Annotated in this window: 95 protein-coding genes, 3 tRNA genes and 2 pseudogenes (1 of these 100 running past the window's edge); 51 read left to right on the top strand and 49 right to left on the bottom strand. The window is 66.7% G+C overall.

All coding sequences use genetic code 11. From position 1 onward, the window contains the following. Positions 1-194: 194 nt before the first annotated feature. From ACEN98_RS30330 to ACEN98_RS30340, 3 genes and pseudogenes are all read left to right on the top strand, one after another. Positions 195-1,610 carry a tetratricopeptide repeat protein gene (locus ACEN98_RS30330; protein WP_413388522.1) on the top strand — a complete coding sequence of 472 codons (1,416 nt, stop codon included), beginning with the start codon at positions 195-197 and terminating at the stop codon, positions 1,608-1,610. Between the two features lie 232 nt (positions 1,611-1,842). Beyond that, a pseudogene (locus ACEN98_RS30335) lies at positions 1,843-3,057 on the top strand (prolyl oligopeptidase family serine peptidase); the annotation flags it as partial. A gap of 152 nt (positions 3,058-3,209) precedes the next feature. Further along, the gene (locus tag ACEN98_RS30340) at positions 3,210-3,359 is read left to right on the top strand and encodes a hypothetical protein (protein WP_413388523.1); all 150 of its coding nucleotides are present in this window, start codon (positions 3,210-3,212) and stop codon (positions 3,357-3,359) included. Positions 3,360-3,469: 110 nt separating this feature from the next. Here ACEN98_RS30340 and ACEN98_RS30345 read toward each other — a convergent pair whose 3' ends face one another. Both ACEN98_RS30345 and ACEN98_RS30350 read right to left on the bottom strand, forming a co-directional pair. Next, the gene (locus ACEN98_RS30345; RefSeq protein ID WP_413388524.1) at positions 3,470-9,610 is read right to left on the bottom strand and encodes a CHAT domain-containing protein; all 6,141 of its coding nucleotides are present in this window, start codon (positions 9,608-9,610) and stop codon (positions 3,470-3,472) included. Positions 9,611-9,880: 270 nt separating this feature from the next. Then, positions 9,881-10,450, bottom strand: a complete 570-nt coding sequence (locus ACEN98_RS30350) for a helix-turn-helix domain-containing protein (RefSeq protein WP_056129496.1) — start codon at positions 10,448-10,450, stop codon at positions 9,881-9,883. A 134-nt stretch (positions 10,451-10,584) separates the two neighbouring features. On the opposite strand from ACEN98_RS30350, the gene ACEN98_RS30355 reads away from it, so the two are divergent. The 6 genes from ACEN98_RS30355 to moaD all read left to right on the top strand — a co-directional run bounded on the left by ACEN98_RS30355 (position 10,585) and on the right by moaD (position 17,574). After that, a complete protein-coding gene (locus ACEN98_RS30355) occupies positions 10,585-11,790 on the top strand; it encodes a glycine C-acetyltransferase (protein ID WP_413388525.1) in 1,206 nt (401 codons plus the stop codon). A gap of 99 nt (positions 11,791-11,889) precedes the next feature. Beyond that, on the top strand, positions 11,890-12,852 hold the full coding sequence (locus ACEN98_RS30360; RefSeq protein WP_413388526.1) for an NAD-dependent epimerase/dehydratase family protein: 963 nt from the start codon (positions 11,890-11,892) through the stop codon (positions 12,850-12,852). A gap of 192 nt (positions 12,853-13,044) precedes the next feature. Further along, positions 13,045-14,421: an L-serine ammonia-lyase gene (locus tag ACEN98_RS30365; RefSeq protein WP_413388527.1), complete on the top strand. Its 1,377-nt coding sequence runs from the start codon at positions 13,045-13,047 to the stop codon at positions 14,419-14,421. A gap of 173 nt (positions 14,422-14,594) precedes the next feature. Then, on the top strand, positions 14,595-16,076 hold the full coding sequence (gene thrC, locus ACEN98_RS30370) for a threonine synthase (protein WP_413388528.1): 1,482 nt from the start codon (positions 14,595-14,597) through the stop codon (positions 16,074-16,076). A gap of 23 nt (positions 16,077-16,099) precedes the next feature. Further along, on the top strand, positions 16,100-17,308 hold the full coding sequence (gene glp, locus ACEN98_RS30375) for a gephyrin-like molybdotransferase Glp (protein ID WP_413389114.1): 1,209 nt from the start codon (positions 16,100-16,102) through the stop codon (positions 17,306-17,308). 8 nt (positions 17,309-17,316) lie between these two features. After that, positions 17,317-17,574, top strand: a complete 258-nt coding sequence (gene moaD / locus ACEN98_RS30380) for a molybdopterin converting factor subunit 1 (RefSeq protein ID WP_413388529.1) — start codon at positions 17,317-17,319, stop codon at positions 17,572-17,574. Positions 17,575-17,728: 154 nt separating this feature from the next. Here the strand turns inward: moaD and dctP are convergent, their stop codons facing one another. From dctP to ACEN98_RS30410, 6 genes are all read right to left on the bottom strand, one after another. Next, the gene (gene dctP / locus ACEN98_RS30385) at positions 17,729-18,748 is read right to left on the bottom strand and encodes a TRAP transporter substrate-binding protein DctP (protein ID WP_413388530.1); all 1,020 of its coding nucleotides are present in this window, start codon (positions 18,746-18,748) and stop codon (positions 17,729-17,731) included. 361 nt (positions 18,749-19,109) lie between these two features. Then, positions 19,110-20,474 carry a M28 family peptidase gene (locus tag ACEN98_RS30390; RefSeq protein WP_413388531.1) on the bottom strand — a complete coding sequence of 455 codons (1,365 nt, stop codon included), beginning with the start codon at positions 20,472-20,474 and terminating at the stop codon, positions 19,110-19,112. Between the two features lie 110 nt (positions 20,475-20,584). Further along, a complete protein-coding gene (locus tag ACEN98_RS30395; RefSeq protein WP_056129476.1) occupies positions 20,585-21,052 on the bottom strand; it encodes an MgtC/SapB family protein in 468 nt (155 codons plus the stop codon). A 77-nt stretch (positions 21,053-21,129) separates the two neighbouring features. Next, positions 21,130-22,089 carry an alpha/beta fold hydrolase gene (locus ACEN98_RS30400; RefSeq protein WP_413388532.1) on the bottom strand — a complete coding sequence of 320 codons (960 nt, stop codon included), beginning with the start codon at positions 22,087-22,089 and terminating at the stop codon, positions 21,130-21,132. Further along, complete coding sequence (locus tag ACEN98_RS30405) at positions 22,086-22,289, bottom strand: helix-turn-helix transcriptional regulator (protein ID WP_413388533.1); 204 nt, start codon at positions 22,287-22,289, stop codon at positions 22,086-22,088. The genes ACEN98_RS30400 and ACEN98_RS30405 overlap by 4 nt, the downstream gene beginning before the upstream one ends. Next, positions 22,286-22,687, bottom strand: coding sequence for a hypothetical protein (locus ACEN98_RS30410; protein WP_413346030.1), 402 nt, complete (start codon positions 22,685-22,687; stop codon positions 22,286-22,288). The genes ACEN98_RS30405 and ACEN98_RS30410 overlap by 4 nt, the downstream gene beginning before the upstream one ends. Positions 22,688-22,817: 130 nt before the next feature. On the opposite strand from ACEN98_RS30410, the gene ACEN98_RS30415 reads away from it, so the two are divergent. Together ACEN98_RS30415 and ACEN98_RS30420 are read left to right on the top strand one after the other, a co-directional pair. Beyond that, the gene (locus ACEN98_RS30415; protein ID WP_413388534.1) at positions 22,818-24,074 is read left to right on the top strand and encodes a TIGR03862 family flavoprotein; all 1,257 of its coding nucleotides are present in this window, start codon (positions 22,818-22,820) and stop codon (positions 24,072-24,074) included. After that, complete coding sequence (locus ACEN98_RS30420; protein ID WP_413388535.1) at positions 24,071-24,415, top strand: YnfA family protein; 345 nt, start codon at positions 24,071-24,073, stop codon at positions 24,413-24,415. The genes ACEN98_RS30415 and ACEN98_RS30420 overlap by 4 nt, the downstream gene beginning before the upstream one ends. A gap of 29 nt (positions 24,416-24,444) precedes the next feature. Here ACEN98_RS30420 and ACEN98_RS30425 read toward each other — a convergent pair whose 3' ends face one another. The 6 genes from ACEN98_RS30425 to hpnC all read right to left on the bottom strand — a co-directional run bounded on the left by ACEN98_RS30425 (position 24,445) and on the right by hpnC (position 29,510). After that, entirely contained in the window at positions 24,445-25,260 is an 816-nt protein-coding gene (locus tag ACEN98_RS30425; protein WP_413388536.1) for a head GIN domain-containing protein, read from the bottom strand. Positions 25,261-25,266: 6 nt separating this feature from the next. Then, positions 25,267-26,094: a DUF1700 domain-containing protein gene (locus tag ACEN98_RS30430; protein ID WP_413388537.1), complete on the bottom strand. Its 828-nt coding sequence runs from the start codon at positions 26,092-26,094 to the stop codon at positions 25,267-25,269. 22 nt (positions 26,095-26,116) lie between these two features. Then, positions 26,117-26,248, bottom strand: coding sequence for a hypothetical protein (locus ACEN98_RS30435; RefSeq protein WP_413388538.1), 132 nt, complete (start codon positions 26,246-26,248; stop codon positions 26,117-26,119). A gap of 240 nt (positions 26,249-26,488) precedes the next feature. Next, positions 26,489-27,829 (bottom strand): hydroxysqualene dehydroxylase HpnE, encoded by a 1,341-nt coding sequence (gene hpnE, locus ACEN98_RS30440; RefSeq protein ID WP_413388539.1) that lies wholly within the window; start codon positions 27,827-27,829, stop codon positions 26,489-26,491. Beyond that, the gene (hpnD, locus tag ACEN98_RS30445; protein ID WP_413339138.1) at positions 27,816-28,649 is read right to left on the bottom strand and encodes a presqualene diphosphate synthase HpnD; all 834 of its coding nucleotides are present in this window, start codon (positions 28,647-28,649) and stop codon (positions 27,816-27,818) included. The genes hpnE and hpnD overlap by 14 nt, the downstream gene beginning before the upstream one ends. 51 nt (positions 28,650-28,700) lie before the next feature. Further along, a complete protein-coding gene (hpnC, locus tag ACEN98_RS30450; protein WP_413339140.1) occupies positions 28,701-29,510 on the bottom strand; it encodes a squalene synthase HpnC in 810 nt (269 codons plus the stop codon). Positions 29,511-29,630: 120 nt separating this feature from the next. Here hpnC and ACEN98_RS30455 point away from each other — a divergent pair, with 120 nt between their 5' ends. From ACEN98_RS30455 to ACEN98_RS30510, 12 genes are all read left to right on the top strand, one after another. Beyond that, on the top strand, positions 29,631-30,806 hold the full coding sequence (locus tag ACEN98_RS30455) for an efflux RND transporter periplasmic adaptor subunit (RefSeq protein ID WP_413388540.1): 1,176 nt from the start codon (positions 29,631-29,633) through the stop codon (positions 30,804-30,806). Position 30,807: 1 nt separating this feature from the next. Continuing rightward, the gene (locus ACEN98_RS30460) at positions 30,808-33,912 is read left to right on the top strand and encodes an efflux RND transporter permease subunit (protein ID WP_413388541.1); all 3,105 of its coding nucleotides are present in this window, start codon (positions 30,808-30,810) and stop codon (positions 33,910-33,912) included. 158 nt (positions 33,913-34,070) lie between these two features. Then, a tRNA-Leu gene (locus ACEN98_RS30465) sits at positions 34,071-34,157 on the top strand. 31 nt (positions 34,158-34,188) lie between these two features. Next, the gene (gene tig / locus ACEN98_RS30470) at positions 34,189-35,529 is read left to right on the top strand and encodes a trigger factor (RefSeq protein ID WP_413388542.1); all 1,341 of its coding nucleotides are present in this window, start codon (positions 34,189-34,191) and stop codon (positions 35,527-35,529) included. A gap of 83 nt (positions 35,530-35,612) precedes the next feature. After that, on the top strand, positions 35,613-36,230 hold the full coding sequence (gene clpP, locus ACEN98_RS30475; RefSeq protein ID WP_166861694.1) for an ATP-dependent Clp endopeptidase proteolytic subunit ClpP: 618 nt from the start codon (positions 35,613-35,615) through the stop codon (positions 36,228-36,230). A gap of 179 nt (positions 36,231-36,409) precedes the next feature. Continuing rightward, on the top strand, positions 36,410-37,678 hold the full coding sequence (gene clpX / locus ACEN98_RS30480; RefSeq protein WP_056129433.1) for an ATP-dependent Clp protease ATP-binding subunit ClpX: 1,269 nt from the start codon (positions 36,410-36,412) through the stop codon (positions 37,676-37,678). A 278-nt stretch (positions 37,679-37,956) separates the two neighbouring features. Beyond that, positions 37,957-40,374, top strand: coding sequence for an endopeptidase La (gene lon / locus ACEN98_RS30485; RefSeq protein ID WP_413339148.1), 2,418 nt, complete (start codon positions 37,957-37,959; stop codon positions 40,372-40,374). A gap of 131 nt (positions 40,375-40,505) precedes the next feature. After that, entirely contained in the window at positions 40,506-40,829 is a 324-nt protein-coding gene (locus tag ACEN98_RS30490; RefSeq protein WP_413389115.1) for an HU family DNA-binding protein, read from the top strand. Between the two features lie 72 nt (positions 40,830-40,901). Then, positions 40,902-40,978: transfer RNA gene (locus ACEN98_RS30495), tRNA-Asp, on the top strand. 135 nt (positions 40,979-41,113) lie between these two features. Continuing rightward, a tRNA-Asp gene (locus tag ACEN98_RS30500) sits at positions 41,114-41,190 on the top strand. A gap of 82 nt (positions 41,191-41,272) precedes the next feature. After that, entirely contained in the window at positions 41,273-43,186 is a 1,914-nt protein-coding gene (locus tag ACEN98_RS30505) for a SurA N-terminal domain-containing protein (RefSeq protein ID WP_413388543.1), read from the top strand. Positions 43,187-43,286: 100 nt separating this feature from the next. Then, positions 43,287-43,718 carry a GNAT family N-acetyltransferase gene (locus ACEN98_RS30510; RefSeq protein WP_413343670.1) on the top strand — a complete coding sequence of 144 codons (432 nt, stop codon included), beginning with the start codon at positions 43,287-43,289 and terminating at the stop codon, positions 43,716-43,718. A gap of 65 nt (positions 43,719-43,783) precedes the next feature. Here ACEN98_RS30510 and mnmH read toward each other — a convergent pair whose 3' ends face one another. After that, a complete protein-coding gene (gene mnmH / locus ACEN98_RS30515) occupies positions 43,784-44,911 on the bottom strand; it encodes a tRNA 2-selenouridine(34) synthase MnmH (protein WP_413388544.1) in 1,128 nt (375 codons plus the stop codon). Further along, positions 44,911-45,543: an arylesterase gene (locus ACEN98_RS30520; protein WP_413388545.1), complete on the bottom strand. Its 633-nt coding sequence runs from the start codon at positions 45,541-45,543 to the stop codon at positions 44,911-44,913. The genes mnmH and ACEN98_RS30520 overlap by 1 nt, the downstream gene beginning before the upstream one ends. Between ACEN98_RS30520 and ACEN98_RS30525 the strand changes: the two genes are divergently transcribed. After that, positions 45,542-46,261, top strand: coding sequence for an ABC transporter ATP-binding protein (locus tag ACEN98_RS30525; protein ID WP_413343676.1), 720 nt, complete (start codon positions 45,542-45,544; stop codon positions 46,259-46,261). The two genes, ACEN98_RS30520 and ACEN98_RS30525, sit on opposite strands and share 2 nt — an antisense overlap. Positions 46,262-46,265: 4 nt before the next feature. Here ACEN98_RS30525 and ACEN98_RS30530 read toward each other — a convergent pair whose 3' ends face one another. Continuing rightward, positions 46,266-47,762 (bottom strand): NAD(P)H-hydrate dehydratase, encoded by a 1,497-nt coding sequence (locus ACEN98_RS30530; protein ID WP_413388546.1) that lies wholly within the window; start codon positions 47,760-47,762, stop codon positions 46,266-46,268. Positions 47,763-47,861: 99 nt separating this feature from the next. Between ACEN98_RS30530 and ACEN98_RS30535 the strand changes: the two genes are divergently transcribed. Together ACEN98_RS30535 and ACEN98_RS30540 are read left to right on the top strand one after the other, a co-directional pair. Further along, a complete protein-coding gene (locus ACEN98_RS30535) occupies positions 47,862-51,479 on the top strand; it encodes a hydantoinase B/oxoprolinase family protein (RefSeq protein WP_413388547.1) in 3,618 nt (1,205 codons plus the stop codon). A 56-nt stretch (positions 51,480-51,535) separates the two neighbouring features. Next, complete coding sequence (locus tag ACEN98_RS30540) at positions 51,536-53,653, top strand: hypothetical protein (RefSeq protein WP_413388549.1); 2,118 nt, start codon at positions 51,536-51,538, stop codon at positions 53,651-53,653. An 18-nt stretch (positions 53,654-53,671) separates the two neighbouring features. On the opposite strand, the gene ACEN98_RS30545 is transcribed toward ACEN98_RS30540, so the two are convergent. Next, positions 53,672-55,363: a response regulator gene (locus ACEN98_RS30545; protein WP_413388550.1), complete on the bottom strand. Its 1,692-nt coding sequence runs from the start codon at positions 55,361-55,363 to the stop codon at positions 53,672-53,674. A 170-nt stretch (positions 55,364-55,533) separates the two neighbouring features. On the opposite strand from ACEN98_RS30545, the gene purL reads away from it, so the two are divergent. Then, positions 55,534-59,586 carry a phosphoribosylformylglycinamidine synthase gene (gene purL, locus ACEN98_RS30550; protein ID WP_413388551.1) on the top strand — a complete coding sequence of 1,351 codons (4,053 nt, stop codon included), beginning with the start codon at positions 55,534-55,536 and terminating at the stop codon, positions 59,584-59,586. Between the two features lie 44 nt (positions 59,587-59,630). On the opposite strand, the gene ACEN98_RS30555 is transcribed toward purL, so the two are convergent. The 10 genes from ACEN98_RS30555 to ACEN98_RS30600 form a co-directional block, all read right to left on the bottom strand. Then, complete coding sequence (locus tag ACEN98_RS30555) at positions 59,631-60,077, bottom strand: GNAT family N-acetyltransferase (RefSeq protein ID WP_413388552.1); 447 nt, start codon at positions 60,075-60,077, stop codon at positions 59,631-59,633. 16 nt (positions 60,078-60,093) lie between these two features. Continuing rightward, positions 60,094-60,453 (bottom strand): DUF1304 domain-containing protein, encoded by a 360-nt coding sequence (locus ACEN98_RS30560; RefSeq protein ID WP_413388554.1) that lies wholly within the window; start codon positions 60,451-60,453, stop codon positions 60,094-60,096. Positions 60,454-60,517: 64 nt separating this feature from the next. Continuing rightward, entirely contained in the window at positions 60,518-61,573 is a 1,056-nt protein-coding gene (locus tag ACEN98_RS30565; RefSeq protein WP_413388555.1) for a hypothetical protein, read from the bottom strand. A 14-nt stretch (positions 61,574-61,587) separates the two neighbouring features. After that, positions 61,588-62,880, bottom strand: coding sequence for a GDSL-type esterase/lipase family protein (locus ACEN98_RS30570; protein ID WP_413388556.1), 1,293 nt, complete (start codon positions 62,878-62,880; stop codon positions 61,588-61,590). Positions 62,881-62,964: 84 nt separating this feature from the next. After that, positions 62,965-63,744 (bottom strand): peptidylprolyl isomerase, encoded by a 780-nt coding sequence (locus tag ACEN98_RS30575; protein WP_056129624.1) that lies wholly within the window; start codon positions 63,742-63,744, stop codon positions 62,965-62,967. A 100-nt stretch (positions 63,745-63,844) separates the two neighbouring features. Next, on the bottom strand, positions 63,845-64,636 hold the full coding sequence (locus ACEN98_RS30580) for a peptidyl-prolyl cis-trans isomerase (protein ID WP_413337827.1): 792 nt from the start codon (positions 64,634-64,636) through the stop codon (positions 63,845-63,847). A 114-nt stretch (positions 64,637-64,750) separates the two neighbouring features. Beyond that, the gene (locus tag ACEN98_RS30585) at positions 64,751-65,026 is read right to left on the bottom strand and encodes a BolA family protein (RefSeq protein WP_036229424.1); all 276 of its coding nucleotides are present in this window, start codon (positions 65,024-65,026) and stop codon (positions 64,751-64,753) included. Beyond that, complete coding sequence (locus tag ACEN98_RS30590) at positions 65,023-65,676, bottom strand: septation protein A (RefSeq protein ID WP_413388557.1); 654 nt, start codon at positions 65,674-65,676, stop codon at positions 65,023-65,025. Before ACEN98_RS30590 ends, ACEN98_RS30585 begins: the two co-directional genes overlap by 4 nt. An 18-nt stretch (positions 65,677-65,694) precedes the next feature. Further along, the gene (gene msrB, locus ACEN98_RS30595; protein WP_413337825.1) at positions 65,695-66,090 is read right to left on the bottom strand and encodes a peptide-methionine (R)-S-oxide reductase MsrB; all 396 of its coding nucleotides are present in this window, start codon (positions 66,088-66,090) and stop codon (positions 65,695-65,697) included. Between the two features lie 22 nt (positions 66,091-66,112). Next, positions 66,113-67,507, bottom strand: coding sequence for a protein adenylyltransferase SelO (locus tag ACEN98_RS30600; protein WP_413388559.1), 1,395 nt, complete (start codon positions 67,505-67,507; stop codon positions 66,113-66,115). Positions 67,508-67,794: 287 nt separating this feature from the next. Between ACEN98_RS30600 and ACEN98_RS30605 the strand changes: the two genes are divergently transcribed. The 5 genes from ACEN98_RS30605 to ACEN98_RS30625 all read left to right on the top strand — a co-directional run bounded on the left by ACEN98_RS30605 (position 67,795) and on the right by ACEN98_RS30625 (position 73,761). After that, positions 67,795-69,447, top strand: coding sequence for a 3-(methylthio)propionyl-CoA ligase (locus tag ACEN98_RS30605; protein ID WP_413388560.1), 1,653 nt, complete (start codon positions 67,795-67,797; stop codon positions 69,445-69,447). A 63-nt stretch (positions 69,448-69,510) separates the two neighbouring features. Then, positions 69,511-71,598 carry a 3-hydroxyacyl-CoA dehydrogenase NAD-binding domain-containing protein gene (locus tag ACEN98_RS30610; protein WP_413388561.1) on the top strand — a complete coding sequence of 696 codons (2,088 nt, stop codon included), beginning with the start codon at positions 69,511-69,513 and terminating at the stop codon, positions 71,596-71,598. A 77-nt stretch (positions 71,599-71,675) separates the two neighbouring features. Next, positions 71,676-71,882 carry a hypothetical protein gene (locus tag ACEN98_RS30615; protein ID WP_413388562.1) on the top strand — a complete coding sequence of 69 codons (207 nt, stop codon included), beginning with the start codon at positions 71,676-71,678 and terminating at the stop codon, positions 71,880-71,882. A 45-nt stretch (positions 71,883-71,927) separates the two neighbouring features. After that, the gene (locus ACEN98_RS30620) at positions 71,928-73,139 is read left to right on the top strand and encodes an MFS transporter (protein WP_413388564.1); all 1,212 of its coding nucleotides are present in this window, start codon (positions 71,928-71,930) and stop codon (positions 73,137-73,139) included. Positions 73,140-73,161: 22 nt separating this feature from the next. Further along, positions 73,162-73,761 (top strand): XAC2610-related protein, encoded by a 600-nt coding sequence (locus ACEN98_RS30625; RefSeq protein ID WP_413388565.1) that lies wholly within the window; start codon positions 73,162-73,164, stop codon positions 73,759-73,761. A gap of 17 nt (positions 73,762-73,778) precedes the next feature. On the opposite strand, the gene ACEN98_RS30630 is transcribed toward ACEN98_RS30625, so the two are convergent. The 3 genes from ACEN98_RS30630 to ACEN98_RS30640 form a co-directional block, all read right to left on the bottom strand. Next, positions 73,779-74,828 carry a glycoside hydrolase family 5 protein gene (locus ACEN98_RS30630; protein ID WP_413388566.1) on the bottom strand — a complete coding sequence of 350 codons (1,050 nt, stop codon included), beginning with the start codon at positions 74,826-74,828 and terminating at the stop codon, positions 73,779-73,781. A 113-nt stretch (positions 74,829-74,941) separates the two neighbouring features. Then, positions 74,942-76,642 (bottom strand): MFS transporter, encoded by a 1,701-nt coding sequence (locus ACEN98_RS30635; protein ID WP_413388567.1) that lies wholly within the window; start codon positions 76,640-76,642, stop codon positions 74,942-74,944. A 96-nt stretch (positions 76,643-76,738) separates the two neighbouring features. Beyond that, positions 76,739-77,791 (bottom strand): tyrosine-type recombinase/integrase, encoded by a 1,053-nt coding sequence (locus ACEN98_RS30640; RefSeq protein WP_413388568.1) that lies wholly within the window; start codon positions 77,789-77,791, stop codon positions 76,739-76,741. A gap of 123 nt (positions 77,792-77,914) precedes the next feature. Here ACEN98_RS30640 and ACEN98_RS30645 point away from each other — a divergent pair, with 123 nt between their 5' ends. The 3 genes from ACEN98_RS30645 to ACEN98_RS30655 all read left to right on the top strand — a co-directional run bounded on the left by ACEN98_RS30645 (position 77,915) and on the right by ACEN98_RS30655 (position 79,557). Continuing rightward, the gene (locus ACEN98_RS30645; protein WP_413388569.1) at positions 77,915-78,115 is read left to right on the top strand and encodes a DUF1737 domain-containing protein; all 201 of its coding nucleotides are present in this window, start codon (positions 77,915-77,917) and stop codon (positions 78,113-78,115) included. A 196-nt stretch (positions 78,116-78,311) separates the two neighbouring features. Beyond that, positions 78,312-78,614, top strand: a complete 303-nt coding sequence (locus ACEN98_RS30650; protein ID WP_413388570.1) for a Dabb family protein — start codon at positions 78,312-78,314, stop codon at positions 78,612-78,614. Positions 78,615-78,645: 31 nt separating this feature from the next. Beyond that, on the top strand, positions 78,646-79,557 hold the full coding sequence (locus tag ACEN98_RS30655; protein ID WP_413388571.1) for an SDR family oxidoreductase: 912 nt from the start codon (positions 78,646-78,648) through the stop codon (positions 79,555-79,557). A gap of 137 nt (positions 79,558-79,694) precedes the next feature. Here the strand turns inward: ACEN98_RS30655 and ACEN98_RS30660 are convergent, their stop codons facing one another. The 3 genes from ACEN98_RS30660 to ACEN98_RS30670 are packed head-to-tail and all read right to left on the bottom strand — an operon-like array spanning position 79,695 to position 81,786. Continuing rightward, entirely contained in the window at positions 79,695-80,453 is a 759-nt protein-coding gene (locus tag ACEN98_RS30660) for an NRDE family protein (protein ID WP_413388572.1), read from the bottom strand. Next, positions 80,444-80,722 (bottom strand): DUF4936 family protein, encoded by a 279-nt coding sequence (locus tag ACEN98_RS30665; protein WP_413388573.1) that lies wholly within the window; start codon positions 80,720-80,722, stop codon positions 80,444-80,446. Before ACEN98_RS30665 ends, ACEN98_RS30660 begins: the two co-directional genes overlap by 10 nt. Before the next feature lie 5 nt (positions 80,723-80,727). After that, a complete protein-coding gene (locus tag ACEN98_RS30670) occupies positions 80,728-81,786 on the bottom strand; it encodes a YgfZ/GcvT domain-containing protein (RefSeq protein WP_413388574.1) in 1,059 nt (352 codons plus the stop codon). A gap of 104 nt (positions 81,787-81,890) precedes the next feature. Here ACEN98_RS30670 and mltG point away from each other — a divergent pair, with 104 nt between their 5' ends. From mltG to ACEN98_RS30705, 7 genes are all read left to right on the top strand, one after another. Further along, positions 81,891-82,892, top strand: a complete 1,002-nt coding sequence (gene mltG / locus ACEN98_RS30675; protein ID WP_413388575.1) for an endolytic transglycosylase MltG — start codon at positions 81,891-81,893, stop codon at positions 82,890-82,892. Between the two features lie 6 nt (positions 82,893-82,898). Beyond that, positions 82,899-83,534 (top strand): dTMP kinase, encoded by a 636-nt coding sequence (gene tmk, locus ACEN98_RS30680; protein WP_413343313.1) that lies wholly within the window; start codon positions 82,899-82,901, stop codon positions 83,532-83,534. Positions 83,535-83,536: 2 nt separating this feature from the next. Then, positions 83,537-84,559: a DNA polymerase III subunit delta' gene (locus tag ACEN98_RS30685; protein WP_413343315.1), complete on the top strand. Its 1,023-nt coding sequence runs from the start codon at positions 83,537-83,539 to the stop codon at positions 84,557-84,559. A 13-nt stretch (positions 84,560-84,572) separates the two neighbouring features. Further along, complete coding sequence (locus ACEN98_RS30690) at positions 84,573-84,974, top strand: PilZ domain-containing protein (protein ID WP_413343317.1); 402 nt, start codon at positions 84,573-84,575, stop codon at positions 84,972-84,974. A 15-nt stretch (positions 84,975-84,989) separates the two neighbouring features. Next, the gene (locus ACEN98_RS30695; protein WP_413388576.1) at positions 84,990-85,508 is read left to right on the top strand and encodes an N-acetyltransferase family protein; all 519 of its coding nucleotides are present in this window, start codon (positions 84,990-84,992) and stop codon (positions 85,506-85,508) included. 152 nt (positions 85,509-85,660) lie between these two features. Next, entirely contained in the window at positions 85,661-86,443 is a 783-nt protein-coding gene (locus tag ACEN98_RS30700) for a TatD family hydrolase (protein ID WP_413388577.1), read from the top strand. A gap of 2 nt (positions 86,444-86,445) precedes the next feature. After that, entirely contained in the window at positions 86,446-87,096 is a 651-nt protein-coding gene (locus ACEN98_RS30705) for an ankyrin repeat domain-containing protein (protein WP_413388578.1), read from the top strand. Position 87,097: 1 nt separating this feature from the next. On the opposite strand, the gene ACEN98_RS30710 is transcribed toward ACEN98_RS30705, so the two are convergent. Then, entirely contained in the window at positions 87,098-88,411 is a 1,314-nt protein-coding gene (locus ACEN98_RS30710; protein WP_413388579.1) for a diguanylate cyclase domain-containing protein, read from the bottom strand. 154 nt (positions 88,412-88,565) lie between these two features. Here ACEN98_RS30710 and ACEN98_RS30715 point away from each other — a divergent pair, with 154 nt between their 5' ends. The 4 genes from ACEN98_RS30715 to lpxO all read left to right on the top strand — a co-directional run bounded on the left by ACEN98_RS30715 (position 88,566) and on the right by lpxO (position 91,264). Next, positions 88,566-89,528, top strand: coding sequence for a methyltransferase domain-containing protein (locus ACEN98_RS30715; RefSeq protein WP_413388580.1), 963 nt, complete (start codon positions 88,566-88,568; stop codon positions 89,526-89,528). A gap of 162 nt (positions 89,529-89,690) precedes the next feature. Further along, a complete protein-coding gene (locus tag ACEN98_RS30720; RefSeq protein WP_091662476.1) occupies positions 89,691-89,891 on the top strand; it encodes a hypothetical protein in 201 nt (66 codons plus the stop codon). Positions 89,892-90,002: 111 nt separating this feature from the next. Beyond that, on the top strand, positions 90,003-90,233 hold the full coding sequence (locus ACEN98_RS30725) for a DUF6139 family protein (protein ID WP_036229374.1): 231 nt from the start codon (positions 90,003-90,005) through the stop codon (positions 90,231-90,233). Between the two features lie 131 nt (positions 90,234-90,364). Next, positions 90,365-91,264, top strand: a complete 900-nt coding sequence (lpxO, locus tag ACEN98_RS30730; RefSeq protein WP_413343987.1) for a lipid A hydroxylase LpxO — start codon at positions 90,365-90,367, stop codon at positions 91,262-91,264. Positions 91,265-91,325: 61 nt separating this feature from the next. On the opposite strand, the gene ACEN98_RS30735 is transcribed toward lpxO, so the two are convergent. The 12 genes and pseudogenes from ACEN98_RS30735 to ACEN98_RS30790 all read right to left on the bottom strand — a co-directional run bounded on the left by ACEN98_RS30735 (position 91,326) and on the right by ACEN98_RS30790 (position 104,494). Then, positions 91,326-92,717, bottom strand: coding sequence for an acetate kinase (locus tag ACEN98_RS30735; protein WP_413388581.1), 1,392 nt, complete (start codon positions 92,715-92,717; stop codon positions 91,326-91,328). Positions 92,718-92,741: 24 nt separating this feature from the next. Further along, a complete protein-coding gene (locus ACEN98_RS30740) occupies positions 92,742-93,245 on the bottom strand; it encodes a hypothetical protein (RefSeq protein ID WP_413388582.1) in 504 nt (167 codons plus the stop codon). An 11-nt stretch (positions 93,246-93,256) separates the two neighbouring features. Beyond that, the gene (locus ACEN98_RS30745) at positions 93,257-93,937 is read right to left on the bottom strand and encodes a C39 family peptidase (RefSeq protein WP_413388583.1); all 681 of its coding nucleotides are present in this window, start codon (positions 93,935-93,937) and stop codon (positions 93,257-93,259) included. Next, on the bottom strand, positions 93,934-94,374 hold the full coding sequence (locus ACEN98_RS30750; protein WP_413388584.1) for a hypothetical protein: 441 nt from the start codon (positions 94,372-94,374) through the stop codon (positions 93,934-93,936). Before ACEN98_RS30750 ends, ACEN98_RS30745 begins: the two co-directional genes overlap by 4 nt. Before the next feature lie 59 nt (positions 94,375-94,433). Next, positions 94,434-95,408: a hypothetical protein gene (locus ACEN98_RS30755; protein WP_413388585.1), complete on the bottom strand. Its 975-nt coding sequence runs from the start codon at positions 95,406-95,408 to the stop codon at positions 94,434-94,436. Further along, positions 95,321-96,799, bottom strand: coding sequence for a hypothetical protein (locus ACEN98_RS30760; RefSeq protein ID WP_413388586.1), 1,479 nt, complete (start codon positions 96,797-96,799; stop codon positions 95,321-95,323). Before ACEN98_RS30760 ends, ACEN98_RS30755 begins: the two co-directional genes overlap by 88 nt. Positions 96,800-97,082: 283 nt before the next feature. Then, a complete protein-coding gene (locus ACEN98_RS30765) occupies positions 97,083-98,417 on the bottom strand; it encodes a sigma 54-interacting transcriptional regulator (RefSeq protein WP_413388587.1) in 1,335 nt (444 codons plus the stop codon). Positions 98,418-98,751: 334 nt separating this feature from the next. Next, positions 98,752-98,883: pseudogene (locus ACEN98_RS30770) on the bottom strand (acetate kinase); the annotation flags it as partial. A gap of 95 nt (positions 98,884-98,978) precedes the next feature. Next, entirely contained in the window at positions 98,979-99,407 is a 429-nt protein-coding gene (locus ACEN98_RS30775; protein WP_413388589.1) for a hypothetical protein, read from the bottom strand. 8 nt (positions 99,408-99,415) lie between these two features. Then, positions 99,416-101,386, bottom strand: a complete 1,971-nt coding sequence (locus ACEN98_RS30780; protein ID WP_413388590.1) for a peptidase U32 family protein — start codon at positions 101,384-101,386, stop codon at positions 99,416-99,418. Between the two features lie 55 nt (positions 101,387-101,441). After that, complete coding sequence (locus tag ACEN98_RS30785; RefSeq protein ID WP_413388591.1) at positions 101,442-102,068, bottom strand: response regulator; 627 nt, start codon at positions 102,066-102,068, stop codon at positions 101,442-101,444. Positions 102,069-102,178: 110 nt separating this feature from the next. Continuing rightward, positions 102,179-104,494: an FdhF/YdeP family oxidoreductase gene (locus tag ACEN98_RS30790; RefSeq protein ID WP_413388592.1), complete on the bottom strand. Its 2,316-nt coding sequence runs from the start codon at positions 104,492-104,494 to the stop codon at positions 102,179-102,181. A 176-nt stretch (positions 104,495-104,670) separates the two neighbouring features. On the opposite strand from ACEN98_RS30790, the gene ACEN98_RS30795 reads away from it, so the two are divergent. Both ACEN98_RS30795 and fdhD read left to right on the top strand, forming a co-directional pair. Continuing rightward, on the top strand, positions 104,671-105,774 hold the full coding sequence (locus ACEN98_RS30795; protein ID WP_413388593.1) for a catalase family protein: 1,104 nt from the start codon (positions 104,671-104,673) through the stop codon (positions 105,772-105,774). 17 nt (positions 105,775-105,791) lie between these two features. Next, positions 105,792-106,631 carry a formate dehydrogenase accessory sulfurtransferase FdhD gene (fdhD, locus tag ACEN98_RS30800; protein ID WP_413388594.1) on the top strand — a complete coding sequence of 280 codons (840 nt, stop codon included), beginning with the start codon at positions 105,792-105,794 and terminating at the stop codon, positions 106,629-106,631. Between the two features lie 2 nt (positions 106,632-106,633). On the opposite strand, the gene ACEN98_RS30805 is transcribed toward fdhD, so the two are convergent. Further along, positions 106,634-106,984, bottom strand: a complete 351-nt coding sequence (locus tag ACEN98_RS30805; protein WP_413346276.1) for a hypothetical protein — start codon at positions 106,982-106,984, stop codon at positions 106,634-106,636. 133 nt (positions 106,985-107,117) lie between these two features. Here ACEN98_RS30805 and ACEN98_RS30810 point away from each other — a divergent pair, with 133 nt between their 5' ends. From ACEN98_RS30810 to ACEN98_RS30820, 3 genes are all read left to right on the top strand, one after another. After that, positions 107,118-108,998: a hypothetical protein gene (locus tag ACEN98_RS30810; RefSeq protein WP_413388596.1), complete on the top strand. Its 1,881-nt coding sequence runs from the start codon at positions 107,118-107,120 to the stop codon at positions 108,996-108,998. A gap of 81 nt (positions 108,999-109,079) precedes the next feature. Then, positions 109,080-110,876, top strand: a complete 1,797-nt coding sequence (locus tag ACEN98_RS30815; RefSeq protein WP_413388597.1) for a hypothetical protein — start codon at positions 109,080-109,082, stop codon at positions 110,874-110,876. 77 nt (positions 110,877-110,953) lie between these two features. Then, positions 110,954-114,007, top strand: coding sequence for an outer membrane beta-barrel protein (locus tag ACEN98_RS30820; protein WP_413388598.1), 3,054 nt, complete (start codon positions 110,954-110,956; stop codon positions 114,005-114,007). 67 nt (positions 114,008-114,074) lie between these two features. Here the strand turns inward: ACEN98_RS30820 and ACEN98_RS30825 are convergent, their stop codons facing one another. Continuing rightward, positions 114,075-114,403, bottom strand: partial view of a di-heme oxidoredictase family protein gene (locus ACEN98_RS30825; RefSeq protein WP_413388599.1) — the 3' portion only. Its footprint extends 796 nt past the window's final position; the window shows 329 of its 1,125 coding nt (coding positions 797-1,125); its start codon lies off the right edge, out of view — the gene reads right to left on this strand; the stop codon is at positions 114,075-114,077.

Here is a 114,403-nt window from a genome sequence, read left to right on the forward strand (position 1 = left end):
TCCGGCCTCATATTTCCTGCATGCAGTAGGGCTTCGTCGCGTGGCACTGTCCCCGCTGGCCGAGCCGTCGCGCCGGCGTCGTTTTTGCCGTCGTCCATCCCCTTCACGTTGTTGCAAGTCAAATCCGTAATGCATCTCGTCATTACAATTTTTGCAATTCTTGGCCTCAACGCGTGTCCGTCAGGAGCTACCGCATGCACAGTCACGAGCCCCTCCCGCGCGCCGGCGCGCTCGCCTGGTTCGCCCGCGCCGCCGCGTGTGGCGATGCCTATGCGCAGTTCAATCTGGGCATGATGTACAAGGAAGGCGACGGTGCCCCGCAGGACGACGTCGCCGCCTGCCGGTGGCTGGAGCGGGCCGCGCGCCAGCGTCTCGCGTTCGCCCAGAACCACCTGGGGAGCATGTATTTCCTGGGGCGGGGCGTGGTGCAGTCCGACAACGAAGCAGCGTACTGGTTCGGCCTCGCCGCCGCGCAGGGCGACGCGTCGGCGCAGCAGAACCTGGGCGACCTGTACCGGGCCGGGCGGGGCGTCGTGCGCGACTCCGCCCAGGCCGTCGCGTGGTACTACAAGGCGGCCGAGCAGGACCTGCCCAGCGCCCAACGGCTGCTCGGCACGTGCTACCGGGACGGCGCGGGCGTGGCGCGCAGCCTGCCGCTCGCGATGGCGTGGTTCCGCAAGGCCGCGCTGCTGGACGATACCGAGGCCGCCGTCTGCCTCGGGCTGATGTACCGCGGCGGCGAGGGCGTGGCGCCCAGCGAGGCCGAGGCGTTGTACTGGTTTCGGCGCGCGGCCGCGCGCGGCCATGCGCCGGCGCAGCGCCTGCTGGGGCTCGCGTACCTGGTGGGGCATGGGTTGCCGTCCGACGCGCAGGGCGCGCGCGCCTGGCTCGAATGCGCCGCCGAGCAGGGCGACGCGGAAGCGCAGTTCAGCCTAGCCCAGTTGCTGGGCGCGGCCGACGCCGAGGCACTCGCGGGGGCGGGCGATGGGGCGCGCTGGAGCGGCCCCGCGCTGGCCTGGACGCTGGCTGCGGCCGAGCAGGGCCACGTGCTGGCCCAGGTGAACCTGGGCAACCGCTACGCGTACGGGCGCGGCGTCGCGCGTGATCCGGAGCAGGCGCTGTACTGGTACCGGCGCGCGGCCGAGCAGGGCGCCGCCAAGGCCCAGTTCACGCTCGGCGTGATATACGCGAACGGCCAGGGCGTGCGCCGCGACGAGGCGCTGGCGGCGACCTGGTACCGGCGCGCCGCCGAGCAGGGCGATGCGAGCGCCCAGAACAATCTCGGCGTCATGTATGCGAACGGCCAGGGCGTGCCGCAGGACGACGCGCAGGCCGTGCACTGGTACCGGCTCGCCGCCGAACAGGGCCACGCGCTGGCCCAGTACAACCTGGGCGGCATGTACAACAGCGGCCGCGGCGTCGCGCGCGATACCGTGCGCTCGTACATGTGGATGCTGCTCGCGGCCGACGCCGGCGACCCGGCCGCCAGCGCGAACAAGGCGATCGTCGCGCGCCGCCTGTCGGAGGAACAGATCGCGAGCGCGGACGACATGCGGCGCCAGTGGCAGAGTGCCCGGTCGTACGCGGGGCCGGAGCGGCGTGCCGCGTGAGCCCTGCGGTGTTGTCGTCCTGACAGCAGAATCGCGCTATCATGCTCAGCGGCATCCGCCGACTACCCATCGTACAACGGCAACAACCATGCACATGAGACATGCCACCTTTGTCGCCGCCTTCGTCGCTCTCGCTGCGGCGCTCGCCGGTCCGGCCACCAGCCAGACCTGCCAAGGCAGCGGCACGCCGCTGACCTATCCGGTCGCGAAGAAAGTCGACCAGACCGACACCTATTTCGGCACGGACCGCGATGCGCCGCGCCAGCGCATCGTCGCGATCGACACCCGCAAGCCGCGGGAGGCGAACTGGAAGACGATCGTGCCGGAAGGCGAGCAGACGCTCGTGGCGGCGCACCTCGTCGGCGACCGCTTGATCGCGCAATACCTTGCCGACGTGCGCAGTGTGGTCAGGATCACGGACCTGAAGGGCAAGCCGGTGCGCGAGGTGGTGCTGCCGGGCATCGGCAGCGTCGCGGGCTTCACGGGCAAGCGTGGCGACAAGGAAACCTTCTTCTCGTTCACCAGCTTCACGACACCGACGACGATTTACCGGCTGGACATGAAGAAGGGCACCAGTACCGTGTTCCGCCAGCCGAAGGTCCAGTTCGACCCGAACGACTACGAAACGCGCCAGCAGTTCTTCACCAGCCGCGACGGCACGCGCGTGCCGATGTTCATCGTGTCGAAAAAGGGACTGAAGCTGGACGGCAACAATCCGACATATCTGTACGGCTACGGCGGCTTCAATATTTCGCTGACCCCGGCCTTCTCGCCGGCCAACCTGGCGTGGATGGAAATGGGTGGCGTCTACGTCGTCGCCAATCTGCGCGGCGGCGGCGAATACGGCGAGGCGTGGCACGAGGCCGGCACGAAGCTCAAGAAGCAGAACGTGTTCGACGACTTCATCGGCGTGGCGGAATGGCTCCTTGCCAACAAGGTAACGTCGCCCGCGAAACTCGCGATCGGCGGCGGCAGCAACGGCGGCCTGCTCGTGGGCGCGGCGATGACGCAGCGGCCCGAGCTGTTCGCGGCGGCGATCCCGCAGGTGGGCGTGATGGACATGCTGCGCTTCCACAAGTTCACGATCGGCTGGGCTTGGACGTCGGACTATGGCTCGTCGGAAAACCCGGATGAGTTCAAGGCGTTGGTGAAGTATTCGCCGCTGCACAACCTCAAGCAGGGCACATGCTACCCGGCCACGATGATCACGACGGCCGACCATGACGACCGCGTGGTGCCGGCGCACAGCTTCAAGTTCGCCGCGACGGCCCAGGCGGCGCAGGCCGGACCGAATCCGGTGCTCATCCGCATCGACACGAAAGCCGGCCACGGCGCGGGCAAGCCGACGAACAAGCAGATCGAGGAATTGGCCGACCGTTGGGGCTTCCTGACGAAGGCGCTCAACGTGGAGGTGTCGCCCACCGTCGCGGGCGGCGCGGAGATATAAGTTTGCGTGATCCCCGCTGTCAGCGCCTGCAATATGACAGCGGGGAGACATCACGAAAACCTATTGCGGAAATCGGAAAAGGAAATTGGATTGATATCTGATGTGGGCGTAGACTTCAATCATCAACGAACGATATTGAAAACGGAGCTGTCATGAACGCCTACACCACGATCTCGACCCGCAACACCGCCGCCGGCGACAGCAAACTGAGCCGCATGTTCCGCACGTTCTGCATGGAAATGCGCCGCGCCATCGAAACCGTCGGCGCCGCGTACCAGAACGGCCTGCAGCCGCCGATGTAAGTCGCGCTTGCGCCGCCGTCCCGCTGTGGCGGCACTGTGCCCCGGAGCACCCGACAACCCCCGCCGCCTGCGGGGGTTTTTGTTTGGCGCCGTGCCCGCCTGCCGGGCCGTCAGAAGCTTTTCGCGACCTCCGCGCTTTCCGGCCGGGTCAGGCTCGCCGCGCTCTGCCGTTCCGCCCGCTGCATACGCGAAGGCTGCAGCCTGAGCGCCAGCTTTCTGAGGTTGTCGGCGATCTGTTCCCGTGTCCTGGCGATCCGCTTGTAGCTTTCGTCCGGGCCTTCGCGGCGCGTGCTCAAAGCCCGGTACAGGCGCGCCAGCGCCTCGATGTCGGTCACGATGACATCCATCTCCGACGGTTTCAGCGCGACGCCATGGGTAGCGTCGGTATAGGCCAGCAGCACGTTGTCGAAGCTGGCCTGGCCGCTGGCGCCGTCATCCCCGAGAGTGCCCGTGATCAGGGTCTCCACCAGCAGCGCCTTGGCCCGTAGCAGGGTCGACGCGGTATCGGTGGATGGATCGGTCTCGCAGGCGTAGGCGCCGCACAGCCGGGCGAACGTGATGGCGGCGCCTTGCGTCTTGTCGGCGGTGTACAGGCCGGCCAGCGCCTCCAGCGCCAGCCTGCTCAGGGCAAGGTCGGGAGCAATATTGCCGAGGGCTGTTTTGCCTTCGGCTTTCCGGTAAGCGTCGGTGGCCAGGCGCAACTGCTCTTCCATCCTGGTCGCGGCATCTGCGATTTCCTGGGTGCGGTCTTCGGACAGGGCCAGCAGCCGGCGCGCCTGCACGCTGGCCATACGGCGGTGGATTCTGCCGCGCAAGGCCTGGCGCAGGCAATTCGGTGCCACGCCAGGCCCGGCCGGTGTGGCCCGGTTGGCGTCGGGCCCGACGGCAATGTCGGACAAATGGTCGAGCGAATCGACGCGTGCCAACGCACGCTGGAGCAAAGCGTCGCTGCGCGCCAGTGCCTTGCGCAACTGCGCCTGGTCCGGCCCTTTGCCGTTCTCCGGCGGGAGCGCGCGCGCGGCGCACTGTTCGCCGTACTGGGCCTCGACCTCCGCCAGTTGTTCGATGTCACGGACCGACAATTTGCCGTATTGATCCTCAAGTTGGGCCGCGCGCAGGAAGGCATCGTAGGCCTCTTCGATCTGGTTCAGCTCCCGCCTCGTGGCGCCGAGGGCCGAATGCAACTCGGGACGCACCCGCCATTTGGGCTGGCATCGCTTGTCCACGAGCATGTCGACCCGCTTCGCGATGAGGGCGCTTTCCTGCTCGGCGTACGTATCGCGCTGGTGCGCCAGGCGCACCCGGGCATCCGCCAGGGCCTCCAACAGCTCTTCCAGCGCGACGAACGGGGTATCCTGCAGTACCGGTTCGTCGGTGTTGTCGGTGGTAGATTCCGCAGTCCAGCCAGGATCGCCGTAGGCCTGGAAGGCGCCCCAGGTGAGATCGTTCCGATTGCGCTCCCAGACTTCGTAACGAGCGACCTTGACTGCTTCGCCGAACTGTTGACGTTGCCCTAGCAGCTGATTGTAGAAGCAGGTGCCGAAGCGCTGCGCCAACGCGTCGTCGACCGCCCAGCCCGTCACGAGCACGCAACGCACCCCGATCTCGATGAGTTCGCGGGCAATGCTGGCGGCCAGACGGTTGCTCTGGCGTCCATCGTCGAATTGCCCGGTATGGCAGCAATTCAGAAACACCAGTTCGGGTACCACTTCCATCGCCGAGATTTCGGCCGCGGTGATCAGCAAACCGTCCGATAGCAGCACGCCGCTGCGCGGCCGCCCGTCCTTGTGCTGCATGCGGAACACGCCGTGCCCGGAAATGTGCAGGATGCGCCACGGCTGCCGGTACAGCGCGGCCAGCACATGGGCCGCGTCGGTATCGTTGCCGGCCTCCTCCGGAACGGGTGGGCCGAGGCGCATCGGGCCGCCGCGCGCCGTGACGGCGGCGTCCTCCGTGAAGGTCGCCACGCCGGACTCGTAGCCAATGAGCTGCTGTACTTCATAACTATGTTTTTTCAAGACCTGGGCGATCGTCAGTGCCTCGTCGCGGGCGCCGGGGAGCGGCGCCGGTTGCCAGGCGGCCGCGTCACCGTCGGTCGGGACGAATCCGTCCTGGAAGCCCCGCACGGATGGATTGCCGATGACCAACGCGGTGTATGCCATCGCCTGCACTACCTGCGGCCGGTAGCGCAGCGAGGCAAGCTGCCGTACGACGGACGCGCGTACCGCAAGCGGCATGTTCTCGCGCTCGGCCCCGGTGCGCTCGCGTGGCGGCTCCTCGGCCAGCATCAGTTCCCATGGCAGGTTGGCCGTATACCCGTCGACGACGAGAACCAGCCGGTCGAGCTGGCGCGCCGCATCCTTGAAATCGTGCGGCACCATCAGTTGATACAGCATGCGACCGAACTCCGGGTCCCATTTGTGGCTCGCGATCTGGCGCCGGACCAGCGTCTCGATCAGGCTCGGCTGGCGCTGCTGGACGATGGTCTCGGCGCGCGCCCGGGTGCCGACGTACATGAAGCGGAGACGATCGGCGATCGGCGCCTCTGCCTGTTCTGTCGGCTTGAGGGCCGGCGGGGCGAGTGCATTTTCCTCGGTCCGGTCCGCGTCCGTGACGATGATGCGCGGCCAGTAGCTGGCCTCCGCCGTATCGTGCAGGCGCTGGCGCATCCCTTCGCCGCTGACCAGCTCATCGCAGGTCACGAGTTCCGTGTTGTGGCTGGCGGCGAACTGCTTCATACGTTCGCGCAAGTCGCGCAACGCGTATACGGCGCTGATGGCGGTGTCCAGGTACAGTTCGACGATATCGAGCGTGGCGATGTGGATGTTGGTACCTGTCCGCTCGTGGAAGCGGGCGTTGGCCAGCACCACGCCGCGGACCAATGCCTCGACCGACGCCGCGGCGGACAGGTTGGCGGAGGAATTAAAGCCGATCAACAGCGAGCTCAGCGCCAGCTCACGTTCATCCTTCCCCAGCACATCCATTACCTGCAGCAGGAAACGCAGAGCGCCCACGCGCACCGATTCGGTGAGCTCGGAGGCGCTGAGCGAGACGTCGTAGCGCCCCAGTCCGGTGACCACCGCACCGCTCAGGCGGGCCGCGCGCTCGCCGGCGCGCGCGCCGCGCAGCACGACGGTCGCGGAACCGCGTGCGCCTGCGTACTGGCCGAGGTTGTAGCGCTTGCTCAGGTCGCCACCGAGGAGTTCGCGGTCGATCAGGGCTTCCGGTCCGGAGATCGGATCCTGTTCGTAGTGGCCGACCATGATCGGCATGGAGAGGAAGCGCAGGTCCATCGCACGCACCTTGACGTCCAGGCGGCGCGGCGGCGCGGCCGGCAGCCGGCTACGCAGCGAGCCGCCGAGCAGGCAGCGCTGCACCGCCTCGGTGTCGGCCGCGGTCGGGGGCGCCGCGTCGTACATGACGGGACCCATCTTCTCGATCGTCCGCAGCGGCGGTTCGTGCGACAGGTGGCGGGTCGTGCCGGCTTTCAGCAGTTCCGCAAGCGCCGGGAAGTACTCCTGCGTTGCCGCCATGTCGCCATGACGGGCCGGCATGAAGTAATAGCTGTCGATGCCGGGCAACCGGCCGGATTCCCAGGTCACGATGCCGTCGCCGGACGGGGTGGCCATCATGCCCGGATGCGAAAGTCCGGGAAGCTCCACGAGGCCGCAAGGCGTGCTGGGTGCGACGCCGAACACATAGATCGTGGTCGGATCCGAACTCGCGGTCGGGAGCGCCTGGCCGACGCGCTCCCGTTCCAGCTCGGCATTCTTGTCGGACAGCCACGCGGCCTGGACCAGCAGTGCCTGCGATGGCGTGGCGCTGCATCCGGCGCCGAACCAGCGGTCGGAAACGAGGCCGGCCAGGCGCTTCCACTCCTGCGCGTCGTAATAATCGTGTTCTCTGCTGCCCGGTATCATGCCGACGGTTTCGGCGAAGTCACGTGCAGGAAGCAGGCTGAGCACACCTGGAAAGCGCGCGAAGGTGTCCAGCAGCTTCCGGAGGGAGGGGCCGTTGACGTCGAGCCGCCATAGTGAGCGGAAGCCGTCGCCTTTGCCCAGCAGGTCGGCCACTATCGCATGGGTGCCGCGGTTGGGGGTGCCGAGCATGACGATGCGCGCACCTTTGCGCTCCATGAGTATGCGGAGGATGTTTTGTGCGGGCAGGCAGGCACAGGCACGCACCACGAGGCCGCCCATGCCGTGGGCGAGGAAGCGCACCGGAACCTGGCTGTCGCGGAAGCGCTCGAGAAAGGCGGCGAGCCGCTTTCCAAGGTCTTCCGGCGACAGCCGCCAGTCGTAAGGAAACGGCTCCACCTGGTGACTGTCGGAGAGGTGGCGGCACAGGTTGCCGTACAAGATGTCGAATATGTCCGTCGCCTCGGTGTCGTAGCAGTTCGCATCGGGGAGCTCGAGCAGTTCCAGCCCGCGCGCGCCTGGCAGGGGCGGGAACCAGATGTGATTCTGCCTGGTCTTCAGGTGCGATCCCATCAGGTCCGGCAGGACCACGACGATCGGCAGCCGCGCCGCGCCGCTGCGGCCCCGCCAGCTTGTCGCCTTTGCCATGGCGGCGGCGTAGTCCTCGCGTTCGGGCAGCGTGATGAAACGGTCCAGCTTGTCGACGTCGGGACTCAGCAGCCAATCGCGCACCGCGATGCGGCTGGAACTGTTGGTGAAATAGCGGAAGTGCGATACGTTGCTCCCCCGTTCGAACAATATGCGCGCGTTGGCTCTGGGAGCGATCCCCGCCAGCATGGCGGGCGTGTCGACCACAAGGTCGTTGTCTTCCTTGTCGAACAGGACGAAGTCGGTGAGCGCGACGCGCAGCCGGCTCAGCATGTCGCCGCCCTCGGCGTCGCCGGCGATGACCGCCATCTGGATGCCGGGTTGGACCGGCGCCACGCACAGGAACTGGGTCAGGGGCGAATCCGGCAGCATGGCCTCGATGCCGGGCACCATGTGCGGGTCGGTGCGGCGCTTGGCGATTTCGATGACGGCGCGCCGGAACTCCCGGTACAGCAAGCTCGAATAGAGGAAGGGCACGGCGCCGAGCAGGGTCAGCACGCTTGACAGGAACACGTCGAAGTTACCGCTGGCCAGCAGCGTCCCGTTGGCGGGGCTGGCGATGCGCGCATACCTGCGAATCACGAGCTTGCGGTCGCGAAGTTCGCCGGCGAGATTCAGCAGCATCTTGAGTTGGTCGCCGTAGGCGTCCTTCAACCCATCCAGGATGGCCTTGCCCAACTTCTCGTCGTGCGTTCCCGGCGAAGGAAACCGGTAGCAATAGTTTTCGATTTGGGCGCCGAAATCGGCCAGGCATAGCAAGTCGGCGACCAGGCCGCCGCGCGAGTGCGAGACCAGCGAGACCTGGGCGCCGTGCGGCAGGGCGCGGACCAGGTCGAGTGCATTTTCGATCGGGCTTTGCGATAGCGTCCGGTGTTCGAAGCCGTAGATGTGTTCGCCAAAGCGATTGACCAGGCTTTTCCAAAGGTCCGGTTCCGCGGTGCACAGGTGGCCGAAACTGCCTGCGGTGCTCGATCCGGTGCCATGGATAAACACGAGCAGGTGCGTGTCCGGCGACAATGGCTTGGAACCGGGGCCCGTCAGATTCGCTTGAGTCAATTTCAACTCCGCCAGGTCGTGCGGTGTGCCACCCGCATATTCGAGGCGACACAGGCCAGGGCGGTCAAGGCGCGCCTCGATGGCTTTCATCAGGGCCATGGTGCCGAGCCAGGTCACGCCGGCCTGGGCCATACCGACGCCGGCGGCGACGTCGCGCAGCAGGTCGTCGTGGTCCGACTCCGGCACCGCGAGCAGCGTGATCCTGCTGATCAACCCCTTCAGCATGGCCACCGCACCGCGCTGCGCGTTCGTATCCGGGCCCAGCTTGTCGAGGTCGGGCTGGCTGTCTTTCTGTTTCTGCAACTGGCTGTCGCCGGCGCGGTCCAGCGCCTCCTTCAGGCGGGCCGGGTTGGCCACGAGCGTCCCCCCGTCCGCCAACTCCAGGACGACGATATGATCGGGTGCTACCGAGAAGGTCTTCGTCGTCGCTTCGGTGTCGCGCGCTGCGGGACTCACGTCGATTGCCCACACCGTTTCCAGGCCCGGTGGCAGCAGCTCGTCGTCGGCTTCCTGTCCGGGACCGGCGGCGCGGGGAATGACGCGCACGAAGGCTGCGGGCATCGGTTTCGTTTCAAGCTGACGCCCTGTGATGGTCAACATCACGGTATCGCCGCGAGCTTGGTCGGTCATGGCTAACCTCTCTGGTCTTTGCCATGCTGCAAACGGACGGCACGCGGGCTGCAACCCGCATCGTGCCGGGCGGTCGGCGGCAATGGCGGTTGTCGATGGGAACGCAGTCGGATGAGTTCTGTTGACGGCGGATCAATGACGAGATTGACTTGGGAAAGCCCGGCCTGGCGGTTGCTGTGAGTTATATGAACGGCGTGCGCAAATGTACAGCGTAAGATCGACCTTTTGACGAGAGGTTCGCGTGTTGAGTGAAACGGAAGTGCCGCCCAGCTAGCGGTGTACGACCACCAGCAATGCCTTCGCCTCCGTCTTGCCGGCATTCCGGATGGCATGATTCTGGTCGGCCGGATAACGCGCCGTCGCGCCATGCTTGATTTTTCGCTTCTCGGCCCCGACCTCCAATTCCACCGTCCCAGTTACCACGGTCAAGTGCTCGTTGGTACCAGGATCATGGGCCTGCGACGCCAGTTCGCCGCCCGGCTGCAAGGTCAATTCATACCATTCATACTTGCCGGCAAGGTCCATCGGTCCCAGGATGCGCAGGGAGTAGCCCGCGTGGCTGCCGGGCAAGGTGGGGATTTCGTGGGCGTCGACGACACGGATCAGGTCGACCGCGCGCACTTCGGAGGAGAGTAATTCGCCGATCTGCACGCCGAGCGCATTGGCCAGGCGCCACGTGATGGCGATGGTGGGGTTGGCCTTTTCGCGTTCGATCTGCGACAGCATCGATTTGGAGACGCCGGCGATGCGCGACAGGTCTTCCAGGGTCAGGCCGCGTGCGAGGCGCAGCCGCTGCAGGGTGGCGCCGACTTCGGGCGGAGCGCTGGTATTGTTGTTCATGGAGCTTGCTTGCCAAGTTCAATGGCCGGGAGTAATATTCAATATATTGAATTTCTGTTCGAAATACAGAACAAGTTCCATACATCGAACGAATCCACACTATACCATTCGCCAACCGACAAGGACGAGGAAACATGAGCGATCAAGCATTCTATAGCGGCCTCCAGCAGAAACTCGACACGCTCAAGACCGAGGGCCTGTTCAAGCCCGAGCGCGTGCTTGCCTCGCGCCAGGGCGCCGAAGTGGTCGCGGACGATGGCCGCACGCTGATCAATATGTGCGCCAACAACTACCTCGGCCTGTCGGGCGACGTCGAGACGCAGAAGGCCGCCGAAGCGGCGCTGCAGAAATACGGTTACGGCCTGTCGTCCGTGCGTTTCATCTGCGGCACGCAGACGGTGCACAAGGAACTCGAGAAGAAGCTGTCGGACTTCCTCGGCACGGAAGACACGATCCTGTACGCCGCCGCGTTCGACGCCAACGGCGGCGTGTTCGAGCCGCTGTTCGACGAGAACGACGCGATCATCTCGGATGCGCTGAACCACGCGTCGATCATCGACGGCATCCGGCTGTGCAAGGCCGCGCGCTACCGCTATGCCAACAACGACATGGCCGACCTGGAAAAGCAGCTGCAGGCCGCGACGGAAGCCGGCAGGCGCCACAAGATCATCGTCACGGACGGCGTGTTCTCGATGGACGGCACGATCGCGCAGCTCGACAGGATCGTGGCGCTGGCCGAGAAATATGGCGCGCTGACGATGATCGACGAGTCGCATGCGTCCGGCTTCATGGGCAAGACGGGCCGCGGCACGCACGAGCACTGCGGCGTGATCGGCAGGATCGACATCATCACGGGCACCCTCGGCAAGGCGCTGGGCGGCGCGATGGGCGGTTTTACCTCCGGCCGCAAGGAAGTCATCGAGACCTTGCGCCAGAAATCGCGTCCGTACCTGTTCTCGAACACGCTGGCGCCGATGATCGCGGGCGCGTCGCTCGCGGTGCTGGACCGCATCGGCAAGTCGACCGAACTGCGCGACCGCCTGCACGAGAACACGGCCTATTTCCGCCGCGAGATCGAGCGCATCGGCTTCACCATCAAGCCGGGCACGCACCCGGTGGTGCCGGTGATGCTGTTCGACGCGCCCGTCGCGCAGAAATTCGCTGCCCGCATGTTCGAACTGGGCGTGCTGCTGTCGGGCTTCTTCTACCCGGTGGTGCCGATGGGGCAGGCGCGCGTGCGCGTGCAGCTGTCGGCCGCGCATACCCGCGAACAGCTCGACAAGGTGCTGGGCGCCTTCGAGCATGCCGGCCGCGAACTGGGCATCATCAAGGCCGCCTGACCGCGGCCGCTGGAACATCGATCGACCGGATGCGCCGCCCACGAAGCGAAGCGCCGGGAACAGGCTCACGAAGCCGCAAAAAGAGCAAGGAAAACAAGCATGGAACGCATCCTCGTCATCGGCGCCAACGGCCAGATCGGCAGTGAACTGGTAACCGCCCTCGCGCAGCAGCACGGCGCGGCCAACGTGATCGCAGCGGACATCGGCACGGACAACGTCTACGGCGCCGCGCGCTACGTCCGCGTCGACGTGCTCGACAAGGACGGGGTGGCCCGCCTGATCGCCGCCGAAGACATCACGCAGGTCTACCAGCTGGCGGCGCTGCTGTCGGCCACGGGCGAAAAGGCGCCGTTGAAGGCGTGGACGCTGAACATGGACGGCCTGCTGAACATCCTCGAGATCGCGCGCGAGCGGGGCGACGCCGGCAAGCCGCTGAAGGTGTTCTGGCCGTCGTCGATCGCCGCGTTCGGCCCGAATACGCCGGCGGAAGCCACGCCGCAGACCACGATCATGGATCCGACGTCGATCTACGGCATCAGCAAGCTGGCCGGCGAGCGCCTGTGCGAGTACTACCACGCGAAGTATGGCGTGGACGTGCGCAGCATCCGCTACCCCGGCATCATCAGCTACAAGTCGCCCCCGGGCGGCGGCACGACGGACTACGCGATCGCCATCTTCCACGCGGCCCTGCGCGGCGAGACGTACGAATGCTTCCTCGGCCCGGAAACGACGCTGCCGATGATCTACATGCCGGACGCGATCCGCGCCACCATCGAGCTGATGGAGGCCCCCGCGGAGCAGGTCGTCATCCGTTCCTCGTACAACGTGGCCGGCGTGTCGTTCAGCCCGCGCGAGCTGGCCGCCGCGATCCAGAAAAAACTGCCGGCGTTCCGCATCGCGTACCAGCCGGACAGCCGCCAGCAGATCGCCGATTCCTGGCCGAAGAGCCTCGACGACAGCCGCGCGACCGCGGACTGGGGCTGGAAGGCGCGCGTCAAGGTCGACGAGATGGTCGAGGACATGCTGGCCAACGTCGATGTCGGGTTGAGCAAGGCGGCTTGAGTACACTATGCGCATGTGTGGATTCACCATAAGTGGACAACATATGCACCGTCATTCCCGCGAAGGCGGGAATCCGAGCTGAGCTGGCATTGCCGATTCAGTATGGATTCCCGCTGCCGCGGGAATGACGCTTTTTGAGGGCGGCGTCCACGAGACGTTCCAACAGCCCGCTACACAACAAGGAGACAGCTCATGGACATGAGCGTATTTGACCTGTTCAAGATCGGCATCGGCCCATCCAGCTCGCACACCGTCGGCCCGATGGTGGCCGCGCGCCGCTTCCTCGTCGAATGCGGCCCGCTCATCGATGTCGTGGGCGTGGAAGCACACCTGTACGGCTCGCTGGCGCTGACGGGCGTCGGCCACGCGACCGACAAGGCCGTCATCCTCGGCCTGATGGGCGAGACGCCGCAGGACGTCGACCCGGACACCGTCGAGGACAAGCTCGCGGAAGCGGAACTGGACGGCGTGCTGAACCTGCTCGGCACCAAATCCGTGCCGTTCACCCGCGGCACGGGGCTCGTGTGGCACAAGCAGTCCACGCTGCCGGACCACCCGAACGGCATGCGCTTCGTGCTGAAGCTGGCCGACGGCAGCGTCATCGAGCGCATCTATTATTCGGTCGGTGGCGGCTTCATCACGGCCCCGGGCGAAACGCAGGCGGCGCGCGAGACGGTCGCGGTGCCGTTCCCGTTCTCGACGATGCGCGAGCTGCTGGCGCAGGGCGAGCGCGACGGCCTGACGATCCCGGCCATGCTGCGCGCGAACGAGTGCGCGCGCATGACCAACGACGCGCTCGATGCCGGCCTGGACCGCATCTGGGCAGTGATGCGCAGCTGCATCGAGCACGGCCTCGTCACGGAAGGGGAACTGCCGGGCGGGCTGAACGTCAAGCGCCGCGCGGCGAAGCTGTGGCGCCAGGAGCAGGCGGCGCGCAACGCGACGAACCACCTGCCGCACGACGCCGTCAACCAGGTCAGCCTGTACGCGATGGCCGTCAACGAAGAGAACGCGGCCGGCGGCCGCGTGGTGACGGCGCCGACGAACGGCGCGGCCGGCATCATCCCGGCCGTGTTGCGCTACTACGCCGAAGATTGCCGTCCGACCGATGCGCGCCGCGGCATCCACGACTTCCTGCTGACGGCGGCCGCGATCGGCATGCTGTGCAAGAAGAACGCCTCCATCTCCGGCGCGGAGATCGGTTGCCAGGGCGAGGTCGGCGTCGCGTGCGCGATGGCGGCGGCGGGGCTCGTCGCCGCGCTGGGCGGCACCAACGGCCAGATCGAAAACGCGGCCGAGATCGGCATCGAACACCATCTGGGCATGACCTGCGACCCGATCGGCGGCCTCGTCCAGATCCCGTGCATCGAACGCAACGGCATGGGCGCGATCAAGGCGATCACGGCGGCGTCGCTGGCGATGAAGGGCGACGGCACGCACTTCGTCAGCCTGGACGACGTCATCGAGACGATGCGCCAGACCGGATTCGACATGCAGGCGAAGTACAAGGAAACGTCGCTGGGCGGCCTGGCGATCCACGTGGTGACGGTGAATCACGCCGCCTGCTGATTATTCGACGTCGGTGTCGTTCGCCCGTCGTAGGGTGGGCACCCCGTGCCCACCACGCCGCACCGCACCATCATCGGCCGAAATAACAAAACAATATTCGGTAAAAAGACAATATTGCCCGTCCGGACTATAATAATTGTCCAACGCCAGCCAACCCCGATCTTTTCTACCGTATGCAATATGTGTCCACCCGCGCAACGAGCGCGTCCGCAGCACGTAATCCCCAACAATTTTCCGACATCCTGCTGGGCGGCCTGGCGCCGGACGGCGGGCTGTATCTGCCCGAACAGTATCCGCAGGTGACCGGCGCCGAGCTCGACGCCTGGCGCAAGCTGTCCTACGCGGAACTCGCGTACGAGATCCTGCGCAAGTTCGCGACCGATATTCCGGACGCCGACCTGAAGGCCCTCACGGCCAAGACGTACACCCCCGAGGTCTACAGGAACGCCCGCGCCGACGAGTCCGCCAGCCAGATCACGCCGCTGCGCGTGCTGGAACAGTCGCCGGAACGCACCTTGATCCTGCAAGGCCTGTCGAACGGCCCGACGCTGGCCTTCAAGGACATGGCGATGCAGCTGCTGGGCAATCTGTTCGAATATGCGCTGGCGAAGAACGGCGACGAGCTGAACATCTTCGGCGCCACGTCCGGCGACACGGGCAGCGCGGCCGAGTACGCGATGCGCGGCAAGCGCGGCATCCGCGTGTTCATGCTGTCGCCGCACAAGAAGATGAGCGCGTTCCAGACCGCCCAGATGTTCAGCCTGCAGGACCCGAACATCCACAATATCGCCGTCGAAGGCGTGTTCGACGATTGCCAGGACATGGTCAAGGCCGTGTCGAACGACCTCGAATTCAAGGTCCGCCAGAAGATCGGCACCGTGAACTCGATCAACTGGGCCCGCGTCGTGGCGCAGGTCGTGTACTACTTCCGCGGTTACCTGAGCGCGACGACGTCGAACGACCAGAAAGTGTCGTTCACCGTCCCGTCGGGCAACTTCGGCAATATCTGCGCCGGCCACATCGCGCGCATGATGGGCCTGCCGATCGCGAAGCTGGTCGTCGCGACGAACGAGAACAACGTGCTGGACGAATTCTTCCGCACCGGGGTGTACCGCGTCCGTAAATCGTCCGAGACGTACCACACGTCGAGCCCGTCGATGGACATCTCGAAGGCGTCGAACTTCGAGCGCTTCGTGTACGACCTCGTCGGCCGCGACGCGGACCGCACGCACGCGTTGTTCCGCAAGGTCGACACGCACGGCGGCTTCGACCTGTCGGGGGCGCCGGGCAGCGACGGCGACGAGTTCAAGCTGGTCGCGAACTATGGCTTCCAGTCGGGCTGCTCGACGCACGAAGACCGTCTCGCGACGATCCGCGACGTGTTCGACGACTACGGCATCACCATCGACACGCACACGGCCGACGGCATCAAGGTCGCCCGTGAACACGTGGAGCCGGGCGTGCCGATGATCGTGCTGGAGACGGCGCTGGCCGCCAAGTTCAACGAGACGATCCTGGAAGCGCTGGGCACCGACGCCGCGCGTCCGGCCGGCTTCCAGGACATCGAGTCGCTGCCGCAGCGCTTCGTCGTCATGCAGCCGAACGTCGCCGAGATGAAGCAGTTCATCGCGGCGCACACGGGGCTGGACAAGTGAACCAGCCTGCACGCAAGCCGCTGATGCCGGTGCGGGAGGCGCTGGACGTCCTGCTGGCGGCGGCGCGTGCCGTCGACGGCGTCGAGGACGTCGACACGCTTGCCGCCAACGGCCGCGTGCTCGCTTGCGACCAGGTGTCGGGCTTGAACGTGCCGTCCGCGGACAACACGCAGATGGATGGCTATGCCGTGCGCGCGGCCGATTGCGCCAGCGGGTCGGCCACGTTGCGCATCGCCCAGCGCATCCCGGCCGGCACCGTCGGCCAGCCTTTGGTGCCGGGCACCGCGGCGCGCATCTTCACGGGCGCGCTGATTCCGGAGGGTGCGGATGCCGTCGTGATGCAGGAGCAGTGCGAGGCGAGCGGCGACCAGGTCACGATCAGGCACGCGCCCCGATCGGGCGAATGGATCCGCCGCGCCGGCGAGGACATCGTCGCCGGTTCCGTGATCCTGCCGGCAGGTACGCGGCTGCGCAGCCAGGAGCTGGGGTTGGCGAGTTCCGTCGGCCTCGCGCGCCTGCCCGTGCGCCGGCGCGTGCGCGTGGCCGTGTTCTTCACGGGCGACGAGCTGGCGATGCCGGGCGAGTCGCTGGCGCCGGGCGCCATCTACAATTCGAACCGTTTTACCTTGCGCGGGCTGCTGGAAAACCTCGGCTGCGAGATCAGCGACTACGGCATCGTGCCGGATTCGCTGCGGGCCACGCGCGACACGTTGCGTGCCGCGGCCGCAGAGCACGACCTGATCATCACGTCGGGCGGCGTCTCGGTCGGCGAGGAAGACCATATCAAGCCGGCCGTGGAAGCGGAAGGGCGCCTGAACATGTGGCAGATCGCCGTCAAGCCGGGCAAGCCGCTGGCATTCGGCGAAGTGAACCGCGAAGGATCAGGCGCCGCGTTCTTCCTGGGCCTCCCGGGCAATCCAGTGTCGAGCTTCATCACGTTCCTGCTGTTCGTGCGGCCGTTCGTGCTGCGCCTGCAGGGCGTCACGGGTGGCGTCGCACCGAAGGCGATCCCGCTGCGCGCGGATTTCGACTGGACGAAGCCGGACCGCCGCAACGAATTCCTGCGCGCCCGCATCAACGACGCCGGCGGGCTGGACCTGTTCCCGAACCAGGGCTCCGGCGTGCTGACGTCGACGGTATGGGCCGACGGCCTGATCGACAACCCGCCGGGCCAGGCGATCGCGAAGGGCGACATCGTGCGCTTCATTCCGTTCGCGGCGCTGCAGTACTGAGAGATGTCATGAAGATCAATCTGCGATTCTTTGCCAGCGTGCGTGAAGCGCTGGGCACGTCGGGCGAGTCGGTCGACCTGCCCGAAGGTGTGGCGACCGTGGGCGCCGTGCGCGACTTCCTGATCGCCCGCGGCGGTACATGGGCCGAGGCCCTCGCGCACGAGCGCGCGCTGCGCATGGCGTTCAACCATGTGATGTGCGAGCCGGGGACGCCGGTGCTTGAAGGCGGGGAAGTTGCGTTCTTCCCGCCGGTTACGGGCGGCTAAGCCACGCGGGTGTGTGATACCCTGCTCCAGATCAGCGTCGCCCCCGCGCAGGCGGGGGCCCAATTACGTAGCGGTGCCGCATGGTTTGCAGTACTGCTCGCTTTACTTGGGTTCCCGCCTTCGCGGGAACGACGGTTTCAGGTTATGAGGCCCTTCAGACGATCGTCTTCTCCGCCAGCGCCAGCAGCTTCGCGCAATTCGCATTGCGCTCCCCGTAGTCGCGCCACGCCGTCGCGCGTGCCAACTCCTGCCATTTGCGCAGCGAGTCCTGGTTCAGGTCCACCGTGCGCCCGCCGGCACCCTGGAACAGCGCGGCCACGGCCGCATCGTCCTGCTGGGCCGACTTGCGCGCGAACGCTTCCAGGTCGGCGCCCACCGACAGCAGCACGGCCTGCTGGTCCTTCGGCAGGCGCTCGAAGGCGGTACGCGACATCAGCAGCGGCTCCAGCATGAACCAGTAGGTGCCGCCGCGCGCGGTTGTCACGGACTTGCTCACTTCGTCGAGGCGGAACGAGATCAGCGACGACGACGACGTCATGGCCGCGTCGAGCTGGCCCTTTTCCATCGCGCCCTTGATGTCGTTCGACGGCATCGTCACGACGGTGGCGCCGGCTTCCTTCAGGATCATGTCCATTTCTGGCGAGCCGCCGCGTACCTTCAGGCCGGCCGCGTCTTCCGGATCGACGATCGGCTTGCCGCGCGACGCCATGCCGCCCGCCTGCCAGATCCAGCTCAGCATGATCAGGCCCTTGTCGGCCAGTACGCGATTGAATTCGTTGCCGATCTCTTCGTTCTTCCAGGCATAGCCCTGCTCATACGACGTGACGAGGCCGGGCATCAGGCCGATGTTCACTTCCGGGAGGTCGGCGCCGGCGTACGACAGCGGCACCAGCGAGATGTCCAGCGCGCCCTTGGCCAGGGCGGGGATCTGCGCATCGCTCTTCATCAGCGTGGAGCGGGGGTAGATCGAGAATTTGACTTTGCCTTTGGTCCGGCGCTCCGTCTCGGCCGCGAACATGCGGCACAGGCGGTCGCGGAAATCACCTTCGGCGACACTGCCGCCGGGGAATTGATGGGAAATCTTGAGGTTCGTGGGCTGGGCCCATGCAGCGTGCAACAAGAGCGGACTGGCCGCAATTCCAACCAGCATTGTCCTACGGGTGATAACCGACATACACATCCTCCAAGATGATATTACGGACTACCTTACGAATCGTGGACGCCTCTTGACGACCGCCATGGGCGCACATCGTTCGAGCTTTTTACATTTTTTGTAGCCTATAAGAATAGGCTCAGCAGTGGCCTTGTCAAGAAAATATTGCGCCGAAAAACCATGCGGCGCAGCATAAACACAGGCTGCACAAGGGCGCCGTCGAGGGCGCGGTATCGCGCGGCAGAGTCGAGGAGGTGTGCGCCGGATCTGAAGTGCGGCGTGCTGCGGCGCCGCGAATGTGACATCCGTCGCCAGACGGCCGCCGGCGTTTTTTGACAGGGCATGCGGGGCGTGTCATGCGCCCTGCATGATGGAGCGGGGATCAGCGTGCGGGGAACGGATACGTGGCCGGGCTCACGTTGCCGTCCTTGTCGACGGCCTGCACGCCGAACAGCAGGTTGTCCTTGGACAGGTCGACGCGGTACGTCGTCACGTTGCCGACGAACTTCGATCCCTGCCACAGCGGCGCCGTCGTGTCGCGCCACACGATGCGGTAGCCGGCCAGGTCGGGTTCCGTGTTCGCCTTCCACACGAGGTCCGTGCCGTTGTCGAGGTTCGCCGTCTTCACCTTGACGTCCTGCGGCGCGGCCGGCGCCAGCGCCAGCGACGCGAGCGAGGCCGCGTTCACGCGCGCGACCTGGGCCACGTAGTCCGGATCGACGTATTCGACGAGGTCGCCGATCTTCTTGCCGTTCTCCGTGCGCAGGTCCTGATGCTGGTGGTTGAAGTCCTCGTGCGGTTCCGTGAAGCGCACGGCCGCGTAGCCGGCGTCGAGGAACGGGCTGTGGTCGCCGCCGCGCAGGTAGCGGTCGCGCCGGTAGATGATGTTCACCTTGAAGTTCGGGACATAGCGCTCGCCCGTCTCCTTGACGTGGCGCGCGAGCTGGCGCGTGATCGAGTCGTTCTCGCCGCCCGTCTGGAGCAGGGTGCGCAGCGCCGGCGTCGTCTCCTTCACCGGCGGGATGCCTTCCGCGAACAGGCGCACCTCCGCATTATCCAGCTTGCCGTTCTCGTCGTGCGAGCTGCCGATGATGTCGTTGTTCAGCATGCCCGCGATGTTCATGCCGGCCGCTTTCGCCTTCGCCGCGTAGTCGCCGGAGCCGTACAGGCCTTGCTCTTCCGCCGCGACGGTCATGAATACGAGCGACGCGTCGAACTTGTGGCGCGACATCACGCACGCCATCTCGATGACGGCCGCGGTGCCCGAGGCGTCGTCGTTCGCGCCCGGCGCGTCGGCCGTGGTGTTCATCACGTCGGTCACGCGCGAATCGTAATGGCCGCTGACGACGTAGTAGCGGTCCTTCGACGCCGGCTGCGTGCCGGGCAGCGTGGCCACCACGTTGACGATCTCCGTCGGGCGCGTGATGCGGTTGGCGACGGGGTGGACGTGGCTCTGGAACTGCACGTCCAGCTTGCCGGCGCCGCAGCGTTCCAGCTCGGCCTTGATCCAGCGCCGCGCGGCGCCGATGCCGCGCGTGTTCGATTCGGTCTCGGACATCGTGTGGCGCGTGCCGAAGCTCACGAGTTTTTCGACGTAGGCGTGGATGCGCTGCGGCGAGATCTCGCGCACGATGGCGTCGACGTCGGCCTGGCGCGCGGGCAGCGTGGCGTCCGTGGGCGGCGCGGCATGGGCGCCGGCGCCGAGCAGCAGCAGGATGGGGAGGGCGGTCTTGTGAACGGGATGCATGGGACTCCTTGGCCGGTTGGGCTTTTTGTATGATGGGCGACGTGCGGATGCGCGGGCGTCGCCGCCATGCACTGTACCCGACGGCGGCAAACCGGGAAATCTTTACACCGTCAGGTCTTGGACCAGCGCCGCAGGATGGCGAGGATGACGAGGGCGAACAGCGTGGACAGCAGCGCCGTCGCTTCGCGGCCCATGCCCGCCGCGACGCCGAGTGCCGCCGTCAGCCAGATGCTGGCGGCCGTCGTGAGACCGCGCACGTCGTTGCGGTCGCGCTGCTTGAGGATCGCGCCGGCGCCGAGGAAGCCGATGCCCGCCGTGACGCCCTGCAGCACGCGCGACAGGTCTTCCATCTTCATGCCGGCCTGCAGCGGGATCAGGACGAACAGCGCGGAGCCCAGCGACACGAGCATGTGCGTGCGCAGGCCCGCGGGCGCGCCGACGGATTCGCGCTCCCAGCCCAGCACCCCGCCGAGCACCACCGCCACCAGCAGGCGGACGACGATGCGCACGATGCTCGCGCCGTCGCCGATGTCGGTGAATTCCTCGCGTACCGTGCCCCACACGTCGTCCCAGCTCATGTCATCTCCATCCTGCCGTCTCCCCGATATCGATGACGGTCATGATGCCAGCGCGGCCTTGACGGCGGCGCACGCACTTACAGCGTGTCGAGGAAGGTGCGGATCGCGGCGTTGACCGCGTGCGGCTGGTCGAACATCGCGAAGTGGCGCGCCGGCGCGACCGTCACCACCTGCAGTTTCGGCGTGCCTTCCATCAGCGCGCGGTAGTAGTCGGCCTTGGCGGCGGGCGTGAGGCCTTGCTGGCTGCTGTCCAGGTCCAGGTAGGGCACGATCGTCAGCACCGGGGCCTGGATCGCCTTGAGGCCGGGGCGCAGGTCGACGGTCACGACGTCGGCGGCCCACGTGCCGACCGACGCCGGATCGCTGCGCGCCGTCAGCCCGGCCAGCGCATCCGCTTTGGCCATGTCCATCACGCCGATCGTGCGCATATAACCCTGCTGCTGTTGCGCGAACCGCGCCGGCGGCTGGTTGCCGACCTGGGCGCGCATCCGCTCGGCGAATTGCGCGCGCTGCGGTGGCGTCATGTCTTCCGCGCCGGGCATCACGGGCAGGCCGTCGATGCTGACGATGCCGCCGACCGCGGACGGCTTGTCCTCGGCGACCGCCAGCGCGAGGATGCCGCCCAGGCTGTGGCCGACGATGACCGGCTTGTCGAGCCGGCGGCTCGCGATCAGCTCCTCGACGGCGGCGCGCGCGGCCGCGAACGGCGCGGGGCCGGCCGGCGGGCGGCCGTCGAAGCCGGGCAGGGTCAGGACGTAGACGGCGTGGTCGGGCGCGAAGGCGCGGATCGTGTCCTGCCACACCCAGCTGCCGCTCGCGAGGCCCGGAATCAGGATCAGCGCGCGGCCGCCGTTTCCCGCCTTACCGTGGCGTTCGACCAGCACGCCGCCCACTTCGAAGCGCTCGGCCGGCGCGATGGTGGCGGCGTAGCGGTTGGTCTCCGGCGCCGCATCGGCGGCGCGGCTCGGGTGGCCGGCGCTCATGCACAGCGTGACGACGATGGCGGCGAACAATGCTTGGTTGCGTACGAGGTTCATGCGGTCTCCTGGTCGGGGAAGAAGATGGTTTCGATCGGTTGTTCGAACAGTTTCGCGAGCGCGAAGGCCAGCGGCAGGCTCGGGTCGTAGCGCCCCGTCTCGATCGCGATGACGGTCTGGCGCGAGACGTCCAGCAGCTCGGCCAGGTGCGCCTGGCTCCAGCCGCGCGTCGCGCGCAGGTCGCGGATGGCGTTCTTCATGATTCGACGGCCCGGCGGGCGCGCAGCGACAGGATGGTGCTCGCGACACCCCAGCTGACGCCCATCACCATCCACACGCTGAACATCGACAGCTTCGGGAAGCCCGCCGTCTCGAGGAAGCCGTAGCTGAACGTGACCGCGCCGGTGATCCCGAACGCGAGCGCCAGGCTTTCCAGCAGACGCATGCGCTGGTATTCGTCGATGCGGGCCACGTGGCGGGCGATGGCACGGATCATCAGGCAGAAACCGATCATCGGCGACAGCAAGGCGGCAGTGCGCAGCACCCCGTCGTCCAGCGGCCGGCCGTACCGGATCGACGCGAGCAGCAGCACGACATACACGGCGATGGCCGTCAACAGATCGCTGCGGTAGGCCCGGCCGACACGTTTCTCATGCATCACACACCTCCTCATGTAAAGTATGCTTTACATCGTAGGACGGGTTTGCGGCCATGTCAAGCTTCCTTTACATCCATTTTTGGCCCGCGTTCGACTACAATGCTCGCCTCCGTTGTCTCCTGTCGCCGCCATGTCCGAGCCCACCGAAACCCGTCCCCATCGCGCCATCGTCATCGGCGGCGGCCCCGCCGGCCTGATGGCGGCCGAGGTGCTGTCCGCGGGCGGCGTGCGCGTGGACCTGTACGATGCGATGCCGTCCGTCGGCCGCAAGTTCCTCCTGGCCGGCAAGGGCGGCATGAACATCACGCATGCGGAACCCTACGACGCGTTCGTCGGCCGCTACGGCGCCCGCGCCGACGCGGTGAAGCCGTGGCTGGACGCGTTTCCGCCGGTGCAGTTGCGCGAATGGATCCACGGCCTTGGCGTCGACACGTTCGTGGGGACGTCCGGTCGCGTGTTCCCGGCCGACATGAAGGCCGCGCCGCTGCTGCGCGCGTGGCTGCACCGGCTGCGCGAGGCGGGCGTCGTGTTCCACATGCGCCACCGCTGGACGGGTTGGCGCGATGGCGCCCTGATGTTCGCCACGCCCGATGGCGAGGCGGCCGTGCAGACGACGGGCGCCGCGACCGTGCTGGCGCTGGGCGGCGCGAGCTGGGCGCGGCTCGGGTCCGACGGCGCCTGGGTGCCGTTGCTGGCCGCGCGCGGCGTGGACGTGGCGCCCCTCGTGCCGGCCAATTGCGGCTTCGACGCCGACTGGTCGGCACACTTCGCGCAGCGTCACGCGGGCGCGCCGCTGACGACCGTCGCGCTGGCGCTGGCGGGCGGCCCGTTCCGCAAGGGCCAGTTCGTCGTCACCGCGACCGGCGTCGAGGGCAGCCTCGTGTATGCGCTGTCGGCAGGCATCCGCGACCGCATCGCGCAGGATGGCCAGGCGACCGTGCTGCTGGACCTGCTGCCCGACCACGACCCGCGGCGCGTGCTGGACGAGGTGACGCGGCCGCGCGGCACGCGCTCGATGTCCAGCCATCTGCAGAGCCGTCTCGGCATCAAGGGCGTGAAATCGGGGCTGCTGCACGAGTGCCTGGACAAGGCCGACTACGCGGACCCCGTCAAGGTGGCGCGGGCGCTGAAGGCGTTGCCGCTCGTGCTGAAACGTCCGCGCCCGATCGATGAAGCGATCAGCAGCGCGGGCGGCGTGCGTTTCGGCGCGCTCGACGGCGCCATGCTGCGCGGCCTGCCGGGCGTGTTCGCGGCGGGCGAGATGGTCGACTGGGAAGCGCCGACCGGCGGCTATCTGTTGACGGCCTGCTTCGGCAGCGGGCGCGCGGCCGGACGCGCGGCGCTGGAGTGGCTCGGGTCGCGCGCCTGCGCGGCGCTGGGGACATGATGGCCGGGTCGGGTCTGGCCCGGACGTTCGGGCTCTACTTTGCCACCGCGATCGCGGAACTGGTCGGCTGCTATCTGCCGCTGCTCTGGTGGACGGGCAAGGGCGGCGTCTGGCTGCTCGCGCCCGCGGCGCTGAGCCTCGTCATGTTCGTGTGGTTGCTGACGCTGCATCCCGCCGCGGCCGGCCGGGTCTACGCGATGTACGGTGCGGTGTACATCGCCACGGCGCTCGGATGGCTGTGGCTCGTCGATGGCCTGCGGCCGACGTGGACGGATATTGCGGGCGTCGCCCTGGCCCTGTGCGGCGCGGCGGTGATCGCGCTGGGGCAGCGCGCGGCGTGATCGCCGGGGCGCGCTGCCGCCGGCAGCCGTCAATCCTTGTCGTCGAAGCTGACCGTCGCGCTGCCGTTGCGGCTGACGGAGCGTTCGTCCGGATTGCCGAAGACGCGCGCGTCGCCGCTGCCGGTCAGGTCCGCATGCAGGCGCTTGCGCGCATACACGGCGCTGTCGCCGGACCCCTGCTGCGCCAGGTCGACCTCGTCGGCGCGCAGGTGCCGCGCATCCAGGTCGCCGGACCCGCGCAGCTCCGCGTGCAGCGCGCGCGTCGAACCGACGAGCGTGAGGCGGCCGCTGCCGATGACGGCGGCATCCACCGTGTCGCTCGTGCCGCCCGTCAGTTCCATGTCTCCGCTGCCGTGGATCGCGGCCATGATCTCGCGGTAGCGGCCGTTGAAGCGCATGCGGCCGGAACCGTCGAGCGCGACGTCGAGATGGTCGCCCGCGAAGCCGCTCACGGTGTGCTCGCCGTTGCCGTTGATGCTGAGGGATTCCAGCGACGGCAGGGTGACCGTCACCTCGATCGGCGTCCGGTGGCGCAGCAGGATGCCGCGCGGGCCGATGTGCAGCATGTCGCCGTCGACGGTCGTGTCGATGTTGGCCAGCAGGCGCTGCTCGCCCCGCACTTCCAGCGATGGCGTCGGGCCCTGGCGCAGGGTGAGGTTGACGGGGCCGGACAGGTCGACCTTGGCAACCGGCTGGGCTAGCGTGCGGCGCTCGGTGGTGAGCAGGCGGCCGCCCGGGTTCGATGGGCCGTTCGTACCGTGGGCGCGCAGCATGCTGTACGAGACGCCGATCAGCAGGAAGGCGATGAGGAGCAGGGTGAAGCCCACTTTAAGTAATGCGCGCATGGTGGCTCAGCTCCCCTTGAGCAGGGAACGGTTCATCTGGAGGTAGCGCTTCAGGCCGATGAAGGTATAGCGCGTGATCACGAGGGACAGCAGGAACAGCGCGATCCCGCCCAGCACGAGGCCGAAGCCGAACAGCGTCTGCGTCGTGCGCGATTCCGCGTCCATTTCCGTGCTGATGCGCACCGTGCTGTCCGCGAGCGCCTCCGCGCTGCGCATGGCGCGCGAGCGTTCGAGACGGCTGCTCCGGTCGCTTTCGGCGTCCGGGCCGGCGGGCGGCAGCGGGTCCGCGACCTGCGGGCGTTCCTGCGTGACGTTGATGCCGTGGCTGCCGATCTCGATGCGCATCTGGCGCCCGCGCCCGTCGTCGTCGATGGTGACGAAGCGGCTCGGCCAGTCCAGTACGAGTTCGTTGGCGCCGGCCAGGCCGCTCGCCGTCGTCGCGATGCCGGCCAGGTAGAACGTCAGCGCGCACACGTACAGGGCGAACAGCAGCGCCGAGTAGACCATTGCGGGCACGATCATGAACAAATTGAAGATGGCCAGGCCGACGGCGGATATGGCGACGCGCAGCACGTTGGCCGGGTTCGTCTTCTCGGCGAACCCGTTCGCCGGGTTCTTCTTCTCCGCGAACGCGTTCAGGTGGGCGCTCGCGCGCAGGGTCATGGCGATCTTCGTCGGATCGTCGAGCTCGCGCGCCACGTCCGGCTCGCCCCGTCCGGCGGCGACGCCGTCGACGAAGCGCTGCTCGTAATAGGCCAGTGTCCTGGCCTGGACGTCGGGTGGCAGGCCCAGCATGGCCCGCTTGAGCGCCTCGAGGTATTCCAGTTTGCCCATCGTTACTCCTGGCAGGGCGGTATTAATTTCGGCCAAGCAACAGCATGGCGTTCAGTGCCGGATCGGGGGCCTCGCCCGCGTGCACCAGGGCGATCGTCGCGGCCGCCACGACGGCCAGCAGGGCAAGGGTACGTACGCCGAGATGGATGTTCATTTGCATTTCCGCTAACACTCGTTTCGATGTTGCTACTGTACGGATCCGGGACGGCGTGCGCCACCGGGGTGCGACAGGCTGCGGAAAATGCGGGGCAGGGTGCGATCAGGCGGGATGACCGGCTGCCCCGGCGCGTCGTTCCCGCGCCGGCGGGAACCCGATTTCGTCGGCCCTGGACGCAGAACCTGGACCTCCGCCTGCGCGGGGATGACGGTCTCGAGGCCGCGGGCTTCTGGCCGCTCATCGTCCGACTCCTGTGATGACATTGGCTGCGGCCACCCCGCTGCGCACCGCCGCCTCCAGCGTGGCCGGATAGTCGCAGGCCGTGTAGTCGCCCGCCAGCGCGAGGCCGGGCAAGTCCGTGGCGTTGGCCGGGCGGTCCAGCGCGGGGGAACACGCGAACGTGGCGCGCTTTTCCGTGATCACGCGGCTCCACTGCGGCGTCGCGAGGCCCGGCTGCGCGAATGCAGCGGCCAGTTGGGCGGCCACGCTTGCCGCCAGCGCATCCTGGCCCATGTCTCCGGCCGGATCCGCGCCGCTGACCACGACGGCCAACAGACCGTCCTGGCCGGGATCGAGCTGGCCGCGGTCGAACACGAACTGGCCCCAGCGGTTGTCATGCGGCGCGTCGGCCAGCGCGCAGAACGGCAGCGGCAGGCGGACCCCGGCCGCGTATTGCAGGTACACGGTGGCGATCGGTTCATAGGCCAGCGCATCGAGTCGGGAGACGATGCCGGCGGTGCCGTCGAGAGGCCGCAGCAGTGCCGCCGCCTGCCACGGCGGGGCCGCCAGCACGACGGCGTCGAACGTCTGCACGTCGGCGCCCGCGTGCACGCTCCACGTGCCGCCGTCGGGGCCCAGCGCATCGATGCGGCGGCCCGTGTGCACGGCGGCGCCGCGGCTTTCCAGGTAGCGGCGCGCCGCTTGCGGGAACAGGGCGTCGAGCAGCACGCGCGGAATCAGCATGTCGGACGCGGCGCGCTTTGCGCCAAGGCTGTCGCGCAGCACGGCCAGGAAGACCTGGGCGGACGCGCGTTCCGGCGGCGTGTTCAGCGCCGCCAGGCACAGCGGGCGCCACATCAGGCGATTCAGGCGTTCGGTCTGGTCGTAGCGGACCAGGAGTTCCGCCACGCTGCAGTCGTTGTGCAACTGCCAGCCCATCCAGCGCGCGGTCGTCGTGAAGCGGGCGAGGGCCAGCTTGTCGGCGCGGTCCAGGCCACGGGCGCGCAGCAGCGCGACGAGCATGTGCAGGGGCGCGGGCAGGCGCGGGGCGACGAAGTCCATGCCGTCGCCGCCCGCCGGGTAGCGCATCTGCAGCGGCAGCCGCAACAACGCCTGTTTCGGGTCGACGCCCACGCGGCGCATCAGGCGCAACGTATCCGCATAGGCGCCCAGCATGATGTGCTGACCGTTGTCGAGCAGGCGCCCGTTCGTCTCGATCGCGCGGGCGCGGCCGCCCAGCGTGCGCGCGGCTTCGAACAGGGTGACGCCGCAGCCCGCGTCCAGCAGCGCGACGGCCGCCGCGCATCCCGCCCAGCCGCCGCCGACGACCGCGACCTGCCGTTTCTCAGCCGCGGACATACGTCTTCCACGCGAGCCACAGCTTGCGCAGCGGCGTCAGGGAGATCTTCTGGGTGAGGACGTGGAAGCCGTCGCGCTCGATCTCGTCGAGCAGCGTGCGGTAGATGGCGGCCATCATGAGGCCGGGGCGCTGCGCGCGCCGGTCTTCCTGCGGCAGCAGCGCGAACGCGTCGTCGTACAGCTGTTGCGCGCGGGCGGCCTGGAATGTCATCAGCGCTTCGAACTTCTCGCTGTGGCGCGCGTTCAGCAGGTCGGCCGCCGTCACGCCAAACTGCTGCAGTTCGTTGACCGGCAGGTAGATGCGGCCCTTGCGCGCATCCTCGCCCACGTCGCGGATGATGTTCGTGAGCTGGAACGCGAGGCCCAGCGTCTCCGCGTACTTCAAGGTCTGCGGATTGGTCACCCCGAAGATGCTGGCCGACAGGATCCCGACGACGCCCGCCACGTGCCAGCAGTATTTCTTCAGGTTCGGGTAGTCGAGGTAGCGCGACTGGTCGAGGTCCATTTCCATGCCGTCGATGATGGCCTGCAGGTGTTCCTGTTTCAGGTCGTACGGCTGGATGTGCGGCTTCAGCGCCAGCATCACGGGATGCGTGGGCGTGCCCGAATACATCTGCGCGACCTCGTTGCGCCACCATGCCAGCTTGATGCGCGCGACCGACTGGTCGGTGGCTTCGTCGACCGTGTCGTCGACTTCCCGGCAGAACGCGTACAGCGCCGTGATCGCCCGGCGCCGCTCGGGCGGCAGGAACAGGAAGCTGTAGTAGAAGCTGGAGCCGCTTTGCGCGGTCTTTTGTTGGCAGTATTCGTCGGGGGACATAATTAGGTTGTTATTGCGCGGAGCAAGTCCGCTATCTTAGCCGATGAGGCGTTACATACGTAGTGCGCGCCAGCCTACCGTGAGCCAGTCGAGGCGTTTCAGGCGCGGACGGCGCCGGAACACGTCGTAATCCACGCGTTCGATCGCTTCCAGGATGCGCAGGCCGCCCTGGACGACCATGCGCAACTCCCAGCCGATGCGGCCCGGCAGGCGGGTGGCGAGCGGCGCGCCTTCCAGCATCAGTGCGCGCGCCCGGTCCACCTCGAAGCGCATCAGCGCGCGCCAGGCGGGGTTCATGCGGCCCTCCTCGATGACGTCCTGGGTCACGCCGAAGCGAACGAGATCGTCCAGAGGCAGGTAAATGCGGCCCTTGGCGATGTCGATGGCGACGTCCTGCCAGAAGTTGATCAACTGGAGCGACGTGCAGACGGCGTCCGACTCGCGCAGGCTCGTCGCGTCGTCCACGCCGTACAGCCCCAGCATCAGGCGCCCGACCGGATCGGCGGAGCGCCGGCAGTAATCCAGCAGGTGCGGGAAATCCGGGTAGCGCGTCGTGACGACGTCCTGCTTGAAGGCCGAGAGCAGGTCGCGCAGCGGCTGCAGGGGCAGCCTGTATTCCGCCAGCACGGCGGCGAGGCGCTGGAACATGGGCTCGGCCGGGGGCTTGCCGGCCGCGATGGCGTCCAGCGCCGCCTCGTACGCCTGCAGGGCGGCCAGGCGTTCGGCCGGGGTGGCGTCGCCCTCGTCGGCGAGGTCGTCGGCGCTGCGGGCGAACGCATAGATCGCCTCCACCGCCGGCACGAGGCGGCGGGGGAGGAGGATCGACGCGACAGGGAAGTTTTCGTAATGGTCGACGGCCATGCGACTCGGTAGATTGCTGACTCTAAAGTCATTTACTGGCGATAATGGCATGATTATAATTGCTAGGCTAAATCCACGACAGTGCCTCGCCGTCCCGGCCGGGCCACCATGAGGAAAACAATGCGTGCTTTTTCGTTCGCCGTTCCTTTGACCCTGGTCCTGGCCGCCGTATCGCTGGCAGGCTGCTCCCGTAACGACACCCCCGCCGAAGACGTACGCCCCGTGCGTGCCCTCACGCTCGCGACGGGCACGGTCGGTTCGTCGGCGGAGTTTTCCGGCGACGTCCGGCCCCGTTACGAATCCCGCCTCGGTTTCCGCGTCGGGGGCAAGATCAGCGCCCGCAAGGTGGACGTGGGCACGGTCGTCAAGCGCGGCCAGGTGCTGATGCAGCTCGATCCGCAGGACCTCCGGCTCGGCCAGGCCCAGGCCCAGGCGAACCTGCGCGCGGCGCAAACGACGTACGAGCTGGCGCGCGCGGACCTGAAGCGCTACCAGGACCTGCGCGGCCAGAACTTCGTCAGCCAGGCGGTGCTCGACCAGAAAGTGGCGGCCGCGCGCTCGGCGCAGGCGAACGTGGAAGCGGCGCGCGCCGCGTCGAGCGAGCAGGCCAACCAGACGGGTTATGCGAACCTCGTTTCCGACACGGACGGCGTCGTGACGGGCATCGATGCGGAAGTGGGCCAGGTCGTGCAGGCCGGCACCCCGGTCGTGCGCGTGGCGCGGACGGACGAGAAGGAAGTGGTGATCGGCGTGCCGGAAGACCAGGTCGACGAGCTGCGCAAGGTGGGCACAGTAAAGGTCCGGCTGTGGGCGGATCCGGACCGCGGCATTCCGGGCAAGATCCGCGAAGTGGCGCCGGTGGCCGATCCCGCCACGCGCACGTACACCGTGAAAGTGGCGATCCCGGCGCAGGAAGACATCCGCCTCGGCATGACGGCGGTCGTCCAGCTGGCGCATGCGAACACGGGTGCCGCGATCAAGGTGCCGCTGTCCGCGCTGTACCAGAACAAGGGCGCGACGTCGGTGTGGGTGATCGAGAACGGCGCCGTGCACCTCGTGCCCGTGCAGGTGGGTGGCGTGTCCGGCAACGACGTGGTGCTCGCGGGCGGCGTGAAGCCGGGCCAGACGGTCGTCACGGCCGGCGTGCACCTGCTGAAGCCGGGCCAGAAAGTGAAGGTGCTGACGGCGGACGTCGCGCGCCGCGGCGATGCGGAGGCGGAAGCGACCGGTGCCCGGGGGCACCGGTCGGGGGCCCTCAGGAGGTTTCACCGGTCGGGGGGCCTCAGGAGGTTTTGAAATGAGAGGCTTCAACCTGTCGCGCTGGGCGCTGGAAAACATCCCGCTGACCCGCTACCTGATCGCCGCGCTGCTCATCGGCGGCATCATCAGCTACGGCAAACTGGGCCAGGACGAGGATCCGCCGTTCACCTTCCGCGTGATGGTCATGACCGCGTACTGGCCCGGCGCCACGTCCGTGCAGATGGCCCAGCAGGTGGCGGACAAGCTCGAACAGAAGCTGCAGGAGACGCCGCACATCGACAAGCTGCGCAGCTTTTCCAAGCCGGGCGAGACGACGATCATCATCGAACTGAAGGAATCCACGCCGCCGGCGGAGGTGCAGGGCGTGTGGTACCAGGTGCGCAAGAAAGTCGGCGACATCGCGGGGACCCTGCCGCCCGGCGTGATCGGGCCGTTCTTCAACGACGAATTCGGCGACACGTACGGCTCCATCTTCGCGCTGTCGGGCGACGGATTTACCTATGCCGAGATGCGCGACTACGCCGATTTCGTGCGCCAGCAGCTGCTCGCCGTGCCGCTCGTGTCGAAGGTCGAGCAGTTCGGCGTGCAGCAGGAAAAAGTCAACATCCTGTTCTCGCAGCAGAAGTTCGCGCAGCTGGGCATCCCGTTCGAGCAGATCGTAAACCAGATCGCCACGCAGAACGGCATCGAGTCGGCCGGCGTGCTCGTGACGCCGCTGGAAAACCTGCAGGTGCGCGTTACCGGCGGCCTGAAGACCGTCAAGCAGCTCGAGGACCTGAGCCTGCGCGCGGGGAACACGACGTTCCGCCTCGGCGATTTCGCAAGAGTCGAGCGCGCGTACGAGGATCCGCCGCACGACAAGATGCGCTTCAACGGCAAGGACGTGATCGGCCTGGGCGTGTCGATGGAGAAGGGCGGCAATATCATCGAGCTGGGCAAGGGCCTGGAACTGACGGTCGAACGCATCCGCAGCCAGCTCCCCGTCGGCATCGAACTGGAGCGCGTGTCGAACCAGCCCGCGGCCGTCACGGCGTCCGTCAGCGAATTCATGCACAGCCTGATCGAGGCCGTCGTCGTCGTTCTGGTCGTGTCGTTCGTCGCGCTCGGCCTGCACACGAAGCCGAAGCTGCGCCTGGACGTGCGCCCCGGCCTCGTCGTCGCGCTGACGATTCCCCTCGTACTGGCGATTACGTTCCTGTTCATGCGCGTGTTCGACATTTCGCTGCACAAGATCTCGCTGGGTGCGCTGATCATCGCGCTGGGGCTGCTCGTGGACGACGCCATCATCGCCGTGGAGATGATGGTGCGGAAGATGGAGGAGGGCATGTCGCGCTTCGACGCGGCCACGTTCGCGTACACGTCGACCGCGTTCCCCATGCTTACGGGGACCCTGATCACGGCGGCGGGCTTCCTGCCGATCGGCCTCGCGAAATCGGCGGCCGGCGAGTACACGTTCTCGATGTTTTCCGTGAACGCGATCGCGCTGCTCGTGTCGTGGGTCGTCGCCGTCACCTTCACGCCCTACATCGGTTTCATCCTCCTGCGGGTAAAACCTCACGGCGACGGGCACCACGACGTGTTCGACACGCCGATGTACCAGCGCTTCCGCCGTCTCGTCGACCGCTGCGTGGAATGGCGCAAGACGACGATCGTGCTGTCGCTCGCCGTGTTCTTCCTGGGCGTGTTCGGCTTCAAGTTCATCGAGAAGCAGTTCTTCCCCGATTCGAGCCGCCCCGAACTGATGGTCGAGATGTGGGCGCCGGAAGGGACGAGCTTCGCCGTCAACGAGGCGCTGGCGAAGAAATTCGAAGCCTTTGCCCGCGCGCAGCCGGAAACGGACAGCGTGACGTCGTACATCGGCACGGGCAGCCCGCGCTTCTACCTGCCGCTGGACCAGATCTTCCCGGCGTCGAACGTGTCGCAATTCGTCGTGCTGCCGAAGAACGTCCATCAGCGCGATGCCCTCAAGCGCAAGATCGAGGACAGGTTCAAGTCGGATTTCCCCGAAGTGCGCGGCCGCGTCAAACTGCTGCCGAACGGGCCGCCGGTGCCGTACCCGGTGCAGTTCCAGGTGATGGGGCCGGACATCGGCGTCGTGCGCAAGGTCGCCGACCAGGTGAAGGAGATCATGATCGCCAACCCGAACACGGTGGGCGTGAACGACAACTGGAACGAATCCGTGAAAGTGCTGCGGCTGGAGCTGGACCAGGACAAGATGCGCGCGCTGGGCGTCACGTCGCAGACCGTGCGCCGCACGATCGCGACCCTCCTGTCGGGAACGACGGTGGGCCAGTTCCGGGAAAGCAACCGACTGATCGACATCGTCGTGCGCCAGCCGCTGGACGAGCGCTCGAACATGTCCGTGCTCGCCAACACGAACGTGCCGACGCCGTCCGGCAGGGCCGTGCCGCTGTCGCAGCTGGCGCGCATCGAATTCGTGTGGGAGCCGGGTGTCGTGCAGCGCTACGGGCGCGAGTGGGCGATCATGGTCCAGTCGGACGTCGTCGAAGGCGTGCAGGGACCGACCGTGTCCGACCAGGTCAATGCGAAACTGGACGCGCTGCGCGCGAAGCTGCCGGCTGGCTACCGGATCAAGCTGGAAGGCGCGGCCGCGAACAGTTCGACGGCGGAAGACTCGATCTCGGCGAACGTCCCGCTGGTGCTGTTCATCGTGTTCACCCTGCTGATGCTGCAGCTGCACAGCTTCTCGCGGTCCGTGATGGTCTTCCTCACCGGGCCGCTGGGTATCGCGGGTGCCGCGATGGGGCTGCTGCTGTTCAATGCGCCGTTCGGCTTCGTGGCCAACCTTGGCGTGATCGCGCTGTTCGGCATGGTGGTGCGCAATTCCGTGATCCTCGTCGACCAGATCGAAAAGGACATCGCGGCCGGGCACCCGGCGTGGGAAGCGATCGTCGAAAGCGCCGTGCGGCGGTGCCGGCCGATCCTGCTGACGGCCGCCGCGGCGGCGCTGGCGATGATCCCGCTGTCCCGTTCCGTGTTCTGGGGCCCGATGGCGATCGCGATCATGGGTGGATTATTGGTCGCCACGGCGCTCACGCTGTTGTTCCTGCCGGCGCTGTATGCCGCATGGTTCCGGGTAAAGCGGCCGGTGCACACCCGGGAGGCGGTCGTAAATCCTTGAAATATCGGGCGATTTGATACGATTTAAAATCTGCCCAATGGTGTCAGAAAATCCAGTAAAATATCGGGTTGAAGTTGTAGCCCCTAGACATTGGATTCAGGGCGGCCGGTTTCATTGTCGGGCGCCCTTTGTTTTTGTGGCAAGATCAGCAATCCTGCGCGAGGATGGCGAAATTGGTAGACGCACCAGGTTTAGGTCCTGACGCCAGCAATGGTGTAGGGGTTCGAGTCCCCTTCCTCGCACCACGAACAATTATTTTTTTGGACGATTTTTACAATGGCAACTGCAGTCGAAAACCTGGGTAAACTCGAGCGTCGCTTGACGATCTCTTTTCCGCTGAGCGACGTACGTACGGAAGTTGAAAAGCGCCTCAAGAAGCAGGCCAAGACCGCTCGTGCTCCGGGCTTCCGTCCGGGCAAGGTGCCGCTGAAGATGGTCGCTGCGCAGTACGGCTACCAGATCGAATCCGACGTGCTGAACGACAAAGTCGGTCAGGCGTTCAGCAGTGCCGCGGACGAAGCGCAGCTGCGCGTTGCCGGCATGCCGAAAATCGAGCCGAAGCAGGACGCACCGGAAGGCATGCTGGCCTTCGACGCGACCTTCGAAGTTTATCCGGAAGTGTCGCTGCCGGGCCTGGAGGGGATCGAGATCGAGACCGTCAAGACCGACGTGACCGATGCCGAGATCGACAAGACCATCGACATCCTGCGCAAGCAGCGCGTGCACTACCACACCAAGGGCGAAGCCGGTGAGCACGGTGATGGCGGCGAGCCGGTCGCAGCGAACGGCGACCGCGTGACCGTCGACTTCGTCGGCGTCATCGACGGCGTTGAATTCCCGGGCGGCAAAGCCGAAGACTATGCATTCGTGCTGGGTGAAGGCCGCATGCTGCCGGAATTCGAAGCCGCGACCGTCGGCCTGAAAGTGGGCGAGTCGAAGACCTTCCCGCTGGCCTTCCCGGAAGACTACCATGGCAAGGACGTGGCCGGTAAAACCGCCGAGTTCACCATCACGCTGAAGAAGCTGGAATGGGCGCACCTGCCGGAAGTCGACGCCGAGTTCGCCAAGACGCTGGGCATCGAAGATGGCAGCATCGAGAAAATGCGCGAAGACATCAAGGTCAACCTGGAGCGTGAAGTCAACGCCCGCATCAAGGCCCGCAACAAGGAAGCCGTGATGGACGCCCTGGTCAAGCACACCGAAATGGACGTGCCGAAGGTTATGATCGAGCAGGATTCGCAGCGCCTGGCCGAGCAGACCCGCCAGGACATGGCCCAGCGCGGCATGGACGTGCAGAGCCTGCCGTTCCCGGCCGACCTGTTCGCCACCAAGGCCGAGCGCCGCGTGCGCCTGGGCCTGATCCTGTCGCAGCTGGTCTCGGAGAACAACCTGCAAGCTACGCAAGAGCAGGTGAAGGCCCAGATCGAAGACTTCTCGCAGAGCTACGAAGATCCGAAGGAAGTCCTGAAGTACTACTACAGCGACCGTCGTCGCCTGGGCGAAGTGGAAGCTCTTGTATTGGAAGAAAACGTCGTTAACTATGTGCTCGGCAAGGCAAAGGTGACGACCAAGGACATCGCCTTTGACGAGCTGATGGGAAGCGCTGCACAGGCTTAACTTCCTTGATGAAGCCGTACGACGTTCTTGAGAGAAGTCTGAGATAGTGCGGCTTCGTAACTTTTACAAAGGAATTGACAGGTATGAATCGTAATCCGGCATTGGATACCCAAGCCCTCGGCCTCGTGCCGATGGTGATCGAGCAGAGCGGCCGCGGCGAGCGCGCCTACGACATCTACTCGCGCCTGCTGAAGGAGCGCGTCATTTTCCTGGTCGGCCCTGTCAACGACCAGATGGCCAACCTCATCGTGGCCCAGCTGCTGTTCCTGGAAAGCGAGAATCCGGACAAGGACATCTCGCTGTACATCAACTCGCCGGGTGGTTCCGTGTCGGCTGGCCTCGCCATCTTCGACACGATGAACTTCATCAAGCCCGACGTGTCGACGCTGTGCACCGGCCTGGCCGCCTCGATGGGCGCGTTCCTGCTGGCCGCCGGCGCCAAGGGCAAGCGCTTCTCGCTGCCGAACTCGCGTGTCATGATCCACCAGCCGTCCGGTGGCTCGCAGGGCATGGCGTCGGACATCGAGATCCAGGCCAAGGAAATCCTGTACCTGCGCGAACGCCTGGCCCGCATCATGGCGGACAACACCGGCCAGACGATCGAACAGATCCACAAGGATACCGATCGCGACCGTTTCATGTCGAGCGAAGAGGCCGTGGAATATGGTCTCATCGACAAGGTTCTGACGAACCGCGGCTGAGGGTACACCGCGCGGTTTTCGAGATCGCTTGGTGCACTCGACAACTGTTGCTCAAATACGCCCGGACGCGACAGCGCTTCGGGCGTTTTGTTTTCAAATCGGGTAGCATGGTGTCGTGCGCACTTGTTGCGCCCTCGTATTAGCGTTATATTCATAGCAATTCAACTGAAACCTGCCCCATGTCAGACAAAAAATCCTCTAGCGGCGAAAAACTCCTGTACTGCTCGTTCTGCGGCAAGAGCCAGCACGAGGTCAAGAAGCTCATCGCTGGACCTTCGGTCTTCATCTGCGACGAGTGTATTGACCTGTGCAATGACATCATCCGCGACGAGACCTCGAACGTCGAATCGGTGGCGGGCGCCAAGTCCGACCTGCCGACTCCGCACGAGATCGCCGAACTGCTCGATCAATATGTCATCGGCCAGCAGACGGCGAAGCGCATCCTGTCGGTGGCGGTCTACAACCATTACAAGCGCCTGAAGCACCTGGGCAAGAAGGACGACGTCGAACTGGCCAAGAGCAACATCCTGCTCGTCGGCCCGACCGGTTCCGGTAAAACCCTGCTGGCCCAGACCCTGGCGCGCATGCTGAACGTCCCGTTCGTGATCGCCGACGCGACCACGCTGACGGAAGCCGGCTATGTCGGCGAGGACGTCGAGAACATCATCCAGAAGCTGCTGCAGAGCTGCAACTACGAAGTCGAGAAGGCCCAGCGCGGCATCGTCTACATCGACGAGATCGACAAGATTTCGCGCAAGTCCGACAACCCGTCCATCACCCGCGACGTGTCGGGCGAGGGCGTGCAGCAGGCGCTGCTGAAGCTGATCGAAGGCACGATGGCGTCGGTGCCCCCGCAGGGCGGCCGCAAGCATCCGAACCAGGATTTCGTACAGATCGACACGACGAACATCATGTTCATCTGCGGCGGCGCATTCGACGGCCTGGACAAGATCATCCAGAACCGTTCGGAAAAGAGCGGCATCGGCTTCGCGGCCAGCGTCAAGAGCCAGACGCAGCGTTCCGTCAGCGACATCCTGCTGGAAGCGGAACCGGAAGACCTGATCAAGTTCGGCCTGATTCCGGAACTTGTCGGCCGTCTGCCTGTCGTAGCTACCCTGAGCGAGCTCACGGAAGAGGCTTTGATCCAGATTCTGGTCGAGCCGAAAAACGCCCTCATCAAGCAGTATTCGAAACTGCTGGATATGGAAGGCGCCGAACTGGAAATCCGCCCGGCGGCCCTGCACGCGATTGCCAAGAAGGCATTGGCGCGCAAGACCGGCGCACGTGGCCTCCGTTCGATCCTGGAACACGCTCTGCTCGACGTGATGTATGAATTGCCGAGCCAGCAAAATGTCGTGAAAGTCGTCATCGATGAAAATACGATCACGAATGGCGCGAAACCTTTGCTGATTTACAGCGAATCGCCGAAGGCTGCAGGCGAAAATTGAACCAAGCTGAAAAATTTCCGGGCGCAAACACAACAAAGGTATTGAATCGCTGAGTTGAGACGGTACAATCAATCTCAACAAAAGACGGCTTCAATCGAAAAGCCACTCGCGGCCGATGCTGTGAAGTGGCTTTTTTATTTGAATTCAAGACTTTTGTAGAAACGGCTATTATTCGTATCAAGTTAAAGTTTTTTTACTTGTAGAAAATATTTCCGGGCCGGTATTGTGTTTCGACAGTGTGCTCCCACATCGTCTACACGCTTTCTATAAGGTATGCCATGACAACTTCCAAATTGACCGAGCAAATGACGCTGCCCCTGCTGCCCCTGCGCGACGTGGTGGTGTTCCCGCATATGGTGATACCGCTGTTCGTTGGCCGCCCGAAATCCATCAAGGCGCTCGAGGCTGCCATGGAACAGGGTAAGAGCATCATGCTCGCCGCCCAAAAGGCCGCTGCCAAGGACGAACCCTCCGCCGCAGACATCTACGAGATCGGCTGCGTGGCCAATATTCTGCAAATGCTGAAGCTGCCGGACGGCACCGTGAAGGTGCTGGTCGAAGGCGCGCAGCGTGCACGCATCAATCACATCAACGACGCGCCGAGCCATTTCATCGCCGACCTGACTCCGATCAATTCGGAAATCGGGGACGACTCCGAAGTCGAGGCAATGCGCCGCGCGATCGTCCAGCAGTTCGACCAGTACGTCAAACTGAACAAGAAGATCCCGCCCGAGATCCTGGCTTCGCTGGCCGGTATCGACGACGCCGGCCGCCTGGCCGACACCGTCGCGGCCCACCTGCCGCTGAAACTCGAGCAGAAACAGGTCATCCTGGAAATCTTCAACGTCGCCAAGCGCCTGGAGCACCTGCTCGGCCAGCTTGAGGGCGAGCTCGACATCCTGCAGGTCGAAAAGCGCATCCGCGGCCGCGTCAAGCGCCAGATGGAGAAATCGCAGCGCGAGTACTACCTGAACGAACAGGTCAAGGCCATCCAGAAGGAACTGGGCGAAGGCGAAGAGGGTGCCGACATCGAGGAACTCGAGAAGAAGGTCATCGCCGCCAAGATGCCGAAGGAGGCCATGGACAAAGCCCAGGCCGAGATCAAGAAGCTCAAGCTGATGTCGCCGATGTCGGCCGAAGCCACCGTCGTGCGCAATTACATCGACACGCTCGTGTCGCTGCCGTGGAAAAAGAAATCCAAGGTCACGATCGACCTGGAAAAGGCCCAGGAAGTCCTGGAAGCCGACCACTACGGCCTCGACAAGATCAAGGAACGCATCCTCGAATACCTCGCGGTGCAACAGCGCGTCGACAAGCTGAAGGCGCCGATCCTGTGCTTCGTCGGTCCTCCGGGCGTCGGTAAAACGTCGCTGGGCGAATCGATCGCCCGCGCGACGAACCGCAAGTACGTCCGCATGGCACTGGGCGGCGTCCGTGACGAAGCCGAGATCCGCGGCCACCGCCGTACCTACATCGGCTCGATGCCGGGCAAGGTGCTGCAGTCGCTGGCGAAGGTCGGCGTGCGCAACCCGCTGTTCCTGCTGGACGAAATCGACAAGATGGGCGCGGACTTCCGCGGCGACCCGTCGTCGGCCCTGCTCGAAGTGCTGGATCCGGCGCAGAACCACACGTTCTCGGACCACTACGTCGAGGTGGACTTCGACCTGTCGGACGTGATGTTCGTGGCGACGTCGAACTCGTTCAACATCCCGCCGGCCCTGCTGGACCGTATGGAAGTGATCCGCCTGTCGGGTTATACCGAGGACGAGAAGACGAGCATCGCGCAGCGCTACCTGCTGCCGAAGCAGATCAAGGCGAACGGCCTGAAGGATGAAGAGATCAAGGTCGACGAGGCGGCGATCCGCGACATCATCCGCTACTACACCCGCGAAGCCGGTGTGCGTTCGGTCGAGCGCGAAATCTCGAAGATCTGCCGCAAGGTCGTCAAGATGCTGCTGCTCAAGAAGGACAGCAAGCGCGTGATCGTGTCGTCGAAGAACCTGGATAAATTCCTGGGTGTCCGCCGCTACGACTTCGGCGTGGCCGAGAAGGAAAACCAGATCGGCCAGGTGTCGGGCCTCGCCTGGACGGAAGTCGGCGGCGACCTGCTGACGATCGAAGCCGTGCAGGTGCCGGGTAAAGGTGCCGTCATCCGTACCGGTACGCTGGGCGACGTGATGAAGGAATCGATCGAAGCCGCGCGCACCGTGGTCCGCAGCCGTGCGGCGCGCCTGGGCATCAAGAACGAGGTGTTCGAGAAGACCGACATCCACGTTCACTTGCCGGAAGGCGCGACGCCGAAGGACGGTCCGTCGGCCGGTATCGGCCTGACGACGGCGCTGGTGTCGGTGTTCACGGGCATCCCGGTTCGCGCCGATGTGGCGATGACGGGCGAGATCACGTTGCGCGGCGAAGTCCTGCCGATCGGCGGCCTGAAGGAAAAGCTGCTGGCGGCCCAGCGCGGCGGCATCAAGACCGTGCTGATCCCCGAGCAGAACGTGAAGGATCTCGCGGACATTCCTGACAACGTCAAGAACAAGCTCGAGATCGTGCCGGTGCGCTGGATCGAGAAAGTGCTGGAAGTGGCACTGGAACGCCAGCCGGAACCGATCGTCGACGTGCCGGCGGTAGCGGCGTCCTCGTCGTCGGTGACGACCGCCACGAGCGACGGCCAGGGCGGCGTCGTCAAGCACTGAGCCTGCTGGGCAGCGTGACATGCGGCACCTTCGGGTGCCGTTTTTTTATGTCGCGCAGTTGCTCGTGCGTTACTTGACACAACGCATTGTCGGCTTGTTTAATACGCCCTTGCGGTTTTTGCCGACGGTCAATCCGACCCGGTCGTGCAGACCGTGTCCAGAACGCACAACGAGGGAAGAAAGTGAACAAAACTGAACTGATCGAAGAAATCGCGAAGTCTGCGGACCTGACCAAAGCTTCCGCGGCACGCGCCCTCGATGCCATGATCGACGCTGTGACCAACACGTTGAAGAACAACGACAGCGTGACGCTGGTCGGCTTCGGCACGTTCACCGTCGGCGAGCGCGCCGCACGCACGGGCCGCGATCCGCGCACGAAGGAAGCCATCAAGATCAAGGCGGCCAAGGTCCCGAAATTTAAGGCTGGTAAAGCACTGAAAGATGCAGTAAACTAATGCCTCCGCTGCGCTGACACGCAGCAGGACGCTGCTGGATTCCAGTCAGTCGAGTAGCACCCAGTATTTCGTGGAGCGGTAGTTCAGTTGGTTAGAATACCGGCCTGTCACGCCGGGGGTCGCGGGTTCGAGCCCCGTCCGCTCCGCCACGGTTTAGCAGACGTAGTGTTGCCCCTGCGGGCAACACGGTGTAGGGATCGAAGGGAATCGCTTGCAAGCGATTCCGCGGCCGGCGGAACGTCGGCGAGTCCCGTCCGCTCCGTCACCGAAATGCAAAAGAATCTGGAGCGGTAGTTCAGTTGGTTAGAATACCGGCCTGTCACGCCGGGGGTCGCGGGTTCGAGCCCCGTCCGCTCCGCCAGATACTGAAAGAGAGGCGAACCTAGGTTCGCCTTTTTTTTTAAGTTTTTCGATAACGCATTTTCAACCTTGATTGGCTGACCATGTTTGAATTTATCCGTACTCACCAGCGCCTGATGCAGTTCTTCCTGCTGCTGCTGATCGTTCCGTCGTTCGTTCTGGTCGGCGTCAGCAGCTACAACGAACGCGGCAGCAACGATGGTGTGGCGACCGTGGACGGGAAAAAGATCACCCAGCAGGAGTGGGAAGCCGCCCAGCGCCGCCAGCTGGACCAGGCCCGCCAGATGATGGGCGAGCAGTTCGACCAGAAACTGTTCGAGACGCCGGAAGCGAAGCAGGCCGTGCTCGACCAGCTCGTGGCCGAGCGCGCCATCAACGCCGAGATCGTCCGCAACCACCTGACGGTGAGCGACGCCGCGCTGCAGAAGGCGATCCTCGAGATCCAGGCGTTCCGCAAGGAAGACGGCACGTTCGACATGGACCGCTACAAGGCCGCGCTGGCCGCGCAGGGCATGACGCCGGAGATGTTCGACCAGCGCATGCGCCACGACCTGGCCGTGCAGCAGCTCGTCGGTTCCGTGCAGCAGACCGCGTTCGCACCGCGTACCGTCGCCAACCGCCTGTCGGACATCAACGACGAAGAGCGCGAAGTGCAGGAGCAGTTGTTCCCGGCGGCGAACTACGTTTCGCAGGTCAAGGTCACGGATGACATGGTCAAGGCTTATTACGACAAGAATGCGGCGCTGTTCCAGGTGCCGGAATCCGTCAAGGCCGAGTACGTCGTGTTCGATGCGTCCGCCGTCGAGAAGCAGGTCAACGTGTCCGACGCCGAAATCGCCGACGCGTACAACAAGAACAAGGCGCGCTTCACCACGCCGGAAAAGCGCACCGCCAGCCACATCCTGATCAACGTGAAGAAGGGCGCCTCGGCCGCCGAGGACGCCGCCGCGAAGGCCAAGGCGCAGGCGATCCTGGATGACGTGCGCAAGAACCCGAACGACTTCGCGAAGATCGCCAAGGCGCAATCGCAGGATCCGGGCTCGGCCGAGCTGGGCGGCGACCTGGGCGTCGTGCAGAAGGGCGTGTTCGTCAAGCCCGTCGAAGACGCGATCTACGGCCTGAAGGAAGGCGAAGTCAGCGGACTCGTCCGTTCGGAATTCGGCTACCACATCATCAAGATCACGAAGATCGTGCCGGAAACCCAGAAGTCGCTGGAAGAGGCGAAGCCGGAGATCGCTGCCGAGCTCAAGAAGGCGAAGATGTCGGCCAAGTACACCGAGCTGGCGGAAACCTTCCGCAACACCGTGTACGAGCAGTCGGACAGCCTGAAGCCGGTCGCCGACAAGCTGGGCCTGACGATCCAGACCGCCGAAGGCCTGACCCGCGCGCCGAACCCGGCCCTGGGCCCATCGCCGGTCAACAATCCGAAGTTCCTGGAAGCGATCTTCGGCAGCGACGCGGTGAAGAACAAGCGCAACACGGACGCCGTCGAAGTGGCGCCGGGTACGCTGGTCGCAGGCCGCGTCGTGGAATTCAAGCCGGCGACCAAGCGTCCGCTGGCCGACGTCGAAGCCGCCATCCGCCAGCGCGTGACGCAGGAAGAAGCCGCCAAGCTGGCACGCCAGGCCGGCGAGGCGAAACTCGCCGCCGCCAAGGCATCGGGCGATACCGCCGGCTTCGGCGAAGCGAAGATCGTGGCGCGCACGAAGCAGCCGACGATCAACGAAACGGCCGCGGTCGCCGTGCTGAAGGCGGACGCGAGCAAGCTGCCGGCCTATGTCGGCGTCGACATCCCGGGCGTGGGTTATGGCGTCTACCGCATCAACAAGGTAAGCCAGCCGGCCCAGCCGGACGTGGCGCGCCGCAAGCAGGAAGCGGAACAGATCGGCCGCGCCGTCGGCAATGCCGAGACCTATGGCTTCGTCGAAGCGCTGAAGCACAAGGCGAAGGCGAAGATCAACGTCAAGCCTGCCGATCTCGGCGCGAAGTCCGAGTAAATCCGGACGCGTCATCGACAGCCCGGCCGCGCGAGCGGACCGGGCTTTTTCTTTGCGACACCGCTACAATCGCGATTCGATCCACAACGCAAGGACAGCCATGACCGTGACCTGGACCGATACGCTCGACGCGATCGATTGGAACGAGCTTTCCGAGCTGTACCGCAAGGCGCCGCTCGGGAACAAGTCGCCGGAGCGCCTGAAAACCGTGTTCACGAACAGCATGTTCCGCCGGTTCGGCTACGAGGACGGCGTGCTGGTCGCGGCCGGACGCGCGCTGGCCGACGGTCTCGACTGTTCCTACATCTGCGACGTGGCGATCCTGCCCAGCCACCAGGGACGCGGCCTGGGGGACGCGCTGATCGCGCACCTGGTCGAGCTGTCGCGCGGGCACGCGAAGATCATCCTGTATTCGGTGCCCGGCAAGGAGGGGTTCTATGCGCGCTACGGCTTCCGGCGCATGGCGACGGCGATGGCCGTGTTCCAGGATCAGGACAAGGCCGCGTCACAGGGTTATCTGGCGGCGGAATGAATGCGGTGGGGCGTCGCGGCGAATGCCGCGTTGCGGGCAGGTTGGGCGCCCCCCCGCCCACGCGTTCAACCGACCGGACGGTCGTCCGGCATCTCGAGGGCGCCTATGTTCGTCGAGCGCGTGGGCACGGTGTGCCCGCCCGGGGTATGGAGGTGCCGCGCCGCCGCGATGAAGTCGTCCTTCGAGATGCCCGGCAGGGTCAGCGTCTCGGCCTTCCGGTACTGCACGAAGTTCCGGTCGATCGAGCGCAGGTAAGCGGGGTCGTAGTGCTCGACGAGCAGTTGATCCACAAGTTCCGGCATCTGCCCCGTATTGGCCATCTGCTGCCACGTTTCGATGCGCGCGCGGCCGTGCAGCTGCACCAGATGGTCCAGCTGCGCATTCAGCGCGCCCGGGTCGGCGCAGAAGTGGTGGTAGTCTTCCATCAGCAACTGCACGCGGAGGGAGCGGTCCAGCTGGAGCGAAATGCAGGGTGAGGCGCGCATGCGTTCCATGACCACTTCCGGCACGCGCAGGTTGCCCACCTTCTTGCTCTCCGATTCCACGAACACGGGCCGCGACGGATCGAAGCGGCGCAACCTGTCCCAGATGCGCGTCTCGAACATCTTCTGGCTCGGCTGCGGCTCGCCCGGCAGGTGGCCGAGGACGGAGCCGCGGTGCGCGGCGAGGCGCTCCAGGTCGAGCACCTGCGCGCCGATGGCGTCCAGCGTTTCGAGCAGGCGGCTCTTGCCGCTGCCCGTCGTGCCGCAGATGACGCGGAAATCGAGCGGAGGCGGGTTTTCCAGCGCGGCCGCGACGTAGGCGCGATAGGCCTTGTAGCCGCCGTCGAGCTGCACGACGGGCCAGCCGATCTTGGCGAAAATGAGCGCCATCGAGCCGCTGCGGTTGCCGCCGCGCCAGCAGTAGACGAGCGGCTTCCAGTCCTTCGGCTTGGCGGCGAAGAGCGTCACGATGTGGCGCGCGATGTTCTGCGCGACGAGCGGGGCGCCGATCTTCTTCGCCTCGAAGGCGCCGACCTGCTTGTACGTGGTGCCGACGAGGACGCGCTGCGCGTCGTCCAGCGTGGGACAGTTGATGGCGCCCGGGATGCGGTCGAGCGCGAACTCGGACTCGCTGCGCGCGTCGATGATGGTGTCGAACTGGTCGAGCATGGGCAGGACGTCGTCGACGCCGAGGACAGCGGGGTATTTCATTATCGTTTGACGAGAGGCGCGAATTGCGGCCAGATGTTGTTGAGGATGGTCGGGTGGGCGGTCGCGAGCGGGTGCATGCGGTCGGCCTGGAAGTTGGCCGCGTCCTGCGCGACGCCGTCCAGCATGAACGGCACCAGCGGCACTTTGTAGGTGCCTGCGAGGTCCTTGTACATGCCGGCGAAGCGTTCCGTGTAGGCGCGGCCGTAGTTGGGCGGCATGCGCATGCCGACGAGCAGGACTTTAGCCCTGTTCCGCTGCGCGAGCTGGATCATCGTGCGTAGGTTGTCCGCGGCGGCCGGCACCGGCAGGCCGCGCAGGCCGTCGTTCGCGCCCAGTTCCAGCACGACGACGTCCGGCCTGTGCCGCTGCAGCAGGGCAGGCAGGCGGGTGCGGCCGCCGCTCGTCGTCTCGCCGCTGATGCTGGCGTTGACGATGCGGGCGTCGATCTTCTCGGCCTTCAGGCGCTGCTCCAGCAGGGCGACCCAGCCGGTGCCGCGCGCGAGGCCGTATTCGGCGGACAGGCTGTCGCCCACCACGAGCACGGTTTTTGGGGCAGAATAGGCGCTCCCCGCCGCGGCCATGCCAAGAACCGCGACGGCAGCGATCGTCCATTTCCTGAGTAAAGCAAGCATGCGTGATATTCCCGAGGCGTCAAAAGGCAGTTCAAGTGTGAGCGGAACGGCAAGGCCGGCCATCGAGGTCCGCGGCCTGTCGAAGCGCGTGGCGGATGCCAGCGGCGAGCTCACCATCCTGCACGAGGTGGATTTTACCGTGCAACCGGCCGAGACGCTCGCCCTCGTCGGCGCTTCCGGCTCCGGCAAGTCCACGTTGCTCGGCCTGCTGGCCGGCCTCGATACGCCATCGTCGGGCCAGGTCCTGCTCGACGGTACGGATATCTTCGCCCTCGACGAGGATGGCCGCGCCGCGTTCCGCAAGGCCAAGCTGGGCTTCGTGTTCCAGTCGTTCCAGCTGCTCGCGCACCTGAACGCGGTGGAAAACGTGATGCTGCCGCTGGAATTGCGGGGCGATGCGGATGCCCGCGCAAAAGCCGAGGCGATGCTGGGTCGCGTGGGGCTGTCGAGCCGCCTGCGCCACTATCCGAAGTACCTGTCGGGCGGCGAGCAGCAGCGTGTTGCGCTGGCCCGCGCCTTCGTCACCGAACCGCCGCTGCTGTTCGCGGACGAGCCCACGGGCAGCCTCGATGCCGCCACCGGCGAAGCCGTCATCCAGCTGATGTTCGAACTGAATCGCGAGCGCGGCTCGACCCTCGTGCTCGTCACCCACGACCCCGCCATGGCCGCGCGCTGCGGCCGCACGCTGACGATCGCCGCAGGCCGCCTGGCCGTCTGAGCGTCTACGCGAGCGCGGCGTCGGCCACGAGCGCATTCAGCTCGGCACGGATCGCACGCGGCAGCTCGCCCGCCGTGAGGCCGATCGGGCCGACGCCGCTCGCCACGAGCCGGTCGGCCGCCGCGCCGTGCAGCCACGTCGCGGCCAGCGCCGCTTCCCAGGCGGGCCAGCCCTGGCCCAGCAGGGTGCCGACGAGGCCCGCCAGCACGTCGCCCGTGCCACCCGTGGCAAGGCCCGGATTGCCCGTCGCATTCAGCGCCACTTCACCGTCCGGCCGCGCGATGACGCTGCCCGCGCCTTTCAGCACGACGACGGCATCCAGACGCTGCGCCAGTTCGCGCGCATTTTCCAGCCGGTCGGCCTGCACGATGGCGGCCGTCACGCCCAGCAGGCGTGCGGCTTCCAGCGGGTGCGGCGTGATGACCACGTCACCGTCGTGCGCGGCCAGGCGGGCGGCCAGGTCGGGGCTGGCCGCACACAGGTTCAGCGCGTCCGCATCGACCACGAGCGGCCCCGTGCCGTCGATGACTTTCGACAGCAGGTGCGTGGCGCCGGCGGAATCGCCCATGCCCGGACCGGCGACGACCGTGCGGCCGTCGAACGCGAAGCCCGCCGCGTCGCGGAACATGATCTCCGGCTGCAGCGGGTCGAGGCCCGGTCCCGGATCGACGGCCGCCACGAACACGCGGCCCGTGCCCGCATACAGCGCCGCGCGCGCCGCCAGGATGCCGGCACCCGCCATCCCGCGCGCGCCGCCCAGCACGGCGACGTCGCCATAGGTGCCCTTGTGCGAATTGTTGCGGCGCGGCGCGAGACAGCCCGCGAACAGTGAGGGCGCGTTCAGGCGCGCGTGCGCGGCTTCCGTGTGCAGGCCATGCGCGCCGAGGCGGTTGACGTGCACGCGGCCCGCGTGGTCGCAGCCGTCGCCCGTGTGCAGGCCCGGTTTGTCGCCGAGGAAGGTGATCGTATGCGTGGCGCGCACGGCGATGCCGTCCGGGCCCACGACGCACCCCGTGTCCGCATCGAGGCCGCTCGGCACGTCCAGCGCGAGCACCGGACACGTCATGCCGTGCGTGCGTTCGACGAGCGCGCGCGCCTCGCCCGCGAGCGGACGCGCGAGGCCGATGCCGAACAGGCCGTCGACGACGAGGCAGCAGCCATGGCAGTCCGCGAGGTCCGCCACGAAGCGCGCCCGGCTGGCCTGGGCCCGCGCGAGGGCGTGCCGGGTTTCGGGCGCCGGCGCCGGGCCGGCGAGGTGGACGATGTCCACGTTCGCGCCGAAATTGGCGAGGTTCGCGGCCACTTCCAGCGCATCGCCGCCGTTGTTGCCCGGGCCGGCCAGCACGAGGATGCGGCCCGTCGGCAGGCCGCCCAGCACTTCGAGCGCATACGTGGATGCGGCCTCGCCGGCGCGTCGCATCAACGTGCCCGGCGGGAGCTGCGACTGCGCGGCCTGTTCGATGGCGCGGATCTGCGCGACGCTGTAGAGCGGATTGTCCATGGCGGTTCCAGGCGTGAGGGTTGCGAAAACTGCATTGTCGCCAAAATCGGCGCCGCGCGCGACTACAATAGCCGCTCGATGACATTCTGGGGGCATACGATGGATTGGCAGTTCTGGATCGACCGCGGCGGTACGTTCACGGACATCGTGGCGCGCCGGCCCGACGGCGTCCTCGTGACGCACAAGCTCCTGTCGGAAAATCCTGAACAGTACCGGGACGCGGCCGTGGCCGGCATCCGTCACCTGCTCGGCCTGGCGCCCGGCGCGCCGATCCCCGCCGGACAGGTGGACGCCGTCAAGATGGGCACGACGGTCGCGACCAATGCGCTGCTGGAGCGCAAGGGCGAACCCACCGTGCTCGCGATCACGCGGGGTTTCCGTGACGCGTTGCGCATCGCCTACCAGAACCGTCCGCGCCTGTTCGACCGCCACATCGTGCTGCCCGAGCTGCTGTACGGCCGCGTGATCGAAGTGGACGAACGCATCGGCGCCCACGGCGACGTCGTCGTGCCGCTCGACGAAGCGGCCGCGCGGCGCGACCTGCAGGCCGCGTACGATGCCGGCATCCGCGCGCTCGCCATCGTGTTCATGCACGGCTATCGCTACCCCCAGCACGAGGAAGCCGTCGCGCGCATCGCCCGCGCCATCGGCTTTACGCAGGTGTCCGTGTCGCATGCGACGAGTCCCCTCATGAAACTCGTGGCGCGGGGCGACACCACGGTCGTCGACGCTTACCTGTCGCCGATCCTGCGCCGCTACGTGGACCAGGTGGCGTCCGAGCTGCCGGGCGTGAATTTGCAATTCATGCAGTCCAGTGGCGGCCTGGCGGACGCGCGCGCCTTCCACGGCAAGGACAGCATCCTGTCCGGTCCGGCCGGCGGGATCGTCGGCATGGTGCGCGCGAGCCGCCTGGCCGGCTTCGAGCGCATCATCGGCTTCGACATGGGCGGCACGTCGACGGATGTGTCGCACTATGCGGGCGAGTTCGAGCGCGTGTTCGAGACGCAGGTGGCCGGCGTGCGCATGCGCGCGCCCATGATGAGCATCCACACCGTCGCCGCGGGCGGCGGCTCGATCCTGCATTTCGACGGCAGCCGCTACCGCGTGGGGCCGGACAGCGCCGGCGCGAATCCGGGGCCCGCGAGCTACCGGCGCGGCGGACCGCTGGCGGTCACGGACTGCAACGTCATGCTCGGCAAGATCCAGCCGCAGCACTTCCCGCGCCTGTTCGGACCTGGTGCGGACCAGCCGCTCGACGCCGCCGCCGTGCGCGCGGGCTTCGAAGCGATGGCCGACGACGTCGAACGCGCGACGGGGACGCGGCCGCAGCCCGAAGCCGTCGCCGAGGGCTTCATCCGCATCGCCGTGGGCAATATGGCGAACGCGATCAAGCAGATCTCGGTGCAGCGCGGACACGACGTCACGGACTACGCACTCGCGAGCTTCGGCGGCGCGGGCGGCCAGCACGCCTGCCTCGTCGCGGACGCACTGGGCATGAAGACGGTGTTCATCCATTCGCTGGCGGGCGTGCTCTCGGCCTATGGCATGGGCCTCGCCGACCAGGGCGCGATGCGCGAGCGGGCCGTCGAACGCCGGCTGGACGACGTCGGCCCCGATGTCCTGGCGGCCGAGCTGGATGCGCTGGCCGGCGCGGCGCGGGCCGACCTCGCGGCGCAGGGCGTGGCGCCGGAGCGCATCGACGTGCTGCGCCGCGTGCACCTGCGCTACGAAGGCACCGATTCCGCCATCGTCGTGCCGGATGGCGACCGCGCCGCGTTGCAAGCGCAATTCGAGCAGGCATACCGCCGGCGCTTTTCCTTCCTGATGCCGGGCAAGGCGCTCGTCGTGGAAGCCGTGTCGGTGGAAGCGCTGGGTCGCTCCGATGCGCCGCCCGAGCGGCAGGTGGACGTCGTTGCGCCCGTCGGCGCCGCGCCGGTGTTCGAGACGGTAAGGATGGTTGCGGACGGCGCGTGGCGCGACACGGGCGTGTACCGCCGCCAGGACATCGCGCCGGGCGACGTCATCGACGGCCCGGCCATCATCGCGGAAGCGAATGCGACGACGATCGTGGAGTCGGGCTGGCGCGCCGAGGTCACGGCGTACAACCACCTCGTGCTGCGCCGCGTGCACGCGCTGCCGCAGCGCCACGCGATCGGGACGACGGTCGATCCGGTGATGCTGGAGATCTTCAACAACCTGTTCATGTCCATCGCCGAGCAGATGGGCCTGCGCCTGCAGAACACGGCGTACTCCGTCAACATCAAGGAGCGCCTGGACTTCAGCTGCGCCATCTTCGACGCGGACGGCAACCTCGTCGCGAACGCGCCGCACATGCCCGTGCACCTCGGGTCGATGGGCGAGAGCATCAAGGCGGTGATGCGCAAGAACGCGGGGACGATGAAGGCGGGAGACGTCTACGTGCTGAACGACCCGTACAACGGCGGCACGCACCTGCCCGACGTGACGGTGATCTCGCCCGTGTTCGACGCGGCGGGCCGCGACATCCTGTTCTACGTGGGTTCGCGCGGCCACCACGCGGACATCGGCGGCACGACGCCGGGATCGATGCCGCCCGACTCCACGCACATCGAGGAGGAGGGCGTCCTGATCGACAATTTCAAGCTGGTCGACGGCGCGGACGGCGTGCTGCGCGAGGCCGAGACCCGCGCCTTGCTGGCCGGCGCACGCTGGCCCGCGCGCAATCCGGACCAGAACCTGGCCGACTTGCGGGCCCAGGTCGCGGCGAACCAGAAGGGTGTCGACGAGCTGCGCAAGATGGTCGCCTTCTACGGCCTGGACGTCGTGCGCGCCTACATGGGGCACGTGCAGGACAATGCCGAGGAAGCCGTGCGGCGCGTGATCACGGCGCTGCAGGACGGGCACTTCGTCGACGAGCTCGATAACGGCGCGCGCATCGAAGTCACGATCCGCGTCGACCGCGCGGCGCGCAGCGCGGAGATCGATTTTACGGGCACATCGGGCCAGCTGCCGAACAATTTCAATGCGCCATCCGCCGTGTGCATGGCAGCGGTGCTGTACGTGTTCCGCACGCTGGTCGACGACGAGATCCCGCTCAACGCCGGCTGCCTGAAGCCGCTGAAGGTGATCATCCCGCCGGGCTCCATGCTCAGTCCGCACTATCCGGCGTCGGTCGTGTCGGGCAACGTGGAGACGTCGACGTGCATCACGAACGCGCTGTACGGCGCGCTCGGCGTGATGGCGGCGGCGCAGGGCACGATGAACAACTTCACGTTCGGGAATGCGCACTACCAGTATTACGAGACGATCTCCGGCGGTTCGGGCGCGGGCCCGGGCTTCGACGGCACGGACGTCGTGCAGACCAATATGACGAATTCCCGGCTGACGGACCCGGAGATCCTGGAATTCCGTTTCCCCGTGCGGCTGGAGAGCTATGCGATCCGCGCCGGTTCCGGCGGGGCGGGGCGCTGGCACGGCGGGAACGGCGGCGTGCGGCGCATCCGCTTCCTCGAACCGATGACGGCCGCGATCCTGTCCAACAACCGCGTGCATGCGCCGTTCGGCATGGCCGGCGGGGCGCCGGGCGCGCGCGGGCGCAATCTCGTGGAGCGGGCCGACGGACGCGTCGAGGAGCTGGGCCATATCGGCAAGGTGGACATGCAGGTTGGGGACGTGTTCGTCATCGAGACGCCGGGTGGGGGCGGGTATGGCAAGGCCGCAGGTATGCCGATTTCGTAAGTTCCCATATGAAATCGGAATTGTTCTTCGCGTAAGCCGGGGCCCATACTGCGGCCATGACTACACGACGAACCTTCCTGCTATCCCTGGCGCTGGCCGCAGCGCTGCCCGCCCATGCCGGCGTCCAGACCATCACGCTGGACGGCCGCGCGCCCGGAACCCGCTTCGACGGCATCGGCGTCGTCGACGGGGGCGGGGCGACGTCCGTGCTGCTGAAGGATTATCCGGAGCCGCAGCGCAGCCAGATCCTCGACCTGATGTACAAGCCGAAGTTCGGCGCCTCGATCAGCGCGCTGATCGTGGAGATACCCGGCGACGGCAATTCCACGCAGGGCGCCATGCCCAGCCACCGCCATACGCGCACGGAGGTCGACTACGGCCGCGGTTACACGTGGTGGGTGCTGCGCGAGGCGAAGCGGCGCAATCCCGCACTGACCCTGGACGCCGCCGCGTGGAGCGCGCCCGGCTGGATCGGCGACGGCGCCAACCGCGACTTCTTTTCGCCCGACGGGGCCGACTACTACGTCAGCTGGCTGAAAGGCCTGCGCGAGGTGTACGGGCTCGAACTCGACGCGATCGGCAGCCGTAACGAACGGGGCGTCAGCTACGATTTCGCAAAGACGCTGCGCGCGCGCCTCGACGCCAGCGGATTCTCCAAGGTGAAACTGCACAGCTTCGATAACTGGCCCGACGATAAATTCGATTTCGTGAAGGACATGCCGAAGGACCCGGGCCTGCGCGACGCGATCGACATCATCGGTGCCCACATCAACGCGCCCGAATACATCGTGCCCACGTGGGTGCGCGAGGCGGCGGCCGGCATGGGCAAGCCGATCTGGAATACCGAGCAGCACGTCTACGTGGCCGGATTCGACGGCGCGCTGGGGATCGTCCAGGCGTTCAACCGGAACTGGATCGACAGCGGCGTGACGAAGATCGTCAACTGGTACGGCATCGCGGGCCTGTACACGATGGAGCCGTATTCGGGCGTGAAGGAAGCGGCCATCCGGGCGAACTGGCCATGGAGCGGCCATTACGAGATCAATCCGCAACTGTGGGCCTACGCGCACTACGGCCAGTTCACGGCGGCCGGGTGGACCTATGTGGCGCAGGGCAGCGGTGCCCTGCAGGACGGCGGCAGCTACGTGACGCTGAAATCGCCCGGTGCGGACTACAGCGTGATCATCGAGACGCGCAAGGCGAAAGCCCCGCAGACGGTGCGCGTGGCGGTCGGCGCGGGCCTGTCGACGGCCGACGTGGCCGTGTGGCGCAGCGATGCGCGCGCACAGTTCGTGCACGTCGCGGACCTGCATCCGGAGGGCGGCGCGATGGCGCTGACAGTCGATCCGGACGCGATCTATTCGCTGACGACCACGCGCGGCCAGCAAAAGGGTGGATTCGCCGGGGTGCCCGCGCAGCAGGCCTTCCCGTTCCCGTACCGCGTAGACTTCGACCGTTACCGCGATGTGCGCGCATGGGGCTATCTGCCGCGCTACTTCGCCGACATCGAAGGCGCGTTCGAGCTGGCGCCGTGTCCCGGCGACCAGCGCACCTGCCTGCGCCAGAGCGTGCCCGTGCGACCGCATTCGTGGGCGCCGGACTGGAAGCCGTACACGATCCTCGGCGACGACGGCTGGACCGACTACGAGGTCAGTGCGGACGTGAGGGTGCGCGGCGGCGAGTCGGCGGCCGTGATGGGCCGCATCAACGACGTGGGCAGCGGCTACGGCGCGATCCCGAAAGGCTATTTGCTGGAACTGGACGGCGCGGGCGAGGTGCGCCTCGTCGTCGTGCGCGGCAAGGTGGACAAGAAGGCGCTCGTCGGCGATGCCGAGCAGCAGGCGCTGATCAAGGCGGCGAACGATGCGGCCGAGGGTGGCGAGAAGGTGCTGGCCCGGGCGCCGCTGGCCGGCGCGGCCGCCGACCGCTGGCATACGCTGAAGCTGCAGTTCAGCGGGACGCGCATCCGCGGCTACGTCGACGGCAAGCCGGTGGTGGAGGCGACCGATGCCCTGTACGGCAAAGGCATGGCCGGCCTGCTGGCGGGACCGGCGCAGTCAGGCCTGAGCATGCCGTACTACCGCGACGTCGTGATCAACCGCGTCGACGGCGCGCTGCCGCCGCCGACGAAGCCGTTGTCGGGGCAGGCGCCGCTGTACGTCCGCCAGCGCTGAGCGGCGGTCAGGTCGAGCTCAGTTCGCGATACCGTACTTCCGCTTCGCCGCTTCCATCTCCGCATCCAGCGCCGCGAGCCGCGGATGCGCGGGATCGAGCGCGCGGATATGCTCCAGCTGTTCTTCCGACAGCGCGGCCAGCGGGTGGTCCCAGCCCATCTCCATGATCTGGCGGAGGACGCCGCCGACGACCGCGATCATCACTTGCAGGTTGTTCGGCGCCATGTGCAGCGCTTCCAGCAGGGTTTGCACGGCGCCGCGCACGTCGCCCATGTTGCGCTTCTCGTCCGCGACGCCCAGCAGGATCTGCGCCTGGGCGCGCAACTGCTTGCCCATGCCGTCCGCAAGGTCGGGCCGGCCCGCGCGCACGAACACGTTCAGCGCCTGCTGCGCGGACAGCGCATCGTCGCCGCCGTTCAGCGCGCCGAGCATCACTTCCGACGCCTCGTCGTCCATGCGGTGCGCGAGGCATGTTTGCGCGAGGCCGACGCGCATATTGGGCGACAGCGCGCCGCCCGCACGCACGGCGTCCACCGCGAGCTTGAGTTCCTTGACGGCGGCCGCGCCATTGCCGGCCAGGTCGTGCAGCAGCGCCACCGAGATCGCCTTGCACGCATCGGCCGCGGGCGTGCCCCGGAGGGAGCGTTCGAGGTCGCGGATCACGGTCGACGCGCCGGCCGGATCGCCCTTGCCGACGAGCGCCCGGACGAGGTTCACGTGGTCTTCGGGATTGCGGAATTCGGAATAACGGGAACGCGCCACCACTTGCCGGAACGATTTTTCGGCGCCGTCCGCGTCGCCCGCTTCGAGCGCCACCTCGCCCAGCCGGCGCAGGCGCCGCACGACGTATGGCGAGATGGTCACGGCCTCTTCCAGCGTCTTCTTCGCGAGCGCCGCGTCGCCGCGCTCCTGCTGGCAGCGCGCGAGCAGGTCGTAGGCGGCCATCAGGCGCGGGTTCTCGGCCACGATGTGTTCCAGCAGCGGGATCGCGTCGATCGTGCGGCCCTGGGCGGCGATGGCGCGCGCGAGCCCGAGCCGTGCCCAGCCCGCCGGCTTTTCGGCCAGCACGTCGCGGTAGACGGTTTCGGCGAGCTCGTGCTCCTTCAGCGACACGTGCAGTTCCGCGCGCAGCCGCGCGAAGTCGAGCGCGTAGTGCGGGCGCGTCCGGGCCGATTCGATGGCGGCGTCGATCGCTTCGCGCGGGCGCGCCTGCGCGATCAGCTGGTACACGGGGAGCAGGGCGGCGCGGCGGGTGACCGCCTTCTGGATGCGCTGGTGCAGCGCCTGCGCCGTGAACGGTTTCAGGATGTAGTCCGTGGGCGTGAGCTCGGCCGCGCTGACCACCTTGCCGTACGCGCCTTCGGCCGTCAGCATGATGAAGATGGCCCAGGGCGGGATCAGGCGGTGGTGGCGCAGGTCTTCCAGCAGCTGCTGGCCGTCCTGGCCTTCGGCATTCGCCGTTCCGCCGCTGAGGTCGTACTCGCACAGGACGATGTCGAAGGACTTGCGGCCGAGCGCCTTGATCGCGGTGCTCGCGTTGACGGCGGATTCGATGCGCGTCACGCCCGACTGGTTGAGCATGTTCTGCAGGTTCGCCCTGAGCGCCGGGTTCGGGTCGACGATGAGCACGCTCAGTTGCGCATTCAACGGATTGTTGAGCTGCGCGTTCTGCGGAGCGCCGGCTGGGCTGGATGAGCTGTTTTCTGGCATGCGTCTCGGAAACCGTCAGGGTTTTTCGACACTACGATACCGCTAAGCTGCAAGGTCGGCAACTTTTTGCCTCCCGTGCGGGCTTCATGCCAGACGGGAAAGGGGGCAACGCTGTATAATACCGGGCTTCTTTCACCCGCAGCCACGCTGCATCAACCGACTTCCAAGCCATGTTGATTCTGCCGGGTTCCAACGCCCTCTCTGCTTTCCGTAGCCAACGCCTCCTCACGCAACTGCAAGCCGTCGCCCCGACGATTGCCGACGTGGCGGCACGCTACTACCACTTCATCGACGCAAGCGCCCCCCTGTCCACGGAGGACACCGAGCGCTTGACGGCCATGCTCACCTATGGGGAGCCCGTGCCGGAAACGCAGTACGAGGGCGTCACCGAGGAATTCTTCGTGATCCCGCGCCTGGGCACCATCTCGCCGTGGGCGTCGAAAGCGACCGATATCGCGCACAACTGCGGCATGGCCCACATCCACCGCGTCGAGCGCGGCGTCGCGTTCAAGGTCGTCCTGAAGAGCGGCATCCTCGGCACGGGCTTCGGCGCGCCGAAGAAGCTGGCCGACGACGAGATCCAGGCCGTCGCCGCGCTGCTGCACGACCGCATGACGGAAACGGTGCTGCGCAGCGCAGACCAGGCCCAGGCCCTGTTTACGGACCTGGAAAGCCGTCCGCTGGACCAGATCGACGTATTGGGCCGCGGCCGCGACGCGCTGGTCGAAGCGAATGCCACGATGGGTCTCGCCCTGGCCGAGGACGAGATCGACTATTTGTTCGAGGCGTTTGCCCGCGTCCAGCGCAACCCGACGGACGTCGAGCTGATGATGTTCGCGCAGGCGAACTCGGAGCACTGCCGCCACAAGATCTTCAACGCCGAGTGGACCATCGACGGCGCGAAACAGGACAAATCCCTGTTCCAGATGATCAAGAATACGCACCAGCTGCAGCCGAAGGGCACGATCGTCGCGTACAGCGACAACTCGGCGATCATGGAAGGCGCGGACGCGCTGCGCTTCTATCCGCAGGCCGGCAGCCAGGAATACGCGCCGGTCACGCAGCTGACGCACACGCTGATGAAGGTCGAGACCCACAACCATCCGACCGCGATCTCGCCGTTCCCGGGCGCCTCGACGGGCGCCGGCGGCGAGATCCGCGACGAGGGCGCGACGGGCCGCGGCGCCAAGCCGAAGGCCGGCCTCACCGGTTTCACGGTGTCGAACCTGTACCTGCCGGACGCCGTGCAGCCGTGGGAAAACGCCGCGAACGTGAACAGCGCGGACAAGACGGGCGCCGATAAAATCTACGGCAAGCCGGAACGCATCGCGTCGCCGCTGCAGATCATGGTCGACGGCCCGCTGGGCGGCGCCGCCTTCAACAACGAATTCGGCCGGCCTAACCTCGGCGGCTATTTCCGCGTCTACGAACAGAACGTCGGCCCGACGGCCATCAACGGCAATACGGTGTTCGGCTACCACAAGCCGATCATGATCGCGGGCGGCATCGGCAACATCTCGGCCGAGCACACCCACAAGAACGATATCCCGGTCGGCAGCCTGCTGCTGCAGCTGGGCGGTCCGGGCATGCGCATCGGCATGGCCGGCGCGGCCGCGTCGTCGATGGCGACGGGCACCAACACGGCCGACCTGGACTTCGACTCGGTCCAGCGCGGCAACCCCGAGATGGAACGCCGTGCGCAGGAAGTCATCAACTCCTGCTGGCAGCTGGGCGCCGGGAACCCGATCATCTCGATCCACGACGTGGGCGCGGGCGGCATTTCGAACGCGTTCCCGGAGATCACCAACGACGCCAGGCGCGGCGCCACGTTCGACTTGCGCAAGGTGCCGCTGGAAGAAAGCGGCATGTCGCCGAAGGAAATCTGGAGCAACGAGTCGCAGGAGCGCTACGTCCTCGCGATTTCGCCGGACGACCTGCCGCGTTTCGCCGCCATCTGTGAACGCGAACGCTGCCCGTTCGCCGCAGTGGGCGTTGCCACCGAAGAGCGCCAGCTGCGCCTGATCGACCCGATCGCAGGAAAGGATGGATGCGCATCCCCGGTCGACATGCCGATGGACGTCCTGCTCGGCAAGCCGCCGAAGATGCACCGCAACGTCGAGCACGTGAAGGACCAGTTCAAGCCGGTCGACGTGACGGGCCTGGACCTGGAAGAAGTCGCGCGCCGCGTGCTGCTGCTGCCGACCGTGGCCGACAAATCGTTCCTGATCACGATCGGCGACAGGAGCGTAGGCGGCATGAGCGTGCGCGACCAGATGGTCGGTCCGTGGCAGGTGCCCGTGGCCGACTGCGCCGTCACGACCTTGAGCTTCGAAGGCTACAAGGGCGAGGCGATGGCGATGGGCGAGCGGACGCCGGTCGCCGTCATCGACGCGGCCGCGTCGGGCCGTATGGCCGTCGGCGAGGCGATCACGAACATCGCCGCCGCGCCGATCGCGGACATCGCCGCGATCAAGCTGTCCGCGAACTGGATGGCCGCCTGTGGCCAGCCGGGCCAGGACGCCGCGCTGTTCGACACCGTGAAGGCCGTCGGCATGGAGCTGTGCCCGGCGCTGGGGGTCTCGATCCCGGTCGGCAAGGATTCGCTGTCGATGCGCACCACGTGGAATGAGGATGGCGAGAACAAGGCTGTCGTGTCGCCGGTGTCGCTGATCGTATCGAGCTTCGCGCCCGTCACCGACGTCCGCAAGACCCTGACGCCGCAACTGCGCACGGACCTGGGCGACACGTCGCTGATCCTCATCGACCTGGGCCGCGGCAAGAACCGCCTGGGCGCCTCGGCGCTGGCACAGGTGACGCAGCAGCTGGGCAACGACGCGCCGGACGTCGACAACCCGGCCGACCTGAAGGCGTTCTTCGCCGCGATCCAGCAGCTGAACAACGACGGCAAGCTGCTCGCCTACCACGACCGTTCGGACGGCGGGCTGTACGCCACGCTGTGCGAGATGGCCTTCGCGGGCCGCGCCGGCGTGTCCGTCAACCTGGACATCCTGACGATGGAAGGCGAGCACGCGTCCGACCACGGCGACGCCAAGAACTGGGCGGCGCAGGTGGGCGAGCGCCGCAACGACCTCACGCTGCGCGCGCTGTTCAGCGAAGAGCTGGGTGCCGTCGTGCAGGTTCGTACTGCCGAGAAGTCGGATGTCATGAACGTGCTGCGCTCGTTCGACCTGGGCGCCTGCAGCCACATCATCGGTAAAGTGAACGACCGCGGCGTCGTGGAATTCACGCGCGACACGAAGGTCATCTACAACAAGCGCCGCAGCGAACTGCACCGCCTGTGGAGCGAGACGAGCTGGCGCATCGCCCGCCTGCGCGACAACCCCGCGTGCGTGGACCAGGAATACGACCGCCTGCTGGACGAGCAGGATCCGGGCTTCAACCCGAAGCTCGTGCACGACACGACCGTGAACATCGCCGCGCCGTTCATTGCAACCGGTGCGCGTCCGACCGTGGCAATCCTGCGCGAGCAGGGCGTCAACTCGCACATCGAGACGGCATGGGCGATGCACCAGGCGGGCTTCAAGGCCGTCGACGTGCACATGAGCGACCTGATCGCCGGCCGCGCCAAGCTGGACGATTTCAAGGGCCTGATCGCCGTCGGCGGCTTCTCGTACGGCGACGTGCTGGGCGCCGGCGAAGGCTGGGCCAAGACGATCCTGTTCAATCCGGAACTGAAGGCGGCGTTCGCGCAATTCTTCGGCCGCGGCGACACGTTCGGCCTGGGCGTCTGCAACGGCTGCCAGATGATGAGCAACCTGAAATCGATCATCCCGGGTGCCGACGCGTGGCCGAAGTTCACCCGCAACAAGTCGGAACAGTTCGAAGCGCGTTTCGGCATGGTCGAGGTGATGGATTCGCCGTCGATCTTCTTCCAGGATCTCGCAGGCACGCAGGCCCCGCTGGCGATCGCGCACGGCGAAGGTTTCGCGGACTTCTCGCAGACCGGCGACATCACGCAGGTCGTGAAGGCGCTGCGCTACATCGACAACCGCGGCGCCGCCACTGAGGCGTATCCGTTCAACCCGAACGGCTCGCCGGAAGGTCTCACGGCCGTTACGACGCCGGACGGCCGCTTCACCGTGATGATGCCGCACGCCGAGCGCGTGGCACGTACCGTCACGATGTCGTGGCATCCGGATGGCTGGGGCGAGGACTCGCCGTGGGCGCGCATGTTCCAGAATGCGCGGAAGTGGGTGGGCTGATCCGGTCGGGTTCATGAAAAAAGCGCTGCCCCGGCAGCGCTTTTTCATTCCGGCCGCTGTTTGTAGATGCCGGGCCGGTTGATGTGCCAGAAGAGCTTCGGGTTGTCGGGCGTCGTGAAGCCCAGCTTTTCGTACAGCCAAGGCGCGCTCGTCGTCGCCAGCAGCAGCCGTCGATAGCGCTCGATGCCCGGATAGGCCAGCATGCACTCGACGAGCCACCGTCCCAGTCCCTTGCCCCGATAGTCGTCGATGACGAACACGTCCGCCATGTAGGCAAACGTCGTGTGATCGGTGATGAAGCGGGCGTAGCCGATCTGCCGGCCGCCGTCGTACAGGCCGAAGTTGAGGCTGTGCGCGACGGCGTTGCGTACGGTCGCTTCGTCGATGCCCGCCGCCCAGGTGGTCCGCGTGAGGTTCTGGTGAATGACGTCGAGCTGCAGCAGGCTGTCGTCGGTCGAGACCAGGTAGTTTTCTTGAGTCCAGTTCAGCATCGGCGCACGCTCCGCGTCAGGCTGCCAGCCATGCGACCAGCGCCAGCACGGCCGGCACGGTCTGCACGAACAGGATGCGGCGCGACACCGTCGCCGCACCCCACACGCCCGCGACCGCCACGCACACGAGCCCGAACACGACGAACGCGCGCCCGATCGCCGGATTCGGATGCAGCAGTCCCACCGCCAGGCTTGCCACCAGGAAGCCGTTGTAGCACCCCTGGTTCGACATCAGCGGCGCGAGCGCCTCTACCCTGTCTTCCTTGATGCCGAACACCTTCCTGCCGCGCGTGCGGAACAGGACGGTCTCGATCAGCACGATGTAGACGTGGATGGCGATGACGATGGCGGTCAGGATGGTAGCGATGAGTAACATGGGTGGTCCGGTTGTCGAGATGTACGTACTGTAGAGTAACATCTTCGGCAGGTCCAGCCGCCGGTTACAGTCCACTCCTGGCGAACTTCGCGAACATGTCGGCGAACGTAAGCCGTGTATCGATGGTCCTGTAGACCCGCATCGGGCGGCCGTCGGCGCGGGCCTCGTAGCGCCCGTCCGCGACGAGGCGGGGCGTTGGCCGTACGACGTAGTCGCTCGACGACGTATCCGGATCGAATGCGGATTGGAGCGCCGTAAGGGTAACGAGGGGACTGTCACCCAGGATATAGGTTTCGCCGAAGTTGGCGCCCATCCGCCGTGAGACGCGCTCGAGTTGCCGGATCAGGAACGCGCCAAGTTTTCCGGCGGGGCGCAGGCCCTCGTCGAGTTCCGCATAGCCGATGTTGAGCTGGCGGTAGACGTTACGCGGCACTTGCCAGATCTCGACGTCCGACCGGTTGAATATCCACCGCGCGGCCGCGAGGTCGATCGTGAGATTGTATTCGGCGTCGCGGCGCTGCGGCATGCCAGGCAGCAGATCAGGATGTTCCATCCCCCCGATCCACACGAGCGTCAGTTTGCGGCCGATGCGCGGCGCATGCATCAACGCCACGGCCAGGTCGGTGAGGCCCGCGCCGGCGGCGTAATAGAGGGGCAGCGCGGTGTCGGTGCGCAGCGCCTCGCCGATGATGCGGCGCGCCGCCTCGTTCAGTTCCGGCATGGCGTCGGCCGACAGGGCCGCGTTGCGCCCGGCGACGACGGGCGGCCGCGGACCCGGTTTCATCGTTGCGTAGAGTTCGCGCGCCCTCGCGGCGGCATTCTCCGGCTGGGCCGCCGTCGGGTCGAGGAAGTCGTTGACGTGGATATGCGACCCGATCACGAACGGAATCTCGACGGAAGGCGAGGCCAGGTGATGGGCCAGCTGAAACAGGCCGTCGGGGTCGCCCGAAAAATCGTTGTCGACGATGACGCGCTGGCGCGGCGAGGCCGACAGCGCACGCGCCGTACCAAGCACGCCGACAGCTGCCGCCCCGCACGTGGCGTGCAGAAATTGCCGGCGCGACCGGGATACGGGACGGTGCGCCGCCGCCTCGAGCATCCCTGCAAGACTATCGTTCATGCGGCCGGATCGTGTCAGCGCATCAGCTTGTCCAGTTCCGGCTGCATCTCGCGCTGCCAGATCTTGTAGCCTTCGGCGTTCGGATGCAGCAGGTCGGGCATGATGTCTTTCGACAGCGTGCCGTCCGGCGCCAGGAACGCCTTGTTCATGTTCAGGAAGAACACGTGCTTGTTGTCGGCCAGCTTAGGCAGCATCGCGTTGACCTTCTCGTTCAGGACGCGCAAGGTGTCGTCCGGCTTCTCGCCGCGCGGGAAGATCGCCAGCAGCAGGATCTTCGCCTTCGGCAGGCGCTTGCGGATTTCCGCGATGTCGCGCTTGATGCCGGCGTAGAGCAGTTCCGGCGGTTCCTGGCGGAAGCCGGTGTTATTGGTGCCGATCATCAGCACGGCGACCTTCGGGTCGATGCCGTCGATTTCGCCATGCTGCAGGCGCCACAGGACGTTTTCCGTGCGGTCGCCACCATAGCCCAGGTCCAGCGCGTTGTACTTGCCGTAGAACGCCTTCCACAGTTCCGGCTGTTGTTCTTCCCAGTGGTGCGTGATGGAGTCGCCGATGAAGATGAGTTCCGTGCGCTCGCCGGCGGCCTTGCGGCGCGCGATCTCGGCCAGTTTCGCGTCGTGACGCTTCATCCACCAGTCGAGCGCCCACGATTCGTTCAGCGGGGACGGCGTCACGTTGGCCGTGCGGTAATCCGGGCAGGTCTGGTTCGGTTTGCCGGCCTTGTCGATGCGGATGTTCGCGATCTCCACGTCGCCGGCGCCCGTGCCGTCCAGCGCGAACGGTTTCGTCACGGCGCTGAAGTCGTCGCCCTTGCGGTAGAAGCACGACAGCGCATAGCTGAGGTGTTGCCAGCCCTTGCCCTCGGCCGCGCGCGCGGGGAGCACGTCGGTGACCTTGCGCTCGCAATTCTTGCCGCAGTCGATGCGGAAGTTCAGGCCGCCCTTGGCCAGTTCATTGACCTTCAGGTCGAACGAGACCGTGCCCTTGGCCAGGTACGGGCGCAGGTCGAGCGGTGCGCTCTCCACGCGCACGGTCGAGAACCACGCGTCCTTCCACGTCAGGCCCAGCGCGTCGCCGGCCGCATCCTTGCTGGTGCGGCGGGCTTCGACGACGGCGTTCTTCAGCTTCGGATCGTCGTCCATGCGGCCGGCGTCGCCGTCCAGCGGCTTTTGCACGTCGAAGTCGCCGAACATGACCTTGGCGCCGGCCAGAGGCTGGCCGACGTACAGGGGCAGGGTGGTCGCGGCTGTCGCGGCGCTTGCGGCCAGGGCGGACAGGATGAGGGCGGCGGAATGGCGGAATGTCATGGGCGTCTCTAGTTTGTTGTATGGTCGAACAAATTGGTCAAAAAAAAGCGCCCACGAGGAGCGCTTTTTTCAGGCGTGACCTGATTACTGGATCTTGGCCTTCTTCATCAGCTCTTCACGGAATGCGGCCAGCTTGCGCTGTTGCAGCGATTCCGCGACCTGCTGCTTGACTTCTTCCAGCGGCGGGATCTTGGCGGCGCGGACGTCTTCCAGCTTGATCACGTGGTAGCCGTATTGCGTCTTGACCGGGGTCTCGGTGATCTGGCCTTTGTTCAGCGAGGTCATGGCCTTCGAGAACTCAGGCACGAACGAGGCCGGGCTTGCCCAGTCCAGGTCGCCGCCGTTCGCTGCCGAGCCCGGGTCTTTCGACTGCTTGGCCAGGTCTTCGAACTTGGCGCCGCCCTTCAGCTTGGCGATGATCTGCTTGGCTTCGTCTTCCGTGCCGACCAGGATGTGACGGGCGTGGTATTCCTTGTCGCCCATCTGTGCCTTGTACTTGTCGTACTCGGCCTTGATGTCGGCGTCCTTGACCGGGTTTTTCTTGATGTAATCGGCCAGCATCGCATTGATGATGATGCTCTGGCGTGCGTTGTCGATTGCGTTCTTGACGTCCGGACGCGTGCCGACGCCTTGCTTGTCGGCTTCCTGGATCAGGACTTCGCGGCCGATCAGGTCCTTCTTGATTGCCTCGCGCAGTTGCGGGGAATCGGTTGCCTTGCCCTGGGCGACGACCTGCTTGACCACCTGGTCAACCTTGGCCGCGGGGATGGGCTTGCCATTGACGGTCGCAACGTTCTGCGCGAACGACGGCAGGGCTACCATCGCGGTCATGGCTAACAACAGGCGGGCTGGCTTCACAATCATTTATTCGATCCTATCTAAAACCGGTGGTGGATCCGGTGGTCAACACGAAATGTCGCCGTGGCGACGAAAACCGGCGGCCGAAGCCGCCGGCGCTGCAATGTTACTGTACCTTTGCCTTCTTGACCATTTCCTCTTGAAACGCGGCCAGCTTCTGCTGGGTCAGCGCTTCGGAAATCTGCGGCTTGACTTCGTCCAGCGTCGGCAGCTTGGCCGGACGGACGTCGTCCAGCTTGATCACGTGGTAGCCCACCTGGGTCTTGACCGGGGTGTCGGTGATCGCGCCTTTCTGCAGGTTGGTGAAACCCGCTGCGAATTCCGGCGGGAACGACGACGGGCTCGCCCAATCCAGGTCGCCGCCGTTGTTGGCGGTGCCGGTGTCTTTCGATCCCTTGGCCAGGTCTTCGAACTTGGCGCCGCCTTTCAGCTTGGCGATGGCTGCCTTCGCTTCGTCTTCGGTCGCGAACAGGATATGACGCACGTGGTATTCCTTGTCGCCGGTCTGCTTCGCGAAGCGGTCGTACTCGGCCTTCACTTCGGCGTCGGACACCGGGTGCTTCGTGATGTAGTCGCGGGCGAGGGCGTTGATCACGATGGTCTGGCGGGCGTTCTCCAATGCCGCCTTGACTTCAGGATTCTTGTCGTAGCCTTGCTTGATCGCTTCCTGCATCATCACTTCGCGCGAGATCAGGTCCTTCTTGATCGCGTCGCGCAGTTGCGGGCTGTCGGTGCCCTGGCCTTGCGCCACGACCTGCTTGACGATCGCGTCGGCGCGCGACGACGGAATGGCTTTGCCGTTCACCACGGCGAGGTTCTGTGCGAACGAAGGCGAGTACGCAAACGATGCGGCGATAGCGATCAGGGCTAACAGCAGCCGTGCTGGCTTAAAAGTCATTTTGTTTCCTGTGAGGGGGTTGCTTGGACGAGGATTTGATTAGTTTTTGTAGTGCGTAGCGGATTCTGGATCGACTTACTTACATCTCACTTAAGACTTCCGAAAAACACGCCGTCACGACTGCTCCGAGGGCGCGACGGCGGTAATCGCCAGGGCATGTATGTCGGTGTGCATCATACCTTGCACGGCATCATATACCAGTCGATGTCGCATGACCAGTCTCAGTCCCTCGAAGCGTTCCGAAACGATTTTCACTCGGTAATGGCCCCCGCCGGAGGCCGCGCCGGGATGCCCTGCGTGCAGGTGCGAATCGTCGCCGACCTCCAGTACGGACGGGCTCAATGCGGCGTCGAGCGACTGCCGGATGCGTTCCACGCGGTCGTCCATCATGCGTCTCCCTTGCCTTGCGGCTGCTCGTGTTCTTCGATGTACTTCGACAGCATCAGCGTCTGGATGACGATGAACGCGAAGAAGATGCCCGTGATGCCGAACAGCTTGAAATTCACCCACGCGCCCGTGTTGCCCTTGAAGACGATGAAGGCCATGACGAGGTTCAGCACGCCGATGGCGGCGAAGAAGCCCATCCATGCATAGCCGACCTTGGCCCACACGGCGTCCGGCAGGCGGATCTGCGCTTCCATCACCTTGCGCATCAGGTTGTTGCGGAAGCCGACCTGCGCGACGAACAGCGCCAGCGCGAAGGCCCAGTACAGGATCGTCGGCTTCCACTTGATGAAGTCCGGATCGTGGAAATAAATGGTCGCGCCGCCCGTCACGACGATGACGCCGAGGGACAGCCACAGCATGCCGTCGACCTTGCGGCCGCGCGCCAGCAGGTACAGGATCTGCAGGATGGTCGCGATGATGCCGACCGCGGAGGCCAGGATGATCGGCGACTGGTCGGGCGTGACGCTGCCGCCGGCGATCAGGCCGCCCATGTATTGCTGGACGAGCGCGTGCGCCGCGTCCTGGTGGCCGTCCGCGACTTTATAGACGAGGAAGAAGAGGATGACCGGGAACAGGTCGAACAGGAATTTCATCGGTACGTCGCCCCTGGTTCAGATCGGCTCGAAGCGGAGCGCGGCCGAGTTGATGCAATAGCGCAGGCCGGTCGGCGGCGGGCCGTCCGGGAACACGTGGCCCAGGTGGGCGTCGCAGACGGCGCAGATGATTTCCGTGCGCACCATGCCATGGCTGCGGTCGACCTTCTCGATTACGTTGTCCGGATCGAGGGCCTTGAAATAGCTGGGCCAGCCGCAGCCGGAATCGAACTTCGCGTCCGACTCGAACAGCGGCGTGTCGCAGCACACGCAGTGATAGATGCCGTGCTCATGGTGGTCCCAGAATTTGCCCGTGAACGCGCGCTCGGTCGCCGCGTGGCGGGTGACCTGGTATTCCATCGGGTCCAGCTGGGCGCGCCATTCGGCGTCGGTCTTTGTCACTTTGTCGGTCATGATCCCTCGTTGTCAATCGTATTCAGGAAGAGCAGCTCACTTCGAGGTGAGATGCCCAGTCCGGCGGCAGTGCGGCATAAGCATCGTTTTCGGGCTGGTCGTCGAACGGACGCTCGAGCACGCCGAGGAGCCTGCGCACTTCTTCAAAGTCGCCATTCTGCGCCTTTTCGATGGCCACCTGGGCCAGGTAGTTGCGCAGTATATATATGGGGTTGACGGCGTGCATCGCAACCCGGCGCGCCGCATCGACACTCGTTTCCTGGCGCAGCCGCGCGCGGTAGGCGACGGCCCACGCGTCGAACGCGGGGCGGTCGAGGAACAGGTCGCGCAGCGGCGCATCCGTTTCGGGTTCTTCCAGCCGCAGGTCGCCCAGGCGGCGGAAGAACAGTGTGAAGTCGACGCGGTTCGCCTGCATGAGCTTGAACATGTCGTCGGCCAGCGCGCGGTCGTTCTCTTGCGCCGATTTGAGCCCGAGCTTGGCGCGCAGCAGTTCATCGAACTTTTCGCCGTAGGCGTCGACATACACGTCCAGCGCCGCCTGCGCCGCTTCCTGGTCCTCGATCAGCGGCAGCAGCGCGTTCGCCAGCGCATAGCAGTTCCAGTGGCCGACGGGCACCTGGTTCGCGTACGAATAGCGGCCGCCCTGGTCCGTGTGGTTGCAGATGTGGTCGACGTCGAACGCTTCCATGAAGCCGAACGGGCCATAGTCCAGCGTGAGGCCCAGGATCGACATATTGTCCGTGTTCATCACGCCGTGCATGAAGCCGACGGATTGCCAGTGCGCGATCATGCGTGCCGTGCGGCGCGTGACTTCCTCGAGCAGGGCGAGATAGGGATTGGGGGCGCCGGCCAGGTCCGGGTAGAACGTCTTGATGACGTAGTCCGCCAGGGTGCGCAGTTCTTCCGGCTTGTCGCGGTAGCGCCAGTGCTCGAAGGAGCCGAAGCGCACGAACGACGGCGCCATGCGGGTGACGACGGCGGCCGTCTCCATCGTTTCGCGGATCACGCTCTTGTTCGAACCCGTCACCATCAGCGCGCGCGTCGTCGGGATGCCGAGGGCGGCCATCGCCTCCGAACACAGGAATTCGCGGATCGACGAGCGCAGCACGGCGCGGCCGTCGCCCATGCGCGAGTACGGGGTCATGCCGGCGCCCTTCAGCTGGAGTTCCATGCGGCCCTCGGGGCCGTCGATGTCGCCCAGCAGGATCGCGCGGCCGTCGCCCAGCTGGCCGGCCCAGTGGCCGAACTGGTGGCCGGAATAGACGGCGGCCAGCGGCTGCGAGCGGGGCGGGACGTGGTTGCCCGTGAAGACGGCGACGGTATCCGCGCGCGCGAGGTCGGCGGCGTCGAGCCCGACAAGCCGCGCAGCCGGCGCGCTGGCCGCGACAAAGTAGGGCGCGGGCAGGGGCGTCGGCATCAGGCGCGTATAAAACGCGGGCGGCAGTTCGGCAAAGGAATTGTCGAATGGCAGATCGTCGGCGGTGCGGGTGCTGATAACGCTTCCTCGGGTGGATTGGTTCTTCGTGCGCGGATTTTACCGCACACGCGCGGATTCTATGGGCGCAAGACGTGCGCGGCCTATCCGGGTTACATTCCGTAACCGTTTGGTAATGTTAGGCTGGTGCGGTGCAACATCGAATTCCGTTGACGTTTTCCGTACGAGCGTTCGAAACTCGGCTTCCCACAAGCAACCCCGAGAGACCGATGACACCTGTTCCGTTGATGGGCCGGATGATGGACCAGCCCCTATTGATTTCCAGCATCATCCGGTTCGCCGCGCGGCATTACGGCGGCAGCGAGATCGTCTCGCGCCGGGTCGAGGGCGACATGCACCGCTACAGCGTGCGCGAGTGCGAAGCGCGGGCGCGGCGCGTGGCGAACGTCCTGCGGGCGCAGGGCATCGCGATGGGCGAGCGCGTCGGCACGCTGGCGTGGAACGGCTACCGGCACCTGGAACTGTATTACGGCGTGTCCGGCTCGGGCGCCGTGCTGCACACGATCAATCCGCGCCTGCATCCCGAGCAGATCGCGTACATCGTCAACCACGCCGGCGACCAGCTGCTGTTCTTCGACCTGACGTTCCTGCCGCTGGTGGCGGCGATCGCGCCGCTGTGCCCGTCCGCGAAGGCGTTCGTGCTGATGAGCGACCGGGCGCACATGCCCGCCGATGCGGGCATCACCAACCTGATGTGCTACGAAGACCTGCTCGCCGCGGTCTCGGACGATTATGACTGGCCCGAACTCGACGAGCGCGCGGCCGCGTCGCTGTGCTACACGTCCGGCACGACGGGCAATCCGAAGGGGGCGCTGTATTCGCACCGGTCGACGGTGCTGCACGCGTACGCGTCCGCGCTGCCCAACGCCCTGAACGTGGCCGGGCGCGACGTCGTGCTGCCCGTCGTGCCCATGTTCCACGTGAACGCATGGGGCCTGCCTTACTCCGTGCTGCTGTCCGGCGCCAAGCTGGTGCTGCCCGGCGCGGCGCTCGACGGCAAGGCGCTGTACGACCTGTTCGAGGCCGAGGGCGTCACGTTCTCGGCGGGCGTGCCGACGGTCTGGCTCGGCCTGGTCAATTACGCGCTGCAGAACGGGCTCACGTTCTCGACGTTCCGCCGCACGGTCATCGGCGGCGCCGCGTGCCCACCCGCGCTGATGGACACGCTGATCGACCGCTTCGGCATCGAGGTCATCCACGCCTGGGGCATGACGGAGATGTCGCCGCTCGGCACGACCTGCGGCCTGCTGGCGCGGCACCGCGACCTGTCCGTCGCCGGGCAGCGCGCCGTGCTGCGCAAGCAGGGCCACGCCATCTTCGGCGTGGACATGAAGATCGTCGACGACGACGGCAACGAGCTGCCGTGGGACGGACTTGCGTTCGGCCACCTGCTCGTCAAGGGGCCGTGGATCATCTCGCGGTACTTCCGCGACGAGGGCGGCGACGTGCAGCAGGACGGCTGGTTCCCGACCGGCGACGTGGCGACCATCGACGCGGACGGCTACATGCAGATCACGGACCGCAGCAAGGACGTCATCAAGTCCGGCGGCGAGTGGATCGGATCGATCGACCTCGAGAACATCGCGATGGCGCACCCGGCCGTGCTGCAGGCCGCGTGCATCGGCGTGCGGCATCCGAAATGGGACGAGCGGCCCGTGCTCGTCGTCGTGCGGCGGCCGGAAGCCGAGGTGACGCGCGAGGAGCTGCTGCGGTTCTTCGACGGGAAGGTCGCGAAGTTCTCGATGCCGGACGACGTGCTGTTCGTGGACTCTCTGCCGACCGGGGCGACCGGCAAGATCCAGAAGAACCGCTTGCGCGAGCAGTACCGGGACTATCGCCTGCCCGGGACGGATCAAGAATAACACGACCGTTCTTTTAACGGTTATATTGTCGCCACCGACAATCACACCCACGCAAGGAGACCCATGAGCGCCGACTACCAGGTCATCGATGACGTCGCCGTCATCACGCTGAACAACCCGCCCGTCAATGGCCTCGGCCTGGCGACGCGTACCGCCGCCGTCGAAGGCCTGAATCGCGCCGCGCAGGATCTGGCCGTGAAGGCCATCGTCATCACGGGCGCGGGCAAGGCGTTTTCGGGCGGTGCCGACATCCGCGAATTCAACTCGCCGAAGGCGCTCACGGAACCCACGTTGCACACCCTGATCCGCACGGTCGAGAATTCGGCGAAGCCTGTCGTCGCCGCGCTCCACACCGTGTGCATGGGCGGCGGCCTGGAACTGGCGCTGGGCGCCAATTACCGCGTGGCGCTGCCGGGTGCGCAGATCGCGCTGCCGGAAGTGAAGCTGGGGCTGCTGCCGGGCGCCGGCGGCACGCAGCGCCTGCCGCGCGTGCTGGGCCTGGAGGCCGCGCTGAACATGATCGTGACGGGGACGCCGGTGCTGTCCGAAAAGCTGGCCGGCAGCTTGCTGTTCGACGAACTGCTGCCGGCCGGGGCCGACCTCGTTGCGGGCGCGATCGCGTTCGCGCGCCGCGTCGCCGGCGTGCGGCCGCTGCCGAAGGTGCGCGAGCGCCAGGTCGACCACCCCGATGCTGCGGGCTTCCTGGCCGCCGCGCGGGCGCGCGTCAAAGCCGAGGCGGGGCCGTTCCCGGCGCCGGTCGAATGCGTGGAGACCGTCGCGGCATCCGTCGAAAAGCCGTTCGAAGAGGGCCTGGCATTCGAGCGCGAGCGCTTCATTCACCTCACGCGGACGACGGAATCGAAGGCGTTGCGCCATGCGTTCTTCGCCGAGCGCGCCGCGAGCAAGGTGCCGGACGTCCCGGCCGACACGCCGGTCCGCGAGATCCGCAGCGCGGCCGTCGTCGGCGCCGGCACGATGGGCGGCGGCATCGCGATGAACTTCGCCAACGCCGGCATCCCCGTGACGATCCTCGAGACGAAGCAGGATGCGCTCGACAAGGGCCTCGCCACCATCCGCAAGAATTACGAGAACACGGTCAGGAAGGGCAAGCTGGCGGCGGACAAGGCCGCGCAACGCGTGGGGCTCATCCGCGGCGCGCTGGATTACGCCGACATCGCCCAGGCCGACATCGTCATCGAAGCCGTGTTCGAGGACATGGACGTGAAGGCGTCCGTGTTCCGCCAGCTCGACGCCACGATGAAGCCGGGCGCCATCCTCGCGTCGAACACGTCGACCCTGGACCTGAACCGCATCGCCGCGTTCACGGCACGCCCGCAGGACGTCATCGGGCTGCACTTCTTCAGCCCCGCCAACGTGATGAAGCTGCTGGAAATCGTGCGCGGCGCGGCGACCGGCAAGGACGTGCTGGCGACCGCGCTGGCGCTGGCGAAGAAGATCAGGAAGACGGGCGTCGTCGCCGGCGTGTGCGACGGCTTCATCGGCAACCGCATGGTGGAGCAGTACATCCGCCAGGCCGGCTTCCTGCTGGACGAAGGCGCGCTGCCGCAGCAGGTCGACGCGGCCATCGAGACCTTCGGCTTCGCCATGGGCCCGTTCCGCATGGGCGACCTGGCCGGCAACGACGTCGGCTGGTACATCCGCAAGCGCCGCGCCGTCGAGTCGCCGGACGTGAAGTATTCGAAGACGGCCGACCTGCTGTGCGAACAGGGCCGCTTCGGCCAGAAGACGGGCGCCGGCTGGTACGACTACCAGGCGGGCGAGCGCACGCCGCGCCCGTCGCCGTGGGTCGACGACATGATCGTGCGGCATTCGCAGGACCTGGGCATCGAGCGCCGCGCCATCTCCGACGGGGAGATCGTCGAGCGCCTCGTCTACGCGCTGGTCAACGAGGGCGCGCGGATCCTGGACGAGGGCATCGCCCTCAGGGCGTCGGACATCGACATGGTGTATTTGTCCGGCTACGGCTTCCCGCTGTTCCGCGGCGGCCCGATGTTCTATGCGGACACCGTCGGCCTGCCGGCCGTGCTGGCGGCCGTCGAGAAGTACGCCCGCGGCTACCACGGCGAGGCGTGGACGCCGGCGCCGCTGCTCGTCCGCCTGGCGGCCGAGGGCAAGACCTTCAACGGCTGACCCGCCACGACGTCAACGCGGCGCCCGCGTACCACGGCGCCCGCACGCCCGTCAGCCGCATCAGCGAATGCCGGTGCATGTGCGGGCCGCTCGCGGCGGCGCGCATCGTGCCCCGGTTGCGTGCCCGCGGCGTGGTGGGGCCGCGCGCGGACGTGCGCGCGCTCGCGTGCGCGGAAGGCCAGTTCGCGGCGCTCGCACTGTGGATGCAGGGCGGCGGCGTGCCGGCGGCTGTGCTCGCCGAGGAACTCGCGCGATGGTCGGCCGCCGCGGCCACGCCAGGGTAATGTCCCTGATGCGGTCGGGGTGCGCGCCGTGCTAGGCTGTGCACCATGAAGAACGCCCTCCTGATCGCGACCGCCTGCCTGCTCGGACTGTTGTCCACGACGGGTGCGTCGCTGCCTTATCCCATCCTGCCGCCGTTGTTCGTGAACGGCGCGCCGGACAGCCTGACGCACTTCCTCGGCCTGCCGCCCAAGCTGCTGTTCGCGCTGGCGCTGATGGTCAACCCGATCGGCCTGCTGCTGGGCACCGCCGTGCTCGGGTCGCTGTCGGACCGCTATGGCCGCCGGCCGCTGCTGCTCGTAACGGCCGTCGGCGCCGCCATCGGCCACGTGCTGACGGCGTGGGCGCTGGCGCGCCGCTCGTATCCGCTGTTCCTCGTCGCCCGCTTCGGCACGGGCCTGCTGGAGGGTCACAGCGCGATCGTGCGCGCGATGCTCGCGGACCGGCTGCAAGGCCCGCTGCGCAACCACGCGCTGTCGTGGCTGAACGGTGCGCTGCATCTGGGCTGGCTGGTCGGGCCGCTGCTGGCCGGGTTCACGATCGCGTGGGGCCTCACGGTGCCGTTCTACATCGCCGCGGGCGCGTTGCTGCTGGGCGCGGCGCTCGTCGGCGTCGCTCTGGAACGCAAGCCGCGCGCGGCCGGGCCGTCGTGGTGGAGCGTGGCGCGCGAACGCCACGCGTTCAACCTCCTGCGCCACGACGGCCTGCGCGCGCTGTTCGGCGTGCAGCTCGCGTACACGTGCGGCGTGACGGCGTTCTACGAGTTCTATCCGCTGTGGCTCGTCGAGGTGGGCCATTACGACACGCGCGCGATCGCGCTCGTCAACGTCGGCATGTGCGGCCTGATGACGTGTTCCGCCCTGTTCGCCGGCCGCGCCAGCCGCACGGAGCCGATGCGCCGCGCCGCGTGGCTGGCCGCGTGCGTGGCGCTGGCCATCGGCTCGCTCGGCGTGGGCCATCTGTGGGTGGGTCTCATCGGCATCATGGCGTTCGGGCTGCCGCATGCGTTCTACAACGCGGTCGTGCAGGCGTGGGCCGCGGACCGCTTCGGCGGCGGCCACGGGCAGGGCGCCGTCATGGGGCTGCTGTCGACGACGTTCTGCCTCGCGAACATCCTGATGGCGGCGGCGGGCGCCGTGCTGACGCTCGTGGACACGCGGCTCGTGCTGCTGACGGGCGCGATCCTGACGGCGTGGGCGGCGAACCGGATGCGGGCGTGGGGGAGCGGCGCGATGGCCGGGCTGCCGCCGGCCGCGTGAACGATCCACGATGGAGGCATGGTTGAAAAAAGCGATTCTTTTGCTGGTCTGTCTGGTTCCTGTCGCAGCGCTGGCGGCGGGTCGGGGTTGCGGCGCGCAGGTCGCGTTCCGCTGGGTGCCCAAGGATGCGGATGCGCCGTCCGCGGGCAGTGTGCGCGTCGTCGATGCGCGCTCGGCACGGACCGTGCAGGTGCTCGACGGCGTGACGAACCACTACGGCGACGACGGCGGGTTGTTCGCGCAGGACCTGAACAACGACGGCTGCCCGGACCTCGTCGTGACGAGCGACGTCGCACCCATCGGCAATACCAGCAGCACCGTGTACCTCTACGATCGCGTGCGCGGACGCTTCGTGTTCGACAAGGCGCTGTCCGCGATCGGCAACATCGGCGTCGACGGCCGCGATCCGAATTGCGTGACGGGCGACTGGAAAGGCGGGGCGGAGGATGTCGGCGGCGAGCGCTATTGCTGGCGCAAGGGACGGCTCGTCAAGACGAGCGAATACAGCGTGCGGCCGCTGTACGACAGGGAAACCGGCGCGTTCTCGTGTTACGAGCACATCGACACGACGTACGTGGGCGGCCGGAAACGCGTGCGCAGGCATTGCACGAAGCGCTTCTGAGGCCGCCCACTGCGCGGCTAGCGCGTCTCCGGCACCAGCGCCTTCAGGATCGGCTTCACGAACGCGTTCTTCTTGAAGTCGTACAGCACGAAGTCGCTGGAGAACTGCCAGTAGCCCCACGCGAAGCCATATTTCTCGGCCGTGCGCGCGACGGTCGACGTCCACAGCACGCGGTCGTCCATCGCGGCCTTGTCGTAGGCGCCGAATTCGCCGAGGAAGACGGGACGGCCGCTCGCCTCGCTCCATGCTTTCACGGCCGCGAAATCCTTGTCGATCTGCGCGATCTCGGCCGGCTTGCCGAAGCGGATGCCCGTCGTCGAGCGGATCGGCTCATCGGCCCACGACGCGCCCTGGTGCGTGAACGGGAACGGGTCGTAGTAGTGGAACGTGGCGATGAGGTGTTTGTCGGCGGCCGGCAGCGCCAGGTCCTTCAGCGTGTCGCGGCTGTTCCAGCGCACGCCGCCGATGATGACGTTGCGTGTGGGGTTCGTCTTGCGCATGATGGCCAGCACCTGCGGGAAGCTGGCGTTCCACGTGGCCGCGTCGAACTGGCCGTGCGGCTCGTTGAGCAGTTCGAAGACGACCGTGTTCGGCTCGTTGCGGTAGCGCTCCGCCAGCTGGCTCCAGACGGCCTTCAGCTTCGGCATGCAGGCGGCGACATCCTTCGAGCAGTCGTCGAAATCGTGTTCGTCGACGATCACGTTGAGGCCATGCTTCGTGGCCGTCGCGACGACCCAGTCGAGGCGGTTCAGCCATTTCGGATCGAGGCGGTTCCGCGCGTCGAGGGCGCGGAACGCGAACAGCACGACGCGCACGGTCGAGAACCCGGCCGCCTTGATCTGCGCGAAGTGCTCCTCCTTGTAATTGCCCCTGGCGCCGTCCTGCCAGAACGGATCGTAGCCGATGACGTTGACGCCGCGGCCCAGTTGCCGGACCTGGTCGTGCGCGGAAATCTCCTTGAACTGCGACGTGGCCGGCGGCGGGTTGGGGGCGGGATCGTCGGCGAACGCGGCGTGCGCGACGAGGGTGAGCGTGACGGCGGCGGCAAGGCGCGGCAGCTTGAGCATGAAGGTCTCCATCGTTATCGTTGTGTGTGACGATGGTAGCGCTATCTCGACCGCCTGCCAAGCATGTGACAACGGGACATTTCCAAAAACCGGGCTCTGACCCCGGTTCTTGCTCAATCGGCTGCGTAGATGTTGTTGTCCTTCGTCTCGCGCACGAACAAGGTGCCGATGACGACGGTCGCGACCGCGATCACGATCGGATACCACAGGCCGTAATAGATGTTGCCGTTGGCCGCGACGAGGGCGAAGGCGGTGGTCGGCAGCAGGCCGCCGAACCAGCCGTTGCCGATATGGTAGGGCAGCGACATCGACGTGTAGCGGATGCGCGTCGGGAACATCTCGACGAGCATTGCGGCCACCGGGCCGTACACCATCGTCACGTACAGGACCAGCACGAACAGCAGCAGCACGATCATCGGCTTGTTGATCTGCGTGGGGTCGGCCTTCGCGGGATAGCCGGCGGCCTTGATGGCGGCGCCCAGGTCCTTCTTCAGCGCCGCTTCGCGGTCCTTGCTGGCCGGGTCGAAGTTCAGGCCGTCCGCGGTCATCGTCGCGTTGAACGACGGGTAGACCTTGTCGCCGACCTTGACGCTGGCGATGGTGCCCGCCGGCGCATCCTGGCGCGTGTAGCTGACCGAAGCCGCCGTCAGCTGCGCGGTGGCGATGTCGCACGACGACGGGAATTTCTTCGTGCCCGTGGCGTTGAACTGGAAGTGGCAGGACGCCGGATCGGCCACGACGACGACGGGCGAGTTGTTCAGCGCCGTCTCCAGCGCCGGGTTGCCGTAGTGCGTGAGGCCCTTGAAGATCGGGAAGTACGTCAGCGCGGCGATCAGGCAGCCGGCCATGATGATCGTCTTGCGGCCGATGCGGTCGGACAGCGAGCCGAAAAAGATGAAGAACGGCGTCGCCAGCGCGAGCGCGATCGCGATCAGGATGTTGGCCGTCGCGTCGTCGATCTTCAGCGTCTTGGTGAGGAAGAACAGCGCGTAGAACTGGCCCGTGTACCAGACGACGGCCTGGCCCATCACGACACCCAGCAGCGCGAGCAGCGCGATCTTGCCGTTCTTCCAGGTCAGGAAGGCTTCGCTCAGCGGCGCCTTCGACGTGCGGCCTTCGGCCTTCATGCGCGCGAACGCGGGCGACTCGCTCATCGACATGCGGATCCACACCGAGACGGCGAGCAGCAGCACGGAGACGAGGAACGGGATGCGCCAGCCCCACGCGTCGAACGCGGCGGTATCCATGCCGGCACGCACGCCGGTGATCACGAGCAGCGACAGGAACAGGCCGAGCGTGGCCGTCGTCTGGATCCACGACGTGAAGAAGCCCCGGCGTCCGTCGGGCGCGTGTTCGGCGACGTACGTGGCGGCGCCGCCGTATTCGCCGCCCAGCGCGAGGCCTTGCAGGATCCGCAGCGTGACGAGGACGATGGGCGCCACGATGCCGATCGACGCATAGCCTGGCAGCAGGCCGACGATGAACGTGGAGCCGCCCATGATCATGATCGTGACGAGGAACGTGTACTTACGGCCGATCATGTCGCCGAGGCGGCCGAACACGAGCGCGCCGAACGGCCGCACGATGAAGCCGGCCGCGAAGGCGAGCAGCGCGAAGATGAACGAGGTGGTCGGATCGCCGATGAAGAACTGCTTGGCGATCACGGTCGCCAGCGAACCATACAGGTAAAAGTCGTACCATTCGAAGACGGTGCCGAGCGAGGAGGCGAAGATGACCTTGCGCTCTTCCTTCGTGAGCCCAACGCCGGACGGCATGGATTTGCCGCCCGCGGCCATGCCGGGGTTGATTGCCATTGTGGTCTCCAGTCGTGTTTATTGTGTGCGCCGCCCGATGGCGCGGGCAGCCTGCTGACTGTGCGCCGGGAAGCTTACGGCACGCTTGCTGGAAACTTACGCGGGGCTTACAGTTGGGCCGGGGTCTTCGGGATCATCCGGCGCAGCGTCGGCCGGCGAGGCGTCGCCCGGCGCCTCATGCAGCCGCGCATACTTGTACGCTTCCGTCGACCGCTCCAGCGCGAGGCCCAGCGCCGTCGTCAGCTCGCTGCGCGACATGCCCTGTTCGAGCTGCTGGACGGCGAAGCTGTTGCGCAGGGTGCGCCCGCCCGCGCGGGACACGCCAATGCCGGCCCGCTCGAATGTCGCGCGCGTCTGCCGGTAGACGGTCGCCTTGTGCAGCGGCTCGCCTTCCAGGTTCGCGGGGAAGACCAGGTCTCCCGGAATCTCGAGCTCCGCCCGTTCCTTCAGCCATGCCGTCAGTTCGGCGACGCCGGCCCGCGGCAGGGTCGTCGTGTGCTCGTAGCTCGTGCGGTGCTTCGCTTCCGGGGTGATGTCGAGCGTGATGGCGCCGTCGATGTCGGGCTGGCGGCCCACTTCATCCAGCAGCAGGCCGATGGCTTCCGCCACGCGCAGGCCGGCGAGCGCCATCACGATCTGCATCGCGCGGTCGCGCCGGCGCTTCCAGCCGGCGTGGCCCGCCATGTCTTCCGTACGGCCGGCGGGGAGGGCGGCCAGGAAGCGCTGCAGGTCGTCCGCGCTCAGCGCCGTCATCGGGGCGTCCTCGGCGAGGTGGGCGCGGTCCGTCGCGATGATGGCCTGGCGGGCCGGGTTCGGCGCGCGTTCCAGGTAGTCGAAGCAGCGCTCCAGCAGGCGCAGGTAGCGGTAGGCGATCTTGCTGTTGAGGTCGCGCCGGCCGTCCTTGGCCAGCTCGATGAAGCGGCGCAGGTCGGCCGCGTTCACGGACGACATCCTGAGGCCGTGTTCGAGCATCCACGTGGCGAACTTGCCGAACATGAATCGGTAGATCGCGGCGGATTCCTTCGACACAGGCAGCGGCACGTCACGCTGGCGGCTGGACGTGAGGACGAACTCCGGCGTGACGACGAAGGCGGCGAAGGCCTCGACGGGACGCTTGTCCCAGTCGGCGAGGGAAGGTGAAGGGCTCATGGCCTCATCATACTGCAACTAACCGACTTGCGGCGCGGGCGCCGGCTACTGTGGCCAGCAAGACTGTAGTTTCGGCAATATACTCGACGATCCTTACAACCACGCACACGCCAGGGGAGCACCATGTCCGACCATCCACCCGAAGGTCTTCCAGCCTACCGTATCCTCACCGGCCCGGACGACGCGTCGTTTTGCCGCCGCGTGAGCGCGGCCCTCGAGCAGGGCTATCTGCTGTACGGCTCGCCCGCCGCCACCTTCAACGGCGAATCCGTCATCGTGGCACAGGCGGTCATCTGGCCCGGCACGCGGACATCGCTTGCGTAAGTGCAGCGGCCACCCAGGCGACGAAGAGGACCGTTCCAAAATTATGCAACTAACCGACGTGCGGCCCCGCCACCAACCCAACCCCGCCACCAACGGGCGAGGGCGGGAGCGCCTTATCGCTCTTATAATAAGGGCGCGGCATCCATTGGAACGGGACGTCGCGACAGCCCAAAATCGAACGCTACAAAGGAAATCCATGCTCAAGCACATCGTCATGTGGAAACTGAAAGACCACGCCGAAGGCGCCGACCGCGCCGCCAACGCCATCGAAATGAAGCGCCGCCTGGACGAATGCGCCGCCATCGTCCCGGGGCAGATCACGTTCGAAGTCGTCATCGCCCAGCCCGGCCTGGAAGCCACCTACGACGTCGTGCTGTATTCCGAGTTCGAGGACAAGGCCGCGCTCGACGCCTACATCAAGCACCCGGTGCACCAGGCGGTCGTGCCGTTCATCGGCGCGATCCGCGAGGGGCGCCAGTGCATGGACTATGAAGTCTGACGTGTGAAGTAACAACGACGGGGAGGGCCCCATGGAGGACTTTGCGGGACGGGTGGCCGTCATCACGGGCGCCGGCAGCGGACTCGGACGCGAGTTCGCCAACGAGGCGGCCCGGCTGGGCATGAAGCTGGTCCTGGCCGACGTCGATGCGCATGCACTGGAACAGGCGACCGACGCGCTGCAGGCCGGCGGCGCCGACGTGCTGGCGATGGTGTGCGACGTGCGCAAGGCCGCGCACGTCGAAGAGCTGGCGGATGCGGCGATGATCCGCTACGGCGGCGTGCACCTGTTGTTCAACAATGCCGGCGTCGGCACGGCGGGCCTGATCTGGGAACACACGGAAGCCGACTGGGAATGGGTGCTGGGCGTGAACCTGTGGGGCGTGATCCACGGCGTGCGCGTGTTCACGCCGCTGATGCTCGACGCCGCGCGCCGCGACCCCGGCTACGAAGGCCATATCGTGAACACGGCGTCGATGGCGGGCCTGCTGGTGCCACCCGTGATGGGCCCGTACAACGTGTCGAAGCACGCCGTCGTCGCGCTGTCGGAGACGTTGTACCACGACCTGCGCCTCGTCGATGCGGCAATCAATGCGTCGGTGCTGTGCCCGTATTTCGTGCCGACGGCGATCGCGCACTCGGTGCGGCACCGTCCCGGCGAACTCCGTCACGACGGTCCACCGACGCCCAGCCAGCAGGCGGGCCAGGCGCTGCTGGAACAGGCCGTCGCGTCGGGCAAGATGACCGCGGCGGACGTGGCCCGCATCACGTTCGACGGGATCCGCCGGGGCGATTTCTATATCTTCACGCATCCGCAGGCGCTGCAGGGCGTGGCCCAGCGCATGGACGCCATCGTGCACGGCCAGCCGCCGGCCGATGCCTACGCGGCGACGCCGCAGTTCACGGCCATGCTGAAGGCCGCGGTTCAGGGCGAGGGAAAGTAGGGCGGCACGTTCGCCGCGATGTACGCGAATTCCGCCTTGATTGCCTTGCGCATGCTCTGCTCCTTTTCATTACTGTAGAGCAACAATGTTGGCAGTGCGCTGCGGAAATTCCAGCCCCCATCCGAGGAGCAATCCAGTCAGGTGGCAGCCTGGTCGCAAGGTTTCAGGATGCGTTCGTGCAGCTCCGGTTCGGCACCGTCGTACATCTTGACGACGGTCGACGTGCGGGTGCCGTAACCGGGAATCTCGATGCAGACGGCGGACAGCTGCCGTTCCAGGTCGAGCGGCACGCCGGTGTGCGGGAGGCGCATGTCAGGCGCGCGCGTCGTGTCGGCGAGCATCTCGAAATACGCTTCTTCCGGCGCGCCCTGCAGCAGCAGGCTGGCGAACGTCGCTTTCGTGCGCACGACCTTGGGCCACGGCGCATCCAGCAGGCCGTTCGACACGCCGTAGATGCCCGGCTCAAGCGGCTTGCCGTTGCGCGGGTCGTCGCCCGCGTGGTTCGAGAACCAGACCATGCCGTCGCGGTCGCCCAGGATCAGGTTGAAGCCGTTGTAGGCGTCCGCATCCGGCGCGATACGGGCGAGGTAGGCCGGCGCATCCTCGTCGCCCTTGAGAAAATCGGCGACGAGGGCGCCGCGCGTGGGCGCATCCGTGCGCGAGTCGCTGGGAGAACGGACGTTCGTGAGGGCGGCGAATTTCGGGCCGCGCGGGCCGTCCTTCGTCACGCCCATCCAGCTGCCGCCGCCGCGCAGGTCGCGGCCCGCGATGATGTTCGGGGCGTCCGGCCACGGACCGGCCGGAGTGGCGGGACGATCATAGTATTCGTCGCGGTTGGCGCAGGCGACCAGCGGCAGGCCGGGGATCACGCGCCAGGCAAAGACGATCAGGCACATGTTGGAAGATCCGTAAAAATTTCGGCGCGGCGGGGACCTTCGATGAGGCCTTCGAATCCGGCGCTGCGGGCCGCGGCGTCGAGCCGCGCGGGAAAGGCGTCGTCCACGCCGGGGTAGACTTCCATCCAGGTCTGCAGGCCGTCGCGCACCTCGGGCCGGCGTTTCAGCTGCGCCGGCACGCCGACGCCAGCCTGCAGCGCGCGCACGCGCGGCGCGAGCGCGGCGGCGTCGACGTCGCGCACCTTGTAATAGACGTACAGGTCGATCATGTGCGTCAAACGTCGAGTGCGTCGAGGGCGTACGGCAGCGGCAGGAAATCCAGCTTCGTGCCGCCGGCGGAGCCGTGGCGCACCTCGCCGTCCAGCGCCGCGAGCTTGATCTCGACGAGGACATCGGCCCCGCCGGCGCCGTTCGGCGCCGCGTTGACGATCATGCCGGACGGCTGGTCCGGGTCGGCGACGGAATACACTTCGTCGCCCGGACGCGCGGCCGCATTGGCGAGCGTGGCCAGCGCCATGCGGCGTTTCAGCTTGCCGAGATACTGGCTGCGGGCGACGATTTCCTGGCCCGGATAGCAGCCCTTCTTGAAATTGACGCCGCCGAGCAGTTCGTAGTTGACCATCTGCGGCACGAACTGTTCCTGCGTGCCGGCGCCGATCTGCGGCACGCCGGCGTGGATGGCCGCCAGTTGCCAGGCCGCGTTGCCGCCCAGCGCGAGCGTGTCCTTCCATGCGGCCAGCGCGGCGATCGCGCTGTCGGGGGTCGTCAGCCACAGGTAGCGCGGCTGGCCGAATGCGTCCGTCAGGCGGATCATGGTGCCGGCCTCGCCGTCCACTTTCGCGTACGGTGCCTCGGGCAGGGTGCCGGCACGGGCACGGAGCGCGTCGGCCGCGGCCGCGCCGCCCAGGCCGAGGACGGCGGCATGCCGCGGTTCGTCGCTGGCGTCGCGCAGCTTCGCTTTCGCGCGCAGCACGAACATCGTCAGGCGCTTCTGCAGCGGCGCCTGGATGGCGCGCGGCAGCTGCAAATAAATGTTCTCGGCATCGCGCCACATCAGGAACGTCCCCTGGAGGCGCCCCTTCGGCGTGCAATAGCCGGCGAGGCGCGCTTCGGATGGGCCGAGGTGCTCGACGTCGTTGGTCAACTGGTTGTGGAGGAAGCTGGCGGCGTCTTCGCCGGCAATCCCGATCAGCCCGAGGTCGGTGACGGGGGCGACGAAGCCCTGTTCGAGGTCGGCGGTGGCGAGTGCGCGGCCGAAGTCCTCGACCTGCGTCGGGCTATCGGGGTGAAAGCGGGCGCCCAGGGTGGCGAGGTGTTCGATCCAATGATTCATGACACGATTTATTTCCGGTTTGGCTGTATCGGCTTTATGATTACGGCCTCATTATAAGTTCGCCTTCAAAATTGCGCCGACGACGGCGAAAAACCAGATCCAGCATGGCATTCATAAAAAAACTCATCGTCACAGGCGTCATCGTGGCCGTCGGTGCCGGCGCCGGCTTCCAGTGGTGGAGCAGGCAGCCAATCACGCCGGGCAACGCGGCCGTCATCCCGTTCGCCATCGCGCAGGGCAGCCACGTGGCTGGCGCCGCGCAGCAGATGGCGACGGCCGGCGTGCCCGTCAACCCGTTCCTGTTCGGCGTGCTGGCGCGGATCACGGGCAAGGCGGGCAAGATCAAGGCCGGCAGCTACGAGCTGAAGCCGGATACGTCGCCGCGCCGTCTCCTCACCCAGCTCGTGCGCGGTGAGTTCGCGCAGGAATCGCTGACGATCATCGAAGGCTGGACGTTCCGCCAGATGCGGCAAGCCATCGACGCGGCCCCGAACCTGAAGCACGAGACGGCGAAACTGTCCGACCAGGAATTGCTGGCGAAGATCGCCCCGGACTACAAGGCGCCGGAGGGCCTGTTCTTCCCCGATACGTATCTGTTCGCGAAGAACGCGAGCGACCTGTCGATCTACAAGCAGGCGCACGAGATGATGATGAAGCGCCTGAAGGCCGCGTGGGAGAAACGCGACCCGGGCCTGCCGTACACGGAGCCGTACCAGGCGCTGATCATGGCGTCGCTGGTGGAAAAGGAAACGGGCCAGAAGAGCGAGCGCGCGATGATCGCGGGCGTCTTCGTCAACCGCCTGAAAGCGGGCATGCTGCTGCAGACCGACCCAACCGTCATCTACGGCATGGGCGAGAAATACGACGGCAAGATCCGCAAAAAGGACCTCGAGACGGACACCCCGTACAATACCTATACGCGCCCCGGCCTGCCGCCGACGCCGATCGCGCTGCCGGGCGTGCAATCGCTGGCCGCCGCGACGGCGCCCGCGAAGACCGAAGCCCTGTATTTCGTGTCGCGCGGCGATGGCACGAGCCACTTCTCGGTCAACCTGAATGAGCACAACAAGGCCGTGAACCAGTACCAGCGCAACCAGTCGCAGTAATTACGAATGAATGCCATGAATCAAACCGATGCCACCCGCGGGCGTTTCATCACCTTCGAAGGCATCGACGGCGCCGGCAAGTCGACGCACATCGGCTACGTCACCTCGCTGCTGAAAGGCGCGGGCAAGCGGGTCGTCTCGACGCGCGAGCCGGGCGGCACGCCGCTCGGCGAAAAGCTGCGCGACCTCGTGCTGCACGAAAAAATGCACCTCGAGACGGAAGCGCTCATCATGTTCGCCAGCCGGCGCGAGCACGTCGCGCAAGTCGTCGAACCGGCGATCGCGCGCGGCGACTGGGTGCTGTCCGACCGCTTCACGGATGCCAGCTTCGCCTACCAGGGCGGCGGGCGCGGTCTCGATCGCGCCAGGCTGGAGGCGCTGGAGCAGTGGGTGCATCCGCACCTGCAGCCCGACCTGACCCTGCTGTTCGACGTCCCGCTGGACGTCGCCAAGGCCCGCCTGTCCGCCTCGCGCACGCTCGACAAGTTCGAGATGGAGCAGGCCGATTTCTTCGCGCGTGTGCGCGCCGAATACCTGCGCCGCGCGGCGGAATCCGGCGGCCGCATCGTCGTCATCGATTCGACGAAGACGATAGCCGAAGTGCGCGGCGCGCTGCAGGCCGCGCTGGAGACCTGGCTGTGAGCATGTACCCCTGGCAAGAAGACGCGTGGACCCGGCTGCAGGCGATGCGCGTGCGGCTGCCGCATGCGATCCTGTTTTACGGCCCGGCCGGAATCGGCAAGGCCGATTTCATCGAAGCGTTCGCCCAGGCGCTGCTGTGCGAAAACGGGAGGCCGGACGGGCACGCATGCGGGGCGTGCGCGTCGTGCGGCTGGTTTGTCCAGGGCAATCACCCCGACTACCGCCGCGTGCGGCCCGAAGCGATGGAAGACGAAGCGCCCTCCGCGGAGGGCGACGAGGCGCCGGCCGAAGAGAAAAAGGCCAAGTCGAAGACGGCGTCGAAAGAAATCAAGATCGAGCAGGTGCGTGCGCTGGCCGATTTCATGAACATCTCGACGCACCGCCAGGGCCTGCGCGTCGTCGTGCTGTACCCGGCCGAGGCGCTGAACATGCCCGCGTCGAATGCGCTGCTGAAGACGCTCGAGGAACCGCCGCCGGGCACCGTGTTCCTGCTGGCATCGAACGGGCTGGACCGGCTGCTGCCGACGATCCTGTCGCGCTGCCGCAAATTCGCCTTGCCGATGCCGGATCATGCCCAGGCGCTGGCGTGGCTCGCAGCGCAGGGCGTCACCGATGCGGACGGCTGGCTGCGCGAGCAGGGCGGCGCGCCGCTCGCGGCGCTGGCACAGGCGGAGACGGGCAGCCGCGAAGAGCTCGACGGCCTGCTGCAAGTGCTCGCGCAACCGAGCGTCGATGCCGCGTTGCGCAGCGCCGACAAATTGAGCAAGGCGCCGCTCGCATCCCTCGTCGCGTGGCAGCAGCGGTGGCTGTATGACGTGTTCTCGTACAAGCTGTCCGGAGTGATCCGGTATTATCCGAGATATCAGCGGGAACTCGCGGCGCTGGCCGGACGGGTGCCCGTGGCTCAGTTGATGCAGGCAATCAAGTCCACGAACGAGCGCCGCGCCGTGGCCGATCACCCCTTGTCGCCGAAGCTGTTTGTCGAAGACATGTTGCTCGATTACACCGCCCGCTGCGGTGTGTGATGAAAGGAAGATGATGAGCGTATCGCCGAACGGTCCGATCAGTGGCCTGCCCGCCGATCCGAACGCGCCCCAGCCGGCGCGGCCGTCCGTACTGTCGCTCGCCATCAAGGAAAAGGCCGCCCTGTACGCGGCCTATATGCCGTTCCTGAAGAATGGCGGCATGTTCGTGCCGACCAACAAGCCATACAAGATCGGCGACGAGATCTACCTGATCCTGTCGCTGATGGACGACCCGAACAAATACCCGATCGCCGGCAAGGTCGCGTGGATCACGCCGGCCGGCGCGAACAACAACAAGGCGCAAGGCATCGGCGTGCACTTCCCGGCCGACGAAACCGGACAGCGCGCCCGCCTGCGCATCGAAGAAATCCTCGGCGCCGCGCTGCGTTCGGCGCGCGCCACCCATACCCTGTAACTTCCTGGTTTCACCATGCCGTCCTACGTACACCGCCTCGCTCGTCGAGAAGATCTTCCCGTCATCGTCGACATCTACAATTCCACCATCGCCTCGCGCGACGTCACGGCCGACACCGAACCCGTCACCGTGCAGTCGCGCGAAGGCTGGTTCAACGACCACACGCCGGAACGCCGTCCGCTGTGGGTGATCCACGACGCGGCCGATACGTCGGACGACCCCGCCGTGATCGGCTGGTGCTCTTACTCGAATTTCTATGGCCGTCCGGCATATTCCGGCACGGCCGAGCTGTCGATCTATATCGCGGAGGCATGGCGCGGCAAGGGTGTCGGGCGTTACTGCCTGGAACAGGCGATGGCGTTCGCGCCGAACGTGAACGTGCATACCTTGCTGGGCTTCATCTTTGGCCACAATGTGCCGAGCCTGGCCCTGTTCCGCAAGTACGGGTTCGATACGTGGGCGCATTTTCCGCGGGTGGCGAATCTGGATGGGATCGAGCGGGACCTGATCATCCTCGGTAAGCGGGTGGCCTGAGACCGCAAAACCGTCGCCCCTGGACTAGGCGTCCCCCTCGGCAGGGGCCCAAGTTTTGCGTCACGTAGACGCGACGGAATTGGGTTCCCGCCTGCGCGGGAACGACGGCGCGAACGCAGGCGGTGCTTTTGCACCTCGCGTACAATATCGGGATGTATATCGATTCCCACTGCCACATCAATTTCCCGGAACTGGCCGCCCGGATGCCGGACATCCTGGCCAAAATGGCCGAGAACAAGGTCTCGCACGCGCTGTGCGTCTCCGTCGACCTGCCGGAGTTTCCCAGCGTGCTCGCGCTGGCCGAGCAATATCCGCACATTTATGCTTCCGTCGGCGTGCACCCCGATTACGAGGACACGCCCGAGCCCACCGTCGCCCAGCTCGTCGAACTGGCCGATCACCCGAAGGTCATCGCGATCGGTGAAACCGGTCTCGATTATTACCGGCTGGAAGGCGACCTCGAATGGCAGCGCGAGCGTTTCCGCACGCACATCCGCGCGTCGCGCGAGACCGGCAAGCCGCTGATCATCCACACGCGCTCGGCCAGTGAAGACACGATCCGCATCATGCGCGAAGAAGGTGCGGGCACGGACCAGGGCGGCGTCGCGGGCGTGATGCACTGCTTCACGGAGTCGCTCGACGTGGCCCTCGCCGCCATCGAGATGGGTTTTTATATCTCGTTCTCCGGCATCGTGACGTTCAAGAGTGCGAAGGACCTGCAGGCGGTGGCGCGGGCGCTGCCGCTGGACCGCATCCTCATCGAGACGGATTCGCCTTACCTCGCCCCCGTGCCGTTCCGCGGCAAGATGAACGAGCCGGGCTATGTGGCCCACGTGGCGGAATATCTCGCCACGTTGAAGGACGTGCCGCTGCGCGAGATCGCCGACCGCACCACCGAAAATTTCTTCAACCTGTTCAAGACCGCGAGGACCTGACCGTGACCCTTCTTCGATCGATCGTGCTCGCCGCCGCGCTGGCGGCACCCGCCATGGCGATGGCCGACCAGACGAGCGACTTCTTCCGTGCCGTGCAGATGGACGATGCGCGGACGGTGCGTGCGCTGCTGGGCAAGGTCGACCCGAACCGGGCCAATCCCGTCGGCGGCGAACCGCCTCTCGTGCTGGCCGTGCGCGAAGGCGCGATGCAGGTGTTCGACGCGCTGCTGCGCCACCCGGGTACGAACGTCGATGCGCCTGCGCTGAACGGCAACACGGCGCTGATGATGGCCGCGTACAAGCACAACAAGCCGGCCGCCGAGGCGCTGATCGCAAAAGGCGCCGCGGTCAACCGCTCGGGCTGGACGCCGCTGCACTACGCGGCCGCGAGCGGCGATAACGACATCGCGCGCCTGCTGCTCGCGCACGGCGCCCGCATCGATGCGCAGTCGCCGCCGGCGAGCGGCAAGTTCACGCCGCTGATGATGGCGGCGCGCGAAGGCCACGAGGACACGGCCGTGTTCCTGCGCGGCCAGGGCGCCGATGCGACACTGAGGAATGGCGAAGGTCTCACGGCGGCCGAGATCGCGCGCCGTGCGGATCACGCCACCATCGCGGCGAAGCTCGACACGCAGGTCAAGCCTGCCCGCTGAGCTAGCTTTCTCCGCACTTGTGGGCGCGCTTGCGCGTGTACATGTGCGCGTCCGCATGCATGAGCAAGGTCTCGACCTGGTCCGCGTGATCGGGGAACAGGCCGATGCCGATGCTGACGCCGATGTGCAGCGGCGCGCATTGCGTCGGTACGGGCCGCACGAGCGCGGCGCGGATCTTGTCGGCGCAGTGTTCCGCGTCCTCGGGCGCCTGCAGGTCTTCCAGCAGCAGCACGAATTCGTCGCCGCCCAGGCGCGCCACCGTGTCCGATTCGCGCGCGCATTCCACCAGCCGCGCGGCGACTTCCCGCAGCAGCGCGTCGCCGGCCGCATGACCATAGCGGTCGTTGACCTCCTTGAAATCGTTCACGTCCACGTAAAGCAGACCGAGCCGCGATTGGCAGCGCCGCGCCCGCGCGATGGCCGTGCGGATGCGGTCGAAGAACAGCCGGCGGTTCGGCAAGCCCGTCAGTTCGTCGAGGCAGGCCGACCGCATCAGGTCGTCATGCAGGCGCTTGCGTTCCAGCGCCAGGCCGACCTGGGCCGCGACGAAGCGCAGCAGGCCGCGGTCGGCGGGGGAGTATCCGGTGCCGGTGCGGTCGCGCAGCAGCAGCGCGCCGATCGTGCCGGCCGGGCCGCCCAGTTCGATCATGAGCCACGTGTTCAGGCCGCCTGCGCCGACGTGGCGGACGGCGTCCGGCGCGATGCTGTCCGGCGTCGTCGCGGCCGCGCGCCAGCGTGCCAGGCACGCGCGCGACGGCAGGCGCATCTTCGGATCGTGGTCGCACTGGTAGACGACCTTGAAACCATGCTGCGGGGTCGGATCGCTGACGACCACCATCCCGGGCGCACCCACCAGGTGGTCGAGGATGGCGTGGATCTCGCCGCAGAGTCCGGCCAGGTCGCCCGCGTGGTAGGCCGCTTCGGAAATCGCGTACGTCGCCGCCTGGCGCCGCTCGGCGCGCTTGCGGGCGGTGATGTCGCGCCCGACGCCCAGGCGCAGGCCGTGGTCCGCGATGAAGCGCGCCGACCACATCACGTCGACGCGGCGTCCATCCTTGTGCAGGTAGCGGTTCTCGAAGCCGACGCGTTCCTGTCCCGCCTGCACGCGCGCGCTTTCCATGCACGTGATGGCGCGGTCCTCGGGGACGACGAAATCGAGCATGTATTGACCGATCAACTCGGTGGGACGGTAGCCGAGCATGCGTTCGCACCCGGCGCTGACGTCCACGATGATGCCGCGCCGGTCCACCAGGAAAACTACGTCCAGCAATAAATCGGCGATATTCGCCGACAGCGAACGGATCGAATGGACCATGGCGGCCTGCTAACGGAAACAGCGGTGGGAAAATACTAACATTCCCACATGGAAAAAGGTCAAGGTATTTAAGCATCGCCGGCCAGCTGTTCCATCGATCCGACAAACTGGCCGGCAAATCCCCGTCAGCTCGGCGCATCAGTTGCATAAAAGCATGGAGATAATGCAGGCACACTCCGACATAGAGGAACCCATGCTCAACGAACGCGAAATCGAAAGCTGCTACCTGGGGCAGTTTATTCCGGTCCACTACCATCACAACATGCTGATGGACCATAACCGCATGCACAGCTTCAAGTCCGCGATCTACCACGCCGTGAAGCCGGGCATGAAGGTGCTGGAGCTGGGCGGAGGCACGGGCGTGCTGTCGTACTTCGCGGCCCAGAACGCGTCGCAGGTCTATTGCGTCGAGTTCAACCCGGACATGGTGCGCGAGGCGCGCCGCTTCCTCGCCATGAACCCGAACGGCCACAAGGTCGAGGTCATCCATGCGGACGCGTTCGAATACCTGCCGCCGGAACCCGTCGATCTCGTCATCTGCGAAATGATCCACGTCGGCATGCTGCGCGAAAAGCAGGTCGAGGTCATCGAGTCGTTCAAGCGGCGCTACCTGGCGCGCTTCGGCGGTCCGCTGCCGATCTTCATGCCGGAAGCCGTCATCATGGCCGCGCAGCCGCTGCAGCTCGAATACGATTTCGAGGGTTTCTATGCACCGATCGTGCAGTTCCAGCCGACCAATGTGATTTACCCGGGCACCATCGACCTGGCGCAGCCGTGCGTGTATGCGATCATGGACTTCAGCCAGCCCGTCGGCGACGCGATCGCGTGGGAAGGCCAGTTCCGCATGGAGCAGGGCGGCCGCCTGAACGCGCTGCGCTTCATCACCAAGAACGTGCTGTCCATCGTCGAGGAACGCGGCACGACGATCGACTGGCTGAACCACTACATGATGCTGCCGCTGGCCACGCCGCTGGACGTGCAGCCGGGCGACGTCGTGCAGGTGAGCTTTGCCTACCGCGCGGGCGGCTCGATTCCGTCGCTGGAAGCGTCGATGCGCGCCGAGGTCGTCGAACGGGCGGGCGTGCCGGTGCACGTCCGCGACACCGTCCTGGCCTGATCGTTTGCCCCGCCGGGGACGACGTCCGCTCGTCCCCGCTTTTGCCCCGTTTGTCTCCCCCCGCTGACCGTCCGTCGCAGAAATATTGCGGATTGGCGTCCATACAACTACAGTCACATCGTCGGGCCGCACCGGCCCTTGCCCTGAAAGATGGAGCTGACGATGCTGGGTTTCCTCGTGTGGTTGGTGTTATTGTTCCTGTGCTGGCCGATCGCGCTGCTGGCGCTCGTGATGTATCCGCTCGTCTGGCTCGTGCTGCTGCCGTTCCGGCTGCTCGGGATCGGCGTCGAGGCCGTCTTCGAGTTGCTGCGGGCGATCGTCATGCTGCCGGCGCGCGTGCTGGGCGGGGGCGTGGGACGCTGAAACTTGTCGTCCAGCCAGTGTGCGCGGATTAACAGACGGACACGAACCGTTCGCCTATCGTGCCCATACTGATGGCTTTCATTCGACAGCCATGCTTTTAAAGGAGTGACTATGCGCCTGGACATCTACCGCAGAGCCGAACACGACGGCAAGTTTTCTTACCTGGCCGTCCCGGAGACCCGCAATATCCCCGAGGAAGCCACGAATACCGACTGGGAGGTCGAAGCGCGGGCCTTCGAAGTCGACGACGATGCCGGAGACCTGCCCGATTACGATATCCAGAACCTGAACGCCCAGCTGGCGGAAAAAGGCTACGCCGTCACGTCGTCGACGATGCATTGACGATGCCTTGACGATGTAGTGGTAGCACCACATTCGCGGCCTTACGTCGTCCGTCCCGACCAGCCGGGGCGGAGGGCGTACGGCCGCGTATCGCATATGGTATCCTTGCGCCTCGTTCAGTCGGAGGCGTCATGAAGTGGTTCGTAGTCGGTTTTCTCGTGCTGTCGGTCCTGCACATCCATTTCCGTGGCAAGGTCCGCCTGCCGTTCGGCCGGCAGCTGTTCGACCATTCGTCGTTCATGGCGCCGATCAATATCTTCATGCACCTGTTCTCGAAGGTGCCCAGCACGCCGTACATCCCGGTCCGTGAATTCCCCGAATTGTCCGTCCTGCAGGAGAACTGGCCGACGATCCGCGAGGAAGGCCTGCGCCTCATCGAGATGAAGAAGATCAAGGCGTCCGAGGAGAACAACGATGCCGGTTTCAATTCCTTCTTCAAGACGGGCTGGAAGCGCTTCTACCTGAAGTGGTACGACGCGAGCCACCCGTCGGCCGAACGCCTGTGCCCGCAGACGTACGCGCTGCTGCAGGGCATCCCGTCCGTGAAGGCCGCGATGTTCGCCGAGCTGCCGCCGGGCGCGAAGCTGAACCCGCACCGCGACCCGTTCGCGGGCTCGATGCGCTACCACCTGGGCCTGGCCACGCCGAACGACGACCGCTGCTTCATCGAAGTCGACGGCCAGCGCTACAGCTGGCGCGACGGCCAGGGCGTCATCTTCGACGAAACCTTCATCCACTGGGCCGAGAACGCCAGCGACAGCGACCGCCTGATCCTGTTCTGCGACGTCGAGCGTCCGATGCGGTTCCGCTGGATGCAGGCCGTGAACCGCTGGCTGGGCCGCACGATGATGACGGCGGCCGCCTCGCCCAACGAGAGTGGCGACCAGACGGGCCTCGTCAGCAAGCTGTTCCGCGTTTCGTACGTGATGGGCCAGTACCGCCGCCGCTACAAGGCCTGGAACAAGACGGCCTATAAAGCGACGAAGGTCGCGCTGATCGTGGGCCTCGCGGCACTCGTCTATTACGTCTGAAAAAAAGGGCCGCAAGCGCGGCCCTTTTTGTTGGGCCGCGCCTTGCGGCCAAAGGGGATCCTCAAAACGTGAAGGGCATCCTGACCATCAGCGTGACGTCCGGCGTATCGCGCGTGAGGCCCGCGCCCACCGATACGCTCAGGGTGCGGTTGTTCTTCAGGCGGTACGAGTAGCCGAGCAGCAGCGTACCGAGCTGCACGCGCACGGAACCCGGGATGACCATGCCGTTCTGGTGCATGCGGCCCACGGAGTTGTGGTCGTAGCCGATGCTGAACGACGCCCGCTCGTTCAGCGCGAGACCCATGCCGAAGTTGAACCCGAACACGTCGCCCGGTTCCACCGTGCCCAGCAGTTCCTTGCCGCCGTTCAGCACGGTGCGGTAGACGTTGCCGCGCTTAAAGTTCTTCGTGTAGCTGAAGCCGCCGAAGAAGATGGCCGGATCGGACGGCAGCAGCCACGTCACGCTTGGCTGCACCGAATAGAAGCCGGAGCCGGTCGGCAGGTCGAGCGGGAGGCCGGTCCCGGTGACGTTCTGGCCCACGCAGCGGGTCTGGCAATCCGTCACGACCTCGAACGGATCGCGGCCCGTGCGCGACTTGAAGCGCAGGCCTGCGATGTAGTACGGGGTGTCGACGCCGCCGTCGTTCAGCTGGTAGCGCCAGCCCAGCTCGATGTCGCCGATGCCCTTGCCGCTCGTCTCGAACGCGCGCTCGGCCGCGGTGCCCGTGAACAGCTCGCGGCTGACGGTCGAATCGCTGCGGTAGACGTACGGGATCTTCGCTTCGAATTCCAGGCGGTTGTCGAAGCCGTAGCGGAACGTGGCGGTGCCCGTCGTCGTGTTGCGTTTCACTTCGCGCACGTCCAGCAGGCCGATCAGCAAGGCCGGGATCACCGTGTAGCCGACGAGGGCGACGCGGTTGCTGGACGAATAGCCGTACTGTACGGACGGCTCGAACACGACTTTACCCCGAGGCGTGAGCACGCCCGGGGTCTCGAAGATCGGCGCCACTTCCGGCGTTTTCGGCGCGGGCGGCCGGCCGACGGCATCGTTGCCCGCCTGGGCCTGCCCGCCACCGCCCGTCCCGCGCAGCGGCGCCAGGCGGCCCGGATAGACCGGATCCGCGAACGGGACGGCGAGCCTGGGCGGGGCGTCGAGCGGGCCGGCCTGCACCTGCGCGGGCGCGTCGGGCTGGGGCGCCGGGAGGTTGCCGGTGCCGCGCATCCGCTCGAGCTGCGACGGCGCCGCCGCCGCCGCCGTGTTCTCGGGCGGCGCCACGCCGCTCGCGCGCAACTGGCGTTCCAGTTCGTCGACGCGCGCGCGCTGCTCTTCCAGCTGTTGTCGCATGATCTTGAGCTGCTCGAGGAGGTCAGGACCGGACTGGGCACCGGCCGGGATGGCCGCCAGGGCCACGCTGACACCAATCACGCCGTACAGCGCTGGAATTTTATGCATAGGTTTTCTCCAGGTAAAAATCCGTCACCTGCCGGTGGCGGCGGTATTGAGCGCGTTCGCGAGGCTGGACTGGAAGTTCATGGACTGCAGCAGTCCGCGTGCGTTCACGCTTGCATTGATGATGGTCTGGTTGTTGATCAACTGGTTGTTCAGGCTGTTCTGGATGACGGTGCCGCCCAGCGTGGTGTCGCCCATCTGGACGTTGAACGTGCCGCCGCCGTTCTGGATCAGCCGCACCTGGTTCGCCATGTCGGCGGTGAGCGTACTGTGGCCGCTCGTCAGCTTGCCGAGGTCGCCGAGCTCCAGCTGGCTGCGTTCGGCCACGTTGCCGTTGATCGTGACGATGCGCTCGATGCCGAGCGACACCGCCAGGCCGTTGTCGGTGATGAAGCCGCCGCGGTAGTCGTCCAGCGAGTCCGCCGCCACGGCGTTGTCGCTGGTGAACGGGTTGTCCGGGCCGCCGGCATGGCCCTGCGCAGCGATCGCGGCGCTGGCCAGCACGAGGCCGATCTGGACGGGGATGCGCATGGGGTCTCCTGTCAAAAATCGCCGGGACCGAATTTCGGCAGCGTCGTCATGTCGATCGCGGTCCGGGTCACACCCTCGGCCAGCGGCGCGCGCGGCGCGGCGCGCCAGTCGAGGTCGGCGTTGAACGAAGGCTTGCCGGGCGCGTCGTGGATCACGAACAGCAGCCGGGTCGGCCAGATGGATTCGAAGTGCTCGCGCGTCACGGAGCGCGTGCCGCTGGACGGATCGCCCAGCAGGACGCGCCCGTCGTCCGCGCCCTTGATCACGACGAAGTGGTTGTAGCCCTTCTCGGAGATCAGCACGATGGCGGGCAGTTTGCTGTCGAACAGTTTCTGCAACGGCACCTGGAAACCGTCCGCCTTGTAGCCGATCTTTGCGAGATAGCGCTGCATGTCCAGCAGCGAAAAGCCTTCGCGCCGGATCTTGGCCTGGTCGCCGATCTCCCACATCGCCTTGAAGGCGGTCGTTTCGCTGATCGGATAGCCGTAGTGATAGGTCAGCAGCGTGGCCAGGGCGGCCGAGCCGCAGCTGAAGTCGTATTGCTGGCGGGTCGTCGAGGCGAAGCGCAGTTCGCGCATGCTCTTGACCGGCACGTCGAACCGGGCGCCGCCCGCGATCGGCAGGTCGGCCGCATCCACGCGGGCAGCGCCCGCCAGTGCGCACAGCAGCAGGGGCAGGGCGCCGTACTTCATTTGAACTGCAGGTTGACGATGGTGGCATTCTGGATCAGGACGTTCGCGCCGCTGTTCTGGATAACCACCGGTATGCCCGACATGTTGGCGAACGCGCCGGCATCGATCGTGTTCGACCCCGTGACGACGTTCACCGCGCTGTTGCCGCTCACGACCCCGCCGAGATTCGCGTTGTTGCTGGTGTTGAACGTGTCCGTCCCACCGCGCGAATGCTCCAGCTTGCCCAGGTCGGCGGCGGGGCCGAATCCGAGCGAGTCCTGCGCCTGGACCGACTTGCCGTCTCCCTTGTCGGCACCCGTGGCCGGCTGGGCGGCCGGCGCGCCGTCCCGGGCGGGAACCGCGAGTTCCGGTCCTGCCCAGGCCGCGGATGCGCAGACCGCGAGCACAGCGAAGCTGCACACGCGGTTGCTGACGCTACTCTTGAGTGATGACTGCATTCTCTACCCCCGGTTGCATCGAAAAACCGCCGTGCCCGCGGGCACGGCGGTCCTTGGCATTACTTGCCGACAGCCAGGTTGCTCTGGACGTTGACACTCTGCTGGACCAGCGAGGAGAAGCCGTTGTTCTGGCTGATCACCATCACGCCCGCAGCCGACTGGCCGACACCGCTCATGTTGTTGGACATGTCGAAGGAGCCGGCATTGACGGTGTTCGAGCCGCCGTTGCCGCCGGTGCCCGCACCGCCCAGGCCACCCGTGCCCACGCCGGCCGTGATGTTGGCCAGGGCGCCGCCTGCGCCGCCGGTGGTCGAGCCGCCCGCGCCGCCCGCGCCGCCGTTGCCGGCGGTCGAATCACCCACGGTTGCCGAACCGGTCGTGGCGCTGCCGGTCGTGGCCGAACCGCCGGCCGCACCTGCGCCTGCCGTGTTCGACGCCATGCCGCTGGCGGCACCCGCACCGCCCGCTGCGCCGGCACCGCCCGCGCCCGAGGTTGCCGTGCCGGCGGCACCTGCGCCGCCTGCGCCCGAGGTCGCCGTTCCGGCCGCACCGGCACCGCCCGCGCCGCCGGCGCCGCCCGTGTTGCCGGCAGCGTTGCCGGCCGTCGACGTCAGGGCTGCGCCCGCACCGCCGGCAGCGCCGGTCGCTGCGCCGCCTGCCGCGCCGTTACCGGCCATGTTCGAGCCGGCGGCACCTGCGGCGCCCGCACCGCCTGCCGCACCTGCCGCACCCGCACCGCCGGCACCGCCGGCCGCACCCGCCGCACCTGCACCGCCGGCGCCGCCGGTCGTGGTGCCTGCCGTCGAGGTCGACGCACCGCTGGTGGTGGCGCCGCCGGTCGAGACGGGCGAACCCGAGGTGGCGGTGCCGCTGGCGCCGCCCGTGCCGCCGTCGGCAGACGAGGCGCCGCCGGCGCCCGACGTTGCCCAGCTGCCGCCGGCGCGGGTCAAGCCGCCCGTGGCTGCGTTCGATGCGGTCGAGCCGGCATTGCCTGCCGAACCTGCTGCACCGCCGGCACCGCCGGTGCCGCCCATGCCGCCCGCCGCACCTGCGCCGCCCGCGCCGCCGCGGCACCGGCACCGCCGGCACCGCCCGTGGCTGCACCGGTCCTGCCGCCGGCGCCGCCCAGGCCAGCCGTCGTGGCACCGCTGGCGCCGCCGTTACCGCCCGACAGGTCGCCCGACGCGCCGCCATTGCCGCCCATCGCGTTGCCGGCCATGCCGCCTGCCGCACCCGCACCGCCGGTGCCCGTGGCTGCGCCGCTGGCCGCACCTGCGCCGCCGGTGGCGGAGACCATGCCGGAGCTGCCGCCGGCACCGCCCGCCGCGCCGCGGCCGCCATTGCCGCTGGTCGCGCCAGTCGCCATGCCGCCCGCGCCGCCCGCACCCGCGGTCGCGCCGCCGATGGTGGCGCCGCCTGCGCTGGCGCCGCCGTTGGTGGCCAGACCGCCGGCCGAACCGGCTGCGCCGTTCGCGCTGCCCGCGCTGCCGCCCGCGCCGGCGGTTGCCGTGATGCCGCCGCCGGTGCCGGCTGCGCCGTTGCCCGCGGTGCCGGCGGCGCCGTTGGCGTTACCGGTGTTGGTGGCGACGTTGCCGATGTTCGAGATGGTGTTGCCCGACACGCGGCCCGTCAGGTTGGCCGTGTTGTTGGACGACGAGGTGTTGAAGCTGTTCGAGAAGTTCGACGTCGCGGTGCCGCCGTTGTTCACGGCGACGGAGCCGGTCGCGGACGCGGTCGAGTCGCCCGAGCTGTTGTTCTTGCCCGTGCTGTTGTCGTTGTCGCGGTTGGTCGTCGTCGAGTTCGAGACCGTGCGGTTGGTCGAGGTGTTGTTGGTGCTGTTGTTGCTGCTGTCCGACGTGTTGTTCGAGTTACGGGTGCTGTTGTCGCTGTTGTCCGTCGACCTGTTGGTCGTCGTGGTGGTGACGCTGCGGTCGCTGTTGTCGGTGTTCGTGCTGCGGTTGCTGTTGTCGGCCGTGTTGGTGCTGCGGTTGCTGTTGTCGCTACGGTTGCTGTTGTCCGCCGTGTTGGTGCTGCGGTTGCTGTTGTCGGTCGTCGTGGTCGTCGTGCTGCGGTTGCTGTTGTCGCTGCGGTTGCTGTTGTCGGCCGTGTTGGTGCTGCGGTTGCTGTTGTCCGTCGACGTGGTCGTCGTGGTCGTGTTGGTGCTCTTGTTGTTGTTCTGGTCCGAGTTCGTGGTTGCCGTGCTCGTGTTCGTGCTGTTGTTGCTGCTGTCCGAGGAGTTGGTGCTGTTGTTGCTGCTGTCCGAGGTGTTGTTCGAGTTACGGGTGCTGTTGTCGCTGCTGTCCGACGTGCGGGTCGTGGTCTGCGTGACGGTGGCGCCGCCGCCGTTCGCATTGACGCCATCCTGGGCTTGAGCGGTCAGCGAGAATGCCAGCGAAATGGCAGTCACGAGCAAAGTCTTGTTCATTCGAGTTCCCCTCTGGGTTTGATGGTTGGTGATGGGTCGGCTGTAGCGCCGACCTCCATCCCTTTGCAGTTTCAGTGCCAGCCCCACTGCAGAGCTTTCTAACCCATTGTTTTTGTTGACTTTGTACGGATTTTCCTACACGGCTGTCAGAGAAATTCCCGCACGAATTACCGAAAATATCGAAAAACTGTTTCACTTCCGGTACAACTCTGTCCACATACGCGCTGCAACACACAAAAAAAAGTGGACACCTTGTCCACTTGTGCCACATACCGGACACGCGTCACTCGCGCATGCCGTGCTTGCTCAGCAAACGGTACATCGTCGTGCGCGACACACCCAGGTCGCGTGCCGCGCGGCTCACGTTGTGGCCGCTGCGGTCCAGGCATTCGCGCAGGGCGCGCCGCTCGGAACGCATGCGGGTGTCGTCCAGCGCGGCGGGCGTCGGCGCCATGATCGCGCGCGTCAGTCCCAGGTCTTCTGGCATGATCAGGCGGCCGTCCGACATGACCAGTGCCCGCCGCACCCGGTTGATCAGTTCGCGCACATTGCCCGGCCAGTCGTGGTCGAGGATCGCCTCGATCGCCCGGTTGGAAAAGCCCTTCAGGCGCGGCGATTTTTCGCTCGCGTACATGTGGAAGAAGTGCTCGGCCAGCGTGACCAGGTCGTCGCGCCGTTCGCGCAGTGGCGGTACGGTCACCGGCAGCACGGCGAGACGGTAGTACAGGTCCTCGCGGAACGCGCCGTTCGCGACGGCCTGCTGCAACTGCACGTGCGACGCGGCGATCACCCGCACGTCCACGCGGATGTTGCGGGTACTGCCCAGGCGGCAGATCGTCTTCTCCTGCAGGAAGCGCAGCAGGTTGGCCTGCAGGTCCTTCGGCAGGTCGCCGATCTCGTCGAGGAACAGCGTGCCGCCGTCCGCCGACTCGATCAGGCCGGCCTTGCTCCGCGTCGCGCCCGTGAACGCCCCGCGCTCGTAGCCGAACAGCTCGGAGTGGATCAGGCTCGGCGCGATGGCGCCGCAGTTGATGGGGACGAACGGTCCCGCGGCCCGGTCCGACTGCGCGTGGATCGCCTGGGCCGTCAACTCCTTGCCGCTGCCGCTTTCTCCCCAGATCAGCACGGGCGCCGCGACCTTGGCGACACGCGACACCTGCGCGCGCAGCCGTGCGATCGCGTCGCAGCCGCCGATCAGCGGCGACGCGGGATCGTCGTGCGTGTCGTTGGCGCTGGGCCGCGGGCGCAGCATCGCCCAGCCGTGCGCATGGCCGAGCGTATGGGCCAGCCGCACCGGATCGACGGGGGCCGTGTGGTAATCGCACAGGTGCTCCACGACGAGGTCGCGGCAGGGCGCGGATTCGAGATCGCGCGGGTTGAACACGCCGACCCACTGCATATGGCTGTGGCGGCGCAGGAAGGTGTCCACTTCGGCCGGCCGGTGCTGTTCGCGGTCGTGCACGAGCAGGCCGACCAGGTAACGGTCGTTACGCAGTTCGCGCCCGGCTTCGCCGAGGTTGCTGACACTGCGGATCTCCCAGTCGTGCATTGCTTCATTGAGCAGGGCGCGCGCACCCTTGTCATCCGGGGCAATGCACAGCAGGCGCTTTCGGGTCATCCATCCTCCATCGGGTAATCGGCCGGTCCTCGCAACGGCGGCAGACGAATGGGAGAGCCGGCATAATTTCTTGACAAGTGTAACTGGGTGTAACCTGGGCTGCTGTTCTGTAGCCTGTTAGCAATTTCTTACTATCAGTTGATCTTTGTTTAATATTATGCCGCCCGTGAAATATTCGTGGCGGACGCTACATTTTCGACCGGCGGTTACAATTAGTCACAATCGTGTAACCGATCCTCGTCATGGTCAAGGAAATAACGGCCGCCGTGTGGCTTTTTCCCGAATGTGGAAGGGGAACCCCCCATCGTTGGGGGGAGGTCGTGAAAGGGACGGCTCAAAAACCGAACGGCATGCGGACCGTGAGGGCCAAGTCCGGCGTGTCACGCGTGAGACCCGCGCCCACGGACACGTTCACGGTGCGGAGCGCATCGAGGCGGTACGACGCGCCGAGCAGCAGCGTGCCCATTCAGGGCGAGGCCCATGCCGGGATTGAGTCCAGGCCGGTTCGCGCCCATAGGCTCATGTGAAGACACGAGCGCGCTGGACGAATGGCGAAAACATTCAGCGGACGCGCCGGACCTTGGGCGAGGCGTTGGTGCCTTCGATCTCGAGGAACAGGGTACCGAACATATTGCGCACGATCTTGACCGGCGGATTGCTCACCGGCGTGAGGTCTCCCGAGCTGCCGTCGACCACTTTCCACACCTGGCCGTTGGCAAGGGTGAACAGCGTGGCCGGGCCCCAGCCGGCGACCGTGCCGACGATCGTGCTCTCGATCGAGCGGGCCGGTTCCTCGGGCGTCTTTTGTTCGAGGCCGAAGGCTTGCGCGGCCGCGGCGGCCGGACGCGCTTCGGCGGGAATCGCGTCATAGCAGCCCAGGCGCGCGGCGCCGTCGGCCAGCTTGCGGCACGCCAGGATGGCGGCATCGTCGGCGAGGGCCACGCCCGTCGCGCCCAGCAGGGCCAGCAGTAGAGAAGTGCGCAGGATCATCAAGGGCCTCATGCGCGCGGACGCTGGCGGTGGAAGACGAGCGGGCTGTACGGAATGGCGGACGGCGGCGGCGAATTCAGGATCCCCGGCTTCATCGCGCCCATCACGTGCATCTCGCACGGCTTGCAATCGAATTTCAGCGTGTAGGTTTCGGCGCCGGACACGAGCGTCATCGGCTCGGCGCGCACCTGGCCCTGCACGCCCTGCACACCCTTGGCCTGCTTGGGGCACAGGTTGAACGAGAAACGCAGGCAGTGCTTGGTGATCATCAGCGACACTTCGCCCGGTTCCTCGTGCGACTCGTACGCGGCCGCGATCAGCTGCACGCCGTGCTTGTGGTAGAACGCGCGCGCCTTCTCGTTGTAGACGTTGGCCAGGTAGCTCAGCTGGGTCTCGGGATACGCGGCCGGCGGTTCGACCGGCTGCGCGCGCTCCGGACGCTGCCATGCCGCGAGGCGCGCCGCTTCCTGGGCGGCGATGGCGTCGCGGCGCAGGCCGTTGATGGCGCTGGCCGGCACGAACCACGGCTGCGTCAGCGCGACATCGACGGTGCCCGCCTCGAACATCGTGTTGCCCAGCTTGGCGAGGCTCGTGCGCAGGCCCGCCAGCGCCTGGTCGGCCTGCTGGGCCGGCTGCAGCGCGAGGCGGGCCTCGGTCGTCGTCGTGATGCCGTCCTCGTCGGTGACGGTCAGGCGCAGGCCCTCGGCCGTGTCTTCCAGGCGCAGGTCCGCCCGCACCTTGCGGTCGGACGATTTCTTGTTGAGGGCCGCTTCCCACTGGTGGTCGCGGTTGCGGTGGATGACGGTGCCGACCTTCAGGCCCGGCAACGTGGCCAGGCCCTCGTTCGGGAACACGCGCCAGCGCTGGCCGTCTTCGTCTTCGCCGAGCTTTTGCACGGTGTTCGCCTGGATGCCGACCGTCTCGCGCTTGTGCATGTAGTTCAGGCCGTCGCCGTTGGCCATCGGCGAATTCGTGACGAGATCGAAATTATCGCCGCCGATGCGCGCGACCGTGCCCAGTTCCACGCCCACGTACTTCGGCGAATCGAAGGCGCCGATGGTCTGCTGGCGGCCCTGCGCGAAATAATCCGTGTGGCCGCGGTGGAAGTTCTTGTCGACGTCCGGCGTGAACATCACCTGCGTCCGGCCGCTCGACGCGCGCGCCAGTTCCGGACGGCGTTCCAGGATCTCGTCCAGCAGCAGGCGGTAGTGGGCGGTGATGTTCTTCACATAGCCCATGTCCTTGTAGCGGCCTTCGATCTTGAAGGAGCGGATGCCGGCGTCGACGAGCGCTTCCAGGTTGCGGCTCTGGTCGTTGTCCTTCATCGACAGCAGGTGTTTTTCGTAGGCGACGACGCGGCCCTGGCCGTCCGACAGCGTGTACGGCAGGCGGCACGCCTGCGAGCAGTCGCCGCGGTTGGCGCTGCGGCCCGTGTCCGCGTGCGAGATGTAGCACTGGCCGGAGAACGCGACGCACAGCGCGCCGTGGATGAAGTACTCCAGCGGCGTGTCGACCTCGGCGCGGATGGCCTTGATCTGTTCGATGGTCAGCTCGCGCGCCAGCACCAGCTGCGAGAAGCCGACCTGCGACAGGAACTTCGCCTTTTCCACGGTGCGGATGTCGCACTGGGTGCTCGCGTGCAGCTGGATCGGCGGCAGGTCCAGTTCGAACATCGCCATGTCCTGCACGATCAGCGCGTCCACGCCGGCATCGTACAGCTGGCGGATCTGCTTTTCGGCCGTTTCCAGTTCGGCGTCGTGCAGGATCGTGTTCATGGTGACGAAGATGCGCGCGCGGTAGCGGTGCGCGAATTCGACGAGGCCCGCGATGTCTTCCAGCGTATTGCTGGCGTTGTGGCGCGCGCCGAATGCGGGCCCGCCGATATAGACCGCGTCCGCGCCGTGCAGGATGGCTTCGCGGCCGATCTCGGCGGTTTTGGCGGGGGACAGCAGTTCGAGCTGGTGGGCGAGCAGTGACATGGCGGGTGATCCTGGCTGACGAAGGCGGAAATTATAGCCAGATCAAGGGCTTATGTCACCGTTCGGCGTGTACCTCGACATGCAGGGCGTCTTCGATGGCCGTGCGCAGCGCCTCGGGCGCCACCGGCTTGGGCAGCACGGGGATGTCGTCCGGCAGGCCCATGGCCCGGATCGTGGCCGGATCCAGCCCGCTCGTGACGACGATGGCCATGTCGCGGTAGGCCTCGCTCGCACGCAGCGTGCGGATCATGCGCAGGCCGTCCACGCCCGGCATGCTGAGGTCGCCGACGAGCAGGTGCGGCCGGGTCTCGCCGATGCGGATCAGCGCTTCGAAACCGTTCCCGACCCGGACGACGTCCAGCGGCAGGTCCCAGCCGGACATCGCCCCCTCGTACCGCGCCATGGTCGAGGCGTCATCGTCCACGAGCAGCACCTTGTAGCGCGCGGGCGCCGTACGGTCCAGCATCGCCTGGCGCCGGCGCTCGACGTGGCGTTCGATCGACGCCAGCGCGATGCGCCGGTGGCCGCCGGCCGTCTTCCACGCTTCCAGGGTGCCGCTTTCCACCCACAGCTGCACCGTACGGTGCGACACGCCCAGCATCGCGGCCGCCTGCCTGGTGTTGCAGTAGGCGGCGGCGTCGAAACCGGGTTCCGGCGAGGGCGGGCGATAGGGCGATGTCATGGCTGCCAGATCATGTTGTTTGAAAGATTCCGTTGATGCACTTAGGAATCTATCAAAAAATCACAATCTATGACAGCAATATTTACGCAGAAATACCAAAATGGCAACAGTCAATGCAGCGGCCGCCCCGTCCCACCCGTGCGCTCGACCCGGATGGCGATGGATTTCGCGGCCGGTACCTTGCTCTCTTTCGCATAGTGCCAGAGGGGAATCAGCGGATTACACTCCGGGAAATAGCCGGCAACGCAGCCGGCAGGCACGCTGTATTCCACGACGCGCAAGCCTTCGACCTTGCGCTCGACGCCATCGTCGATGGCCGTGCTGGCTGTGACAATGTCACCATCGGCCAGGCCGAGGCGGGCCATGTCCGTGCCGGCCATGAACAGGACGTTCCTGTCCTGCACGCCCCGGAAACGGTCTTCAAGGCTGTAGATCGTCGTGTTGAACTGGCCGTCGCTGCGCACCGTGAACAGGCGCAGGGCGTCCTCGGGCACGGGCATGTCGGGGTCCGCGGACAAGGTGTCCGGCACGGTGAAATTCGCCTTGCCGGTGGGCGTGTTCCATTTACGGTCCGCTGCCGCCAGCGGTTTGCGGAAGCCGCCCGGCTGCCACATGCGCTCGTTGAAGTCGTGGAAGATCTTCGGGTACGTCGCGGCGATGGCGTCGCGCACCTTCGCATAGTCCGCCACCCATCCATCCCAGTCGACCTTCGGATTCGGGTCCAGCGTCGCCTTCGCCAGGCGGGCCACGATGGCCGGTTCCGACAGCAGCGTGTCCGCAGCCGGTTCGGCGCGGCCGCGCGAGCCGTGCATGCAGCCGGTGGAATCCTCCATCGACACGGACTGCTCGCCGCTGGCCTGGCGGTCGATCTCGATGCGGCCCAGGCAGGGCAGCAGGTACGCCGTCTTGCCGTGCACGAGGTGGCTGCGGTTCAGCTTGGTCGAGATCTGCACCGTGAGCGGGACGGCGCGCCAGGCGGCCTCCATCTGGCCGTGGTCCGGCACGGCCCGCACGAGGTTGCCGCCGAGGCTGATCAACGCCTGCAGCTTGCCGGCCTTGATCGCCTCGCACATCTCCACCGTGTTCATGCCCTTGGCGCGCGGCGGTTCGAAGCCATACAGCTCCTTCAGCTTGTCCAGCGGCGCCAGCTCGGGCTTTTCCGTGATGCCGACCGTGCGCTGCCCCTGCACGTTCGAGTGGCCCCGCACCGGGCAGATGCCGGCGCCCGGCTTGCCCATATTCCCCCGCAACAAGAGGAAGTTGACGAGCATCTGCACGTTCAGCACCCCGTTGCGGTGCTGCGTGAGGCCCATGCCATAGATGCCGATCACCTGTTTCGCACGGAGGTAGGTGCCGGCCGCCTGCTCGATCTGGGCTTGCGCGAGACCCGATTCCTTCTCGATCTCGTCCCACGTGCGCGCGCGCATGGCGGCCGCGAACTCGTCGAAGCCGTGGCAATGTTCGTCGATGAATGCAGTGTCGAGGGCGCGCGGTCCGCCGGTCGTGCGGGCGCGCTCGTCCGCCTCCAGCACGGCCTTGCACAGGCCCGTCAGCGCCGCCACGTCGCCGCCGGCCTTCACCTGGTGGTACTGGGTGCTGATCACGGTCTCGTGGCCGCTCAGCATCTCGACCGGGGATTGCGGGTTCACGAAGCTGACCAGGCCGCGCTCGCGCAGCGGATTGAACGTGACGATGGGAACGCCGCGCTTTCTTGCCTCCTGCAGCTGGTGCAGCATGCGCGGGCTGTTCACGCCCACGTTCTGGCCGAAGAAGAAGATGCAGTCGGTCTGTTCGAAGTCGTCCAGCACCACGGTCCCGATCGGCACGCCGATCGTCTTCGGCAGCGCGACGGACGTGCTTTCGTGGCACATGTTGGAGCTGTCGGGCAGGTTGTTGTTGCCGTACATGCGCGCCAGCAGCTGGTACATGTACGACGTTTCCAGCGAGGCACGGCCCGAGCTGTAGAACGCGACCTGGGCGGGATCCATCTTGCGCAGCTCGGCACCGATTTCGGCAAATGCGCGGTCCCAGGTGATTTCCACGTAGCGGTCCAGCGCGCCGTCGTAGCGCATGGGCACCGTCAGGCGGCCCGCTTCCTCGAGTTCGTGGTCGTTCCAGCCTTCCAGTTCGCGCAGCGTATGGCGCTTGAAGAATGCCGGGTCGAGGCGCTTGCTCGTGATTTCCCACGCCGTCGCCTTGGCGCCGCTTTCGCAGAACTCGGCCGGATGCGGATGGGCCGGCTTCGCCCACGAGCAACTCACGCACATGAAGCCGTCCGGCTTGTTCTGCTGCATCAGCAACTGCGTGCCCTCGAGGGGGACGCGTTCCTTCAGCAGGATCGTCGTGACTTCCTTCACCGAGCCCCAGCCGCCGGCCGGGATTTGCGGTTCGTTCGGTTCGTTTGGCTTGCCGCCGTGCTTGCTCATGATCAGACTCCCAGTGCGCGATACCGTGGAGCTTGATCCGATGGCGCAACCATGTCTGTTCGACAGCGCACACGCAAGATCGGCAAATCCGTGCACTCCGTACGGCGTTGCACAGACCGCCGAGGCCGCGCGCGCCGATGATCCGCATATCATCATTCAAACCACCGGATTCCACCATGACCGCCCCGATCCCGTTCGAACCGCGTTTCGAAAGCCTGGAAGACGACGAAGCGCAGACCAGCTTCGACCTGCAGACGACGATGCGCAGCATTTCCACCAAGACGTACGAGGATTCCGGCCGCGCGCTGCGCAGCGTGCACGCCAAGACGCACGGCCTGCTGGTGGGCGAGCTGACCGTCGAGGCCGGGCTGCCGGACGCGTACGCGCAAGGCCTGTTCGCCCGGCCGGGCACGTATCCCGTCGTGATGCGGCTGTCGACGACGCCGGGCGACCTGCTGGCGGACGACGTCTCCACGCCGCGCGGCATGGGGATCAAGGTCGTCGGCGTCGAAGGCCCGCGCGTGGGCGGCAGCGAGCACGACGTCACGCAGGACTTCGTGCTCGTCAACGGTCCCGTGTTCAGTGCGCCGAACGCGCGGACATTCCTCGGCGGCGCGCAACTGCTGGCCGCGACGACGGACAAGGCGCCGAACCTCAAGCGCCTGTTTTCCGCGGTGGCGCGCGGTGCCGAACAGGCGCTGGAAGCCGTCGGCGGCGACAGCGTGACGCTGAAGGCGTTGGGCGGCCATCCCGAGACGCATCCGCTCGGCGAGACGTATTACAGCCAGGTGCCGATCCTGTACGGCCGCTACATGGCGAAGGTGCAGGTGGCGCCCGTGGCGCCCGCGCTGGCGGCGCTCGCGGGCAGCCACGTCGACCTGAAGGGCCGGCCGGACGGCCTGCGCGACGCGGTCGTCGAACACTTCGCGAGCGAAGGCGGCGAGTGGGAACTGCGGGTGCAGCTGTGCACGGACATCGACCGCATGCCCATCGAGGACGCGTCCGTCGAATGGCCGGAAGACCTGAGCCCGTACGTGACCGTGGCGCGCCTGCGCGTGGCGCCGCAGAAGGCGTATGGCGACGACCTGGCACGCCTCGTCGACGACGGCATGCAGTTCAATCCGTGGCATGCGCTGGCCGCGCATCGTCCGCTCGGCTCGATCATGCGGGTGCGCAAGGCCGTGTATGCGATGTCGAAGCGCTTCCGCGCGGAGCGCAACGGCAGCGCGATCGCGGAGCCGCGCGACGTCGAGGGGGTGAAAGCCGCGGCGCGGCGCTGATGGTATCATCGGCGGCGATGAATCCCCTTCACGATCCCGAGACCGACGCCTTGCCGCTCACGGCGCATCCGCGGCGTGTGCTGCGCATGCGTGCTGGCGTACTTGCCGAGGTGGATGACCGGGTGGTCGACGAGGTCCCCGTCGCGCTCGTCTACAACGGCATCTCGCACGCCGTCATGATGGCCACGCCGGCCGACCTGGAAGACTTTGCGCTCGGCTTTTCGCTGAGCGAAGAAATCATCGTGGGGCCGGGCCAGTGCTACGGGATCGACGTCGAGCCCGCCGCGGGCGGCGTCGCCGTCCAGATCGAGATCGCCGGCAGCGCGTTCATGGCGCTGAAGGAGCGCCGCCGCAGCCTGACGGGGCGCACGGGCTGCGGCCTGTGCGGCGTGGACAGCCTGGACCAGGTGTGCCGCGCGTTGCCGTCCCTGGCGCCGGCGCGCGGCTTTCACGTCGACGGCGTACGGCGCGCGCTGGGCGCGATCGGCGCGGAACAGAAGCTGACAAAGCTGACGGGCGCCGCCCACGCGGCGGCCTGGTGCGGCATGGACGGCACCCTGCACATCGTGCGCGAGGACGTCGGCCGCCACAATGCGCTGGACAAGGTGATCGGCGCGATGGCGCGGGAGCGCGCGGCGCCCGGCGCCGGCTTCCTGTTGATCACCAGCCGGGTCAGCTTCGAGATGGCGCAGAAGGCCGCGGTGGCGGGCGTGTCGGCGCTGGTCGGCATGTCGGCGCCGACTTTGGCCGCCGTCGAGCTGGCGGATAAAGCCGGCCTGACCCTGCTCGCGTTCGCGCGCGGGAACGACTTCGTCTGCTACACGCATGCCGACCGGCTCGGCCTGCCTGGCGCGTAGAATCAGCCGGAGACGAGCGCCAGCAACGCATCCCGGTCGGCCGCCTGCTGGCGCTGGGCCGTGACGCGGTCCCACAGCAGGAACATGCCGTACGCCCATTGCGCCACCAATTCCGCTTCCCCGGCCGGCCGCGTCGACGCGCTGCCCAGCAGGCGTTCGATCTCCGTCCGCGTCTGGGTCGTGACCTGCTCGTAGTTCCACGCGCCCTTCGGCCGCATCTTCTGGCGGGCGCGGTAGCGGCGGGCCCGCTCGGCGTCGCTGAGCTTGTCCTCCTTCGGCGGACGGCCGCGCTTCTTCGCCAGCGCCGCGTCGAGCGGCAATTCGATCGTGCTCAGGTCTTCCGGTTGCTTCATGGTGCGGTCGAGAATGATTGTCGCTCTATTATTCGTGACGCATTTCAATAAAGCAATAGGGAACCGTGCGCGCCGCGGCCTGCCTAACGGTGCGGGAGGGTCACTCACCTAACCCCTTGTGCCGGGAGGCCCTATGGCAACCAATCACATCGCAATCGCCTGCCAGGGCGGCGGCAGCCACGCCGCGTACACGGGCGGCGTCCTTCCGATCCTGCTGGAACAGTTCGACAACCGTGGCGACGAGGATGGCGCCGACCGCACGGCGCTCGTCGCGATCAGCGGCACGTCCGGCGGCGCCATCAGCGCGCTGCTCGGCTGGTACGGCTTCATCACGGGCGGCGCGCCGGAGGCGGGGCGGCGGCTGGACGCGTTCTGGCAGGGCAATTCCGCGCTCGGCCTCGTCGAGTCGACGGTCAACCACGTCTGCCGCGGCCTTGCCGACCTGGCCGCGCTGGGCGGCTGGGACATCAAATCCAGCCCGTACGTGTGGCCGCTCGCGGGGATGGAGTCATGGAACGCGACCGTGTGGCCGGCGCTGGCCCGCATGCTCGGGCCCGACAATCCCTGGATGCGCCCCGACTTCTTTTCGCTGCCGACGCTGCTGCGCCCGGGCGTGGACTGGCCGCTCGTCGCGCTGCTGGGCGAGTTCGCCAGTATTCCGGCCGAGGTGGAGCGCTGGCTGCGCAGCGACCTGGAGGCGGCCATGTTCCCGCCCACGGCACCCTGCCAGGAACGCTACCGGGCCGACCGGGGCGCGGTCGAGGGCCGCATCGCGAACAAGCTCGGCGCCGCCGACCGCCTGCGCGCGCGCATGGCGCAGATCGGCGTCCAGCCCGGCAGCCTGCTGCACGCCGCGCTGGAGCGGTGGCGTCCGCCCGCGGTGCGCTTCGACGCCGAGGCGCTGGGGCAGCTTGCCGATGCCGTGCGCCTCACCCTGCGTCCGATCCCGCGCCTGCTGCTGGGCGCCGTGGAATTGCACGAAGGGGAATTCGTCGCGTTCAGTTCCGAGCGGGCGCCGGGCGACGGCGGCATCTCGCTCGACGCCGTGCTGGCGTCCGCCGCCGTCCCGTGGCTGTTCCGCGCGCACGAGATGGCCGGACTCGACGAAACGACGCTCGCCCCGCGTCCGCTGACCTTGTGGGACGGGCTGTTCTCGCAGAATCCGCCGATCCGCAACTTCCTGTCCGGTGTGGCGGACGACGAGAGAAAGCCGGACGCCATTTGGGTCGTGCAGATCAACCCCAGCCAGGCCAGGCTCGCCGCGGACGGGCCGCATATCGCCCTCAACGGCGGCGAGATTTGGGACGTGCGCAATGCGCTGGGCGGCAATCTGGCCATGAACCAGGAACTGGGTTTCGTCGACGCGATCAACCGCCGCATGGAAAGCGGCCGCGGCGACGATGCGTCCCCCGCCAGCGCGGCGGCGCAGCGGCGCGACAAGCTCGTGCGGGTCGACCGCATCGTCATGGATTGCACGGCCGTCGAGGCGGCGGCCGGCATGCCGCTGGGCGCGAACTCCAAGCTGGACCGCGACCCGGCCCTGCGCGGCGCGCTGTGGGACCATGGCGCGGCGCAGGCACGGCGCTACCTGGCCCTGCGCGAGCATATGCCGAGACTGTTCGCCGGCCTGGACGGCACCCTGGCCGGTGCGTGCGCGTGCGCGGCGGGCCAGCGTCCGGATGGGGCCGGCGGCACGGTCCGGCCGGACGGCGCGGCACACTTCGGCGAGCTCGTCATCGATGGGGCGACCGTCCACGGCATCGCGCCGGACGTTCCCAGGACGCCGCAGGCCGTCGTCGCCTGGCGCTCGGCGCACACGCTGATCAATGGGCGGCCCGTACGCATCGAAGGACAGTCGGAGCTCATGGTCGCGGAGGCCGGCTGGCGGCTGAAGGACGTGCGGATCACGGCCGTCGTGCCGAAGCCGCCGTCCGGGCGGACGCCCGCGCCGGCGCGGGCGCGAGCGGGGCGGCAATCCGTGGCGGTACGGCCGCCATCGGACGCCAGGCACTGAATATATGATGTGCAATCGGCAACGATCCCGGTAGAATGACAGGGTTGTACGTTCGTAAATACTGTCAAGGAGTCGGGAATCGTGGGTTCACCATTCAAAAGGTCGGCGGCGGCCGTCGCCGCCGTCTGTGCGCTCGTGGGCGGCGCCTGTTTTGCACAGGACGCCGGTCCGCAAAGCATCGTCGTCACGGGCCAGCGGAGCACGTCGTCGTGGGTGCGGGCCGAGAGCGCCCACGTGGTCGTCCTGTCCGACGCGCCGCGCGACGACGTGGCCCGGCTCGTGGAACACCTGGAGCGCCTCGACAGCCTGCTGCGCGTGTACACGGACGACTACCGTCCGAAGTCGGCCGGCCCTGAGACCAAGCTGAACCTTGTGTACCTGAACGACGTGCGCGACCTCGACCGCGTGGCGGCGGACCGCCCGGCCAACGGCATCGCGCTGTTCCGCGATTGCACGGACGGCACCCAGGGCTTCCTCGTGCGGACGGCGCCGCTGGCCGCCATCGACGACGACAAGCTCGTCAAGACGCCCCTCGACGAAGGACTGTCGTACGCATCGGAAGCGTATGCACGCCACTTCCTGTACCGTCACACGGACGTGCGCGGCCCGTCCGCCTGGATCGAAGGCTTCGCGAATTATTTCGCGGGCGTGCGCTTCGGCGCGACGCAGATGGTGATCGGCCGCACGCCGCCGGGCGTGGGCCGGTATTTCTATTTCCTCGACCAGGGCCACCGCTACAACCTCGACTATGCCGACGTACTGGGGCCGCGCCCGTTCGCGAACCTGTCCGACACGCGGCGCCGGGCCGCGGGCGTGGAATTCGAGGCGCGTTCCTGGCTCCTCGCGCACTACATCCTCGGGGCCGGCGAACGGCGCAGGAAGCTGGGGACGTTCCTGAATGCCGTCCACCAGGGTACCGACCCGGCCGCCGCGCTGCGCGACGCGTTCGGCCTGGACGTGGGCGAGGCGTCGACCGCGCTATGGCGCTACCGGCTGCAGCGGGCCGAGGTCATGCGCGTGGAGCAGCCGCCCGGTCTGCGTCCGGAGATCGCCATCACGACGATGTCCGCGACGTCCGGCGGCTTCATGCTCGCCGACGCGGCCCTGAAAGCCTGTCCGGCACCCGCGCAGGGGGAGGCGCTGCTGCGCACGCTGACGGCCGACGCCGGCGCCGTCCCGAACGTCGAGGCGGGGCAGCTCGCCCTGAACCGGGCCCGCGTCGACTGGGGCGATCCGGCCGCCGCGCTGCCGTGGCTGGAGAAGACCGCGCGCCGTGCCGATGCCGGCCCCGACGTGCTGTTGCTGCTGGCGCGGGCGCACCTGAAGCTGGCCGCGCATCTCGACGCCGGCGCACGCGCGCCGCACCTCGACGCCGCCCGCGCCGGTCTCGCGCGGGCGCGCGAGCGCGATCCGGGCGCCGGCGCCATCGCGCTGGCGGCGCTCGACCTGTCGCTGCTGGCCGATGGCAAGCCCAGTCCTGAAGCACTCGACGGCGTATTGACGGCCTGGCGCACGGGCCGGGATTCGCGCACGCTGGCGCGCGCGGCGGTGCTCGCGTCCTGCTACCGGGTCGACGTGCCCAGGGCCGAGCACATCCTGCGCACGCTGGAGAACGACGTCCGCGACCCGGCCACGGCCGCGTGGGCGGCGGCGTTCCAGCGCCGCCTGAACGGGGGCCTGAGCCTGGCCGACATCACGGCGGAAATGCGCCTGGTGGCGGGTGCCGGCGGCTTCAGCGAATGGACGATCGACCAGGTCAGCGTGATGCGCGACGTCGAATACAATGCGGGGCTGGAGGACGCCCGGGGCTTTTTCGAGCAGCAGATGCAGAACCCGGATCCCTCCAAGGCGTTGCTGAATCCGCCGACGAGCCGCTAAAAAAAGCTGGAACTTTTATGGGTGGCCGGAGGAATACGGATTCATGCTCCGGCGTTTCCACTCACTGATCCTGTTCGATGATTCCGACCAAGCACGCGCTGAAAATCCTTCCCGCCTTACTCGTTACCTGTTTCGCCGTACCGGCGTCGTTCGCACAAACGGCGCCGCCCGCCGCCAAGGCCGCACCGGACACGAAGTCCGACGACGGGGTCGCGACCGTGGAGGTCGTCGCGACGCGCCCGACCAACAAGGTCGACCGCGATGTTTACGACCTGAAGAACGACATCAGCGTGAGCAACGCGTCCGCCGCCGACATCCTGAACAATGTGCCGTCGGTCACGGTCGACCAGGACGGCAACGTGGCGCTGCGCGGCAACCAGAACGTGCAGATCATGGTCAACGGCAAGCGCGACGCCCAGTTCCAGGGCCAGAACCGGGGCGACGCGCTGAATGCGTTCCCGGCCGAGGCCATCGAATCCATCGAGGTGGTCAACGTGCCCGGCGCCGAATTCGGCAACGAGGGCGGCAGCGGGCCGATCATCAACCTCGTCCTCAAGCGCAACCGCAAGGCCGGCTCGCGCGCGAACATGAGCGTCAACAAGGGTACCGAGGGCCGCGGCAACGCGTTCCTCAACGGCGAGCACGCGGAAGGCCCGTACTCGATCTCCGGCAACATCGGTGTGAGAGAGTACGTGCGCAACAGCCATAACGAGTCCCAGCGCGAGGATCTCGACCCGGCCACCGGCGCCGTCAAGGACTCCCAGGATTCGGTGGGCAACCGGCAGGGCCGGTCGAAATCGCTGAACCTCGCGTCGACGTTCACGTACAACGTCGGGGAGCGCGACCAGGCCGGCGCCACGGTCAGCTATTCGAAGATCCGCAACGAGAGCGACAGCACGACCTCGACCCGGCGCTTCGCGGCGGACGACTCGCCGCTGGCCGATTTCACGAGCCGGTCGCAGAGCCGCTCGCCGGCCGAGAACTTTGGCATCGGCGCATCGTACGACCACAAGAGCGGCGCGCCGGGCGAAGACCTGAAGTTCGACCTGCGCTACACGGGCCAGAACAATCATTCCGATTCGGACGTCTTCTACGACTACCGCCTGCGCCCGACCCCGTTCATCGCGAACAGCCTGCGCTCGACCGACCGCCGCAACCGCATCCTCGACATCTCCGTCGACTACGAGCGCAACGTCTGGGACACGTGGCACCTGAAGGCCGGCGCGAAGGTCGCGGACAGCAAGACGAACAATCCGACGAACTACCTCGGGCAGGACCCCGCCACGGGCGAGTACGTGCCGGTGGCGAGCCGCATCAGCGATTTCGAATCGAACGACCGCAACGCGGCCATCTACGGCATCCTGTCCACGAAGCTGGGCAAGAACCTCAGCATCCAGGGCGGCCTGCGCGGCGAGTACACGGAACTCGACGTCCACCAGCCCCTGCTGGACGAGGAAGACAAGTATTACTACATGAACTGGCTGCCGAGCTTTTACGTGACGCGCGACATCGGCACCGACGGCATGCTGCAGTTCCGCGCCTCGCGCCGCATCGCGCGGCCGAACGAGCGCGACCTGAACCCGAACCTCGTCTACCTCAGCGACTTCAGCGCGCGGCTCGGCAACCCGCAGCTGCAGCCGGTGAACAACGATAACTTCGAGGTGGCGTACCGCGACCGCCTGTTCGGCGTGGACAGCAGCTTCGTCCTGTTCAAGCGGCGCGAGTCGCCCATGATCGGCAACCGCAGCTACGCGCTCGCGAGCGATCCGAACGTGATCGTGACCTCGCCCATCAACTTCGGCGCCAACGATTCCGTCGGCGTCGACCTGAATTTCAACGTGCGCCAGCTGTTCGTGCCGGGCCTGTCCGCCAACCTCGGGGCGACGCTGGCCAACGAGAAGCGCCAGCGCATCTCCAACTTCACGACCGACACGACGGCCGTGGAGCAGACGAACCACCGGGAGAACATCAAGCTGCGGCTCGCGTACCAGGTGGGCATGGAATCGCTGCAGCTGAGCGTCAACCGCAACGGCGCCACCCTGAACGGCCAGGGCATCAACAGCGCCGTCACGATGACGAATTTCACGTGGATGCACCGCATCACGCCGCGCCTGTCGCTGAACCTCAACGTGAACAACGTTTTCCATACCGGGAACATGGAGAGCGACATCGAGAACGAGGTGCTCCGGCTGCATACGCTGAACGTGAGCCAGCCCCGCATCGTCCAGATCGGCCTGCGCTTACGGAAACGGCCGCAGCGCGATGCCGTGTTCGAACAGATGCGGCAGCCACGCATGTTCGAAGATGCGCCGGAATCCCAGGTTGGTCGGGTGCATCTCGTTCGACCAGTAATCGCGGTACGTGTGGTCGCGCGGCAGGATGCCGCGGCTGTCGATGTGCACGACGCCCGGCGTCACGGCCGCCAGCGGCGCGAGCAGGTCGTCGTTCAGGCGGTCGATCATGATCTGGGCGATCTCGCTGCGCAGCGCCAGGTCCGGCGGGACGCCGTGCCGGTCCAGCGCCGGCGCGAGCCATGGCCCGGCGTGGATCAGGCCGAACTCGAAGCCCCGGCCGTCCGGCACCGGGTAATCGTAGCCGTGCACGAAGATGGGCGCCAGCGTGGCGCTGGCGTGCTTCGCGACGCGGATCGACGCGATCAGCCTTGTGAGCGCCTGGCGCAGCCGGAACAGCATGTCGTCCATGCCGCGGCCGTCGATCCAGCCATGGGCGTCCGTGCCGGGCGGGCGATGGTCGAACAGCGCGAGGTCGACGTCGACGGCATCGTTGCCCGCTCCGCTGATGTAGAACTCCGAAAACCCTTCCACGAAGCCGGGACGGAGGAAATGCTCGACCGTGTCGGCATACTTGCCGTCGCCGACATAATCCTTGAGCCGCGCACCGTTGTAGCCCACGAGCTGGAGGTTGCGGTGGTCGTCGGACAGGGCCGGATGGTTGATCATCGTGCCAAGGATATTGTTGTTGACGTACCAGAACCAGGAATCGCCGATGGCGAGCGCGGACGGATAGCCGATGTCGGCGTTGTCCCAGCGCTCTTCGGGTTTGTAGATGTGCGGCATGATGGCCTCCGTTCCACGTATTGTGCACTGACCGGGAACAAGACGGCGCATTGACGCTAAACAAAGATGCCGTGATGCGTCACGCAAACGCGGAGCAGGGCGGCCCGCTCCGCGTGCCGTGTCAGAGCGACTTCAGGAACGCCAGCAGCGCCACGCGGTCGGCCTTGCCGAGGTTTTCGAAGCGCACGCGTGTCTGCGTGGCCTCGCCGCCGTGCCACAGGATCGCTTCAAGCAGGGTGCGTGCGCGCCCGTCGTGCAGGTAGCCCACACGCGCCGCGTTGCCCATCACCTTGTCCGTGTAGCCGATGCCCCACAGCGGCGCCGTGCGCCACATCGCGCCCGTCGCCTGGCCTTCCGCGAACCTGTCCGACAGGCCGGCGCCCATGTCGTGCAGCAGCAGGTCGGAGTACGGGTGGATGGTCTGGTTGCGCAGTTCGGCGAACAGGTGGC

This window comes from Massilia sp. CT11-137 (genome assembly GCF_047302885.1).
Classification (GTDB): domain Bacteria; phylum Pseudomonadota; class Gammaproteobacteria; order Burkholderiales; family Burkholderiaceae_D; genus Telluria; species Telluria orientalis.

What these genes read in the sequence shown, in the direction of transcription:
- ACEN98_RS30710 (WP_413388579.1), bottom strand. Translation starts at nt 88,411, where the DNA reads ATGGTCCATTCGATCCGTTCGCTGTCGGCGAATATCGCCGATTTATTG.
- ACEN98_RS30795 (WP_413388593.1), top strand. Translation starts at nt 104,671, where the DNA reads ATGACCGCCCCGATCCCGTTCGAACCGCGTTTCGAAAGCCTGGAAGAC.
- ACEN98_RS30365 (WP_413388527.1), top strand. Translation starts at nt 13,045, where the DNA reads ATGGACATGAGCGTATTTGACCTGTTCAAGATCGGCATCGGCCCATCC.
- ACEN98_RS30415 (WP_413388534.1), top strand. Translation starts at nt 22,818, where the DNA reads ATGTCCGAGCCCACCGAAACCCGTCCCCATCGCGCCATCGTCATCGGC.
- tmk (WP_413343313.1), top strand. Translation starts at nt 82,899, where the DNA reads ATGAATGCCATGAATCAAACCGATGCCACCCGCGGGCGTTTCATCACC.
- ACEN98_RS30760 (WP_413388586.1), bottom strand. Translation starts at nt 96,799, where the DNA reads ATGAACAAGACTTTGCTCGTGACTGCCATTTCGCTGGCATTCTCGCTG.
- ACEN98_RS30765 (WP_413388587.1), bottom strand. Translation starts at nt 98,417, where the DNA reads ATGACCCGAAAGCGCCTGCTGTGCATTGCCCCGGATGACAAGGGTGCG.
- ACEN98_RS30505 (WP_413388543.1), top strand. Translation starts at nt 41,273, where the DNA reads ATGTTTGAATTTATCCGTACTCACCAGCGCCTGATGCAGTTCTTCCTG.
- ACEN98_RS30410 (WP_413346030.1), bottom strand. Translation starts at nt 22,687, where the DNA reads ATGCATGAGAAACGTGTCGGCCGGGCCTACCGCAGCGATCTGTTGACG.
- ACEN98_RS30580 (WP_413337827.1), bottom strand. Translation starts at nt 64,636, where the DNA reads ATGACTTTTAAGCCAGCACGGCTGCTGTTAGCCCTGATCGCTATCGCC.
- ACEN98_RS30620 (WP_413388564.1), top strand. Translation starts at nt 71,928, where the DNA reads ATGAAGAACGCCCTCCTGATCGCGACCGCCTGCCTGCTCGGACTGTTG.
- ACEN98_RS30355 (WP_413388525.1), top strand. Translation starts at nt 10,585, where the DNA reads ATGAGCGATCAAGCATTCTATAGCGGCCTCCAGCAGAAACTCGACACG.
- ACEN98_RS30390 (WP_413388531.1), bottom strand. Translation starts at nt 20,474, where the DNA reads ATGCATCCCGTTCACAAGACCGCCCTCCCCATCCTGCTGCTGCTCGGC.
- ACEN98_RS30510 (WP_413343670.1), top strand. Translation starts at nt 43,287, where the DNA reads ATGACCGTGACCTGGACCGATACGCTCGACGCGATCGATTGGAACGAG.
- ACEN98_RS30775 (WP_413388589.1), bottom strand. Translation starts at nt 99,407, where the DNA reads ATGATCCTGCGCACTTCTCTACTGCTGGCCCTGCTGGGCGCGACGGGC.
- ACEN98_RS30575 (WP_056129624.1), bottom strand. Translation starts at nt 63,744, where the DNA reads ATGATTGTGAAGCCAGCCCGCCTGTTGTTAGCCATGACCGCGATGGTA.
- ACEN98_RS30645 (WP_413388569.1), top strand. Translation starts at nt 77,915, where the DNA reads ATGTCCGACCATCCACCCGAAGGTCTTCCAGCCTACCGTATCCTCACC.
- ACEN98_RS30545 (WP_413388550.1), bottom strand. Translation starts at nt 55,363, where the DNA reads ATGCCAGAAAACAGCTCATCCAGCCCAGCCGGCGCTCCGCAGAACGCG.
- mnmH (WP_413388544.1), bottom strand. Translation starts at nt 44,911, where the DNA reads ATGAAATACCCCGCTGTCCTCGGCGTCGACGACGTCCTGCCCATGCTC.
- clpX (WP_056129433.1), top strand. Translation starts at nt 36,410, where the DNA reads ATGTCAGACAAAAAATCCTCTAGCGGCGAAAAACTCCTGTACTGCTCG.
- ACEN98_RS30650 (WP_413388570.1), top strand. Translation starts at nt 78,312, where the DNA reads ATGCTCAAGCACATCGTCATGTGGAAACTGAAAGACCACGCCGAAGGC.
- clpP (WP_166861694.1), top strand. Translation starts at nt 35,613, where the DNA reads ATGAATCGTAATCCGGCATTGGATACCCAAGCCCTCGGCCTCGTGCCG.
- msrB (WP_413337825.1), bottom strand. Translation starts at nt 66,090, where the DNA reads ATGACCGACAAAGTGACAAAGACCGACGCCGAATGGCGCGCCCAGCTG.
- ACEN98_RS30520 (WP_413388545.1), bottom strand. Translation starts at nt 45,543, where the DNA reads ATGCTTGCTTTACTCAGGAAATGGACGATCGCTGCCGTCGCGGTTCTT.
- tig (WP_413388542.1), top strand. Translation starts at nt 34,189, where the DNA reads ATGGCAACTGCAGTCGAAAACCTGGGTAAACTCGAGCGTCGCTTGACG.
- ACEN98_RS30735 (WP_413388581.1), bottom strand. Translation starts at nt 92,717, where the DNA reads ATGCATAAAATTCCAGCGCTGTACGGCGTGATTGGTGTCAGCGTGGCC.
- glp (WP_413389114.1), top strand. Translation starts at nt 16,100, where the DNA reads ATGCCGGTGCGGGAGGCGCTGGACGTCCTGCTGGCGGCGGCGCGTGCC.
- ACEN98_RS30670 (WP_413388574.1), bottom strand. Translation starts at nt 81,786, where the DNA reads ATGAATCATTGGATCGAACACCTCGCCACCCTGGGCGCCCGCTTTCAC.
- ACEN98_RS30530 (WP_413388546.1), bottom strand. Translation starts at nt 47,762, where the DNA reads ATGGACAATCCGCTCTACAGCGTCGCGCAGATCCGCGCCATCGAACAG.
- fdhD (WP_413388594.1), top strand. Translation starts at nt 105,792, where the DNA reads ATGAATCCCCTTCACGATCCCGAGACCGACGCCTTGCCGCTCACGGCG.
- thrC (WP_413388528.1), top strand. Translation starts at nt 14,595, where the DNA reads ATGCAATATGTGTCCACCCGCGCAACGAGCGCGTCCGCAGCACGTAAT.
- hpnD (WP_413339138.1), bottom strand. Translation starts at nt 28,649, where the DNA reads ATGTCCCCCGACGAATACTGCCAACAAAAGACCGCGCAAAGCGGCTCC.
- ACEN98_RS30435 (WP_413388538.1), bottom strand. Translation starts at nt 26,248, where the DNA reads ATGAACATCCATCTCGGCGTACGTACCCTTGCCCTGCTGGCCGTCGTG.
- moaD (WP_413388529.1), top strand. Translation starts at nt 17,317, where the DNA reads ATGAAGATCAATCTGCGATTCTTTGCCAGCGTGCGTGAAGCGCTGGGC.
- ACEN98_RS30330 (WP_413388522.1), top strand. Translation starts at nt 195, where the DNA reads ATGCACAGTCACGAGCCCCTCCCGCGCGCCGGCGCGCTCGCCTGGTTC.
- mltG (WP_413388575.1), top strand. Translation starts at nt 81,891, where the DNA reads ATGGCATTCATAAAAAAACTCATCGTCACAGGCGTCATCGTGGCCGTC.
- hpnC (WP_413339140.1), bottom strand. Translation starts at nt 29,510, where the DNA reads ATGGCCGTCGACCATTACGAAAACTTCCCTGTCGCGTCGATCCTCCTC.
- ACEN98_RS30540 (WP_413388549.1), top strand. Translation starts at nt 51,536, where the DNA reads ATGACTACACGACGAACCTTCCTGCTATCCCTGGCGCTGGCCGCAGCG.
- dctP (WP_413388530.1), bottom strand. Translation starts at nt 18,748, where the DNA reads ATGTCGGTTATCACCCGTAGGACAATGCTGGTTGGAATTGCGGCCAGT.
- ACEN98_RS30570 (WP_413388556.1), bottom strand. Translation starts at nt 62,880, where the DNA reads ATGACATTCCGCCATTCCGCCGCCCTCATCCTGTCCGCCCTGGCCGCA.
- ACEN98_RS30720 (WP_091662476.1), top strand. Translation starts at nt 89,691, where the DNA reads ATGCTGGGTTTCCTCGTGTGGTTGGTGTTATTGTTCCTGTGCTGGCCG.
- ACEN98_RS30395 (WP_056129476.1), bottom strand. Translation starts at nt 21,052, where the DNA reads ATGAGCTGGGACGACGTGTGGGGCACGGTACGCGAGGAATTCACCGAC.
- ACEN98_RS30420 (WP_413388535.1), top strand. Translation starts at nt 24,071, where the DNA reads ATGATGGCCGGGTCGGGTCTGGCCCGGACGTTCGGGCTCTACTTTGCC.
- ACEN98_RS30610 (WP_413388561.1), top strand. Translation starts at nt 69,511, where the DNA reads ATGAGCGCCGACTACCAGGTCATCGATGACGTCGCCGTCATCACGCTG.
- purL (WP_413388551.1), top strand. Translation starts at nt 55,534, where the DNA reads ATGTTGATTCTGCCGGGTTCCAACGCCCTCTCTGCTTTCCGTAGCCAA.
- ACEN98_RS30565 (WP_413388555.1), bottom strand. Translation starts at nt 61,573, where the DNA reads ATGAACGATAGTCTTGCAGGGATGCTCGAGGCGGCGGCGCACCGTCCC.
- ACEN98_RS30780 (WP_413388590.1), bottom strand. Translation starts at nt 101,386, where the DNA reads ATGTCACTGCTCGCCCACCAGCTCGAACTGCTGTCCCCCGCCAAAACC.
- ACEN98_RS30750 (WP_413388584.1), bottom strand. Translation starts at nt 94,374, where the DNA reads ATGCAGTCATCACTCAAGAGTAGCGTCAGCAACCGCGTGTGCAGCTTC.
- ACEN98_RS30740 (WP_413388582.1), bottom strand. Translation starts at nt 93,245, where the DNA reads ATGCGCATCCCCGTCCAGATCGGCCTCGTGCTGGCCAGCGCCGCGATC.
- ACEN98_RS30350 (WP_056129496.1), bottom strand. Translation starts at nt 10,450, where the DNA reads ATGAACAACAATACCAGCGCTCCGCCCGAAGTCGGCGCCACCCTGCAG.
- ACEN98_RS30755 (WP_413388585.1), bottom strand. Translation starts at nt 95,408, where the DNA reads ATGGGCGGCACCGGCGGTGCCGGCGGTGCAGCAGGTTCGGCAGGCAAT.
- ACEN98_RS30745 (WP_413388583.1), bottom strand. Translation starts at nt 93,937, where the DNA reads ATGAAGTACGGCGCCCTGCCCCTGCTGCTGTGCGCACTGGCGGGCGCT.
- ACEN98_RS30725 (WP_036229374.1), top strand. Translation starts at nt 90,003, where the DNA reads ATGCGCCTGGACATCTACCGCAGAGCCGAACACGACGGCAAGTTTTCT.
- ACEN98_RS30455 (WP_413388540.1), top strand. Translation starts at nt 29,631, where the DNA reads ATGCGTGCTTTTTCGTTCGCCGTTCCTTTGACCCTGGTCCTGGCCGCC.
- ACEN98_RS30630 (WP_413388566.1), bottom strand. Translation starts at nt 74,828, where the DNA reads ATGCTCAAGCTGCCGCGCCTTGCCGCCGCCGTCACGCTCACCCTCGTC.
- ACEN98_RS30665 (WP_413388573.1), bottom strand. Translation starts at nt 80,722, where the DNA reads ATGATCGACCTGTACGTCTATTACAAGGTGCGCGACGTCGACGCCGCC.
- ACEN98_RS30535 (WP_413388547.1), top strand. Translation starts at nt 47,862, where the DNA reads ATGGATTGGCAGTTCTGGATCGACCGCGGCGGTACGTTCACGGACATC.
- ACEN98_RS30360 (WP_413388526.1), top strand. Translation starts at nt 11,890, where the DNA reads ATGGAACGCATCCTCGTCATCGGCGCCAACGGCCAGATCGGCAGTGAA.
- ACEN98_RS30605 (WP_413388560.1), top strand. Translation starts at nt 67,795, where the DNA reads ATGACACCTGTTCCGTTGATGGGCCGGATGATGGACCAGCCCCTATTG.
- ACEN98_RS30810 (WP_413388596.1), top strand. Translation starts at nt 107,118, where the DNA reads ATGGCAACCAATCACATCGCAATCGCCTGCCAGGGCGGCGGCAGCCAC.
- ACEN98_RS30430 (WP_413388537.1), bottom strand. Translation starts at nt 26,094, where the DNA reads ATGGGCAAACTGGAATACCTCGAGGCGCTCAAGCGGGCCATGCTGGGC.
- ACEN98_RS30405 (WP_413388533.1), bottom strand. Translation starts at nt 22,289, where the DNA reads ATGAAGAACGCCATCCGCGACCTGCGCGCGACGCGCGGCTGGAGCCAG.
- ACEN98_RS30805 (WP_413346276.1), bottom strand. Translation starts at nt 106,984, where the DNA reads ATGAAGCAACCGGAAGACCTGAGCACGATCGAATTGCCGCTCGACGCG.
- ACEN98_RS30585 (WP_036229424.1), bottom strand. Translation starts at nt 65,026, where the DNA reads ATGATGGACGACCGCGTGGAACGCATCCGGCAGTCGCTCGACGCCGCA.
- ACEN98_RS30660 (WP_413388572.1), bottom strand. Translation starts at nt 80,453, where the DNA reads ATGTGCCTGATCGTCTTTGCCTGGCGCGTGATCCCCGGCCTGCCGCTG.
- ACEN98_RS30695 (WP_413388576.1), top strand. Translation starts at nt 84,990, where the DNA reads ATGCCGTCCTACGTACACCGCCTCGCTCGTCGAGAAGATCTTCCCGTC.
- ACEN98_RS30690 (WP_413343317.1), top strand. Translation starts at nt 84,573, where the DNA reads ATGAGCGTATCGCCGAACGGTCCGATCAGTGGCCTGCCCGCCGATCCG.
- lpxO (WP_413343987.1), top strand. Translation starts at nt 90,365, where the DNA reads ATGAAGTGGTTCGTAGTCGGTTTTCTCGTGCTGTCGGTCCTGCACATC.
- ACEN98_RS30785 (WP_413388591.1), bottom strand. Translation starts at nt 102,068, where the DNA reads ATGACATCGCCCTATCGCCCGCCCTCGCCGGAACCCGGTTTCGACGCC.
- ACEN98_RS30640 (WP_413388568.1), bottom strand. Translation starts at nt 77,791, where the DNA reads ATGAGCCCTTCACCTTCCCTCGCCGACTGGGACAAGCGTCCCGTCGAG.
- ACEN98_RS30590 (WP_413388557.1), bottom strand. Translation starts at nt 65,676, where the DNA reads ATGAAATTCCTGTTCGACCTGTTCCCGGTCATCCTCTTCTTCCTCGTC.
- ACEN98_RS30615 (WP_413388562.1), top strand. Translation starts at nt 71,676, where the DNA reads ATGTGCGGGCCGCTCGCGGCGGCGCGCATCGTGCCCCGGTTGCGTGCC.
- lon (WP_413339148.1), top strand. Translation starts at nt 37,957, where the DNA reads ATGACAACTTCCAAATTGACCGAGCAAATGACGCTGCCCCTGCTGCCC.
- ACEN98_RS30685 (WP_413343315.1), top strand. Translation starts at nt 83,537, where the DNA reads ATGTACCCCTGGCAAGAAGACGCGTGGACCCGGCTGCAGGCGATGCGC.
- ACEN98_RS30655 (WP_413388571.1), top strand. Translation starts at nt 78,646, where the DNA reads ATGGAGGACTTTGCGGGACGGGTGGCCGTCATCACGGGCGCCGGCAGC.
- ACEN98_RS30790 (WP_413388592.1), bottom strand. Translation starts at nt 104,494, where the DNA reads ATGAGCAAGCACGGCGGCAAGCCAAACGAACCGAACGAACCGCAAATC.
- ACEN98_RS30635 (WP_413388567.1), bottom strand. Translation starts at nt 76,642, where the DNA reads ATGGCAATCAACCCCGGCATGGCCGCGGGCGGCAAATCCATGCCGTCC.
- ACEN98_RS30820 (WP_413388598.1), top strand. Translation starts at nt 110,954, where the DNA reads ATGATTCCGACCAAGCACGCGCTGAAAATCCTTCCCGCCTTACTCGTT.
- ACEN98_RS30345 (WP_413388524.1), bottom strand. Translation starts at nt 9,610, where the DNA reads ATGACCGACCAAGCTCGCGGCGATACCGTGATGTTGACCATCACAGGG.
- ACEN98_RS30425 (WP_413388536.1), bottom strand. Translation starts at nt 25,260, where the DNA reads ATGCGCGCATTACTTAAAGTGGGCTTCACCCTGCTCCTCATCGCCTTC.
- ACEN98_RS30340 (WP_413388523.1), top strand. Translation starts at nt 3,210, where the DNA reads ATGAACGCCTACACCACGATCTCGACCCGCAACACCGCCGCCGGCGAC.
- hpnE (WP_413388539.1), bottom strand. Translation starts at nt 27,829, where the DNA reads ATGTCCGCGGCTGAGAAACGGCAGGTCGCGGTCGTCGGCGGCGGCTGG.
- ACEN98_RS30460 (WP_413388541.1), top strand. Translation starts at nt 30,808, where the DNA reads ATGAGAGGCTTCAACCTGTCGCGCTGGGCGCTGGAAAACATCCCGCTG.
- ACEN98_RS30560 (WP_413388554.1), bottom strand. Translation starts at nt 60,453, where the DNA reads ATGTTACTCATCGCTACCATCCTGACCGCCATCGTCATCGCCATCCAC.
- ACEN98_RS30555 (WP_413388552.1), bottom strand. Translation starts at nt 60,077, where the DNA reads ATGCTGAACTGGACTCAAGAAAACTACCTGGTCTCGACCGACGACAGC.
- ACEN98_RS30700 (WP_413388577.1), top strand. Translation starts at nt 85,661, where the DNA reads ATGTATATCGATTCCCACTGCCACATCAATTTCCCGGAACTGGCCGCC.
- ACEN98_RS30715 (WP_413388580.1), top strand. Translation starts at nt 88,566, where the DNA reads ATGGAGATAATGCAGGCACACTCCGACATAGAGGAACCCATGCTCAAC.
- ACEN98_RS30600 (WP_413388559.1), bottom strand. Translation starts at nt 67,507, where the DNA reads ATGCCGACGCCCCTGCCCGCGCCCTACTTTGTCGCGGCCAGCGCGCCG.
- ACEN98_RS30400 (WP_413388532.1), bottom strand. Translation starts at nt 22,089, where the DNA reads ATGAACCTCGTACGCAACCAAGCATTGTTCGCCGCCATCGTCGTCACG.
- ACEN98_RS30525 (WP_413343676.1), top strand. Translation starts at nt 45,542, where the DNA reads ATGCGTGATATTCCCGAGGCGTCAAAAGGCAGTTCAAGTGTGAGCGGA.